Below are 115,343 nucleotides of genomic sequence, written 5' to 3'. Positions count from 1 at the left end.
CGCCATGTATAGATGGAACCCAATGCATAACCTTCTTGTACACGCTGCGAAGCATTCCCCGATTGTCCTCTACCTCCTAAGTAAGCGGTTTGTATCAGCGGCAATTCAAAATTATCATTGCTCAGTGATGTCATTTTATTGCGGTTATGCGCCAGGTTAATAGCTGTTGTCCAGCTAAAACCATTTCGGTTAACCGGAGTAGCCTGCAAAGCGAGCTCGATTCCTTTATTGGACATTTCACCGGCATTAGCTGTCAATTCAGGTACAAAATATTGCGTAGCTGATACGGGATAAGTCCATAGCAAATCGGAGGTACGCTTGTCATAAACATCCACCGAACCGGAAAGTTTATTGTTAAACAAACCAAAATCCAACCCGATATTAAGTGTAGCTGTTCGTTCCCACTTTAAATCGGGGTTTTCATTTTGGAAAGGTCCAATCGCATTAACGAAGCGACCGTTATAATAAAAACGCCCTGTACCTGCATAAAGGAATCTGGATGTAAACACGTTGAATCCTTGTGAATTGCCGGAAACGCCGTAACCGGCACGTAATTTCAGGCTACTGATAACCGGTAATGCTTGCATAAACGCCTCCTGATCAATTAACCACCCTAAGGATACCGCTGGGAACAAACCCCATTTATTGTTTTCGCCAAAGGCCGATGATCCATCTCTTCTTAAGCTGGCCTGTAATAGATACCGGCCTTTATATTGGTAGTTTGCCCTACCGTAAAAAGAAATGAGTCTTAATGTCTGAATTCGCTTGGTACCATAATCGACCGGTATTTCGTTTGAATCGCCCAAACCCGGGTTGTTATAAGACAAACCATCCGTCACAAATCCCTGGTTAGTAGTTTGAAAACCATCTCCTAAACGATCCTCTTGCCAAGAATAACCAGCTAACAGTTTTACGCCATGCTCACCGAAGCTACGATTGTAATTAAAGAACGACTCCAGGATTTTTTTTGTATTACTAACGGTATTTCGGATAACGCGTCCGTTTAGATTCTGCGCTAATCCTGAAAATCGGTTATAATAGACATTACTGTCAATCCGTTCATCTTGATAAGACACATTGGTGGTAAAATCGAATCCTTCGAGAATAGTTACTCTCGCACCACCGCTTGCCAAAAACACTTTTGTTTTTTGACGGATATCATTGTTATCAATAAGTGAAACAGGATTCAGATAGCCGCGAGTTACTGAAAAGTCTTCGGTATAAGAGCCATCCGGTTGTTTTACAGCAACTGTTGGCAAATAGGTCAGCATATTGCTGTATACCTCATTGGGCACCAACTTACTATCTGTGTTACTATTGGTAATATTTAAGTTGAGCTTTAAGCGATCGTTAAAAGCGTGTTGTTCCATATAACCTCGCACAATAAATCGTTCCATGGAAGTGCCTTTAATAACCCCTTGATTATTTAAGTAATTTACGCTGGCACCATAAGAAGAGTTTTGACCACTTCCACTAAACGACAGATTGTGATTATGGGAAATACCTGTGCGGCTTACCTCTTCTTGCCAATCCGTATTGCTCCCATCATCTTGGGCAGCCGTTTTACCATTTTCACCAAGGTAGGCACGCAAATCTTCACCACTTAACATGTCAATGGTGTTGGAAATCTGCTCGGCTGCCACATAGGTACTATAAGAAAGCCGGGTAGCACCCGCCTTAGCTTTCTTAGTGGTAACCATAATTACACCATTAGCTGCCCGAGAGCCGTAAATGGCTGTGGAAGCCGCATCCTTCAATACGTCAATGCTTTCGATATCATCCGGCGCTACCAAATCGATGGAAGCACCCGGCACCCCATCAATTACATAAAAAGGCTCTTGCGACCCTGCGCGCAAAGTAGTTGGGCCTCGAAGAATTACCGTGGGTTTTTCATTTGGATTACCGCTTCGGGTTATGTTTAAGCCCGCAACTTTACCTTGTAATAACTGCCCGGGCGTACTAAAAACCCCGGCGTTGAACTCTTCGCTACTTACCGAGGTAATTGACCCGGTAATTTCGCGCTTGCTACTTGTACCATACCCAACAATAACGACCTCACCTAAACCTGTTGCTTCTTCTTGCAGTTTAACACTTAATGTTACCTGTTTTCCTGCACTCAGCTGATAATTCCGCAGTGTGTCCGATTGATAGCCTATATAGCTAAAGACAAAGTCATAAGGACCTCCAAGCGGCATCTGCATGAATTGAAATAGTCCTTTCTCAGATGTGCTCGCTTGAAAACTCTTTCCACTACTTTGATTAATGGCCTTCACGCTTACCCCAATAAGCGGTTGGCCCAGCACGTCCTGCACGATACCTGATACCATGGGTTGCCCCTGCCGCGCATAAACATGCTGACAAAGCACACAGGTAATCAGCAAAATGCTTGTTTTTAGTTGCTTTAATACATTCATTTTGAAATTAATTTAATTAAGTGTTTGATATGGTTATGGTATTTGTGTTTTCCCTTTATGGATAGTAAATCTGTTGCCCTGATTTGGTTCTAGTGTTAGTCCGTTTAACAAACAAATATTTGCCAACACATTATCAATCGGTTCGAGCTGCATATTAATTTCGCCGGTATAGCTTATATGTTCAATTTTAAGCTTCGGCTCAAGTACGATCTCCACTTGATAATTTTCAGCCAACACTTGCAGCACTTCATTCAATTGCATCTTATTGAAATGGAGCGTAAAGCCGCTTTTCTCGAAAGAACGCATTTCATTGTCCTTATTCCGCTTAGAAACAAGCGTAACCGGAATTTCTCGTTGTCTTAGGCGGTTAAAGGTGAAATGTTGACCGGGTAATAAAATTTTCTTCCGAAAGTTTTTTGATAATTGCAAAGGCTCTATTTGAATTTTGCCCGTATGCAGTTTCACATAGGTGTTTTCTCCTTTGCCCAACGTGTTAATGGTAAATGAAGTACCCAGTACGGTTGTTTTCAATCCTCCTGCGTAAACACGGAAAGGTTTCTGTTCATCTTTCGCGACTTCAAAAAAGGCCTTACCACTTAGAAATAACGCTCTTTCTCCGTCATTAAATTTCTCTAAATGCTTTGCGGAACTATGTGCATATAATACCATCCATGAAGAATCCGGTAAGCGCACACGGACCGCCTTTTCTGTTGTGTTGTTATAAACTTTCCATTGCGGTACAGTGTTGAGCGATGCTACCTGCGGTTTCTGTTTTTTTTCGGTAGTCGACGATATATAGGATCGCCAAAGAACAATCACCGTTAGCAAAAGCAAGAAAGTAGCTGCGGCCGCATATATACCCGGCCAATACACCTGTAGGCGCTTATTGACACGAGACGAATCATGTTTTTGCAATCTGTTGGATATAGAAGCAAATAGCTGATCTGACTTCTCTTGTCCAAGTTCCTCCGGTGACCGGAAGGTCTCCCATTCTCGTTCGGTAAAGTATCTTTTTATCGAACGTGTTGGCCAACGCCATATAGATCGTCTGATATCTTGTTTTCCCTTCATATACAAACAATACGTTTGCCGGAAGGGAGTCCCTTGATACTTAACAATTATTTAACATTAGTATGAACAGCTATTTCAATTCAGGTAAATCAAAGGAACAGGGTATACATATATTGCTTTAACCGGTTCAATACTTTTGTAATATGTCCTTCTACGGTTTTCATAGAAATGCCCATCATTTCGGCGATTTCTTTATGACTCAACCCTTTCTCTCGGCTTAGGTTAAATATAAGTCGACGAATCTGTGGCATATCGGACAGCTGGTTATCAAAAAGCCGGATTAAATCTTTAGCTTCTATTGCTTGGACGAGGTTATCGGTAAAGGGTGTAGCGGCGCAAACTCCTTCGTGCTTAGTGCGCGTTGCTTCCTTGCGTAGCTCATCGATCATAACTTGACGGGCCATATGAAACAACTGCAACGAAAGATCTATATGACCATTAACAGCTGTACGGCATTGCCAGAGCTTAATAAAAGTAAGCTGCACGACTTCCTCCGCCAGAAAGTCCGAATTCGTCTTTTTTTTAATGAAGAAATAAAGCTGTTGATGGTATTGCTTATAAACAGCATTAAAGGCGGTCCAGTCGCCTTGCTTTAGCTCTTCCGTTAACTGCATGGCCTCAAAATTAAAATGCCACTTTTAGCTCAACCCTTATTATATGTTAAGCTTTCATTAAAGGCATCGTTCGGTTTATAATTGGTGGTGCTTCTTAAAAATTGTATATGATAAAAACGGCTTAGCGAGCTCTGTATATATTTACCAAAATCTAGCGTAAATGACGGATAGTAATAAAATAGTAGTAATACTTAAAATAATAGTAGACGGCTCCAGCTTAAACATCGCTTTGTCAAGAGAAAAGGCTTTTGGACTGATTTTCGGGCCGGCTAAACTTACACCTATCATGACAAGTACCGTCGTAAAGAAAGACCAACCTAAACATATAAAAAAGGGTATCTCATACACGCCTTCGGAGTTTTTAAAAGCTGAATATAACCATGTTTCAGGTCCTAGCAGGGGTACCGCCAATTGGTTAAAGAAAATAGAAGCAGCAAAGCCGGTTAATATACCGACTACAGCGGCCGCGCCACTGGTACGCTTCCAAAACATACCCAACAAAAAGGTGGCCAGCACACCGGGACTGATAAAGCTTGAATATTTTTGCACAAAAGTATAGCCACCCTCTCCACTTATACCTAACAGATCATTCCAAGTAAACGCAATACTTAAAAGCATCGCAACAACGACAGCAATACGACCCGTTCTCACCATACGCTCTTCGTCAGCACGTTTATTCAAATACTTCTTATATACGTCCATGGTAAATATGGTGGATATGCTATTAGCCTTTCCCGCCAATGAAGCTACAATAGCAGCGGTTAAGGCCGCCACCGCCAGCCCCTTTAGCCCGGCAGGCAGAAATGTCAATATAGACGCATAGGCAGCATCTTTATTCTGTCCTTCCATAGCAGGCAGCATGCCATTTTTGTATAATACATAAGCGATGATTCCAGGCAACATAACAATAACCGGCATTAAAATTTTAAGCAAACTGGCAAATAAGATCCCCGTTCGCGCGGTTTTTAGATCGGCCCCTAAGGCTCGTTGCGTAATATACTGATTGCAACCCCAATAGTTTAAGTTACTGATCCACTGACCCGCTGCATACATACCAAATGCCGGTAGGATTAAATATTTGTCAACATACTCCTGTGGGGCCCCGGCGGTAGGTTTTTTAAACATTAAATGGAAATGATCCGGAGCCTGCTGCAGCAAGACATTAAATCCAGCGAAGGCGTTTTTTCCCAATCCGAAATTCTGGCTTACAATGGTTAAAGCCATATAGGTGGTTGCTAAGCCTCCTATTATTAGCACGGCAACCTGTATCGCGTCGGTATAGCCGATCACCTTCATGCCCCCTAAGGTGATGAAAATGGCAAACAAAGCTAACACCATCATAATTTCGTGAAAATAAGCACCGCCTAACAGTCCATTGATCGCTAGCGCACCTAAGTACAGGATGGAAGTTAGATTAACAAACACATAAAGAAATAGCCAGAAAATCGACATAATAAGCGCTACTTGCTCATTGTAGCGCATCGTTAAAAACTGGGGCATGGTATAAATCCTGTTCTTGATATAAACAGGCATTAAAAAGATCGCTACCAATATTAATACGGCCGCCCCCAACCATTCATAGATAGCTACGGCAATACCGGCAAAGAAACCGTCACCACTCATTCCTATAAACTGTTCGGCTGAAATATTGGAAGCAATGATCGATGCGCCAATGGCCCACCATGTAAGTGATCCTTCTGCCAAAAAGAAATTTTTGGTACTATTTGCTTCGTTTTTCTTCTTTTTCTTATAAATCCAATATCCGTATGAAACAATTATTACCAAGTAGAAAGCAAATACGAGATAATCCCAAAAAATGAGTTGATTTGGCATGGATAGCGTTAAATAATTTGGATGAATAAGTTCTAAGAGGTTCAATTTCTTTCCCTCATCCTATCCAATGCCCGTTGTTTAGGAGGGCATTGGATAGGATGAGGGACGGTCATTTTTGTCTCTTCACTATTGTCAAAGACAAACATATAGAAATTGGATTGATATTACAATGATGGCGCTGCCATAATTATCGCACAACAGCTAATTTATAACTTCAGCTTTGGAGGCAAATACTTGGCTACCAGGTCTTCATAATAGGGTTTTAGTTCCTTCCAATTAGGGGGTACCGGACTTTTGGAATATAAATCGTACGGATTAAATAAGTTAACCCAATAGAACATCTCCTGATCATGTTTATTCAGCAAGTGATCATAGGCATGCTCTCGATGCTGTGCATAGAATGAATGATAACGTAACATGTACAAAGCGCTTTCGGGCAAATAGTCTTTCATCATCTGATAGATGTATTCGTCATGTCCCCAGGAGAGTTGCACCTGATCTAACCCACAATTGGGTTCGTAAATACCATATTTGGTATTAAACGTCTCGTTTTGAGAATCGGGGTTATATTTAAAAAACTCCGAATAGACAATTTTATCCGAAAAAGCGCAACCTACCGGAAATGTATCACCGACAACAGCCCATTGTGGCTCGCCGAATAGACAGAGTACTTTTCCCAAATCGTGAAAGAGCCCCGTTAGCACCATCCAATCGGGATGGCCATCTGCTCGAATCGCTTCCGAAGTCTGCAACAGATGTTGAAACTGATCCAAATCGGTATCGGGATCTGAATCGTCTACCAATTGATTTAAGAAATCAAAGGCTTCCCATATCGGCATCTCCTTTTTGTTGAATTGCAAGAATTCCTTCTTTTTGTTTTCAACAAACTCAAAAGTTTGATACGTATGATTTAACCGATAAAATTCTTTCACACTATCGCGAGCCGGTTCTTCGTAATTTCGATATTCCTCTTTTGTCTTTGCTGTAGCGATCGTGTCGGGATCGGGGTAACGACGCAGCAGATCATCCTCCCAATGTTCTAAATCTGTAAGTGGGTTATGATTAACCATTGAATTCGTTTGATTGTTCATAATATTAGTTGTTAGCTGTTTGTTATTGGTTACTCGTTATTAGTTGCTTGTTATTGGTTATTGGTTATTGGTTATTCGTTATTAGTTATTAGTTGTTCGTTAGTTGCTTGTTATTGGTTATTCGTTGTTGGTTATTGACTATTAGCCATTGTCGTTGATATTAAGCAAAGTCCTTACCAAAGAGCAACTTTATATCTCAACTATTTTGCTATTAAACTACTCAACGACGCATCGTTTACCCAAATTTGCAATATTTCCTTTAGGATAAATCGCTTTTGATTAGATATATTTACTTAATCGTTTACGTAAAACCAATTATATAAAGCATAGATATGGCAACCATCGGGATGAAGGAACTGGCAAGGGAACTGAAATTATCAACTGCAACGGTTTCTAAAGCACTTCGCGATAGCTATGACATCAGTGAGGAAACAAAACAACGGGTTTTAAAACTAGCTCGCGAGTGGAATTATATTCCGAATGCCCACGCCAGTAGCTTACGGGGCAAAAAAAGTAAAACTATTGCTGTTGTTATCCCCGAAGTGGCCGATAGTTATTTCGCACAAGCTATTAATGGTGTAGAGACAGTAGCCCAAAAGGAAGGCTTTCATGTACTGGTTTATTTAACCCACGAACAAGTTGAAAAAGAAAATCTCATTTTAAAAGAGCTTTTAAACGGGCGTGTCGATGGTATTCTTATTTCAGTAACGAGTCAAAGTCAGGATGTGACCGCTGTAAACAAACTCAAACAAGCGGGCATTCCCGTAGTATTTTTTGACCGTGTTTTAGAGGGCGTTGGTGATGGACAAATTATCACGAATGATTTTGAAGCAAGTTATAAATTAACAGCACATTTAATAGAACAGGATTGTAAAAACATCGCCTTTCTTCTTTTCTCTGAGTCACTGAATATTAGCACGCAACGCATGAATGGCTATAAAAGCGCGCTTCATCAATACGCCCTTAGTCTACAAGACAAAAATCTCTTAATATGTACAAATCAAGATGAGGAAAACCGAAAAGCCATCCATCAACTGCTACAGGCAGAGAGTCGTCCTGACGCTATTATTGCCTCTGTTGAAAAACTCATTCTCCCTACTTATTTGGCCTGCGCTGAACGCAACCTAGTTATTCCCAACGATATAAAAGTAGCCGCCTTTTCTAATTTGATGCATGCAAGCATCCTTAATCCGGCCATCACGACCATTACTCAACCCGCTTTTGAAATGGGAAAAGTAGCTGCGGAATTGCTATTGAAGGCATTAAAAGGAAAGCCTATCGATCAGGACGAGTCCAAAATAGTGCTACCTTCTATCTTGGAAATCCGAACTTCTTCCAAGTTGTTTTTGTAGCTGGAATTCAGCATTCACAGGAGGGATAATTTTTTTTAAAAAAAAGTATACTATTTTAGTAGACTTTTTATATATTTGTTCCGTATTCAATTTGTCTTCTCTTCTCATATATATTAGGTTTTATAATTGGTTAGCTCAGCGTATCTGCCCATCGGATGCGCTGATTTTTTAAAACCGTAACGAACCACTTAGGCGTAATCTAAAGTTATTTGATCTTTCTTGTAACGGTTAATAGAGCAGTGATAGCTACGTCATCCCAAAGCAATAAACAAAGAAATCACTTTGTTTATTGCTTTGAGAACTTAACTTTGCGGTAAATACCCTTATTAAAGAGGGTGTTCTCAAATAAACTGGTACGCCATGAAGACGATAGAAAATAATGCTTTTTACTTTTATTGGGTTACGTTGCAAATCATGTATGCCAATATGAAATAATTGTAAGATTTATGAACAGCATAGAGAATGTAGCCAATAAAATACAAACATTGGATATTAAATCAATGAATTTAATGGACTATAAACCGACCGTCAAATTCAAAGATTTTGATCTAGCTCCTTACCTTTATAAAGGCTTAATTCTTAAAGAAAAAGAGTTTAAGGAAAACATGGAACGTGTTGACTGGTCGGTTTATAAGGGTACAGCGGTATCTCTGTTCTGTGCTATTGACGCAATTATCCCACAATGGGTTTACATGTATATAGCCGCTAAGCTGAGCAGTTTCACCGATCTCATTTCCTGCAAACATCAACGTGAGTACCTGATGGATTTATGGATAGAAGAAATAAAGAAGAATGATTTTGAATATCTCAGGGGTCAAAAAGTAGTTTTAAAAGCCAATCCCCAAATTCCGGAAGCTATTTATATTGGTGCCACCAACATTTTGCTTACTTACCGTGTTAAAGCTTTAATGTATGGTGAAATCGGCATGCCCAAAGTTGTATTCAAACAAATTGATTAAACATGAATGTGTTAATATTTAACGGAGCCCTGGAAAAACGGAACACGGGTACTTCCAAAACCATCAGTAATTACTTTCACAACCGGCTAACGGATGCAGGAGCTGTGGTCACGGAATTTAATCTTGCTGATGCCGGCATTCCTTTTTTTGATCTCAGTCTTGTCAACATACCACAATCGGTGAAAATCATGACAGGTATTTTCACGGAGGCCGATGCCCATATCTGGCTGACTCCTTTATATCATGGCGGTATGACCGGTATTATGAAAAATTGCTTGGATTGGCTGGAAATAAGCAGTAAAGCAAATCCACCATATCTCACCAACAAAACAGTCGGACTGGTATGCTGGGCTAGCGGTGGCCACGCCATGCAGGGTATTAATGCGATGGATGCAGTTGCCAAGTCGCTTCGCGCTTGGACACTGCCCTATACGATCCCCGTTGTACGAAACGATCTTTTCCATACTGATGGAAACTTACACCCGCTATATAAAGAAAAATTTAATCTGATGAGCCGCTTATTATTGGAATCGTCACATAGTATTTCTGCCCGCCCGTAAGTGGCGGGAGATCACGACATGCAAATACGTTAGTGGATCTCGCATAAACTCGTTAAAATACTATTTCATAGTAGCCAATTTTTCCAACAGTAAGTAACGATCTCGGTGTTTTTCTTTTATCGCTTCGGAAAACGTATCGACGTGCATAATGGTTGCAGCGTTGCCCTGCTGGATAGCCGGCCAGGCAGGCACCCCTAAACCATTTGGATCGCCGGATTTAATAAAATTAGCAAAATAAGCCTGCAATACCGCTGATACTTTATAATCGTCGGCTTGCCAGTCGTAAACCCTATTGGTTGGCAAATTGCCTAGTGCGTATTCTATTTCAGCAGAATGCACCGCTCCTTTTGACAGTGGTATCCGCTGTTTTTTTGCCTCTCCCCCTTTTATCACCCCGCCGGCCAAACCAGCTACCGCGTCGCCCATTTCCGCGCGCATTGCCGGCCTGGGTCTTGCATAAAGATAGCGATATACCGGGTTTTCTCCTGTTTGGCTGTGTAAATCTGACCAACGCCAAGTGCCGTAGGCAATAAATTGATCGCCCGCAAAATCAGTTGCTACCCGCTCTACATCCTCATCCGTATCTATCTTATAAACAGCAAGCAAGGCTTCGGCATCTTCTCCGAATCGCTCTCTAACAACTTTTGTGAAGTTCTCCCTAGTTGGCTGCAAACTCCCTAGCAAGGCCCGATAGTTCATTTCTTCCGAATTCCATCCCACTAATAGAGGCACCTTAGCCTGTTCTCCGTCCTTGAAAACATCCGCCGGATTTTTTTGGAATAAATAACCATCGATGTTCACACCAAAATTTGCATCCGGACGAGCAGTCGCTTCTAATAGCTTATCCACCGAAAGTGCTCGTAAAGCCTCTAATGACGGAGCGCCTATTGCTGATGCAAAGGCTATACCTTTCTTTTCAGATTCAGCTAGAGTAGGTAAAGGTCGGTTGCCAAGCAGCGAACCGCTTTCACCGATTGCTGCTCGAAAGAGCCCTTTTGATAAAGGTGAAGCCATTTGAGCACTGACTGAAAAAGACCCTGCGGACTCACCCGCGATCGTTACCTTATTCGGATCGCCGCCAAAAGCAGCTATATTCGCTTGTACCCATTTTAAGGCCGCATATTGGTCCAGTAAACCGTAATTTCCTGAAGCCTTAAAAGGAGACTCTTTACTTAGCTCAGGATGGGAAAAGAACCCGAATATATTTAAACGATAATTAACAGTGACTGCCACAATACCTTGCCGAGCCATGCTTTCCCCGTCATACCGCGGTTCTGAACCATCGCCTGCCATCAATCCGCCGCCATAGAAATATACCAATACCGGCAGTTTCTCCTGAAAAGTTTTCGTAGGCGTCCATACATTTAAGTAAAGACAGTCCTCACTCATGCCATTTGATCGGAAATTCATGTCACCGAATATTGGGCGTTGCATGGCACGTGGGCCGAATTTATCGGCTTTCCTTACACCTTGCCATTTTTTCACGGGCTGTGGTTCACGCCAACGTAAAGGACCTATGGGAGGGGCTGCAAAAGGAATCCCTTTGAAAACATAAACTCCCGACTCATTAACGCCTTCCAACACACCGTCTCTAGTGCTGACTTGCAACTCTTGTGCATTCAATCTATCTTCGACAAGCACACCGGCGATACTGAAAATTAACATAAAAGTAAATGCTAAAAGCTTCATGGCAATATTGATCAGTTTGTAGGAGTGCAATTTAGTTAATATATGCTAAAGCTCAAACGAAAAATCGCAGCTACCAGCCCTTCAAGCTTAATGTACCTAACAGCTAACCCCTAATCGTCCATACTCCTAGTCTAAGCTTTGCTCGAAACCATAAATAAAAGTTCTTATAAAAGGTAGCTCAATACATAGTGAATTTCTTGCTTTAGCTTGTTAATCATTGTTTGAATTTGCTGCAATGTTAAGTCGCCCGTTTCTATTTCATACGCAATTTTATGCATTGCGGAAAAGCCCAACATAAGTGCTGTAGCTCGAATTTTATGCGCAGTATGCTTTATTGCATTAATATCGGCCTGATTATAAAAGGAGTCTACCTCCACTATAGATTCTCGAAGCGCCTGTTTCGCGACTTCGATGATTTCAACAGCGTCTTCTATTTTTACATTTAATACTTTCGACAAACGCTCGCCAAGATTCGCCAGGTTTTCCGGCTTCTGCTCAACACACGTTATCAGTTGTTTTTGTTCCTCTGTCAGCCACCTTTCTACAATGCTTCGGAGGGTATCTTGTAAAACAGGTTTACTTAAATAGTCATTCATTCCGATAGCTAAACATTTTTCCTTTTCGCCGTTTAAAATACCGGCAGTTAAGGCAATAATGGGCACCTCCCTTCCATCATTTAATGATCGTATGCCCGTGGTCAGATCAAAACCATTCATCTTAGGCATTTGCAAATCGGTGATGACAAGATGCGGTTTAAACTTTTTAAACAACTCCAAAGCTTTCTGCCCATCACCGGCCTCTAAAAGTTTTGCGTGCGGAATAATATTATTAAAATAAGACTTTAGCAAAAGCATGTTAGTTGAATTGTCTTCAACCAATAAAATGGTAACATCGCATAACAACTGGCTGTCCGACGCGGTAAAAGAAGACCTTTCAGCTTCCGAAGGCTGGTCAGTGTCTACCAAGGTCAACAACAAATCGAAATAGAAAGTACTACCGGTTCCGGTTTCACTTCTCAATTTCAGTTGGCTTCCCATTAAGGAAAGTATCCTGTTGGAGATGGTTAATCCTAGGCCAGTTCCACCAAATCGTTTAATAATGGATGAATTTTCCTGCACAAAGGCTTCAAATATTTTCTCACGGTTCTCTTCCGCTATTCCTATTCCCGTATCGGTAACGGAAAAACGGATAATCACTTCTTTCGCTGAAAGATGTTGTTCTACTTGAATATCCAAGTCAACACTTCCTCTTTCCGTAAATTTCAGTGCATTGCTCAATAGATTAAAGAGCACTTGACGCAACCGTTGACCATCGGACAAAACCAACGGGGGTAGCTCGGGAGATAATATCAGATTAAAGTCGAGTCCCTTTTTATTTGCTTGATATTTTAATATTTCAACAACCTGCTTTGCCAGCTTAATGAGATCGACCGATTCGAGCACTAAATCAAGCTTTCCCGACTCAATTTTAGAAAGGTCCAGGAGATCATTTATCAAATCGAGCAAAGATTGTCCGGACTGAAACACCGCTCGCATATATTCTTTTTGTGCTTCACCCAAAGGACTCTTTAATAACAAGTCGGTAAAGCCAATAATTGCATTCAATGGTGTTCGCATCTCATGGCTCATGTTAGCCAAAAATTCAGACTTAGCATTGTTTGCGATCTCCGCCTGCTCTTTGGCCGCCTTCAATGCCCTTTGCTGCTCTTTTTGTTGAGAAATATCCTGAACGATCGTAAGGATTTTCTTTTCTCCGTTTACGTCTGTAAATGCGACACCGGTAACAGAAACCCAAACCCGCTTTCCATCCTTTCGAAGATACTCCTTTTCATAGTTATCAAAGCGTCCGTTCTTGTGGAGTTGCTTAAGTTGTAGCTTATCTGCTTCGTGATAGGCTCTAGGTGTGATATCCGAAAAAGATAACCGAAGTAACTCGTCTCTCGTATATCCGGTAAACATCGGAATTGCCGGATTCACTTCCTGAAAAATACCAGTCTGATATTCAACAAGCGCAATTCCAATAGGACTATTATCGACAATGCTCTTAAATTTTGCATTTAACGCCCGCAGTTCCCTTTCTGCAATGAAATTTACCGTATCATCTCTACATAAAACGATGATCTTATCTCCTTCGAAGGGGACCACGCGTGCACGATAATACTTTTCCTGCTCATGCAAGATTAAGCTATAAGTAAATTCGACCAATGAATCAGTACGAATAGACTGTTCAATCTTTTCTTCGATTAATAGCCCCAGTTTTGCAGGAAAAATATCTTTAAAGTTTTTACCGAGAAACAGATTTGGTTTGGTATATAAATCCTTTTCATGCGATTTATAATCCAAAAATTCACCATCCCTACTTAAGACAAACAATAAATCCGGAATGCTGGTTATCAGTGAATGCGCATAACTTTCGCTCCGTCGCAAATTTTCTTGTAATTGCTTTTCTTTGGTGTTTTCCAAATGCGTACCATACATCCATAACGGAGCGCCCTTATCATCCCACGACAAGATCTTTCCCTGCACGAGCATCCAAACCGTATGTCCCGCTTTATGTATCATACGCATTTCGCACTGATAGATGTCCGTTTCTCCCGAAAAATACGACTCCATAGCATTCTTCGCCTTATCAAAATCCTCGGGATAAATAAAACGCTGAAAGGCACTCCCTGTTATTGGCTGCACCTCCATCAGCTCATACCCTAAAAACGCCGCCCATTGCTCATTAAATAAAATCTCGTCTGTCTGAACATTCCACTCCCAAGTACCTAGGTTAGCACCCTGCAAGACGTACTTCAAGCGTTGCCGCTCTTTTATCAGATTGTATTCTGTATTTTTTTGCTCATGAATATCTTGTATTAATCCATAGGCACCAATACATTGCCCTCCCTTGTACAGCGGAATTCCAATGAAGCGGATCCATCCTTCCAATCGACGGGATGAAAGAATGGAGAATACCTCATCCATACGTCCCTCTTGATCGCGATTTGATTGTTTGAGCTTCTCAAGAAGATATTGAAAACGTTCCTTCTCCTTTATTAGGCCACAAAACGCATTGACAGACAGTTCATTCTCTTTTAAACCAAAAATTTCTCCTGCAAATTTGCTCAAGTGAATACTATTTTCTCCGAAGTTGATGTCCCATTGACCAATCCGAGCGGCTTCATTTGATTTTTCCAGCATTCTCTTTGTACGATCAAGTGAGCTCAATAAATTTCTTTTCCAATGCTCGGCAATGACAGCAATAAAGAAAATACAGATGATCACTCCGACAGTAGATACAAATAAATGTATATCGCGCAAATGCGGTGCAATAAGATTTGGAAAAACATACTCACTTTGAGAAAGAAGCGTAAAAATAGTTAGAATGAAAAGGATTACACCGAACCACCAACGTGTATTTTTCCTATTTCCGAATAATAGTACAAATATCAAGGGAGGTAGGGCAAGCCAAGACGTGATTGGGGAGTTTAATCCGCCGGTAAAATACATTAACGGAACAAGCAGACAAAAAGTAATAATAAAAATCAAAAAATGAATTGCATACTGTATCCGAATCTTTCGTTTCCGTATTAACCATCTAAAGCAAGTGATAAACACTAAGAATACAGCCAAAAAACTGACCAGCAGCACGCTCCTCAATAAACTGAATATAACAAAGTAGGTCGTTGTCAGCAACATGCACAGATCCACCAAACCTGTCAGCATTTGCTCCTTGGAAAGAAAGATTTCCCGCAAACCTAAATTAGTTTTCAACTGCTCAAAAAAACCTTTCATAAATTGGCGCTGCAAATAATCCGTATGTTTTTCTATTAAAGATAATACAATTCATCACATTTTCATCGTGTCAAATTTATTTGATACTTTTTTGATTTCTGTTGTTTCTCTAGCTAGTACTTCCCTAGAGAAAAAGAATGGTTTACACCTGTTTTTAGTTCGATGTTTAAAACTATCCAAAGACTAAGCCGATTGACTGTTATAAATTTGAGCTATACAACTGATGAATCATTTTATTTCTTGAGATAAAGCACGGCTATTCTGATTTTTTTTTTAAACAAACGACATTTTAGAGAGAAAGATTACTAATTGTATCATTTTTTTTCTATCATTACAGCTTTCACAGAATTACTTAACCTTTACGCATAATAAAATGGAGGAAATTGCCAATTACATCAATAATATCATCTGGAGTGACGCTCTAATTGTACTGTGCTTGGGAGCTGGAATTTACTTTTCTTTCAGCACGCGGTTAGTCCAACTAAGATCGATCAAAGAAATGTTACGTTTACTATTTGGCAGTAAATCTTCCGATCAAGGAGTTAGTTCATTTCAAGCTTTTGCCATTGCACTATCGGGGAGGGTTGGTACAGGTAATATTGCAGGTGTAGCTACAGCTATTGCCATGGGTGGTCCGGGAGCTATTTTTTGGATGTGGGCTATCGCTTTTTTAGGCTCTGCTTCTGCCTATATAGAAGCTACCCTCGGTCAACTTTACAAACGTGAAATCGATGGGCAATATCGCGGTGGCCCGGCCTACTATATTGAAAAGGGTTTGGGCATAAAATGGTATGCCGTACTCTTCGCTATTGCTACCATTTTCAGCACAGCGCTTTTTCTTCCCGGTGTACAGAGCAACAGTATCGTCGTGAGTGCGTTCCACGCTTTTGAAATACCTCAATACCTTACCGGATTGATTGTTGTATCGTTATTAGCACTCATTATATTCGGCGGCGTTAAACGCATTGGAAAAGTAGCTGAGTTCGTAGTACCTTTTATGGCAGGCGCATACATTTTAATGGCCGTAATTATTATAGCATTACATATCAAGCAGGTACCGGATATGTTTATGCTTATCATCCGTTCTGCATTCGGGACAGAGCAAGCTTTCAGCGGCATATTTGGCATGGCGGTTGCCTGGGGTGTAAAGCGAGGGATTTATTCCAACGAAGCTGGCCAAGGCACGGCTCCTCATGCTGCAGCAGCTGCTGAAACGAAGCACCCCGCTACACAAGGTTTGGTGCAAGCTTTTTCTGTGTATGTTGATACTTTGTTCGTTTGCACAGCTACAGCATTCATGATTCTCTTCACAGGAAAATACAATGTAAAGAGTCCGTCGGGAGGCTTCCTAGTCGAAAATCTACCAGGCGTTGAAGAAGGTCCTGCCTTTACACAACAGGCGATTAATGCCCACTTCCCGTCTATGGGTTCAGGATTTGTCGCTGTCTCTCTTTTGTTTTTTGCCTTCACAACGATCATGGCTTATTATTATATCGCTGAAACAAACCTCAGTTACCTGCTTAAAAGAACTGAAAAAAAATGGATGCTTATGCTATTGCGGGTCCTATTTTTAGCAGCAACCTACTACGGATCGATAAAAACTGCTAAATTGGCCTGGACTTTAGGCGATATCGGCGTAGGACTGATGGCTTGGTTAAATATTATAGCGATCCTTTTATTACGCAAACCTGCACTCAAATTGTTGAAAGATTACGAGGAGCAGCGGAAGAGAACGAAGGAACCCATATTTGACCCGGAGAAGCTGGGAATTGATCGTGTTGATTTTTGGATGTCGAGGAATCAGGGACATGAATCCAAATAGCAATTGTTACGAATAGCACTTGTTTTGTTCCTTAAGCGCTAGGATATGTATCTTTGCAACCTTCACTTATCGAACACAAACGGTATATCAATTAATGGAGCAAAAGCTATACACGCTAAATTTCTGGTTGCTTTGTTCAAGCTCACTTTTGTTTTCGGCGAGTTTCAACATGCTGATACCCGAACTACCATCGTACTTAAGCAGTATAGGAGGAGCAGAATATAAAGGATTAATTATAGCATTATTTACGTTAACGGCAGGGATTTCAAGACCCTTTAGTGGTAAACTCACTGATACAATAGGACGCGTGCCCGTTATGGCGGTAGGCTCAAGCGTTTGCTTTATATGTGGATTTCTTTACCCTATCTTGAGCAGTGTTTCCGGTTTTTTATTCCTACGCTTATTGCATGGCTTTTCCACGGGCTTTAAGCCAACCGCTACAGCAGCCTATGTAGCCGACATCGCTCCTTCTTCGCGATGGGGAGAGGCTCTTGGTATTCACGGGTTATTTTTTAGTACGGGTATGGCCATTGGTCCTGCTATCGGCAGCGCCATTACAGCGAGTTATTCAATAGACACGCTTTTTTACTGCTCCTCTCTCCTGGCCTTTCTTTCCATTGGCATCTTACTTAATTTGAAAGAGACATTAGCAAAAAAACAACGCTTCTCCTCGCAATCAATTAAGATCACAAAAAACGACATCATCGATTTACGTGTGTTTCCAGCAGCTTTTGTGACCTTGCTATCCTATTTTGCTTATGGCACTATACTTACGTTGATTCCGGACTGGAGCGAGTATATCGGCTTAAAAAATAAGGGGTTGTTCTTTATGGTCTTTACCGTTTCTTCTTTACTGATTCGCTTCGTAGCGGGAAAAACATCTGACAGATATGGCAGAACAACGATTATTACGATTGGCCTTATCGTTCTTATTATTTCCTTATCCATCATAGGTTCATTTCAATCGGTACCGGGCTTATTGATCGGTTCGTTTATCTACGGTATTGCAACCGGTTTGTTATCACCGGCAACCAATGCATGGACAGTGGATTTAAGCAACCCGGCTCATCGAGGAAAAGCCATGGCAACCATGTATATAGCGCTCGAAGTAGGGATTGGCATCGGAGCTCTCTGCTCCGGTTGGTTTTATCAAGATCGATTAACGATGATCCCTCGCTTAATCTTCTTAGCAGCGGGAATAGCCGGCCTTGCCTTGCTGTATCTAGTTAAACGGCGTTATAATCAAAGACAAGAGGCTCATTGATGGCCGGTCTTCAACCGAGCGTATGGTAAGCAAAAGATAATGTCATTGTACAATTCAATTTCGTAAATAGCACGCATTTTACCTAAGTTTGTTAAACAACAGCAGAAAAAATGGAGGATCAATTAAAATTTCCCGTCGGCACTTTTCAAAGGCCTGAAATCATTAGTAAAGAACAGATAGCTGATTATATAGACATCATTGAAACTTTTCCGGAACGGCTTGCCGCAGAAGTAATGCAATTGAGTAATGAGCAATTAGACACCCCTTATCGACCAGGGGGATGGACCATAAGACAAGTGGTCCATCATTGCGCTGATAGCCATGTAAACAGCTTCGTGCGCTTTAAACTAAGCCTAACGGAGGATACGCCTGTCATCAAGCCTTATTATGAAGACCGTTGGGCCGAATTAGCGGACGCAAAAAGTCTGGCAATCGAACCTTCTCTGCTTTTATTAAAAGGATTACATAAGCGATGGGTGGTATTATTAAAATCGTTAAAGGCAGACGATCTGAAGCGAACTTTTATCCATCCCCAAAGTGGCAGAACATATGCCTTAGACGAAAACATCGGACTTTATGCATGGCATTGCAACCATCATTTAGCGCATATAACAACCCTTAAGAGCAGAAGAGGCTGGTAGCGTTCACACCGTAGCCAAGAGACGCTCATGGATTAAAAGAAAAATTGTTTCAACATGAAAATATTCCAACAAGAAATACAGATTCCTCGTAAAAGGCGTGGTTTTCATCTTATTACGCCATCGATTATAGAGGCAGTTCCAGGCATTCGGGAATTTCGATCAGGAATGTGCCAGGTATTTATACAGCACACGTCGGCCTCGCTAACTATCAATGAAAATGCTGACCCAACGGTTAGAGGTGATTTTGAAACTTTTTTCAATAAAACCGTACCGGAAAATGATCCGGATTATATGCACGATTATGAAGGCCCGGACGACATGCCGGCGCACTTAAAGGCCTCTATATTGGGCAGTTCAATTTTAATACCAATTCGTCAGGGCGAGTTGGCCCTAGGGACCTGGCAAGGGATTTATTTATGCGAACATCGTGACCACGCAACACCGAGAAACTTAATTATTACCGTCTGGGGTGAATAATTTATGCGTCTCTCCGTCTATAAAAACGGTTCCTTCTCCCTCAAATTCCACGGCCCGCTCTGCCTCTTTCTCACCCAAGTAATAGGTATTGTTACTCAGGGTTAAATCTTTCGGATTGGTCGATATCAAGGTCGATGTCGAACGATTGGAAGTATCAGAAGCAAGAGTATTTTTGATAATTTTCAACTGCTGGGAACCAGCGTCTTTGATGCACACGGTTGAAGAACGTATTTTATTCGCTTCAATAACAACATTCATGGCCTCATTATGCACATACAAAGCGTCACTTTTATTGGCAGATATTTCATTGCCGGATAAAACGGCTCCATTAACTTTCCATAAAGAAATACCTCCTCTAGGAGAACTACTTGATAAAACATTATCTTTAAATATGAGTTGACCACTCATATTTACATTGATATTACCTTTTAGATCGTTCGCTAAAAACACTAAACTATCAACCATAATTCCGTTTGGTATTGCTAAATATCGAATATTATTGGAATCAAGCATCAATTTTTTAGCCTTCAAATCAGACAATAACCGTAAGCCGGCAAAGGTATTTTTATATAAATGGATTTGCCCTTGGCTTCCTACGATTTCAGCAAAATTATCGGCATTGTTGTTAATCACCTGAACTGCATCACAGTCCCGAAGATAAACAGCTGGCCGATTACTCCGATTCGATTTATTATTTCGGACCATGATATTTTTGAGCCCCACCAATGTAGCGATACCAGAACCGTCCCGTGTCTTTTCACCTTTTACCCATCCATTATCATAACTCGTGTTGCCTTCTATAAGGGCCGCTAAATTTATTTGCCTCGATATATCCGGATTATTAATATCGATTGCATCAGCTGCATTAGCAAAAATCAAATTATTTGTAATTTGATACGTATTTTCAAGTCCAACGCTTCCAAAGGCTACCTGAATACCACTCATTCCGTTATGGCTGATCTTATTCCGATTAAGGGTAATGTTCGCACAGCTGTGCAGAAAGACACCGTTCTCGCCATTGTGATGAATACGATTTTCATTGATGGTTACATCGCTACACGTTTGAAGGCGAATGCCGGTACCCCGTTGGTAATAATTGGGACTTTTTCTCGGCATTCCATAATAAGCCAATTCGGCATTTTCTATATTGATATTTTTACTGCGAAACAAATAAATACCGGAAAAAGAATAAAGTTTTGTGGAATCGCCAAAAGCGACCACGTCTTGAATCGTTATGTTCTCAGCATTATCCAAACGAACGGCCTCTCCATAAGTAAATGCGTTGAAGCGAAGGGACAAGCCTTTTACCTTATTACCGTAAAAGAGCGGATGCTCCGAATACTGTTTCCCCATGGTAAAGTTTTCTGCGCTATCTGGCTTGATCTGTTTCAAAGTGCCCAGGGTATGGACACTAACACCACTTTTCAGCTGCAAAGAACGTACATGGTAAATTCGCTTCGCCAACTTTATGGTATCTCCAGGTTTCGCTTTATCTATTAACGATTGTATAAATCTTGTATCATCATCTTCTATTTTTGTTCTTTTTGTCTGTACACTTTTCGTTTTTTTCTTTTCTTGACCTAAACCCGTATGAAAGTTTAACACCATTGATAAAAAAAACAGCGTTACGGCTAATAATCTATTCATGAATTCGCTTTTTATGTAAGTATCTTATCGTGAACGCAATATACTATTATTTTCTATAACTGAGTAATGTAATTATTATTTTAATTTCATACGAAAAAGATTAAACAATGACATTAGCACTACATTTCTAATGGTTTTTTAATACATGCTATCCTTATGCCTAAGCACAGAGGCTACTTCGTTACACGGTTTTGGATTCACAAGCCCGAACGGCTCTAAAAACCTCATTGTCTAAGGCAGGCAGATAAAAAAATGGATTCTGGTCAACAAGTGAGTAAAATATTGACCAAAACATCAATATACCGCAATCCGATGCGTTCGTTGTTTATATGGAATCTTTTCCTTGCTCGCACTTCTTTGAAAACCAATACTTTTTGAGACTTTGACGGGCATGTGGCAATCAATACAGTTATCTTTGGCAAGATGTAACGCCTTTTCATCCAATGACGGATGCTTTATCTTTTGATGGCATTGCAAGCAAGTCTGCGAATAGACAGCCAGGTCAGGGCTTAGGTTAGTGTGTGTCTGATGGCAACTACCACAATCCATATTGCTAAGTTTATAACATTTGCTGGCCATTAACAATTGCTTTTGTTTACCATGAACATCTGGATCTTCGCCGGTATAACTCGTATACTCCGGTAAATTGTTAATCGTATCTCCGGGCTTAAAGAAAAAGGTCGAGTTCAACATTTTCAAATTAGTACCCGAATGGCAAACACCACACATATCGACTTTTTGTGAACGGGATAATTCTTGATATTTGACCATATATTTAGCTTCCTTCTCGTTGGGATGTTCTTGGTGGAATTGCACATGTTCTGCGGCCGGCCCATGGCAACGTTGACAATCGATCCCCGCAATCAATGAATTTTTAAGAAACTCTTCTTCCTGTTGAAAGTTCGCAGAAGCGATAATTTTAGACTGCACAAAGGAGCTATGACACTCCAAGCATCGCGTAATAATAGCCCTACCAAAATATATCTGCTCGGTGGGAAATCCCGGGCTGTTAACCCATTCATGTTCGGGAACGAGGTAATTCAAGGGCATTTGCATCAACTTATTCCCGTACCAAAATGCGAACGTATAGGCGCTTTTGCCCGCACCAAAGACCATGGCTGTTCGCTCTTCTTTCACGTTTTCTCCATTTACGTAAGCTACTTGATATAAACCGTCTGCTCGCTTCTCAACACCTACCTTGGTCTTCTCGTTAAACACGTATACGTTCTCCTCTAGTCCCATGCTATCTGTAGCAGAGGGCGTGTGTAATTCTTTACTGGTATTGAAATGTGCATTATGAAGATAGTTTTGAGCGATATCATTATGACATTGCACACAGCTCGTACGATTGGCATATTTTTTACCACGTACATCACCCGATTCCTGCTCTGTACATTGCACTATGGCAATTAATAGAGACACGCCCAAAAAGAGAATGGCAATAAGCTGTTTGCGGTTCAATTGGCCTGTTAGCATGTTGTTTAGTCTTTATTCCGATGGATTCATCGCTTTGCATTTGCTCGAAACGCTTGGGAAGATACGGATTTCATGGCATATACTGCAAGTCCGGTTTTTGTGATAGCAAGGAAAAACAGAAGCAAGCTGTCAAATAGTCCGATAGTTAGTTCCTAATAACCAATGGAAAACGTATTTTTGCAATCAACAGTAAAGGTTTAATTTTGACATTTTGTATTCTAAAGAAGAAGCCTCTAAATTAAAACAGTCTTTTTGGACCACCTTTGGGCAATACATGGCTTCCGTACCCTCGTCGGAAGGAATGAAGATAAATTGGATCAACTACAAAACGGGTTTTAAGCATCTATATTTTAAAATGGATGCTGGCAAAAAAGAAGCCTATATCGCTATTGAAATCAACCATCCGGATATAGGAATACAGGAACTGTTCTTTGAGCAGTTTAAGGAATTCAAAAAGATACTGGAAGGATACTTGAATGAAACTTGGTCCTGGAAATTGCATACGGAAGACGAGCACGGAAAAATCATAAGCAGAATATACTGCCAAATTGATCCTGTGAGCGTATTTAACCAAGCAGATTGGCCAACCTTGATTTCATTTTTTAAACCGAGAATCATCGCGCTGGACGAGTTTTGGAATATGGTTAAGGATAGTTTTGAGGCACTGAAATAAAATCCCTCGCATGTCTCCTTTAAGCCGTATGTCTACGAAATTCACATAACATAAAGGTTACATTTTAGCTTTTCACATTTGTCTCACAAAAGCTTATCTTTCGAATCGAATTCGCATTGATACCTGGTTGACACTAAATGGTATCAGCTTACTGATAAACTAATACAATAAAAATAGAGTACAGAACCTTTTATGTGTATTTGTTATTAAACGCACAGGAAGGTCTAACCGATTAAAAAACATGAATTCAAAAGACGTTTCAAGAAGGTTATTTCTCAGGAAGGCAATGATGTTATCTGCCGCCGCTGCCGTTGCGCCTACTATCTTACACGCCAATTCTTTCGCCCCAATAAAACGCGCCAAGGCGAGCGAAAGGGTAAATCTAGCCTGTTGCGGCATAGGCAATCGGGGTGGCGAGATCATTCAAGCACTTTATAGCACCGGTTTAGCAAACATGGTTGCACTATGCGACGTTGATATGGGCGCTCCCCATACGCTAAAAACCTTACAACAATTTCCGGACGTGCCGCGCTTTAAGGACTTCCGTGAAATGTTCGATAAAATGGGAGGCCAAATTGAAGCGGTTTCCGTGGGCGTACCCGATTTTTCGCATTTCCCAATATGCATGGAGGCGATGGCTCGCGGTATTCATGTATACGTAGAAAAGCCAATGGCAAGAACATTCAATGAATGCGAGTTACTGATGAAAGCTGCGGATAAATACCCTAAAGTAGTAACACAAATGGGCAACCAAGGCCATTCTGAAGCAAACTATTTCCAGTTTAAGGCTTGGGTTGAAGCCGGTATTATAAAAGATGTAACGGCAATCACAGCGCATATGAATTCTCCGCGCCGTTGGCATGGCTGGGACACGAATATCAGTGCACTGCCGTCTGCCGAACCTATTCCGGAAACGCTAGACTGGGATAAATGGCTTACCACTAGACCTTTTCACAACTACAATCATGATTATGTAAATGGACAGTGGCGTTGCTGGTATGATTTTGGCCTTGGAGCGCTGGGGGACTGGGGGGCACACATTCTGGATACAGCGCACCAGTTTCTAAACCTAGGGCTACCTGAAGAAGTAAACGCCATTAAACTCGAAGGCCATAATGATTTCTTTTTTCCGCAAGCATCAACACTATCTTTCAAATTTCCGAAGCGGAAGAAAATGCCTGCGCTAGAGATTACTTGGTACGATGGTGTAAACAATTTACCTCCCATTCCGGAGGGATACGGTGTTTCGGGATTGGATCCGAATATCCCACCGCCAAGTACAGGAAAAATCGAACCCGCCAAGCTTAATCCCGGTAAAATTATCTATAGTAAGGAACTGACCTTTAAGGGAGGTTCGCACGGGAGCACCTTATCCATTATTCCGGAAGAAAAAGCGAAAGAAATGGCGTCAAAATTACCGGAAGTCCCCATCAGCCCGTCAAACCATTTCAAGAACTTTTTACTGGCCTGTAAAGGGGAAGAACAAACTCGTTCGCCATTCCATATTGCGGGCCCACTAAGTCAAGTACTTTGTTTAGGTGTATTAGCACAACAGCTAAACACGAAATTATTGTTTGATCGTGACAAAAAGGTGATAACCAATAACAAAACCGCGAACGAGCTACTTGTAGGGCCGCCGCCAAGAAAAGGCTGGGAGGATTATTACAAAGTGTAAATTTATGTAGAGGGTGTCTGAGAATTGTTACATATACGAACATAGAAGACACCCTCCCTTCATATATTACTTTTTTGGAAAGGTGCTTGCGCCCTTCACTTCTTCTATCTGTTCAGTGTGTCTTAAACTATGCCCCGCTATATACAAAAGCATCCGGTATGCATCGGCGTATTCTTTGGCGGGTGTAATGGTTAGGTGATTTCGTAAGTCGTCAAGTGGCGTATTCTTAATAAAGTCTAATGTAATTGCACGTTGTTTCTTGAAATCGTCCAACACTTTGGTCAATTGATAGGATTGTTTGTCGGGCTGTAAAGGTTCAGGTGCTTTAAATTTCTGCGTTCTATTCTGCATCATACCAATCACATCACTATCCGTGCCCTTTAATGCTGTACGTTTTTCAGGATTGGCCGGCTGCTTCATCAAATCCTGCACCATACCTAAAAGCATATGTTCTGTTTTGGTAATGTGTTCAAGGCATTGCCCTATAGACCAGCTAGCGGTATCTGCTTTGAAGTTTACTTGTTGTTCGCTTAACCCGGCGACGTCATTAAACAAGCGAGTTTCCGACTGTTTAAAAACAGTCAGCAACGAATCTTTCGCGTTATCCGTTGCTTTTGCCGCCTCTAAGACAAACAGTAAAAAGGCGATCAAAATAATTGATTTTTTCATTGGAGTAATTTGTTTTATGTGTTTAAACTTCCCTACCTACTATCGGTAAATAGGTGCTATCTATTCTTCTCCGCTGAGCGTTGACTCAGATTTATAAGTATATTGTATGGTTTTTAATTTGGCATCTGAGCGTTACTTCAGATCAAAACAGAATAAATAATTTCCACCTCGCGTTTGACCGCCGAAATAACACTTTAATAAGTCAAAGTTATGCAGAATTCATTAAATAACGGAGGTGAAAAACGACAAAATCAGGGTGTGGAATAGACGAATAAGCATATTGCACAAAATAACACAAAGTGGTTGATTGCGACAATATTACCGTTTATATTTGCGTTATTAAGCAAAAACCAATTAGAAAACAAACAATCTTAGGTCATGAAACACATATCGATCCTGATTCCCGAAGGACACACCAGTATCACTAACATTGAAGGCACGCACCAGATTTTCTCAGAAGTAAACGAATGCTTTGTTCGAGTTGGTAGACCCCCTCTTTTCGACATTAAACTGGTTGGGATTAACCCGAATGCCAGCCAACGAAACGGTGTGTATACGATTAAACCGGATCATCTTATAGGAGAGGTAAGCAAAACAGACCTGATCATTATTCCCGCTATGCTGGGTGATCTGGAAAATGCGCTCAAGCTTAATGCGGCCTTTATTCCCTGGGTTGTCAAACAGTACATGCAAGGTGCCGAATTAGCTAGTTTTTGCGTCGGCGCTTTCTTTTTGGCCGCAACGGGTCTATTAGACGGCAAACAATGCGCAACACATTGGCGATTTGCCAACCAGTTTAGACAGCAATATCCGAACGCAAGGCTCGTTGACGATAAAATTATGACCGAAGATCGTGGAATCTATACAAGCGGTGGCGCTTATTCTTATACTAACCTACTCTTATATTTAGTAGAGAAACATGCTGGAAGAGAAATTGCTGTACTGATTGCCAAAACGTTTATGATCGACATTGATCGATATAGTCAATCACCTTTCATTATGTTTAAAGGGCAGAAGGAACATGAAGACGATCTGATTATTAAAGCCCAGGAGTTTATTGAAAAAAATTTCCAGGAAAAAATAACTGTTGATCAACTGGCAGACATGCTTGCTCTCGGACGTAGAAGCTTGGAAAGACGGTTTAAGAAAGCAACCAGCAATACAGTAACAGAATATATACAGCGGGTAAAAATGGAAGCTGCAAAAAAAGAATTGGAAACAAGTAGAAAAACGGTAAGTGAGTTGATGTACGAAATTGGTTATTCCGACACAAAAGCTTTCCGTTCGACCTTTAAAAAAATCACCGGTTTGTCTCCGATTGAATACCGTAATAAATATAACAAGGAATCTATTGTTCTTTCTTAACGAACCAACGTTCGCTAGAAGCAATAGCGTCACCAGCGATTAAGTAGAATGGAGAAGAAATATAAAACGCTGAAACCCTATAAAACACCCTACTCAAACCCGATTACACTGGTAAAAGGAGAAATCGTACGACTAGGAAAAGAGGAAACTGAAGAAAAATCCTCCTCGTTACGCCATATCTTCTTCGAAAAAATAAACCACCAGCATAACCGCCTTATAAGATCCGATGTTTTTGGGGGTATGAGGAATCCTACCGTCGAATAATAGCGAATCTCCTGCACTCAAAAGGACACTTTCCTGTTCGAATTTATATTCGATTTCGCCGGATAAGATATACTTATATTCAAAAGCCAGTGTTTCTACCATTGGTCTTGAAGCATTGGGCTCTAGTTCCAGTAAAACAATATCAACCGTTGAGTTTTTAATATTTCTGGTGAAAATTCGGTGATAGTGAAACCCGATCGCTTCCTCTTTTTCAAAATGGCTATACTCGTCCTTTTTCTTTATCAGAATTGTCTTATTGTTTTTGTTGACACCGATATCCTTAAAAAAAATGTTCAAATCAACATCCAAAGATTTGATGATTTCAATCAACACCATCAAGGAAGGGATGACGCGGTTATTTTCTATTTGCGATATCAGTCCTTTACTTACCGAAGCTCTGTCAGCTAGTTCCTGAACGGTAATTCCTTTATTCTTACGTCGTTCTTTGATTTGATTGCCTATTTGTATTAAAATATCGTCCTTCATTTAGACAGCTTGTTATACTTGATGATGTAATGACTACAAATATATCAGAGCTTCCTGTCTATAACAAATGACAATAAACTATTTAGACTAAAATATTTTTAGCCGATCACCGATTATGTATAGCCGTATTGTGTTGCTTCCGAGCAATCCAAGCACCGGTACTCCAGAGAGGCCATATAATAAGCAGCGGATGTAGGCAAAGACGTAATAACCGTAAAAAATCACTGTTTAAACCAAAAGCGTCCGCATGGGTTAAATACTGCTGGAGGTTCCCCGGAAAAATTAGCAGGAAAAACAAAGCGGTTAACCATCCTATCGGCACTTGTTTTGACACCCAAAACAGCAATGCAATACCAAGCAAAATCTCCACTGCGCCCGATAAATTGACGACTAAATCGGGATCTAATGGTAGCCAGGAAGGTACTTGTGCACGGAATGGGATATGTAACCAAGTGAGGTGTCCGGTACCTGTAAATAACAAAAGCAATCCTAATAACACCCTGAAAAGACGCTGTGTTTTAGTTGTTGAGATCATAATTTAAGAAGGTAAAGGTGAAAAAACAGGTGCATAACTGTTACGCAACCTCAAGACAAATATAAATATTTAGTTGATTATCAACAAGAAATGCCATATAATTCAAAAAAACATGCTATGCAACGAATCCACTTCAATCCAATTGGCTTTATGTATAGGATCAGTGATTGGTGGCTGTTCCGGAAGAAAACATCCTTTTAGCGACCGTAAAAATTCCCACTGCGATTAAGCCTACTGCTAACCCAATTACAAATTCTTTGAGAATGGATGGTATGTTCGGCAAAATATGGTGCAAATATTCAATATTGTGAACAAAGATACCACCTGAAACCAATATAAGGGCGATTGTACCAATCACACTCAAGAACTTGATAACCAAGGGGAGCGACTTAACCAATAAGTGCCCAAGCGTCGACCATAATCCCTTATCATTGGAATACTTGATTAACCTGTACCCCGTGTCATCCATCCTAACAATGAGCGCAACGATGCCATAAACTCCTATGGTTGCCAAAAGAGCTACAACCGAAACGGTTAAAATTTGGATGGTTAGACTTCTATCTAAAACAGCACCTAATGCTATAATTACAATCTCTATTGAAAGAATGAAATCGGTAGTGATGGCGGATTTAATTTTTGCTTTTTCAACATCTCCATTTTTTTCTTCACGTTCCTCAATTACCTCATGTCCCGGCTTCTTTCGATGAAAAAAGTACTCAACTATTTTTTCAGCACCTTCAAATGCTAAATAAATGCCGCCCAACACCAGGAATACTTTTATCGCAATGGGAAAAAACACATTTAAGGTCAATGCAATTGGAACAATAATGAGCTTGTTGATCAAAGAACCTTTCGTAATAGCCCACAGCACCGGTAATTCACGTGTTGAAAGAAAGCCCGTCGCTTTTTCGGCATTGACTGCTAAATCGTCGCCCAATATACCGGCTGTTTTACGCGTTGCTATTTTACTGGTTACCGCAACATCGTCCATCAATGAAGCTATATCATCTAAAATCGCAAAAAAACCTGATGCCATATGTGTTTGTCTATAAAGCTATAAAAATATAAATTAAATTCAATTCTTGGTTAACCAATATTAGGCGCGAGCTACAACTTGCCTCATCTCGCCCATACGCCGAGGATCTTTTCGGACAACCATTCATCATAATGAAAATATGGCGTTCTATTACCTTTAAAAACAAACACCTTTTAATTCTTTCAATTAGAAGAAACAACAAAAAAGGGAAAGATTCGTTTTGAATCTTTCCCTTGTAGCCCGTAGGGGAATCGAACCTACTTACTATTAATCTATTTATCAGAATTTACAAACTTCCTTTTTCCTAATTCACCGAATCACTCACTGGTTTGAGATACGTTTTAGCTGCAATTGCTATTGTGGCAAGACGTCAAACTCCGCGCAGAATGAAATATTAACGGTCAAATATACAAGCAGTAGAAAGAAAAATAATCTTTTCATTTTAAAACGCGTTTAATTTAATCCATTCATGAAGTGTCGTAAACGGCTCCGTTGAAATTTCTTTAGCCATTTGAATTGAGGCGTCCGTATCTGGCCCCATATAGGTGTAAGACTCAAAATAGGCTAACAGCTGCGCCACTCCTTCTGCTCCCTCAAAGAAGCTGGAAAACACCTGAGCAGGAACTTGATTGAAGGTGTATTCTTTTCCATTAGCTTTAAAAGCTTCCAAAACATCATTGAAGCTATTTAATTCGGCCGCTAATGGCAAATAACTGCCATTCCCTACTTTTTTGGGATTTAAAAACGCTCCTGCAACTACTTTTCCCAAGTCGCTAATATCTGCCATGTGAATTACTTTCTTAGTTGGGTCGATGGGTAAGGTCCACCCAATAGAGCCGTCTTGTTGCCGCTGTGGTGCTGTGTGACCTTTGAAGTTTTGAAAGTAAAAGGGTGGCTGAACGAATGTATAATTTGCAAATCCTGCATTTTTTACTAATTCATCAACTTTTGCTTTTCCTGTAAATTGAGGAACATAAAACTGACCGTTACTGATTTTTTCAACGTTTGGTAACGTTGACCAAACGAAGTGATTCACATTAGCATTTTTTGCAGCCTCAATAGCCGTGTTTCCTTGTGCCAATTCATCGGCTCCTTCCCAAAAGTTAGTAACCACAAATACCCCGTGAGTATTTTGGAAGGCATGAGTTAATGATTCACGGTCCATTAAATCACCTTGTACCACGTCATCAGCCTTACCTTGATATTTATCCGGGTTTCGGGTAATTGCTCTAACTTTGAAAGAACCCTCCTTAATTAATGCATTTACGACTCCTTTTCCTTGTAGACCAGTCGCACCAACGACGGCAATTATTTTCTTTTCCATCTTGAATGTTTTTAAAGATTAACTATGCTACAAAGATGAGGGAGATGAACTGCATTCACCTATAAGGTAGTTTAAGAAAGAGCCTTAAGGTAGATTAAGATTTGACAATCTTATTTCGGATGGTACTAAGGAACTCCGGCGTTACACCTAGATAGGAGGCAATTTGAACGTTAGAGATACGATTAAAAAAATGGGGAGACATTTTTAAAAAGTCGAGGTAACGCTCCTCCGCGGTGGAACTAATATTTTGTAGGATTCTCCGATGAGCACTTATCAGCGCATTTTCTGTCAGGACTCTGAAAATTCGGTTAAATTTTATATTATCATCAAAGAGTTTGATCTGGTCCTCCTTTCCTAATTGAAGGACGGTCGAATTCTCCAAGGCTTCTATGTATAGTTTACTTGGCTCTTCCGAATAGAAGCTGCCAATATCCGTAATCCACCAATTCTCAATAGCAAATTGCAAATTGTATTCCTTCCCTTTTTCGTCAACCATGTACATTCTGAAACAGCCCTCAACTACGAACGTATGATGCTTACATATATCGCCTTTTTGAAGGATAAAATGCCTTCGTTTAACGCTTCGCTCCTTAAAAGCTTCTTCCACGATAGACTTCTCTTCTTCATTTAAAGGAAGGAGATTTTCGAAATAGTCTATTAATGGTTTTGTCCTCATTTTCGAATTCCTTACAACTCTCAAATATACGCGATAATCTTCTGTATGCAAGGATGTCAAGCATCTTTCCATCAACTCCTATAAATAGTGTTTTTAAGCATTTTATGCTGGAATTGTCATAATTCGTCCATATGGCTTTGTATAACTTTTTTATATTTCGTACACATATCTATTACACTCATTACCTTCATGATTTTTTATTAACCAAATAAAGTGCACATTGTATAAAAGCAGATTATAGCGAGGCATAGTCGACAGGGATGGCGTTGCCCCGCATGGAGAAGAGGCCCAAAACATCGGTTTGATGTACCTTGAAAAGGTGCCTTTTAATGGAGCGGGATATCGAACCGCCCAACTCAATAAAGCATTAAATTTTATTTTGATAAACAAGAGGGAAACAACAAAAAAGGGAAAGATTCGTTTTGAATCTTTCCCTTGTAGACCCTAGGGGAAGGATATCGAACCTCTTTTTAGAAGATTTGAAGAGAATTGCTGGTTAAAGCAAATTCCTCGAATCGTTAAGGGATTATTATTTAGAATATTATTTGTTATCTATGACAAGGGGTCTGTAAAATGAATTGCACCACATCTTAATTCGCCGTCCCATATGTCAACATCAATATAAATTACGCTCTTTATTTTAAAAATTGAAAACGAGACTTAAAGTAAATCGCTCAATTTTTGGGGTTCGTTTTTTTTCGGCAGTGTACCTTTTTCAACCAGTTGGGTAACGACTTCATCAAGAAGCCGCATTTCCAAGCCGCGCTTTTTAGCGAGTTTAATATCTTTTTTGAACTTTCCTGTTTGTTCAAGCCGATACATTACGAATAAAGTTCTTTCCTGAAATCCTGAAGTGTGGTCTTGGTTGTCTTGCCCGATTTAGCCTCTTTTATCGCTTTTTTAGTATCTTTATTGTAACGGGGTTCTTCAAGCTCTACAAAAGGAAGTGTTTTAAAGTATTCATAGAATACTTTTGCCTGTTTGCTTCGCTTATCTAGTTTTATCGTGATTTCCATTATCCTCACATTTAATGATACTAGTTCAAAGTTACAAAAATAAATAGTGATTATACCCAAAGCGGATTTTCAGTATTTTATATAACACGTATTATACACTAGTCTTTTACCGGATCCCTTATATAGAAATGAAAATTTAGGCCACAGATTTTTATTCGCATAAAAAAGGAGATATCCATGTTAGTCTATCCTGTAACCTCTCTGTTTTGCTTTGATATGAGCGAAAAGGATTGTCGAAACTTTTGCTAAATACCTTTAATTGACATTCATTGGTGAAGCAATAAAACTAACGGGCTGTAAGAAATATTTTCGAGGATTTTCCAAACGAGAGAAGATCATTAAACTTTCTGGTGTAATAGCTCTGTATCCTGGAAGATACCAGACAACAATTTGGACAAGCACTCCCTTTTTGTGTGCTTTGCACGTTATTATTAAGCCTATTGATCTGGTTATCTACAGAAATGACCCAGAACCTGTTGTCACGGGAATTGAAGATTATTTTGGTGGCATTCATTAATATTAAAACGAATCCAGATGCTTGATCTCATAGCTTTTCCATCAAAGGTGGGGAAGAACCGACACTCTCTCCATCGCTAATCACCCGGTCGGCGAGAGCCGCCATTTGTTTCGCGCCCTCTTAGTTCAGGGTAACGACCGCAATGATCGTTGGGTTTATTTCTTTAATACGGTCGATTTGATCCTGAACAACATCTACTGTGATGATTTCATGCTTCTTTATTATTTCGGCCAATAAGCCGGACTGAAGGTAATATAGTGGTTTTTTCAGTTTCTGTTTTCATGCTCTTAATTTTTATTACGTTTCATAGCTGAGGTCTTTAGTCCCGCACACGGCTTCCAGGGATACGAATGCCCCTGAAAGTGTTTAAAGGGCAGGCTGTGGTTCGAGGTATTTCCTTATCTTTGGTCTCTATGTTTGAAATTTTCGAAAAATATCTTCGCGAGTCTGCTGACATTTCTGAACAGGATATGGCTATTATATGCTCATCCTGTACCATCAAAAATATCCGTAAATGGCAGCCCATCCACAATGAGGGCGAAGTTTGGAAGAGCATGTGCTTTATCGCCAGCGGGTGTTTCAGGCTGTATCGCTATGATAAAAACGGGACCGATCACACCGTGCGGTTTGGTATTGAGAACTGGTGGATGACCGATCCAGAGAGCTATAATTATGAACGCCCTTCCGGATACAACATTGAGGCACTCTCTGCCAGTACTATTATCCTTTGGGATAAGGCACAGTGGGATGAATTATTGCAGGCCATCCCGGCTTTAAAGCTATTTTATGAACGGCTTATCATGAAAGCTTTTGAGACCAGCCAACAACGTATCTATTGGCTCATCAGCGGATCAGCGGAGGAAAGGTATTTAGAGTTCCAGAAAACCTATCCAACCGTTTTCAATAAAGTACCTTTACATATGGTGGCGTCCTATCTTGGGATTTCCAGGGAAACATTAAGCCGTGTCAGGAAAGAGCTTACCAAGCCTACTAAAGGAAATTAACTGTGCGTTTTAACTTAGTGATGCACTACGGGTCATCCTGGAGCATTTCTTATCCCTCCCGGCTATAGCAGGGGATGTAAATTGCGGACAGGGCTGACTTTTTCCAATTGTGAGGCAATATACAAAATAGTTGATTCGGCTGACCAGCTGCCAACAATCTGCACATTGATTGGCATGCCCCCGCTACTTGTCCCAAATCGCATAACGATACCCGGCAGGCCCGTTATGTTTAAAGGAACAGTTGCACCCTGTAGATAGGTAGCATCAACTTTTTGCCCTTCAATAATAAATTCTTCCAGCCCGTGTTTGTAAGCGGGTATGGGTAAAACCTGTGTAATCAACGCATCGTAACTCTGAAAGTAGCCGGCAAAGCCATCCCTTATATTTTCTGCTGCCTGTTCTGCCTGTATATATTCTTCAACAGAAACATCGGGCAGGGCCAACATTGTTTTCGCCATTTTATAGATTTCCTTATCGCTTCGCCCTGCGACTGCCTCCCTAAAGGCGGGTTTCATTTCCATAGTATGCAGGCGGTTAAAAACATCAAGTGCAAAGTCCTTTTCCAGTGCCGGTATCCCTACGTGCTCAATCAGAAATCCTAAATCTTTTAAAGCTTCTGCCGCTGCTTTTACAGTGGACGCAACTTCAGGGTCAACCGGCCCGAACCCCGGCCCGGTCATCCATCCGATGCGAAGTGGACGGTATGGGGAGTGGATGATGCCTGCATCGAATGGTATTGTACTGGACGAGAATGCGTCTTTTCCGTCAGGCCCGTAAAGCTGGGCAAAAGACAGAGCAAGGTCCCGGATGCTGCGCGCCATCGGGCCCACATCCCAAAAACGGCGTGGTGCCCTTGGCCAAATGCCTGTCATCGGAATCCGCCCATGTGTTGCCTTAAGCGACACAATACCCGTCTGGGCAGCAGGCCCCCTTACCGATATGGCCAGGTCGGTACCAAGCCCGAGTGGTGACATTCCGGCTGCAATCGCTGCTGATTCCCCACCGCTGGATCCTCCGGGGGTACGGCTAAGGTCCCATGGGTTATTAGACCTGCCACTAAGTAAATTATCGCTCTCAATCCAGTATGAAAATTCTGGCAGGTTTGTCTTGGCAATTAAAATCCCTCCGGCGTTCCTCATCCTTGCCACGGTGGTCGCGTCAGTGGCAGGCTGGCGCCCTTTAAATATTGGCGAACCACGCTGGGTCAGTATGTCCGCAGTATCGATAGAATCTTTGGCCGTAAAAGGAACCCCGTGTAACGGCCCCAGTGTGTCTCCCCTCATTACAGCTTCTTCAGCTTTTTTTGCCGCTTCGATTGCGCCGCCAGATACAGTAACCACCGCATTTACTACGGGATTAAGCTGCTCTATACGGTCAAGATGTGCCTGTATAACCGCTACGGGAGATATTTCCTTATTGCGTATCATTTCCGCAAGTGTGGTTGCATCCTGATAAAAAATCGGGTTAGTGTTTACATTATGTGATTCCATATAAAATTTGATTTAAGTTAAAAATAACGGGTTGTTGTTTCAATTAACTATTACAAAGTTCAGTAATCCAGTAGCTTATAAACGAAGTCAGATGACACAATTGCAAATTGACATTTGTCACAACTTTTGCATCACGGAGGGATGGCCCTTATTGCCCAAATACCTTTTTTAATTGGCTGGCAGCATAATCTTCGGCATCCTGCGCTTCCAGAATAATAGCGCCAAAACCGAAAAACTGGTGGGTAACCCCCTCATAATGGCTGCTGTATGTTGTGACCCCCGCTTCATTTAATTTTTCAATCAGCAATAGATCCTCACTCAGCAGCGGGTCTATTTCTGCTGTAATTACGGTAGTTGGCGGCAGGCCCCTTAAATCGGCTGCAATAAGATTTAGCCGGGTTATCTTTGGCATCAGCTTTTTTTTGATATACTTTTCATTAAGCCATTCCATCAGTGGCTTGCTCAGCGGCTTCACATTTGCATTTTTAAGATAGGATGGTGTTTGAGTATCTGTACCAGAGATGGGGTATATGGAAATAACCCCTTTTGGTAGCATTATTCCGTTACCCCGCGCCTTGACAGCCGTTGCAATGGCAAGGTTGCCTCCGGCACTTTCGCCTACAAGGGCTATATCGTTTGGATTACCGTTTATGGATGCACCATTTTCTATAGCCCAGAGATAGGCTGCATATGCGTCTTCATGGACTGTAGGGAAAGTATGTTCCGGGGCTAGCCTATAGCCTACTGAAATAACGATAGCACCTACTTTCTCAGCGAGAATATTTGCAGATGCGGCATAGGCTTCAATACTTGCAAGTACGAAACCGCCCGCGTGGAAGTAAACGATAATAGGCATGGCCGCCTTCTTGTTTTTCGGCGTATATATCGTAATTGGCACCGTACCTCCGTCAACCTTGATGGTTTTCTTTTCAGTAGTGATATTATATACCGGCTGCGGCATATGGTATTCGTGGAGAAGGTCCCGCACAGCATCACTCATGGTATGATTTTTTCTTGCCTCGGCCGGGCTTAGCGAAAGTATTGGCCTGTCGCCATAACTCCCCAGTTTTTCAATAACGGCCTGCATCTGCGGCCTGATATTGGGAGCCCAGTCAGGCCTTGGCCCTTTTGGCCTGATATTGGCAACTGTATTGGCTGCGGGGCTAACGGGTGTCGCTGATATATCCTTTCCGCTGTCAGGGATATGCCCGGGTTTACAGGCATTTAAAAGTAGTAAAGGTGCGGCTACAGCCATTACAATCATTTTATTCATACGGTCTAAATTTAGAGTTGTTGAAGTATTTGTACAGATACGCCATCCGTATGAGAGATCCCGTACGGATGGCGTTACCCAGGATGGAGCGCTTACGTGCACCCCATCAGAAAATTTGCTTAAAGGACTAGACCCAAGGCTCACCATTACCAAATGACCAGTCTGATCGATCCACATATACCATGTTGATCATAATGTCATCAGGGCGGACAGAAAGCTTACTTGTAAGCTCATCGGCCAAAAACCTGAAAAAGGCCAGTTTCGATTCGATGTTGTTTCCGACTGTACTGGTTACCTGGATCAGTAAAAATTCGGGTGACCTGTCAAAACCAAGAAAATGCTGATCATAAATCAGGTTTTCGGCGGGGTGCTCATTGATAACGATAAAACGGTCACCCTCAGGTGCTTTTAATACGTCAACGATTCCTTTGTAAACGATATCGGCCAATCCGGCGCGAAATTCTGCGGTCCTACCTTTAAGTAGGTCAATGCGTGCAAATGGCATAATGTTCTTTTTTTTAATTAGTACTATTTGTATTTAATTATAAATCTTTTTGAGTGATTTACTGAGACAAAATTAGGTGCATGCGGAGGGTATAAACGAAGTCAAATGGCACAATTTGAAATTGACATTTATCACTACTTTTTAAAAATTCCGCAATAGGAATCGCGCCGCACTTTTTTTAAACCGCAGCAGAATCAAGCAGCCAGGAGGCCAAATTTTTTTGGGGGACGGGGATGGGGCTTCGGATGTGGCCTGATCCAAATCCGTTATATTTTTACCACAATTTTTCCAACGTGCGAATTGGACTCCATGAAACGTGTCGCTGCAACAATTTCATCTAATCCCAACGTTCTTGATATGACAATATCAGGCTTGCCGCTTTCAATTCCATCGCTTATAAATGCAACAGCGGATTGCAAAACTTCAGGGTTGGCGAGCACATCGGTCGCCGAATAGCCCTGAATAACAGGGCGCCCGAACAGGACGTCTAATAATGGGAATAGTGTGGGTTCCTAGCTGAGCGCACCATAAACAAATACCTGCCCGAATTCTGCCACTGCTGAAACCAAACTGGCAAATGCAGGCCCTCCCACAGGGTCAATAATTATATCGGCTCCCTTTTCACCGGTTATACTGCGGATCTCCGCGGCTATATCCTGTGTTGAACTTACGATTACATGTGCTGCACCAACTTTTAAAAGAGCTGCCTTTTTTGCCTCGTTACTGGTAATAGCGATGGATACCCCACCCCTCAAATTAGTTAATTGGATAGCGGCAAGGCCGGCGCCGCTGGATGCTGCATTGATTACGACAAATTGGTTTTCATGGACTTTAGCCAAGTTGATGAGCAGGCCATACATTGACAAATAGCTTGTCCACACGGACGCGGCTTCTTCAAATGATAATCGTGCGGAGAACTTATGCAGGGTGTGAGCGGGCAAATTAACCATCTACCCATACGTTCTGTAATCACTTAGCGAAAAGATTTGAAGTATATTTACGTTATCGCCAAGCTCAAATCCTATCACTCCAGGCCCTATGGCATCAACGATGCCGGCAGCGTCATAACCCAGTGTTGAAGGAAATACAGGTGTTTCAATGTAATATCCCTGCCTTTACATTGTGTCTGCGCGGTTCAGGCTAAATGCTTTCACACTGACCCTGACCTCATTTGGGCATGGCATAGTAATTTCAACATTTTCGATCTTTAATACTTCAGGCCCGCCAGTCTGGCTGAAACTGACAATACGTGTTGTTTTTAAATTGCTATTCATTTTATATTGTATAAATTATGGTGCAATTTTACTTTTTATTTATCTATTTTTGTACGTACATACCCATGTACCATACAATGGGTATGTACGTTATGACAAAAATTAAAGAAAACTCGACCAATAGCATAAACCGCAGGATGCTTATGGAATGCAATCTGAAGTATGCCCTTGACATCATGGGCGGCAGGTGGAAGCTGCTGATATTGATGCAGCTGGACAATGGTAAGCTTAGGTACAGTGAAATCAAACACAAAGTCACCAATATAACCGAACGCATGCTTACCCTACAGTTGCGTGAGATGTAAAGTGATGGATTGATTATACGGATGGTATATCCCGAGATTCCACCAAGGGTTGAATATGAATCCACAGAAATTGGAAAGGACTTGATGTGTATTTGTACAGAACTAGATGCTTGGGGTACAAAACATAAGCTGACAAACGTTGCTGAAAGTAAGATTCAATTAAGCATGTGAATCGAGAAATTTATTGCATGTTTCAAATGAGATGGTCACGATTTAATCTTACAGTTACGATTATTTAAAAGACGTAACAGAGATTAGACTCCTGACAATGTAAACAAAGATCATCAAAAACAAGATGGGCATATTGGAACTTGCCCAGCATTTAGGAACCGTATCACAGGCCTGTAAAGTGATGGGCTATTCGCGTGATAGCTTTTAGAGATTCTAGGAACTTTATAACCAGGCGGCGAATTTGCACTTCAGGAAATCAGCAGACGCACGCCTATTGTAAAGAACCAAGTGAAAGAGCATGTAGAAAAAGTCGTTGTTGCAATGGCAATAGATCTTCGATGGTACGGCTCCAACTTTTCGTTGTATCATAAACATAATCCTTTACCTGTTGCAGATTAGAATCTCTAAAAAAAGAAGATCAAGTTTGGCAAGGTCAATGAGTTCCACCTCAAACTTTCCAAATTGACTTGCCTGTCTCTCTATCCATTCTGCCATATCAGAACCTTTCCGATTATCCCGAACGGTTGAAGAGATTATTTTTAGCTTTTACATGTCTATTAGTTTTTATTAAAAAGGTCGGTTCATAACCAGATTATAAGAACTGTTTCATCGTGGTTTCAAACGTTCTTTTTGCCATTTTTTCTAACGGCCATTTTCTAACCACTTCCGACAAAATCTCTACCCCAAAATGTCCTTTATAACCTGTTTTTTGAATGGCTTTGATAAATCCTTTCACATCCCATATGCCTTCTCCGCAAAGTCGGCGACGGTGCAAGGTGTCTTGCCACAATGGTGAAATAGGATAGCGGTCAGCGTCGTTTAATTCTACGGATTTGATGTATTGAACAGGGGTCTGTGCAATTTCATCATATGAAACGCCACCTCTGGTCATGTGCCAGACGTCAATGATGAAACCACCATTTTTGTGATTGGCACCTTTAGCGATGGCAATTCCGGTCTTCAATGTCCTGATGTTGGTAAATGGCATCATTTCCAGAGCGATATTTGTGCCAACACGTCCTGCCTGTTCCGACAATTTTCCAAAAGCGTCGATCAGTTGCGGCAGTTCCTTTTCATCTTCGTCGTTTCCGTTAGTGCCGTTGATTTTAATGCTGACAGCATTCAACTCCTCGGCGATTTCCAGCATACTTTTGAATTTCACATCGGACAGTTTCTTAGTTTCGTTAGAAGCATCCCAGCCCGTTAATTGTTCAATCTCCACTTTATGAATGCCGTTCGAAGACAGGATATTCTTCATCTCCTTCAATCCCAGTTTTTCAATATTTGCCAAAAGGTCAGCGTGAACAAGCCCCATTCCTTTATAACCCGCTTTTGCAGCGGCCTCTACCCGGTATTTAAAGTCAAACGGACTGACTTCTGTGGGACCAAATGGATACACATCGCCACTCAAGGTAAAATAGGCGGCCAACAATTCTATTTTATTTTCCATATCTTTTTTATTTTGACTTTCTCTTTCTTTCTGATCTTTATCGATTCTTTCTGAAATCGTGGCGCGTGAAAGCAGCGGTGTTCCCAATGCCAACCCCAGAGTAGTAAGACCGGAAGCTTTTAAAAAATCTTTTCTTTTCATTATGATTGATAAATTATACTACAAAATTAGTCTGCATAATCAATAAAATATTGTAATTTTGTTTCATTTATAGGTATAAATATTTTAAAAATGAAAATTTTAAACCAGTTTGATCCCTTAGTGATTGAAGATGCAAAGGAGGCAAACTTTACCTGCGCGCACCATTCTCATACTTATTATGAATTAGTGTACATCCATTCGGGTAACGGCATCCATCATTTGAACGAAGATAAAATTAGCTATGAGTCCGGGGATCTGTTTTTGATTTCTCCCGGTGAACACCATTCCTTTGTGATAGCGGAAGAAACACACTTTACCTACATCAAATTCACGGAAAGTTATTTTGAAAGTAAGAAGCATCTTGCCCCCGATGAATTTAAGATTGGATCACCGGAATTCCTGATGGAGATGAAATGGCTGAAGGAAGTAAAGATTGTGATCAGTTATCCTTGTAATGAAATCCTGAAATCCACGGTAAATAATTTAATAGCTTATAGCAAGCACCGTTCAATCAGCAGTTCTCCAATCGCATATTATCAGTTGCTAAGTATTTTTGGGATGATCAAAGAAATCCTGAAGGAGAGGAAAGTGTCCTTACATAAAGAAGAATTTAACTTCGAAAAGCTTATCTCTTTTATCCACGAAAATATTTACGACAGGGAAAGAATTGCTGTAAGGGTGATTTCAAACTTTTTCAATATTTCTCCAACTTACTTCAGCAACTATTTTAAGCGACATTTCGGTATTCCCTATCAGGAATATCTGAATCGTTACCGCGTTTCACTGATAGAGAAAAGACTGGGCATTGGCGGCCTAAAGCTGAAACAGATTGCCGATGAGTTTGGTTTTACTGATGTCAGCCACCTTTCAAAAACTTTTAAAAAAATAAAGGGTTATTCTCCCAAAAGGTATAATATTAACCTAAGCCATCCTCGATAATTCAACGAATGTGAAATAGCTAAAACGAGGCTAATCAATTGCAAATAGATATTATATCATTAGTGTTCAATTCTCTTGCTGAACAGTACCTGTTCTACAAATAACACAAGTATATACCCATTAAAATTCTATACGTCACCGCTCCGATATTTTGGCCTTACCTTATACGGATGACAGTTCGGCAGCCATAAGAGAGAAAAGTTGAGGAATTACCGAGGTAGTGCCAATGAACAATGCGAGTAAGGGTTGGTTGTAATAGTTGTTGGCAACTACAGCACCGTAAATAATCGACATCAACCAAACTAACCGACGATAAATCTCAGTCTTGGGAGATTTATTATTTCGATCTTTTGTTTTAATTATCCTACTTTAATACTGATTTTCACCTCGCTTTCTTGAGGATTTTTATCTGATCTTGTAATTAAAAACATCAAAGAACGACCTGTAAAGACCGTTAATTCTTTCCAGAGAGCTGTTGTTTTTCTTCTTCGCTTAGCTCCTCATATCTTGGATAATCCACGTAACCTTCTATGCTATAACCATAGTACGTTTCACGGTTTCCCGGATGTAACGGATAATCATGTTTAAGACGCTCCACCAGATCAGGATTTGAAATCAAAGGCCTACCGAAAGCGGCCAGATCAATCAAACCTTTTGTGAATAATCCCTCTGCTTTTTCTTTAGTAAGAAAACCCGCAAAAATAATATTCCCCGAATACCATTTCCTGAATTTCTCTATAAAGTCAAAATGGTCGTTGTATAACAGCCCTTGATCGTGCAGATGCACATACGCCATATCTCGTTTCGAAAATTCATGGGCAAGATATTCATACGTTTGTTCAATCTCGGAAAATAGCGACATATCGTGTTGTGTGCCGTAAGGCGATACGCGAATTCCTACTTTATCTGCTCCAATTTCCGCAGAGATGGCACCAATCACCTCCAACATAATACGTGTACGGTTTTCTATAGAACCTCCATACTCGTCATTGCGTATATTCGTGTCTGGATTTAGGAATTGATCGATAAGGTAGCCATTGGCACCGTGTATCTCTATTCCATCAAATCCTGCCAGCATCGCATTTTTTGCCGCCTTTACATAATCTTGTATGATTTCCGGGATCTCTGCTTTTACCAAAGCTCTCGGCATTGATACCTGCACGCGGCCTTCCACGCCATCTTCAATGCCCCACGCTGTACTGTCTTTAGCCAAAATTGCAGATGGTGCCAGTGGTTGAAAATGGTTGGGCTGATTAGATATATGAGAAACCCTGCCGACATGCCATAATTGAGTAAATATTTTTCCTCCTTTAAGATGCACCGCATCGGTAACCAACTTCCAACTTTCAGTTTGTGCAGCGTTGTAAATTCCCGGAACGTATAGATAACCCATTGAATTGTCTGAAATAGAAGTTCCTTCTGTAATAATCAATCCTACAGACGCTCTTTGCTGATAATATTGAGCGTTCATTTCTGTCATTATTCCATTTTTTGAACGCGTACGTGTCATTGGAGCCATCACCATTCTATTGGAAAGCTCAATATTTTTTATTTTAAATGTTTCGAATAGCATATAAATTCTGTTTTTTTATACAAAAGTAAGTCAATTAACCCTATTTTAAATGTATTATCATTTCATTTATTGGTAATATTACTTCACCACATTATTCCTTTTTACAGTGAACTGTTTCAATGATCATATGGATATAAAGGTGTTGCTTTGATCCTATCTTTGGATTTTTACGCAAAATAATTCCAAACTATTGTTTCGTATAGCTTCCAATTATTATTTTTCAGCTACTTCAGCAGGCTTCTTATTGTGAAAATATTTTCCACTTACCTTATTTACATCAGGTGTAGACTTTATTACTTCAATAAAACCTCTGCGCTCATTTCACCAAAATTATTGGTAGCAAGCGGGCTGTCTCCTGTTACGAGTTTTCTGTGCGTGTGACAGGCTCCGGAGATGTCTATGTTTAAAATCTCAATACCCAAAGCCTCTAATTTTTCACCATAAAACCAAGGCATCTCTCCAGGAACATACCCAATAACAGGTATCTGGGTATCAATGACATCAGGAAATGATATGATCTGATAGTCTTTGTACGGAAAGTTTTCAGGAGCTTCGTTATATGCCGCCGCTAATAGAGCTGCCTTTCCGTGGCAAATCGCCAAAATATATTTGTCCTGTTCTATAGACCAATGGGTGACTTTTTTCAGATCATCGCTTTCTGGCAAGCCCAACATTGCGCCGTGACCGCCCTGTAAAAATATAGCAACGTATTCTACATCAGATTGCATAGCACCGGTAACAAAATCTTTTAAACTTTTCGGGTTTTCAAACTGCGATTAATATTTTTCAAATATTACTTTCACAGCCTCGTCTTCAGAAGGCATTGCCCACATCTCTATGGCTACGGGAGCTCCTGTCGGGGTGAAAATATCGGCATCAAATCCGGCTGTTGCAAGATGCAGCATCGGCACCAAGGTCTCTACAGGATGATTTCCGGCAGAAAACTTCTTCCCGTTTTGCATCGTCATATAACGTTCTTCGGTGCAGACTACCAGTATTTTCTTGTTCTTATCCTGATATAAGACAGATTGAGCAAGGGGCTTCTGAACAACAAACCGAATTTAATGATTACAGGGATAATTTAGACAAGTAAACCAGATTTAATTCTTCCACATAATAAGATTTCCAAGTGGCACACCTGCTTTCAGGAACATTTTAGCAAATGTGTGACGTGCAATATGAAAAGTTACTTTCTATTATGTAATATTTTCCTCTTCTTCTATTAGTTTCTTTACGTGCCTTTTGTAAATAGCATTGTAAGGAACGAGAAAAACATACTACTTTCGTTTAACACCCCTTTATTTCTCAATAATACGTTTCGGAATTTCCAATTATCGGAAGTTTGAGGCAACGGTTGATTTTTTCCTTCTGCATATGATCCATCGGTAGCTACCAATGAAATGCCGTATGTTGCTCCATTTCAACTATTGAATATCAATATAAGAAAGCCTGTAAAGCAACTCAAAATAAAGAGTTCCTTTACAGGTTCGTATTTTGAACCGGGACGACTTTAGAAACATTAACTTTTCTACATCCTCTTTTAAAAGATATCTATTGTCATCAGTTTCTTCCATGCTGATTTCATAATCCTCAAAAGGTGTTTGTCGAATCAAGCCTTTCTTAATCGCCAATTCCGCCAAATCAATAACCGGAATCGTATAAATCCAAATCGTGTTATGTTTACATTCCTTATCTATGCGTAGAAAGAAGTCGAAGTCCCTGGCAAAGTCTGAGGTAAGTTCCCGAAACGCCATATCCTCCCAGTGTAAATAAAAACTAAACAAAGTCGTTTTGTCACTCCAAATTTGACCTTTAATCAAATACACATTGCGATTAAAAAAGTAACGGTTAGAATATCGCTAATTCAGATATACAATAATTTTTCTGGAATTAAAGTAACAAGATGATATTTTAAAGATCACTTTCTTGAAGGCACTATTGCTATCCCGATATTAATAAATGAACTTCTTTCAGAATCATATTTAGATTCATTTCCCTGATGATCTTCAAATCGGTACTTGCGCATCGCACTCAGACCCCCAAAAGCTTCTAACTGAATCACATTGGTGATTTTATAGTTGACAACAGGGCCAACATTTGCTCGGAAATACTTCAATCGATCTGGTTCCGATCCTATGTAGTTATCACTGGTTGACACATTAAAATTGGCTCCATTTAAACCCGTTCTCAAACCTATCTTCCATTTATTTGCGGCGTCCAACTGATAGCCATAATCAATAACCGCAGGTAAAAAGATGAGTAGATGCTGCCGGCCCTTTTCATAGCGCATCTGAAAGCCGGGTAAAGGTAAAGGTGTCCCCAAATTGGTTGTATACACGAATCCACCACCAATACTAGTGTAGGGATTAAGGCGCTTAACCGCCATAAGGGACCCCTGCATGATATAATCGTCCCAACTTAAGCTTTCTTTAAAATCACTTGCTAATGTTGGAGATAATCTTGCTGTCAGCGTCCAATTATTCTGTAGTTGGTGTATTGCTATAAAGTTGTAACTGATCCGATGAAAGTCACGCTCAAAATCATTTCCCGAATCAGCGTCGAACAGATTAGCCTCGACAAAACCATAGCTTAACCCGTTTACGATAATTGTTTTATTATTTTTTAATACCTTAGGAAAATTGACATAAGCGCCAAATTCCCTAAAACCTATTTTCGTATTTCCGTCAGCGTCTTTAATTCCCGCTTTAGGGTAGCTAAAATATTCCACACCTGCCAATTTGAGGTCTTGTGCCATTAGATCTGAACTTGTTATCAAGATCATAAAAAAAATAATATACTTCATATAATTTGAAATGTGAACAGTTATTAAAGTGATTAAGCAGTGGCAGTTTTCTGTTTTTCGCCCTTGGAGAACTTCTCTTTGAGCTTTTCGACCACCATATACACAGCAGGAACAATAAAAAGGGTCAATAAAAAGGAACTAGTCAACCCCCCTATGAGCACCCAAGCCATACCATTTTTAAACTCAGACCCCGAACTTTGAGATAGGGCAAGCGGGAGCATTCCCAGAATCATCGCGAAGGTGGTCATAATAATAGGTCTTAAGCGTTCCTTACCAGCCTCAACCAGGGCCTCGGTAATAGTAATTCCCTGTTCTTTAAGATGATTAGCAAAATCGACAATCAGAATACCGTTCTTAGTTACCAATCCCAACAACATAATCATACCTATAATGGTAAAAATAGTCAGCTGATTCATGGTCAGTGCTATAGCCAGTAAAGCGCCTATTAAGGCTACCGGTACCGAGAATATCACTACAAAAGGATAAATCAGGCTTTCATACAAACTAACCATAACCATATATACCAACACAATCGCTATTATTAGAGCAAAGGCTAAACTGGTAAATGCTTCGGATTGGTTTTTGGCATCTCCTAGAAACTCTACTTCAATTCCTGAAGGCAACCTGATGAGGCCTAATTTCTCTTTTATCTCTTTCACAATATCTCCAGTAGGTCTTCCAACTGCCGAAGAGCTAACAGTAATTGAGTTTTGCCTATCAGTACGTTCCAATATTTCCGGTTCACTTACTTCCTCAACATCGGCTACCTGCCAGAGCTTTATGAATTGTCCATTTTTGTTGGTTAAGGACAAATTACCAACCGCATCAATGTTTTGTTTACTAATTTGATCAAGCTCAACTTTAAGCTGATAGTTTTCATCTTTTTCCAAATAATCGATCTTGTCATTTCCATTAAAAGCAAGCTGAATGCTCTGCGTTACGTCCGGTAAGGTAAGACCTAAATAAGATATTTTTTCCCTGTTAGGGGTAATGCTAATTTGCTTTACCAAACCTTTCGTACTGAAACGGACATAATCAGAACCAGCAGTCCGCGACACAAGATCTTTCAATATAGATGCAGCTTTGTAAACACTGTCTGTCTGTGTCCCCTTAGCAACTACTTGAATAGGGGCTCGTACCCCTCCTGTAATACCCGTAGGAATAATGGTTACCTGCAAACCAGGAATTTTTTCAATGGCTTCTCTGGCCATCGTACCAAATTCATCGGTGTTGAAATCCCTTTCTGTTTTATCAACTAGTGTTACCGAAAGCTCGCCCACATTTTCGGCATTTCCCTTGGCACCGGTTTGGGTACCTACAACAGTATATACGGTCTTTACTTCAGGGTATTGGAGCACTATTCGTTCTGCTTCCTTGACTAGTAAATTTGTTTGTTTAATTGGCATATCCGCAGCCGTTTCCAATTGAATAGCCAACTCCCCCCTATCACTGCTTCCAGTGAAAGATGCACCAATAAATCCGGTAGGAACAAGCGCGATACTTCCGATCATCAAAAGGAAAATGACGCCAAAAAGGTACCGTTTATGCGATAAAACCCAGTGTAACAATGCACCATACCTTTCTTTCAAGCGATTCAAAAATGCTTCAAAACCCGTTATAATACGTCCCCATAAGTTTTCCTTGTTAACATGTTCAAGTCGGGCAAATCGAGATGCGAGCATGGGTGTAACCGTAAAGGCAACCAGTAAGCTCATTAAAGTCGACACGACAACCACAACAGAAAACTCCCTTAATATATTGCCAATTAGACCCCCAGCAAAAGCCATCGGCAAAAACACCACTACGTCTACCAGCGTAATGGCGACAGCTGTAAAGCCAATTTCGTTACGCCCCTCCAAAGTTGCTGTTCGCTTGTCTTTTCCCATTTCCAAATGGCGGAAAATATTTTCAAGCACCACGATACTGTCGTCTACCAGAATACCTACTACCAAAGACAATGCAAGTAATGTCATCAGGTTAAGAGAGAACCCCATAGCGTACATAACGATAAACGTAGGAATCATGGCAGAAGGAATAGCAACCAAAACAAAGAAGGAGCTGCGTAAGCTATGCAGGAACAATAACATGACAAAGCCGACAATCAGTATTGCCAAAAAAAGATCATGCATTACAGCATCTGCCGATTCCAACGTATATACAGACTGGTCTGATGCAATTTGGTAATCAAAGCCCTGATTAGCATATATCGTCTTCAATCCATACAATACCTCTTTAATCTCTTCACTCACCTGCACAGCATTTGCATCGTTAGTTTTAAAAATCTGAATTCCAATACCAGGATGTCCGTTGATCCGATTGAGTGTTTCCACCTGCTCCTGCCCATCGATAATTTCCGCCACATCTGAAAGCAAGATACGGCTACCTGATCCGCTGTCTCTGATAACCAATTCATTCAGTGTTTTTAAATCTTCAAAATCAGCATGAATAGAAATTGAAAGATTCTGCTTATCGCTACTAATATTTCCTCCAGGAACGGAAGAGGTATTGGCTGAAATAAGCTGATAAACCTGTTTAGCAGAGAGCTGGTATAATTGAAGTTTCTCATTACTTAACAAAATTTTTATCTCTTTGCTCTGACCGCCGGTAATGATAATGTCTCCAACACCCTTGACATTGCTAAGTTTAGGTTTTATATCCTTATCTATCAATTCATATAAATCTTTGTCATCCAGATTTGCCTTAGCAGATAGATTTAATATAGCAAAATTATCTGTACTAATCCGGTTCACTACCGGGTCTTCAATGTTGTCAGGCAATGTAGATTTGATTTGATTGATTTTTCGCTCAATATCCTGTTGGGCTAAAATATCATCCACATCAGCCTTTAAAGTGACAGCAATTGACGAAACGTTTTGAAGAGAGCTGGATGTAACAATGTCAATACCCTCCACTGTACTAATAGCTTCTTCTATCGGTTTGGTGATCTTTTGCTCAATTTCGGACGGTGAGGCCCCTGGCAATATCGTCTTAACAACAATATTGCCGGTAGAGAAACTTGGCAAAAGGTTATAGTTTAAACTTGTATAGCCAATTATTCCGAAAAGGATCAAAGCAACAAATACTGTTGAAATGAGCAAAGGTCGTTTAATTGATATTTCTGTTAAAGACATGGTTGTTATTTATTAATGATGTTAACGATATTGCCTTCCTTTAAATTAATTTGGCCGGCTGTAACAACCTGCTCTCCTTTAATCAATCCTGAAAGTACTTCCACACGGTCTTCCATCGAAACTCCGACTTTAACTTGCTTTGTCATGGCCCTTCCGTTCTCGACGACATAAACGTAAGGTTCAGAAGCGTCTGTCATCAAAGAAGATTTAGGTATTTGAAGTACTTTTTTTCTGGCAATAGTCTGAAAAGCTACATGGACATCGGTGCCACCTTTTAGCTCAATCCCTCCTTTATCCGTTATCATCAAATCGATCTGGTAATTATGATTAATATCGGCTACAGGACTGATATAAATCACCTTTCCCTGAAACTTACGCTCTTTAAAAAGAGTAGAACTGATCTGTGCTAGCTGACCAAGGCTTAACTGATACGCTGTATTTTGATCAACAAACACTGTTGCTTTTAAGGTGTTGATGTTCGTTATCGTTGCAAGAGGGGTGCCCGGATTGATAAACTCACCTTGTTTCACATTATGAGCAGAAACAATCCCGCTCACTGGTGCTACAATGTTTGAGTTGGCAATTTGTTGTTGGATTAGCGCAATGTTTTGTTGAGCATTTTCTTGAGAACTCAGCGCGTTTTCATAACTGTTTTTTGCAGCCAGCATGTTTACCTCCAAACCAGCTTTATGCTCATATAAATCCCTAGCCCTTGTATAATCATCGAGTAACTTCGCTGCATTCAAAGAAGCCGCTTTAAAGCTCGTCGATGCTTCTTGCAAATTAATTTCCAGTATCCTGGTATCCAGCTTACCTAGCACTTGGCCTTTACCAACTTTTTGGCCTAATCCAAGATTTAAGGAAGAGATTATTCCACTGGCCTGAGCATATAATTTTACTTCATCGGACGGCTGAAGGGTCGCAGGATAATTGACGTTTATTTCCAAAGGTTGAATTTCTACGTTGCTTACTTTTACGGCAACTGGCACGTTAGATCTATCTACAGGTGTATTGGCCTTATTAAGCGCTTCTTTGTTGTTAGCAAGTACTAAAATAATAAGCAAAACAATGCCTGATACAATACCCAGGGGTATAATGATGTTTTTCATTTTAAAACTATATGATTAATTTAATGTTTATAGACTAATTGATTTGACTGATAAATTCTGGCAATTTTCCTATGGACCGCTGATAATCGAGCTTTGTAATCATCAATTGATAGAGGCTACTTACATAATTGCTCTGGGCATTCTTGTAGGCCGAGTCATCGTTCAGGTAATCGGTTAAGCTAACTACACCATGCTGATACTGATAGTCGGTCACATCTAACAGTTTTTGCGCTAACACCATATTGTCATAATTACTTCTATAACTTGTGTAAGCAGTTCCTACCGATGTTTTGGCATTTTCAAAAGCCAATTGTAAATTTTGTGTATTGAAATCGAAATTGGCTAGCTCGTTGTTAAGTTTAAACTTTTCTTCTTTCACTTTGCTTCTTCTTTTCAAGCCAGTAAAGACAGGCACCTTTAACGAAAGGCCTACGTAAGAAAAACTATTCCAGTGATCAAAAGCCTGCGAGAAATCATTGTTCAACGACTGAGTACCGAACCTGCTTACTGCACTTAAAGTAGGGAGGTATGCCGCTTTGCTTGCCTGCAGGTTAATTCGCTGAAGATCTATAGATTTTTCATTTAACTGATATTCGGTAAGTAAGGATAGATCTAAAACATCTTGCATACTATTACTTACAAGCAGTTCATAATCCATATCTGCTTGCAAGGTTATATCATTGTTCATATCCATCCCCATTGAGTTTTTAAGTGCATTCATGGCAAGCTGTTGTTTAGTAATTGCGTCTTCAATCTGGTACAAAGTGGTATTCAAATTAACCTTTACCCTATCCACATCTTTTTCGAGCACTGTTCCATTTTTATATTGGTGATGCAATACATCCACCATTTTCTCATATTTATTTTTGTTCTCAAGTAACACTTGAAGTTGTTCCTTAAAAATCATTACCTGGAAATAAGCCTTAGCCGTATTGTACATCAACAGCTCTTCATTTTGATGTTTTTGTAAGTCAGTCATTTCCACGTATGGTTTATTAGCTTTGATGCCGGCAATTTTTGATGCATCGAAAAGCGTCTGACTGATATCAATTGAAGCATTGGTATTGTATTTTGTCCCGAACTGTGCTTCCGTAGGATCTGGACCAAATATTCCTGCTGGCAATACAGTCGTTTGTAAGCGCATATTGTCCATAGTCGTAAATGAACCCGAAATTTGCGGCAGATAGTCTGCTATAGCCTGTTTTGATTTTTCCCTTGCAATAGCGACATTGGTTGCGTTTATCTGTACAGAAGGATGATTGGTAAGCGCAAACTCCACGCACTGGGTTAAAGTCATCTTTGTCTGGGCCTTTCCACTGAGCACGATAACCAATAAAAACATAGAAATAAAATACTTCATTGTATTGTATCATATAAATTATTGGTGCAAATGACGTAAAGCTTCTCCTTGTTTAAAAGCATTTATTTTTAGAGACGGGCAAAATGGTTCGTGAAACAGGCAAGTAATAAGATTAACTGTCTGTCCGCTTCACATTCATTTATGCCCGTTTAAGCGAAAATTGAATTAAATACCTTTCTAAAATGCGTAGATTTACACTATGAAGAAACAGAATTGGGCCTTCGGTATTGTCATTTGCCTGGGCTTATCATTATTAGGGCAGTCATTTAGAATGTTGCGAAATGAAGAACTGGCCTTTAGTTTTGTCATACAAAACTTGTTATATAATTTTTCTTTTGGCTTAGGCTGTTGGTATCTCCATCAGACTTTATTGCGTCAACAACAAAAAATCCGATCGCAGTATTTGTCCTATCTTTTTTCAACGATCAGTATAATCGGGATAGGAGCCACCGTTTTTCTTTACGATTATCTTTTTATTGTTTTTTTTGGCGAAGGAATGAAACTTCCTGAAATTTTTGGGGATAATAAAACGATTAATCTTTTCGTCAGGGGTGTTTTGGTAAGTGGTTTCACATTTTTTATACTTTACTACCTATTATTACTATATGAAAAACAGCAACACAGCCTAGAGATTGAAAAGTTAAAACAGATACAATTAGTGGCCGACATCTCTTCATTAAAGGAGCAGTTAAGTCCGCACTTTCTATTTAACACATTAAACACCCTTAGTTCCCTTACTCAGGAAAAAAGTGTAAAGGATTTTGTCTCTGAACTTGCGAATGTATACCGATATATGTTAGCCTACAATAAACAGAATAAGGCAACTTTAGAACAGGAGCTATCCTTTATGGAATCTTATCTATATATCCTGAAGACACGCTTGGGCGATGCTATAAATATCGAAGTAAAGGTTGATTCCGATCTGATAAAACATCGAATTCCACCAATGACTTTACAACTGCTTATTGAAAATGCCGTTAAGCACAACATTGCTTCCCTTAATAGTCCCTTACAGATCAAAGTATGGACAAAAAGTCCTGATCAACTTATCGTAAGCAATAATTTCAGACCCAGGAATTCGACACAATATTCAAGTGGAATAGGGTTGAGTAATCTAATGCAACGTTACCAATTACTGTTTGGAAAAGATATTCTTATCGAAAAAACATCGGAAATATTTATTGTAAAATTACCCTTATGCAACATATAAAAGTTTTAATAATAGAAGATGAAATCCATGCCTCCAAAGAATTGCAACGAATCCTTCTTAAAATTGATCAGGAGATTTTCGTTCAAGCTATTATTGATAATATAGAAGATGGTGTAGCCTTTTTATCCTCGGAAGACCAACCGGATCTGATATTTTCTGACATACAGCTGGCAGATGGTACATGTTTTGATATTTATGAACGGGTGGAGGTAAAAAGCCCTATCATATTCTGCACAGCCTATGATCAATACTTATTGGAAGCATTTGATACCAATGCAGTTAGCTACTTATTGAAACCTATAACCGAGGAAAAAGTCGCCAACGCACTACAAAAATTTGAGAAGTTAAAACAGGTCTTTGAACCTCAAAAAACGAAAGCCGCTATTGGTGAGTTATCGCAGCAGTTAAGGGTTCCTTATAAAACAGCCCTACTGGTAGAGCAGCGTGGAAAGATCATCCCATTGCAGGTTAAAGACATAGCTTTTCTCTATCTGGATAAGACAGTTACAAATATTTACACCTTAAATCAGCAGCATTTTTATATCTCCAGCAGTTTAGACGAATTGGAACGCACATTGGATCCCCAAATATTTTACAGGGCGAACAGACAGTTTATTGTCAATAGAAACGCTATTGTTGATGTGGAACGTTTTTTTTCGAGAAAGTTGATCGTTCATCTGTGTTATAAGGGACCTGAAAATGTTTTGATCAGCAAAGCAAAAGCTTCAGGTTTTTTACGTTGGTTGGAAGGAAATTAAATAAGGGAGGTATTGACACCTCCCTTATTTAAATGATTATTCTATTAAAAATTTATCTGACTATTATTTATCTGACTATTACTGTTGTAGAACACCTTATCCCAGGCGAAGCAACAACCACAGGAGCTGGATGGGTTGCCGCTACCACAGCTCCAATAGCAACTGCTGCGATTGCTACCGGAGCAGGCGCAACCACTACCGGAGCAGGTGCAACCACTACTGGCCGTGGAGCAACCACAACTGGCCTTGGTTTGACGACCACTGCAGAGGATCGATGCACTGTTGTTGTTCGGCTAGTACGGTGAACAACGGTTGTCTGAGCTTTTAATTTGTTAGAACCCAAGACCACCAGACCTAATGCTATAAAAACGAATTTTTTCATGATTTTACTGGATTAAATTTCAGTTATTATTCTTCTCTTAAAAGAAATCTTCTATACGTTTAATGAAGTTCCTTAAAATGTTCCTTCATCATCTCCTTATTTTCCTTTTGGTGAGCAAGGTATTTTTGATATTGCTCGTCTGTCAACAGCATCTTTAAAGACTTGTTCCGCTCTTCACCTACCGTTTTCATTTTTTTTAACTGCGAAAGCTTATTGCCGCCCTCACGTTTAATCTGTTGGCTTTTAGATATAAAGCTTTCATTAACCGATAATACTTTCGGATATTGATCGGCCGTTAGTTTTAACTGACTGTTCAAGGTGTCAGTCAAAGTTTTGGCAATAGCTGTTTTTTCTTGCTGCGCTTGGGAATGATTGGCAAACGCTAGTAGCGAAGCCAAAGATAATGAGAAAAGGAAGGCTTTTAATTTTCTTTTCATGATGTTTAAATTTTAAGATTACTGAATTGTTTATTTATTATTAAGACTTGTGAAATATTTCAAATTCTTGTTTCTAGCCATTAAACGGACAAATAAGCGACTAAAACGTCCATAATTCAACTTCAAACCATAAATCATTCATTGTAACTTGCACTACTTCTTATACCCAAAGTGATTGGATCTTTTTCTTTCTCCAAAGATAAATTGGAGTTTACCATCTGTTTTAGAAAATATGCATGAAGCGGGCAAATTTGGATCTCAACAGTCCATTTCAATTACATGAACTATTAGCTATTTATTTGCTCCTATTACATAACCAATGGACGCAATGGCATTAAGCCCACGAACGGATGTAATATTTCCAACCGATTCAAAGTTAGTAGAATGAAAATAAGCAAGCTGTGTTCCAAAAAGTAAACGTTTGCTAGGCCTTATATTGAATCCTACTCCTGACTGTAACAATGGAGCTGTCCTACCTTTTGTGTTAAGATTAATGTTACTTGGATCTTTGATTCTCCCCCATTTCGCAGAAATATAAACCGCCCCCACTCCCAGCAATGCATACGTTGTAATTTTGTTTTTTTTAAGAAAATTATATTTCACACCTAAGGTGGCCGGAACAATGCCCCCGCCCTCAACCCTTAAAGATTCCCCCGCAAGATCAATTTTTTGAGGACCTTTCAGGAAAGAGAGGTCAATAAAACAACCGACTTTATCGCTCACCCAGGAAGTAACATTAATACCTAAATAACTATTTGTCCCGCTCATATCCATATAACTCTTATCTTCACTACCAGATTTTGCAGACCCAAACATAAAAAATAGCCCTGGTTGAAAACTGATCACTAATCTTTTTTTCAATAGGATGTTATTTGCTGAATCTGCCAGCCTTTCCATTTCCGGATCACGTGCAATGGTAAAAACCGAAGAAGTAGTTATGTAGTTGTTTGCCAGCCCCTTCAAATCCTTGATCAGCAATAATGTATCGCTCAGCGAGGAATTCCGTACACTGGCAATTTGTGTATTTAAAGCTGTTTTTATCCTGTCGCCTGTATGTTTATCCTCTGTACTGGTTAGAAGGTATACTTTGTTACGGTTTATTCTAAAATTAAGGTACATATCATTAATAATTGCATGGATAAAGTCTTGGTCATTCTTTAATGAAGCCGAATCCGAACCCCAATTTTTTTTAAACGCCTGAGGGAATACAATTGCGGCATTGATATCACTTAGATGTGTTTTAATTGACCTGTAAATGATTTCCGTACTTGACCCATTTTCATGCAAAACAATGATTAATGGTAAATTAACTGGGAATTCTGTTGTACGACTCGCATTAAGCAGGTAATTTCTGCTGTGCCCATTTATGTTTCTGATAAACTCGCGTTGGGCATAACATGGAAGGGTAAATAAGGCAAATAATAAAACATGAAGGATCGTTTTTATTGAAAAGTTCTGCATAATCTTTTTGTTATCAACTATACCGTTATATGAAGATGGCAAAAGCAGCACATGAGAAGTTGAAAATTTGCTAAAGCCTGCCCTATAAGCAGGCATTTAGCCGCATTTAAAGGTTATTCTCATGAACGCTTGTACTTCGTTGAGAATGGACCCCGATGGAAATTATCTTAAATAATAGGTAAGGGACAGTGCTATAGCCTGGTTGCGTGCACCATTTAGATAACTATAATAGCCTGCATTATCTATCACTTTCCCAAATCCGTGCGAGTAGTTAATGGATAATTTACTAAACGGAAGGTTGAAAGCTATCCCTCCTGTCAATCCCAAGTCCATTTTGTTGAATTTATCGTAATCCAGCTCTCCTACACCGTAATAATAATTCGTCCCCACATTATAATTTGCATCCATCAGAAAACTAAAATATCCCCCAGCCACAAAATCAACAATACTTTTAGTGTGAATGTTCAACTTCAATGGCAATTCTAGATAATGCAGTTTGTAGTTGACAGACCTATAGGTATAGCGGTCAATAAGCTCATCTATCTCAGCACCCTTTTTTGAATACAGCAATTGAGGTTCGAACGAGACCTTTTTGCTAAGCGGAAGGCTGTAACTGATCCCTAAATGGTACCCAAGCCGGAAATCAGCATCTACCGATTGAGTATTATATAAACTTGTCCCTTGTATACCAAAAGTAAAACCAAGATGAGGTTCGTGTATACTATAAACCGGGATTGAATAGCCGTTTTTTTCTCTTACTTGGCACTTCACTGCAACAGAAGCGACCATCAAAAGGATGAGCAATGTTATTTTTTTCATGGTGATTATAGTTTATTATTCATTAATGGATAAATTGTTGAGGTTTATGGTAAAAATGCCTCCGTCGTCAAAGATCACTTTTGCCTCTTGTTCATTCATAAATTCTACCTTACCATGGTAGGTATACATCAACTTTGAACCCTCGTAATTTTTCGTTAAAGTAAAATCCGTGGTCCCTTTATAAATCTTGTCCGTATCCTTTGAAAGATGTACGTCATGAAGGTCACATTCAAAAGTAAAATGGTAACTTTTGTAGCTATTTACAGCATAGAGAGATCCGCTCCTCCTATAATCACCGTTGTATACCTGGTCATCAGCCTCACTATTTGTTCCAGATATACTGAATTTTAGCGCAATATCGTGCTCATATAGTCTTTGACCCGCAAATTCCTCATTAGCTTCCAAAAAGTATTCAACCAGCCCAGTATTGCTACAAGGCACCTGATACTTTTCAGAATAATAATAGGTGTAATCTCCGTAGTGAAAACGACTATCTCCTTGAACGGTGTCCGAATGGCTATATATTTTATCACATGTTAAACGATCGACCATTAAATTACCGGCTAAAGTCATGTTTGCCACCATCCCATAGGTATGATACGCCAGTGAAACTGCAATGGCGTTCTGTGCATCTAAGTAGGCGTCATCTGGGTCTATGACAACCGTGTTGACTTCATCATCGCAAGCATTTAACATCAAAGATGACATAAACAACGACCCAATAAGCAAAATTTTAATCTTCATATATTGTTGAATTTTGATTATAATCTAAATAGGTTTATTGTGGTGTTGCAACTTCTTTTCCCACTAATTTGAAGACCATCTTATTATCGACATAATCTTCTTTATACCATAAGTCATTACTTCGATAATAGACTTTACCCTCTATTTCGACGCGGACAGCTTCTGAAGGAAGCTCCGTAACGAATGTCTCTGCATTCACATCATGGTTATTTGTTCGGGAACAGGCAGTATCCGCCTTCACTTTATCGTCTTTGTAATAGACGCCATCTTTGTAAGTGTAATGTGGGGACTCCTGATAAAAACTGGATGTATAAACTACAGTTGGTCTATTAAGTCCGTAGTAGTAAGGCCCATAATACCAATATGGGCGCGGGGCATAAACTATCGGCCTAGGAACGATAACTGAATGACTATGCCTGACCAGAACCTGACCTTGCATATTCTTAAATGATCCTAAGAGGAGTATAGATCCAAGAAGAAATTTCCCGATAAACCTAAATTTATTATTTTTCATAATACTGATTATTTGTTCATTGCTCAAATATCTCCCGGATAAAACGAATGTCATACAAATTTTCACACGAAACGGGCAAAATTTAAGTTGAAGCAGCCCTTCCAAATATTGGATACTTTTAACTCTATTTGAAACCGGAATATTTCATAATGGGAATCCAAATCCTGCATTTATAAGAACTAGTGGTAAAAATTTAAGAATATAATTCTGCTGTATGCAGCTATTCATAATGACTATTATTCGCCGATACGAATATTAATAGGTTATTCATTTTCTTACGTGAATTTTGGCATCATCAGTTCAGCGCAAGTATTTCCGTTCCTTATGTTTAAGGGAAATCTTATTTTTTGGGGAAATTAAAAATGGGCAATCGCATTAAAAAAACCTTTGGGCCTTCTAGGTCCTTTCATCTTGTGCTGTATTGGTTAAAAACGATTTCACCATTGGTTTCGACATGATCAGTATAAGAAATTCTTAACCGGCATTATCTTGTATGCATGGTCAAAGTTCAATTAAACTACAAAATCTACACTTGGTTTCGGTATCTTGTTAGAGGGTGATATAATACATGACGAAAATCATGAATCTCGTTGACGCAGATCATCGTACCTCTCCGGATCAAGCCTTATCTTTGTGAAATAGGCAGTGAGCGATACCAATCATGATGAGTAAAGTAAGAGAAAAGCTTTGGAAATTATTGTTTGATTGAAAAGTTTTATCAATCATCATATAAGTTTAATCTAGCTCTCTTCATTTGCTCTCGGGATAATGAGAGCCAACATTAATTGTACATTGTTATTGGTTCACCTATAAAAAAGAGCAAAAAAAATTACCGCACAATATATTGAATATATATAGAATCTTAGCTTAAACCATGACGCATAAAGTTATTTCGATTGTACTTGGCGGTGGCCGTGGAAAAAGGCTATATCCTTTAACCGAAAAACGATCCAAGCCCGCTGTTCCCATTGGAGGTAAATACCGTTTGGTAGATATCGCGATATCCAATTGTTTGAATTCTGGATATAACAGGATATTTGTCTTAACACAATTCAACTCTGCGTCGCTTAATCAGCATATAAAAAACACATATAACTTTAGCTTTTTCAGTAACGGCTTCGTTGATATTTTAGCTGCCGAACAGACTTTAGAAGGTGACCGATGGTTTGAAGGGACAGCAGATGCTGTCCGACGGATAGATAAATATTTACAGGGAATTGACTATGACTATGTACTTATTCTGTCCGGCGATCAATTGTACCAAATGGATTATACTCCGTTGATAGATTTTCATATTAACAAAAGGGCAGACATAACAATTGCCACAATTCCTGTTACCGGAAGGGAAGCCTCAGGCTTTGGAATATTGAAGACTAACGAGAACCATCGAATAACCTCTTTCATCGAAAAACCTCAAAAGGAAGATTTGGGTAGTTGGGTTTCAGAGGTTTCCCGGGAAATGCACCAGCAAGGGAGAACATTTTTAGCTTCGATGGGGATATATGTATTTTCGAAAAGCTCATTGATATCCCTATTGAAAGAAAACCAAGGTATGGATTTTGGTCAAGAAATCATTCCTTATGCAATCAATAAACTAAGGGTATTGAGCTTCGAATGCACTGGTTATTGGACAGATATTGGGACTATCCGCTCTTTTTTTGAAGCCAACATCGGTCTGACCGATGACGTTCCAAGCTTTGATCTTTCAAAGGAAAAAATATTCACCCGTGCTCATTTATTTCCACCAAGTAAAATATCAGGAACCATATTGAGCAATATCATTTTGGCTGAAGGATGCATCATCAATGCTGAGAAGATGGAACGCTCAATAATAGGTTTAAGATCAAAAATAGGTAAGGGAACTGTTATTAAACGTGCCTATTTAATGGGCATAGATAGTTATGAGAGACAGAAAGATGTTACTAAAATAACGGATACACAACAACCGCCACCGTTGGGCGTAGGAGAGCGATGTTACATAGAAAATGCTATCCTAGATAAAAATTGCCGTATAGGTAACGATGTGTTTATTCAAGGCGGAAATCATCTATCCGATGCAGATTTTGAATCTTATAGCATTCGAGATGGAATCGTGATTGTGAAAAGAGACGGTATAATAAAAAATGGCGTTAAGATAGGCTTGCATAGTCAACCAATGGAAATGTAGAAGCCACTGAATATTTTATATAGAACAATATACAGGTATTGCAATGATTAATATTTAAAATAAAAACACCTTAAAGTAAATGAAAAGATTAGAAAAAAAAATTGCTTTGATCACAGGCGGTGCCCGTGGTATGGGCTCCCAACATGTAAGACGTTTCGTCGAAGAAGGATGTAAAGTATATTTTACAGACGTCCTTTCAGAGGACGGTGAAGAATTAGCTGCGGAAATAGGCGTTAATGCAATTTTCATTTCACAAGATGTATCGAAAGAAACAGAATGGACAAAAGTTATAAACATCATTGAGAAAAACGAAGAAAAATTGGATATCCTAATCAACAATGCTGGAATTGCCATAGCTAATACGATCGAAAAAACATCTCTGGACGAATACATGAAAATTGTTAATATAAATCAGACTTCTGTATTCTTAGGTATGAAACATAGCTTAATGCTTTTGAAAAAGTCGGCTAACGCTTCCATAGTAAATATTTCATCTATTGCAGGTATGGCCGGATCAACAGGTAACGCGGCTTACAGTAGCAGTAAATATGGCATTCGAGGACTTACACAATGTGCAGCCATAGAATTTGCGCCATTTGGTATACGTGTCAATTCAGTTCATCCTGGTGTTGTGTCTACCCCTATGATCGCACAGGATGATAACAAAGAAATTGTCGACCGATTGGCAAAAACAATTCCTTTAGGAAAAATTGGTCAACCTAATGACTTAACGAATGTGGTTCTTTTACTTGCATCTGACGAGGGAGCTTTCTGTACTGCCAGCGAATTCGTTGTTGACGGTGGAAGTCTTGCAGGATTCTAATTTATCTAACATGCGAATACTAACTTTGATATCATTACATAGTGCATACTACATGCTTCATCAAACGACCAAATTCGGAGCCATTTTAATACTATCTTTTCGTTCCAGTAGGCAGACTCTAGTATGCTAGATATCGAAAATACCACTAATGAAATGCTCGCGGACAATAAACTGATAATTTATCAATTACTGGTACGCTTGTTTGGAAATAAAATAGAGAATTGTCTGTATAATGGCTCATTACTCGAAAATGGGTGCGGCAAATTTGCTGATATCACGGAGTTAGCATTAATAAAAATAAAAGAACTTGGCATCTCACATGTATGGTACACAGGCGTTTTGGACCATGCCACATCGTCGGATTATAGCTCTTTTGATTTATCATCAGATGATCAAAGTAACGTCAAAGGGCGGGCCGGATCACCATATGCGATCAGGGATTATTATAATGTATCACCCGACCTAGCTACGGATGTTACAAATAGGATGGTCGAATTTGAAGAGTTAATTAAAAGAACCCATAATCAGGGATTAAATGTTATAATAGACTTTGTGCCCAATCACGTTGCAAGAAATTATTCTTCAAAATCTAAACCGGCCCAGTGTTCAGATCTTGGCGAACAGGATGATAAATCAAAATCCTTTAGCCCAGAGAATGATTTTTACTATATTTTGGATACAGTATATCGTTCACCTATTTCATCTTGCTATAAATCTGCTTATGCGGGGGAATCGCCTGCCAAAGCATCTGGCAATGACGTTTTTTCCGCTACTCCGGGGCTTAATGACTGGTATGACACTGTCAAACTTAACTATGGCGTAGACTATCTTAATAATAAAACACCATACTTTGACCCGATCCCGCCATTATGGAAAAAAATGATTAATATATTGGTCTATTGGGCAAAGAAGGGTGTAGACGGATTCCGTTGTGATATGGTTGAGATGGTACCATTAGCCTTTTGGTCATGGTCTATACGTCAACTGAAATATCAATTTCCAAATTTAATTTTTATTGGAGAGATTTACAATCCAGCGTTGTATAGTGATTACATTAAAGTAGGAGGTTTTAACTTCTTATATGACAAGGTCGGACTGTATAATGAACTAAGAAATCTAATTGAGTCACCAGATATGGGAGATGTGAGGAAGATCACGTCAATATGGAAATACCATACACCAGGCATATCGAATCACATGTTACGTTTCTTGGAGAATCATGATGAACAACGAATTGCTTCTACTTTTTTTGCGGGTAACCCTTGGTTTGCTAAGGCGGCAATGGTGTTATTATCAACACTCTCATCAGGACCAATCATGATGTATTTCGGACAAGAAGTAGGAGAAACGGCAATTGGAGCAGTAGGATTCAGTGGAGATGACGGTCGTACAAGTATTTACGATTACACCAATGTGCCGCATCATCAACGTTGGATGAATTATGGAAAATTTGACGGGGGACGGCTTTCAAACAGTGAAAAATCATTAAGATTATTCTATAAAAATTTATTCGTAAAAGCTTGCCAAAATCCTGCAGTTAAGGAAGGACAATTTTTCGAACTTTTAAATGGTAATAGCTGGTCTGAAGGCTTTAATGGAAAGACGTATGCTTTTTTGAGATACACGGCAGAAGAACGAGTACTTATTATAGCCAACTTTGAGCATGGAGAAAAAAACGTACGTGTTTTTTTCCCAGATGAGATCTTAGAACTTTTTGGTCTCAGAAAAGAAAATGAACTATTACTTAAGGATTTACTTTCAGACAAGCTTATATATACATCAAAAATGGGTGATGGAATATATTTAAACTTTGTTTCGACAGATGCACTTATTTTAAAATTCTAAAATAAAAATATCATGACTAAAATCAAGTTACCTCCAATTGATGTTCCATTGGCTTTGTCAGCGTCTCGAAGGCCTGCAATAAAACAGCTCGCAAAATTGGCACTAGATCTTAAATGGTCTTGGAATCATCATGCAGACGAAATTTGGCAAAGTTTGAATCACGAACTCTGGAATAAGACCCATAATCCATGGTTGATGTTACAATCATTTTCAATCGATCCGTTAAAAGCAAAAATAAAAGATCGCGAATTTCTAGGACATGTTCAAAAGGTCGCAGATGAAGCTATTAACAAAAGCCTTTCCACGTCTTGGTTTGATACCGTCTACAAAAAGTCTTCTTTAGATTGCGTTGCCTATTTCAGTATGGAATACATGCTCACAGAATCACTTCCGATTTATGTTGGTGGACTCGGGAACGTAGCGGGAGATCAATTGAAAGCAGCAAATGATTTAGGGGTACCGGTAGTAGCAGTTGGATTGCTCTATCAACAAGGATATTTCCGTCAAGAATTAGGAGTTGATGGCCGCCAATTAGTCTTCAAACCCTCCAATGATTCCAGTCAATTACCTATAGTCCCGGTTCGAAAAAAGAACGGAGAATGGTTAAGAATTAAATTGAATTTTTCAAAAGATGAACTTTGGATAAAAGTTTGGCAAGTTCAGATTGGAGATCTTAGGTTATTTTTACTAGACACTAACGATGCGGCAAACCCTCCTGTTCTCCGAGGCATTACGAGTGAAATATACGGCGGCGGCATGGAGTTGCGCATACAACAAGAAATTGTGTTAGGAATAGGGGGCTATAAAGTATTGAGAGAACTTGACATTTATCCGCAGGTCTGTCATTTGAATGAAGGACACGCGGCATTTTTGATTTTGGAAAGGGCTCGTGTATTTATGAGCGAAAAAGGTTGTTCCTTTGAAGAAGCTCTTTATTCAACCCGGGTTGGCAATTTATTTACAACACATACAGCGATAGCAGCAGGGTTTGACTACTACACTACGGATTTACTGAATTTATACCTAGGCAGTTACATAACTGATGAATTATGTACAGACGTTCAGACCATCGAAAATTTAGGAAAAGTTCATCCAAACGATCCAAATGAAAACTTCGGAATGGCCTATTTAGCAATCCGGGGCTGTGGCGCTATTAATGGGGTGAGCCAACTACATATGCAAGTTAGTAAACACCTTTTTTCTCCTTTATTTAATAGGCTGCCGTTAGATGAAGTTCCCATTGGTTTTGTCACAAATGGCATACATGTTCCAACATGGGCATCAAGGGCAGCAGATGACTTTTGGAAAAAAAACACCTCAAATTCAAACCATTGGCATAGTTCAGAGGAAGATATCTCAAAAATATCAAATGTTTCAGACACAACTTTTTGGGAATTTAGAAATTTACAGCGTGCTGATTTAGTGAAATATATAAGAGAAAATGCAGCTAAGGAAATGTACTTGAAAGATACATTCACCCAGCGAAGCACACTAGGGGAATCTTTTTTTGATCCAGATGTCTTTACAATCGGATTTGCTAGACGATTTGTTCCTTACAAACGCAATAGCCTACTATTATATGATGAACAGCGATTACTAAATATTATAAGAAATCATAAAGCACCTGTTCAAATCGTATTGGCGGGCAAGGCCCCACCGTTTGATGGGGGTGGCAACGATATGATAAGACACTGGGTTGAATTTATTAGGCTAAATAAATTGGAGACAAAGGTTATATTCTTGAGCGATTATGACATTGCATTAGCGCAGCAAATGATCAAAGGTGTTGATGTTTGGTTGAATACGCCACGTCGGCCCTGGGAGGCATGTGGAACTAGTGGAATGAAAATTTTGGCTAACGGCGGGCTAAATATTTCGGTCTTAGATGGTTGGTGGGCTGAAGCTTTCGATCCCGCTTATGGATGGTCAATAGGCGATGGCAAGGAATATTATGATAATGGCCAATCCGACTATTTGGAAGCAAATCAACTCTATGACCTTTTGGAAAAAGAAATATTACCTATGTTCTACGTAAGGGACGAAAACGGTATACCTACAGAATGGATAAAAAAAATCAGAAGAAGCATGAGTGATCTTACTTTGCAGTTCTCCGCCACCCGTACGGTAAAAGAATATACGGAAAAATATTATGTGCCCCTTTCACAACGGTATCTTTCTAGAACGTCCAAAAATAAAGAGGATATACAAGTAGATATTTTACAAAAAAAGAGCTTAATGGAAGAATGGAATGAGATTGCTTTTGATGGCGTGACAATAGAATCGAGTGGAGAACGTCACACATTTCGTGCATCCGTCCGATTAGGCGAAATTGATCCGTGTTTGATCTCTGTTGAACTATATGCTGACCAGAAGGGTAATTTACACTCGGAAAAGTTACCGATGGGGTTAGAAGATATTGATAACGAATCTAAATATGCCATTTTTTATATAGAGGTTAATAATAACCGGCCTACTACGGATTACACGGCAAGAATTATCCCTAATTTTGAGCAACTAGATACTAATATCCTTGAAACACATTTTATCAAATGGAGCAATTAGGAATAAGCAATTGAACTAGCCATTAATTGATTTGCAAATATTAGACTTCAATAGTTATAGGAATTCAATCCGTAATTGTAAATACTACGATTAGAATAACCTTTGATGCCAAAAAAATTCTCTATACATAAGTGACACCTGTTTATAAAATTAAGGGTTAATAAATGCATAAGAAATGACTAACCTAAAAGAAGTAAGACATCGAATTCAATCAGTCAGCTCCATAAAGCAAATTACTACCGCTATGAAAATGGTATCCACCTCCAAATTGTTGAAGGCGAATAGTAGTATAGTGCGATTACGTCCGTATGCTGATAAATTTAAAGAAATTATGTCTAGAGTTGCAACCTCTCTTCATGACAACTCATCCACTTTCTCAGCGGAACGAATTCCTACAAAGGTATTAGTGGTAACCGTGACTACTACCAAAGGTCTTGTTGGAGGTTTCAATTCTGCTATTATAAAGGCAACTAATAACCTAATCCGGAACAAGTATGCAGAGCAATTTGAAAATGGTGAGGTAAGGGTTTTAACTATCGGCAGGAAGGGGTACAATTACTACAATACGAACCATTACCGTATTATTGATAACTATGTCAATTTATTTGATGACTTGTGTTATGATAAGGTATTAGACATGACCAACAATATACTTACTGAATATAAAATCGGTAATTTTAATCGAGTAGATATGGTGTATAACCAATTTCTGAATCCATCTGTACAAATCTTGACTGTGGAGCGGCTTTTACCTTTTTTGTATTTGCCAGAAATTGAAAAAGATATAAAACCCAATGATTCAGAATACATTATCGAACCATCCGAAACAGAAATAGTAGAAAATTTAATCCCAAAAGCTATTACCCTTCAGATTTATAAGGCATTTCTGGAGTCAAATGCTTCCGAACACGGGGCGCGTATGACAGCTATGGATAATGCAAGTGAAAATGCAGACGTATTGATTAAGGAGCTTCGAATTAAATATAATCAGGCGCGTCAGAATTCTATCACTAATGAAATTCTGGAAATTGTTTCTGGAGCCGAAGCACTGACAAGACGTTAGATTCGGTTTGTTTGAATTTTTTATCAATAATAAATTAAGACCACAAAATAGTGTGTCATTGTTTGCTCGTTAATTGATAAAAAGTTCAAAAATTTCTCTTTCCACAAAAAAAGAGGCGTTTCTATTTTCTAAATTAAAGTATAAAAACACCAATACTATTTTGTGGATAACTATCTTCGAAATTCTTGTGGAGATCCCACAAACAAGAAAAACTTTGATGCAACAAATAAATTTGGATCTAGTCTGCTGTAGACCTGGCTCTTTTCTTGAAGCTGGGCCAGGAAAATAAATCATTACGATGATTTAACCATAAATAAATAAGTTACAAAGTAAGTAGTTGTGGAAGTATAAAGGCAAAAATGTCCGCTCCAGTATAGAATTTGCCCGCATCGCAAACTTATTGCATCAAGATCAAGCAAACATTTCATAAATTTCTTTAACGAAAGTTTATATGCACACCGGGACCTTGAGCGTGGTTCTCCCGCCAAAATCATTAAAATGCATAGAATGACAGCAATTGTTATATGGTATTTAATCGTTATGAATGAAAAAAATATTGGTTATCGGAGATAATAAATCGAAAAATTTGAGAAACATAATTAAAGCACAAAATTTATCGGAATCTGGCGTGTATTATACCGAAAGTGTAAAAGATGGTGTTGATTTAGCCTTACAAGATCCGCCAGATATAATCGTATTTAACAGTGTGATAACTAGGTTAGATGGTAAAGATCCTTTACATATACTGCAAGAAGATGAGCGGTTGAAAAATGTCCAATTGTTTTTTTTAAAAAGTTATATTGAGTGGTATGACATCCAGAAAGACATGTTTCCAGGAACAAATGATTGTTTATCGAAATCCATTGAACCGGTTGAACGTCTAAATTTTATAGAAACTAAAATCGGAGAGAATGATATTAGGCAAAGATATGATCAGTTTCTTAACGGAGATCCACCCATTACTAACGATTTAACTGACAAAGATTGTATCATCAACCTAATAAAGTATAGTAACACTAATAAGTATACTAAAGGAGAGTCTATTTACTCTGAAGGAAATCGGCCTATATATGTTTTTTTTATTATAAAGGGGAAGGTTAAAACCTTTAAACGAAATGGGGATGGTAAAGAACTCATTTTAGGAATATTCGGAAATGGAGATTTTCTAGGTCATGGAGCTATGATCCAAGACAATGCTTATAATGAATCTGCTGAAGCGCTTGAGGACACAATGATTGCTATTATAGCAAAAAGTGAATTTGAAAAATTGGTCTGCAATAATTTACCTGTAATGAAAATGTTCATTCGAATTTTAGCTAAAGAAGCAGATCTTCAGAAACAACAGTTAGTGGCTATTGCCTATAATTCACTACGAAAGAAAGTTGCAGAAGCTTTATTAAATCTAAAACACGAATATCACAACACGGAAAAAACTCCTTACGTAGAGATTTCAAGAGCAAACTTGGCGTGTATTATCGGAATAGCGAAAGAGTCATTGATACGTACCCTAAGTGATTTTAAACATGAAAAACTGATCACTATTCAGGACAAAAAAATTCTGATTTCAGATATCCGCAGATTGGAGTGTATGCGTAACTAGCGCCATCTCCAGACCTTTAGCAAAAATTGATATCACTACCCTTTACGTTATTTTTTTCATTATTCTTAATTGTCGCTCTTAATAAGAAAAAGCATTATTGAAATCTTCACTACATGTCCATTTACTCGATATCAAATAATACGTTTGAAATTATGATAGTTTTTAGATTTCGGAGAAGTTGACCACGCGATTGCGTGGCAAACTGACCACCTAATTTGGTGGCGAAGCTAGCTGGGAGCTGTAGCAGTTTTGTAATCAAAAGTACTAATTAAAAAGTATCGATTCTGTTTTTATTTTCGGTTATTATGGCACGCTTCTTTCTCATGGATTCCCCGTTTAGTTCTATCCGGTGGGCATCGTGTACGATACTGTCCCATGATAGTGTCTGCAATGGTTTTGTCCCCGATCAATTCACACCATGCACTGACTGGCAGCTGGTATGTTATTGTTAATGATAAAGCAACTCTACCGCCTTTTTAAATTTCTCGTTCGTAGACTTATTTTGAGCATGTTTAACAATACGGTCATTTAGGAATAGCGCAGTAGGGGTATAGCACAACTGACTTGAAAAAACAATGCGGCTTCTGATCATATCGATATGGTATTCTTTTATTAGCGTTGCTGTTTGTTCCAAAAGGCTAAACCAATAATCAAACGGAAAAAAACTATTTGTAGCCCAATCTTTAGCATATTCTTCTTTATGCCGTTTAAAATCCTCACAAAAAGCCAATATTTCATCCAGTGAAAGCGGTATTTCTTCGGGGAAAAGTGCATGTAGCATTTTTGCTTTGTCCTCGTTCGTAAATTCAACTAATGGTTTCATAATCTAAAGCAAATTAAGGCATACAGCTTGAAAGCTGTATGCCGACTTAAAAATCAATTATCTAAATCCTTAGCGAATGTTTTTGCAAAATAAATAGCGCTTGCGCTTATATATCTTTGCCAAGCTCCTTCACTGGACGACCAACGGAAACCGCATTTTTTAAGTTTCTTGCGAACTTCAAAACTTGGCGTAGTTTCAAAAAACAGTTGCAAGCGATTAGCTTCCCTGTTTTCAAAAATGCGAACGCCGTTAATAACTTCATTAAAAGGCTTCCCTTCCCGTTGCTTTTGCAATTGACGTATGCGGTCTTTTATCCGCTTTATATTTGCATTGTTATTACGGAGTGAATAAGAAGCAAAGCCGATTTTCCCCATCACATCAGGCGTGTTTATCTTTTGCCAAATCTCTTCCGTTGCATGGGGCAAGGCCAAGAAACCTTCTTTGCTCTTCTGTTTAATAAACTTATTGGCAGCTTTCATAAAAGCCTGGCTATGTTCCAAGCTTTTTAATTTCTCTTGAAGTTTGTTTATTGCTTCGGGGTCATCGGAATAAATAGCGGTGTTGTTTTCGATAATCTGCGCCTTTTCTTCATAATATCTGGCCTTATCCATTTTTTCAAAGGATTTACCAAATTTATTGTGGATTTTTTGACGGTAATTCCGATCACTCTTTTCACTGTGATGACCGATTAAAATAGGTTGTCCGAACGGTATTGCTTTGGATATTTCCGAAGCCTGATTATATAAACTTTCGGCTTCCTTTTCGTTTTTTATCGCCTGTTTTTGGGCATTTTCTATGCGCCTTTGTCTGCGCTGTTCAAAATCATGTTTCATAACCTGATTGCAAATAATTTTTTATCATTCCTGTTATCCTTATCCCTGTTGACAGTTTCACTCCCGTATTTTGCACGTATTTCGTCCAATGACTTCTTTCCACCTTTGGAAACTTTATACTCTTCCGTTCTGAAATACCAAGCCTGTTTTTTCGGTGCGAAAAAGTAACCCGCTTCTTTCAGCGTTTTCCTTACGGGATAGGTTATCCCTGTTACCCAAATCCAATACCCAACCAGTTCGATAATGATTCCGTCCAAATAGATGATCTTTTCAATGGCCTGTCTGTATTCCTTGGAAACCTGCATTTCATTCTCTGTTTCTTCATCGGAAAGATCAGCCCCTTTAATGGTTTTGGCAGATGCAAAAGCATATTCTTTGTTGATCTCCTGCATGGTCACTGTATCTCCCCCTAAATCGGGATGGAATTGTTTAGCAAGCTTCTTGTACAGGGCTTTTATTTCCTCTAAAGTTTGGCAGTGGTTAAACCATTTCATAACGTGTATTTTAGTGGATAAATAAGCGTCCCCGCAATAACAGGGACGCAAAACGGAGATTAAGCAGGAATAAGATTAATAATGTCCAAATCCACATCCCTAAGCTTATCAGTGCAAAAGGTTTTAACGTCCTCAGCTACCTCTTTGATTAATGTAGGGTTCTTGGTGGTAAAGGTTTTGCCTTTATCATCCTGAATGGTCAGCAAACAACCTTGAAAATGATTATTTTCTGTTTCTTCCTCGTTGTCCTTTAGCGACACCTCAAATTCTTTAAGGGTGGTAATAATGGCAGTCAGGTTATCCCTGTGCCTGATTTTGCGGTTCAGCTTATCGCCCAATTCAATATGACGTTCTAAAATTGCCTTTTGCTCCGCAATCTTTGCAGCAATGGAAGCTTTTAACTCCTTCTTGGTCGGTTCGGACGTAATGGTTTCTGTTTTTGGTGCTACTTCCTCTTTCGGTTGTTCAGCCTGTGCAGGTACAGTGCTTACCGATTCCTTTGTTGCTTCGCCTTTAGGTTTGTCGTCAAATCCCTTGCTTAATGGCAGTCCATTTGCTTTAGGCTGTTCGCTCTTGTTTTCTTTAGTTACTGCTGTAGTGCTTACTTTTCCGTTTTCTTTATTGTTTCCGATTACTGTAGTTTTCATGATTTCTGTTTTTTATGATTTCAATAATTTCGTTTGTGTAATTTCCTTTTGGGGCAGGGCGAAGGCAAAACTGCTCCGGTTTGCTGCTAGCTCAATGGGGGGGCTTCTTCCTTTAATTTTCATACTACCTAACATTTTAAGTCCATCGGGCGCAGGGGCCCTCCGGCAATTGTTAAGCAGCCGCACCTTAATAGAATCCCCATCCGTGCAAGGCTTTGCCGAAAAAAATACTCTTTTCCTACGTGGGCTGCGAGGTGGGGAAAAGGAAGATTTTTTTCGAGCAAACCCGAAGGGTATGCCTTGCTCGGTTGGGGATTGTTTAATTTATTTGCTAACGAATCGACGGGGGGTACGCAAAACTCCAAGCGTTGAAGGGACTAAAAGGAAATAAAGGGAGATAACACATATCGGACAGGCAACCGAATGGTGAGGAACAGGGCCGCCTGTTGTAAAAAAGGGTAGCAGTTCTTTAGTTCCAAAGAGCTGCTACCCGTCCAAAAAGATTTTATATAAAAAAGGAGTAAGCGTAGGATTATTCGCTTATTTTAGTGTAGGTAACTGTTTCACCGTCATCAGAAGGCCATTGCATAACTCCTTTATCGACATCAAAAGAAAGAATATTCACACCGCCCCTTAACTGGCCGACAATGCGTAGTGTGGTATCGCTGGCCTGAAAATCAGCAACTAAAACAGAGCCTGTTTTTCCCTTGTTCCAAACCCCTGCAACCTTATTGGCAGGACGGTTCGGGTCGTCTTTCTTCGCGTTGCTCCAATGGGCTATGGTCTGCACGTCGAATTTTCCGTCGTCCGTTGGCTTGATTTCTACCGTATCCCTGTAGTAATCAAAGGTGGATTCGCTTTCAGAAGCGTATTTTCCGGCAATGCGGTCTTTAACTTCTGATCCCCTACCGGAAGATGAACACGAAAAGGTAATCGAAGTAATGACCAATAAGGAAATGAATTGGAAGTTCTTTGGTGCTTTCATATCTGATTTTATTGGTAAGACACTCAAATATAAGCATCTATAAAAAACAGATCAACGGTTTCTTAAAAAAACAAAACTTTCCGCAACAAAAAAGTCCGGCATTTATGTGCCGGACTTTAATAACAACTGAAGGAAGCTTATTTACCGTTTTTGATGGTGGTAACTTCATTTCGGATTTCCTGTGCAAGACTTTTAAGTTCCTGCAAAGCTTTGCGTAAGCGTGTTCCGGCAGCGCCGTTGCTTTTGTTATAAAACTTGTCGGCATCTGCTTCTGCCGAAGCAATGATGTTCTTTAATTCTGTGAATTTTTCCATAGTTATTTATTTTATTTGAACAATAAGTGATATTCCGTTTATTATAACAGAGTCAAAGTAAACGAATTAGCCCCTATCTGCCAAGAGCTACGCCTTCATTCTGGTTATTTTCCACGGTTTGCCGAACCGTTTGACCGGATTGACTGACATTTTTTTGGATTTCTGGTTTCAGAAATTCTTCCCGTTTTTCCGGCTTTCCGTTTTCCAATGTGAAATTAATTTTCCCCCACCTTACAGCAGCTTCTACAAAAACAGAAAGTGTTTCACCGTCTTTTCTCTCGGCAGTGACCAATACACGGTTTCCGTTTTTTATGCTGGCATAGACTTTTTCAGCTTTTTCCGGATCTTCAAGTCCTTTGATGTTATATTTATCCAAAGATTCTTTAAGATCAAATCCATAATTGGGAACATGGTATGTTTTAAGTTCATAATTCCCGTTCCTATCTCTTGGTTTATCGGTATTTAGCATAAGCCATGCCTGGTAGATAATTCCATTGGAGTTTAACAGGTCGTCACGAAAAACCGCCCGTTTCTGCACCATATTTCCGGCCTGTTCTTTGTTAAAACCCCTGCCTTCTTCAATGTAAAACGTTTGGGGGGTCGGGTTTGCGTAATAGGCGGCCTGAAAAGTTTTGGCAACGAAATTTACTTTTCCGTTCTCCATATTGGCAACCATATTTTTATGGGCAGGATCTTTTCCAATGGAAAGTTCAGCGTTCCCATTCTGTTTTTTGAACAGATCAATAGCTTCATTCACATTGTCCAGTTTTTTGACCATATTTTTGCCATCTTCTCCTTTGGTAATGACCATATACTTTTGTCCCGGTTCCAATGGGTCAACTTTGTTATGGACTGCCTGAAAACTGTTCCAATAATAATAATCCGATTGGGCAGACTTTTTGAAATTAAGGGTATAATCAATCTGTCCTTTTCCTGTAGCGGGCATGCTATCATACGCTTTAAACTGTGGTACGCCAAGACGCATGTTTTCTTCTATCTGTGCGATGGTCTTTTCACTAAAGCCAAGGCTTTTTGCATCTTCTTTTCTATCTTCTAAATTGTTCAGATTCATAATTTTTAAGTTTTAATGTTAACGATTGGGTTAAATGTGCATTGATTGTTTCCTGTACTGTTCGGTCTGCGGAAAGTGGATCACGTACTGACGCTCGTTCACGTATTCGTTTTGGGCCTTATTGTTCTCCAAGAAGTTTTCTATACTGTATGGAACATTTTTGCTGTCCCTTAGCAGAAATGAGCCTTCCCTCGGATCAGCCTGCATCTGGTAATCCTGTCCATCTTTGGCGGTAAACTTTACCGTACCGCCTTTTTCGAGTTCATTGATTACCATATCCCTCGATAAACCTTCGATCCCTGATTTTCTTGAGAAGTCGGTCAATATTGCTTTTAAATCGTATGCGAAAGCAGGATCGAATACCATGATTTTTATGTCCTGATTTTCAGTTTTACCATTAAGATCAGCCTGCAACCACCTTTGGACATATTGGCCGTCTTCATTTTCAAATGTTTTTTTTATGGCCTGCCCGTGTAAAAGCTTTACTGCATCATGTAGGGATATCTTACTTTCATTGTCGATGGTGTATTTCAAGCGTCCCTGAGCATGTTCATCAATAAGAGAGATTTCCAAATGGGAAATTGCTATCTTTCCCGGCTTTTCGGCAATAAGGGCCACGTTCAGATCTATCCTTTCTTTTCCGTTCAATTGGGCCGTGAGCGGTAATGTGAACTTTTCTTCTTCCGTGTCCAAGAGATGACCAAGTTTGCCCGATAAAGCGGATAATCCTTTTTCCCTAAACTGCCATTTCAAATATTCCAGGCTTTTTTCTTTCTCTCTCTGAAAATCCCTGATATGTTTCGGTTTGTCATACAGACGCTCTGTCAACGAGATCAATAACCGTATGAACCTGTCCGGATACAGTTGCCTGCGCATGCGCCTTGTTATGGAATTTCCAATACCAATAAACGCCCTTTCTTCTGGGCTTGGGTTTAACGAAAGTCTGTATAACCCATATCTTAAATGATCGTACTTACTCTTTAACACGGCACGGGCAGCGCCATCACCCAAACCGCTAAAGTTCAGACGAGTCTGCTTTTCCTCCCAATTGCGCCATATCTGTTCTGCCCTGTTCATAGTACTTTCCGTTAGCGGCTTTTTAGATCATTGTTTTTTAACAATACCGGTTCACCGGCTTTTAGCTTAACCTTGATTTTCCGGACTTTTTTACTGATCACATTCCGTGCAGCTTCCATTCCGGCACCTGCTACCTGTGAAGCTATGGATTGATCAAGGCCATACATACCGATTCCCGAAACGAAGTTGCCCGTACCAAGATTGGCCGCTTCTGTGAGAACGGCCTGTGGAGCGTCGATCCCTTCCATCCCGTCAAGGCCATAAACACTAAGATTAACTGGCACAATGGATGTCCCAAAACGGATGTTGCGGATGTTCAGCAATACACGCTGATTAGCAATCCGGCAGGTGGCATACAGGTAGAACCCTTTCGGCAGGTGTTGGCCATTGATCACGGTGCTGTCCTGTAACTGAAGCCTGACCGTTGCCCCCTGTGATACTTTCTGTTTGTCGGTAATGATGGCAGGTACAGCCTTAAAAGTACTGTCTGGTTCACTGTTTCCTTCTCTTTCACTCTCCGGAAGCCTATCTTTTATCCGTTGGGGGTGCTGAATGTCTATGATGGTCTGCAAAAGGGTGTTCAGTTCTTTCATTTCCTCATCGTCCGTACTGTCTTTTTTCATCGTTTCCATCAACGCTTCCAAACGGTCTATGTCCCTGCCCATATCCTCATGTTGCGGCTCTACTGGGTTTGGTCTGGTGGCTGTTGTACCGGTTTCTTTTTCCGGTACCTTTTCGGGCCTGTTTATTTCTTCTTGGATAGCTTTTAATTTCTGATCAATTTCGGCAGCTTTGGGATCTTCCTGAACGGAAAAGCCCATCTTGGCAACCATATCGGCCATACTGTTTTTTTGGTTTCCCGTATCCGGAGCGGCCTGATAAAATCCCATTTTATCCTTTGGCTCTTTCTTTTTCTGAAAAGAGGCATTGGGCAACTCCATGTTTATACCCTTCACTTTGGGTTCGTCTTCGGCCTTAACGCCTCTCCCGCCACCCATTGCGTAAAAAGCAAACGTCAAAAAGGGCAGCACTAAAAGTGGCATAACAAGGAAAACTTTTCTCGTGTCTTTCAATTTTTCCATAGTGATAATTTATTTGGTTTCACAAATCATTTAAGCCCCCGCAAAAGCAGGGATATGCAGTAAGTAGCGATCAGCACGCAGAACAGGGCGAGGCCCAGCATCAAAACCCACTTGGGCAACCGATTCACCCTGTTTTCAAGAAATGAGGCAAGACGTTTCTGTCCGTTAACGATCTTTGATGCGATCCGGGATGCCTGTTCATCGTTTAAATCGGATAACCTGTCCTGCCTGTGTTTTCTGAAAAGCTTCATTGCACAAGATTTTGGTTCTCGATTATTTCCCAGTTCTGTATTAAAAATCCATGCGGATTGTCATCTGTCTGCTTTTTTAAGTCTCTTATCTGACCTTTGGTAACAAGCCGTTTTGTTGCCGTACTGGTTGAACGAGTGAGTTTTTGGCTTGCGTAGCAGACAAATGAAAAAGGATAACTGTCGATATCAAGGACCGTACTGTCAATTTCTATTTCCTCCGATATGTTAGCGCTGATTAGGTTATTGTAATACCCCGATTCTTTCAGGTTGTCATACTGTCTTTTGGCGGACTGATCGGCCAGATAGAGGGCCTTGGAAATACTGGCCTGAATAGCCTTATCATCCGGTATCAGGTTAAAGAAGTATTGGTGGAAAGTACTGATATGATCCCGAAGTTCTACAGGCAAATTGCTTTTCCTGTCTGTTGCCATAGCCTGTAGAACCTTCCCATTGTAGAGTACATATATGCGCCCCTGTGCCGCATTTACGAACTGATAACTTTTGTAAACGTAATAATAACCTATCAGCACGTTGGCTATGATCAGCATGATACTGAACAGACGTATGTGCCTGAACGCTGTGTCGATATTTTTGAACTGTGTGAACATAATTTAAAGTTTTATCTGAATTAGTTGCCCGAAAGCCTGTCATGAAGATAGCCGCCCGCATGTCCCATAGCCCTGCCCACGGCACCATGTCCGCCTGCACCTTCCTTTTCTCCCGAATAACCTTCGTTGAAATGTTTTCCCGCCTGTAGAATGTTGGAAGCTCCCTGAGCGGCTCTTCCGGCACCGGCACTCATTACGCCTCCGGCTGCCATAGTCGAAGTAGATACGATACTTGTTACCTTTTGCAACAGGGCATTGGCCCCACCTGCCTGTACAATATAATTCGCTACATTCGGGACGGTAAAATAGCCGCAAATCCCAATTAGCATAAAGATGAGATAAGCGGTATCATAGGTACTGAAAAATGTATCACCGGACTGCCCGATCTGACTGATGTCTATCTTGAGCATGTTCTCCTGTATCTTGCCCAAGATACTCCCGAAGATATTTGAAACGGGCAGCCAAAGGAAGACATTGATATACCTTGCCATCCATTGGATAAGGGATTGCTGGAAACCGTCAATGACCGAAAGGCCAAGCACGATCGGGCCGATTATGGACAGTACGATCAGGTAGAATGTACGGATAGTATTGATGCAGAGCGAAGCAGCGGCAAAAATGACCTGTAGCACTTCGCTCATCCATTGTTTGATGGAATTGCGGAAATTGTAACTCTGCTTGTCCATCCAGAACCTGATATCATTGCCGATACCTTCCCATAAGCCACCTTCACTACTTTTGCCGGATTCTTCGGGATGTGTATACTTATACCATTCGGAACGATTTCCATTTCCATCTTCTCCAACGTAGATGTTGTAGAGGTCTGAATTCTTTACGGCTTCTTCTTTCTGCTTGAGAAGTGCTTCAATGGCATTGTTACTTCCCTCAACCATTCCAGCCGTGGCAGAGACGGTCGGCTGCAAAACCCCGTTCATCAGATCGATCACGGCAGGGAAGAACATAATGGCTAGGCCAAGACCGAAAGGCCGGAGCAACGGATAAAAATCTATAGGCTCGGCGGCGGCAAGTTGGCGCCAAACACGGCTGGCTATATAGATGAGGGCGCCAAAGCCCGCTATGGCACGGCCAACGTCGATGAGTTTTCCGCTTAGCGGCTGCATCTCGTTGCGCACGCTGTCCAGTACAGGCTGCATACCGCCTAGGGTCTGGGTAATGTCCGCATGGCTGGCCTGTGGCACCAGCATGGCGAAAACGGACAACAGGCAGGCAGCGATTATAGTTTTCATAAGTCATTCCCTTTCTTAAAAAATTGTCCGACACCTATTATATCCTTTAATTCCCTGTTCCGCTGCGCTGCAAGAACACTTCCCGATTCATTGAATTTCCTTAGAAAAACAATTTTGTCCTGCATATCGGCATATATACGATCGATCTGGGCAAGGCGTTCTTCATCACTCATCCTTAACTGGGCATCGGTTATGACCATAAGCAGGTCGTCCAGATTATCTTTCGCCTGATCCAGCAATTTTCCATACACCCTGCCCATATATTTTAGCTCACCGGGATTGAATATCCCCGAACTTTGGAAGCGGGACAGTGCCGAACGGTATTCAGCATTGATCTTGACCTGTGCTGAAACGATATCGGCAATACGGCCATATTTCTTTACTTCGGGACTGACGATCATCAGCCCGCCAATGAAGACGGAATGAAGCGAGAAGTTTCCTTCGGAAATGTCCTTTATCGCATTATAGCCGTAACTGATAATGTCATAACCGGCCTTCATCTGATTGAGGATACTTTTGAACTGGCTAAGTTTTTCAGCGTTCAGGATCAGTTGCTGGATTTCCGTGGATTGGGCCGCACCACGAAAGGGCGATATCAGCAACGGGATGCAGGCCATCAGTAGGATGAGCTTTTTAATGATCTGTTTCATAAATATTCCTGATTTGGTTAGTGGATTTTAGTTCAGCATTTTTCTGATCCCGCAAAGCGGACACCTCGCCCGTAAAATATTTGACAAAGGCAGACCTGTCACGCATAGAATCATATACCCTGTTCAGTCGGTTGAGCCTTTCGTCTTCTGTCATTTCGACTTTTCCCGATGTGATTACAAGCAGCAACTCTTCCAGATCCCTGTTACAGCCATCAAGAACATTATCCCTTACTTTGCCGATATAGCTCTGCTGATCGGATGAAAGAATACCGTTTCCGTTGATCCCGTTGAGCATTTTATGGATCAAGAGTTGCATGGCAATGGTTTCCGCTACTTTAGCATTGTTCCGGATAAACGGGCTGGCTATCTTGAGGGAGCCGATAAAAGCACTGTGCAGGTTAAATTCACCTTTTGTAAATCCCTTAATGGTTTCAAGGCCGGCGCTTGCTATGTTAATACCGCTTTTGACGTAACCAAGATATACCTGTAGCGCTGCGATCTGATTGAGCAGGTATTTTTTCTGCGTTTTTTTCTGGCTAAAGAACTCCCCGAAGGTCTGCGCATGGGTTTGTGTAACGGTAGCCGAAGCAACTGCCGTTAATACAGCAAAGCCAAGAAGACGTCCCGCCCGCCTCCTGATCCTGTCTGCCTTGCGGTTTACGTTATTCATCAATTCCATAAATTTCTTTGAGGGAAACTGTTTCGTCCAATGAGGTTGCCCGTTGGACACTTAGTTTGATATTTTCACTGTTGAACTTTTTCAGGTCTGCAAGGTTCTGGTCGATCTTGTCTGCCGTAGTTGCAATAATCTCCAACCGCGCGGCATCTGACATCTGTGTCTTAAAACTGTTTACGACCAGAAGCAGTTCATCCGTATTCTTGACACTTGCGTCCAAGATCCCCGCATAAACTTTCTGCATGGTGTCGAGTTCTTCGGGAGTGAAATGTTTGTCCCGACCGAAAAGGTTCCACGCCCATTTATATTCGGTTATCAGTTCCACCTGTTTTGCAGTAAGGTCTTTAAGGCGTTTATAGTAGGTAATGGCAGATTTGATCTCCCAAAGCTCCTGATAATATTTGCTGTAAAGTTCCTTTTGCTTTTCCGTCCAGCCTGCTATTTCAGCAAGTTTCAGTTTCGAAAGCTGGTTTTCGATGGTCTTTTGGGCATTCTGTAACCAGATCGTCTCGTTCTGCAAACGCTGTATCTTGAGGTCTACTGCCTTGATTACCCTTTTGACACCCGTGCGGATCACTTCCGCAATGGCGATCTGTGCGCTGGCTCCCTTTGGCACCCCAACAAAGAGGGTAGCCGCACTGATGGGCAGCATGATCATGTACTTTTTCATAAGACTTTTAATTTTGTTTATCATGTCACTGTGTTTTAAGGTTTGTGCCGGATTATCCTGTGCCTTCCATTTCCTTTGCAAGCATGTCAATTCCTTTCTGCATGCTGCCGTAGCGCATGGCGTATTCCTGGACTTTGGCTTTTTCACTGGCTTCCGTAGTGTAGGTTAGGTATTCCCTAAGTGACACTTCTGTACGGTAAACCTTGCTGTGCCCTCCCAGACTGATAAAGACTTCCTTGTATTTCCTTTTTGGATCATTGGCCCTGTTCAGGCTTAGAACCAAAGCCTTTTCTTTGTCGTTGAGGCCAAGCAGGTCCTGTATGTCGTCAAATCTGTTCTGGTATTTGGATTGGTCAAGCAGGATCTTGGTATCACTATTGTTGATAATCGCGTTCTTGACAATCGGTGAAGAAATCACATCCTCGACTTCCTGTGTAACCACAATTGGCTCGCCATAGAACTTTCGCATGGTCTTCCAGAGATACCGGATATGCTCGGCCATGTTTTCCTTAGCGATCGCTTTCCATGCTTCCTCCACCAGTACCACTTTACGGATATGCGGGATCTTCCGCATTTTGGAAACGATCATTTCCATAATCGTAAGCGTGACCACACCAAAGAGGACGGGATGCTCCTTCAAATTGTCCAGTTCTAGCACTATGAACCGTTGGTTTAATATATCGAGGTTCTCATGCGCGTTCAGGAGATAGTCAAATTCACCCCCTTTATAGTAAGGATTCAGTACATAAAGGAAACTTCCCAGATCAAAATCTTTCTCCTTTACCTGCGTCTGTTTCAGTACCTCTGTATATTCGGAAAGCAGAAACTCATAAAAAGAGTCGAAACAGGGAAAGATGTCGGTATTATTGGCCAGATAATCGTAATACAGTGTCAATGCATTGGATATGGCAACATACTCTGAACGCCTGTAAGGTTCACTTTCCTTTTTCCATAAAGTAAGGAGCAGGGTTTTAATGCTCTCCTTCTTTTCGGTATCCGGACGGCCACCTTCAGGGAGATAGAAAGGATTGAACCGGATCGGATCTTCTTCTTTATAGGTAAAATAATAGCCACCGACCAGATCACATAATCCTTTATAACTGTGGCCGATATCTACGATCATGATGTGGGCGCCCTGTTCGTAGTAGCTCCTTACCAGATGGTTGGTGAAAAAAGATTTTCCGCTGCCACTGGGCCCGCAGATGAATTTCGAGCGGTTGGCAATCCATCCCCTGCGTTGTGGCTCATCACTTATGTCCGAAAATACGGGACGGCCTGTAAGGCGGTCACCTAGCCGGATGCCGAATGGGCTAATGCTGTCGCGGTAGTTTGTTTCCAGATTGAAAAAACATACAGCCTGCTCGCAGAACGTATCAAAGGTATCATTAACGGGAAAATCCGCACCCGCACCGGGCATTCCGGCGTACCATATCTGCGCCATTCCATCCGTTTCCTGCTTGGCCGTGCAGTCCATCTGGGCAAAGGAAGAAATAACCTTGTTTTTCAGTTCACGGTCTTCTTTCCTGTCCGACCATGCAAGGACATTGAAATGCGCTTTTAGCGGAAGCCGCTGCTCGGAAACAGCTTCGTTAAGAAAATCATTTACCGCACCCATCGCTACAGCGTTTTCCCGGCTGTAATTGGAAAGGGACTGCAACCGGAGTTTTTTTGCCTCCAGTTCTTTAATGGTCTGTTGGGCATCACCAATCAGGATGTATTGGTTATAGATATGGTCACAGTCGAGAAGCTGGCCCAACGGACTTGCAAAACCTATACTGAACTTGGTTCGGTCTGTTGAATATTTATCATAATTTATACGGCTACCGCATAAAGCTGGAAGGTTTTCAGTATCACTAAGCGTGTAAAGACTTGCGTATTTACCGCCAATCTCCAGTCCGTTTTCAAGATTGATGTCCCTGATAAGCGGGGCTTCATTTCCGGATAGCAGAAAACAGTAACGTTCAATGATCCCTGCCTTTGTAGCAGTCCCTGCCAGTTCCTCCGTACCAAGTCTTTTAATACTTATAAAGCCACTGTCTTGCAGGATCCGTTCAAACTGTCCGGCACTGTCCATAAAATTCTTAAAAATGGTTTCATTTATGGTCTGTATTGGTACAATGGTACTGCGAAGCAGGTTTGTATAGGCAGATGTTGCCGGTCTGCGGCCATCTGGTTTTTTGGTGAGGAAGAGATAACAGGAGTGGGACATAAAGGGCCGTTCGTTGAAGAAATGTTCACTGGAACGTGCAAGAAAGCCTTCTTTTCCTTCGTAATCCGCCTTATAACTGTCCTGTAAAAACCAATCTTGCTTATGCAGAACAGTGTGGTTCTGCAAGACCCTGACCGCTTTCACAAAAGTCTGGTGATAGGCGGTGTAGTCTCTGTCCGAAAGTGTAAATATTTCGGGAAGTACAAGTTCATAGGCCACTGTGATATCTCCCTGTTTACTTAGGATACAGTCACGCTCCACCTTATAAATGGGAAATATATTGGTCGCTTCGGCTATCATATTTTTGTTTTTTAAGGTTAATGTCCGGGATATTTAAGGGAAGTGAACATCCTGCGTGACCGGAAGCGGATAGAACGGGGAAGCCTTCTTTTTGCCATGTACTTCATCAGCCCGTGCGTTCCGAAACGGTGGCTCAAATAAGAGATAAGGGAAAAATGTGCCCCAACGAGCAGGATGATCAACGGGAGAATGATTATTAAACTGATGCCGAGGACATACAGTATGGCAAATAATATCAAGAGGGCAACCAGACCAATGGCGAGGTAAATAATATATTGCGCCCTTAGTCCTTTGAATACAATAGGTTGGGAAACCCCTTTATTGATAGGATATACACTGCCCATAACCACCTCCATTCAGACACCAAAAAATGATTTCAGTACCGTTGCCACCACAACCAGAAAAACACAGCTTCCAAACCAGCTTGCAGCAACTTTTCCGGTATCGGGTTCCCCATTGTTCCATTTATTAAAAACTTTGATCGCCCCGACCACCCCCATGATGGCCCCAATAGCATACATCAGATCGGTGCCGGAATCAAAATAGCCTTTTACTTTATCTGTAGCCGACTGTATGCCTGCTTCTCCGTCCTGTGCGAAAAGGGATAAGGTGGTAAGAAACTGATAGGTAAAGAAGGTGTATAATGCCAAGAACAATTTGGCCAATGCGTGTTTTTTTCTGTTGATGTTCATAACAAAAGATTTTAGATGGTGCAAAACGGTTAAACCCAAAGACTGTCCAGTTCTTTTTTTGAAAGTTCAAAAGGGATATGTTCCAAGAGAAATTCACGGATCGCCTGCTCATTTCCCTCTGTACGGATCTCTGATAGCCGGGGCTTAAATCCATCGAGCAGGACAAGGAAATCCGCTTTAGTCCCTTCTTCGTCCTTTACGATCTGGAAAAGCTGTTTCATCTCTTCCAGCAGATCGGGAAGCGCGCCAAGCATTTTCTCTTTTTGCTGGGCTTTCTTTGGGGCAAAGGAGAGTTTGTCCATTTCCATCAGGTTTAATCCCTCCGGTAAACGGGGGGTTCCCATCAGCGTGTCTTCTTCGCTTTGGACAGGTAAACTTTCGGTTTCTTTTCTGCTCTCTTCCGGTTTTCGTTCTTCGGTCTTTGATTTTTTTCCGGTTAGGAAGTTTTTAAGCTCTTTCCTGTAGAGGAGCAGGATCACACCAATATACCATAAAAAGGTGAGCAATGTGGCAGCAAGAAGGAATTGTTGCCATGAGATGTGCTGTAACATAAAACTTTGCTTTAGGGCCGCACCCCATTGTACGGCCTTTATGGAAGCAAAGTTTCAAAGACTTAAGGCGGATGTTTGACAACCTATTGGGGAGTACCCAAAAATAAGTACCAATAAGTCAACGGTGTCGATCAATCTTATTGTTATTTGTTATTGAAAATCTTAATAATTAACCTCACATCGGCCTTTACTCAACATCCGGTATTGGATGTAGCAATTTTAAGAGCCGTTACATAATCTGGGTACTGATGTTGATGTCAACTCCGATTAACGGCTGCTGTTTTGGTTGTCATTTTAATCTGTGTCGGTGTCATTCCATATCTCACTTTGAAAGCGTTGGTAAAATGTGATAAACTTTCAAAGCCCAATTCCAGATAAATATCAGATGGTTTTTTGTGATGGCTTTCCAACAGATAATGCGCTTCGGATAAACGTTTGTGTTGTAGCCATTTTCGTGGCGGTATCCCGAACGTTGTTTGAAAATCCCGTTTGAATCCGGCAAGACTTCTGCCGGTTAGCTGCGCAAATCTCTCAACCGGAACATTGAACCGGTAGTTCAGCAACATAAATTTTTCCAAATCCATCTTATACGGTTCGGAAAAATCGAAAAGGATATATTCAAGTCCTGGCATTGCCTGCAACAATAATTCAATTGCTTCTTCTACTTTTAATTGCGCCAGAGTTATGGTAATAAGTGTTTGTGGCTTATCGCCATAAGGTAAAATAGATGTAAGAAAGCCTTTTAATAAATCGTTTTGCGGAATAAACACATTGAGTTTCCCTCGGTATTTCTGATTGATTTCGATGGAATGTTTTAAGGCAAAATTTCTTAGCACTTCTTCCTTGAAAACGATGGTGACGGTTTTATAGTTATCGCCTTCGAACGGGGATTTTACAACCTTTACCATTTGATTTTTTCTTATCAATACTATGTCGTCAGCACAGGTGACAATTTTTTCGGAAGCGGTTTCCAAAAACAACTGTCCCGATAATTGAAATGTCAGAATGGTATCAGCAAGGAAGCCGTCCTTCTCCCGCTTTTTTTCTGTATGTACAGAGAATACCAGATTTCCCGTTTCGATATATTCCACAGTTTTCATTCTTTAAAAATACTCATTATATGTCAACCGGCAATCCCACCATTCCGGCGCTTTCATTCCAAAGTGTTTCTTTTGCGTCTGTTGTTTGTGCTAATTTGGACGGATTAGGAAACATAATTTTCCCTTTGACAAGCGAAGCATAAAATTTTCCCTTCGGAACCACTACTTTACCTAAAGCCAATTCCGCAAGTGCTTCGCCTGCCCGTTTCACACTGCCCACATAAAATTGTGATTTAAATAGGCCGATAAAACGCATGATGGGCGGAAAAACAACCTTCATCATAAACTTTGCAACCGCAGGCTGATTCCCCCCCAATGCAGTTCCAGAAGTCGCACCCGGGTTATAGGCAATTGTCCGGATGCCTTTTTTTGCAATTAAATCAGATTCTGCAAAATATTTTGCCGTCAATAAATTACAAAGTTTGGAAGCTGCATACGCCTTCATTCCCTTGGAGTCTTTCGGGTTTTTAGGATAAGCAAGGGCATTCACGTCAAGGGTTTTCGGTCCGAATGGAAACAGTGCCGGGTCGTGTGTATCACTCGTTGTAAAAATCAGTTCACTATGTTTAGACATGTTTTCCCACAGCAACCTTGCCAACAAATAATGTGAAAGATGGTTAGTGCCAAATGTAGGTTCGAAGCCGTCAATGTTCGGCGTTGTGTTGTTGCCAAAATTGGCACCTGCATTCAGGATTAAAACATCAATCGGTATAACACCAATTCTTTTTTTTACGTCGTCTGCAAACTGGCGGACGCTCTTTAAAGAAGCTAGGTCAAGCGGCAATATTTCGGTTCCTTTAGGCAGCGTGCGATTTTTAACACGCACTCCGATAAGGATTAATGTGTCCGCCTGGTCTACTAGATGCTTCAATGCTTCAGCTCCAATACCGGAAGTGGCCCCTGTCATTACGATTACTTTCATATTTTATTGTTGTTTAACTATGAAAGCAAATTTATCTCATATACATGGTATTTATTTGCTTGTAAAGCTCAAATTATTTATGTGTATAGCTCAAGATCACTAAGTTATGTAAGAAAATTCATGATTTCGCCTTTAACGGCTCAATAAATAATTACATCTACCCATAAATTGATCGCACATTTTGGTCACGAATAAGCTCGAAATTTGTAGAGGCAGCGCGACTAATTTTATTACCAACATCACAGAATCCGGTACGCCAACTTCAGGCTCCATAAAGGTGAGGGCAAGAAATTCCTTTGGATTGGGAGAGCGATTAATCTTAGGGGTATCTACCTTAAATACTACGGATTAAAAATCTGTTTTGGGTTTTAAACAAGTCCGTGAGGATCATTGACGGACTTGTTATATAATACGAGAACGATGTTTTACCTCCATGTTTATCGCCGTTCAGGTCTGTAGGCGTCCTCATCATCCAATTTTTGGACGATGGCTTTTCCCATATCATCTATAAACTTAGTTCGGCTTAAGCGTTTGCGCTGTTTGATCTCGGCGAACCTTCTGTAAGGGCGCCCGATCTTCACATTGAATACGGTTTCCAGCTTGCGGACAATTTCGCCTATTCCGGCCTGACCATTGTTTATCTGGCCTGTACAGTACCATCCATAAGCTGTTTCAAGCAGGTTGATGCTTTCTCCTGTCCATGTCATTTCAGGGGAAGCAGATACGCCTACCTCTTCCGTTTTTCCTTCCAAAAGCTGGCCGAGATATCTAACCAGATATTCATTGCAGATGATTTTTCCAATCAGGTTATCGGCAGGTACGGAAAAACGTTCGTCATAATCCGCCCTGTCAACCGCACAGAGCCATGAAGGTGGTTCTGGAACAGAACGCAGGAACAACAGATGGTCAAGATGGCCGTAACCGGATCGGTAATAACTGTAAAGTTCACGGTTGTCTGTGTAAAATTTTTCAATCCCTTCGAGCAGATAACGGTAATACCTGTTAAGCTGTTCGGCAGTCCCTTCCGGCCTGATAAGGTTTATTCTTTGCCTTTCGGCAAAGTAAAGTACCTGACTGACAAAGAGTGGCTTTTTGTACTTAAAAAAGGTGATTTCCTCCTGCTGGTTTTCAAATGCATTCCCTACTATATGCTCCTTTAATTTTTGGAGATAAGAACGGGCAATCAGCAATTTCTTTGCGGTTTCCTGCCTTGCAGTCAATTCTTCCTGTTCGGTGATTGCCATTTCATCCGAAAGTTCCCGAAAAAGCATGTCGGAATAATCTAGTATCGTTTTCATACGCAAAACTTTTGGTTCTTCACAAAGACCTTAAAATTTTCGGATGAAATAAAGTGGCAAAGGTGGCAAATTGGGATTTAGTAGGTTAATCCAGGGATTTTATTGCTTTAAAAGCAATCAGATATGCAAAAAATTAATAAACGGGTGTTAAATGTCGATATCGGCAAAAAAGTCCCTAGGCTGTACTTTTAGGGCGCGTAGAATCTTTACAAAGGTCTTCATATTAAAGTTTTCTCCTTTTTCGTAACGCAAGTACTGGGAACGGGCTATATCATGTTCGATTGCAAATTTTTCATAATTGGAATATCCTGCCTTTATCCTGAGTGCTTTTAGGCGTTCTCCCACCTCCTTAAAAAACGGATCATTAACAGGTTCTGTTTCTTGTTTTTTTTGCGACATGCAACAAAATAAAACATAAATTGAGAACGATATTACCTCTAAAAAGATACCACTTATTTAATACATCTAAAAGGATACCACTAATAAGTGACAATTTATTCTTTAATTTTGTGGTTATGGATAAAATGTTTCAGGTTGAAATATCCGAAAAGCTGGAATGGGAACAGATGCCGCTTAAATCGCTGCCGTTAAGTAAGGGATTTATACAGGTATGTGGCAAAGCCGGATGGCATACTATGGCCGATTTATTCAATGCCGGATCGGAAATAATTGCCGCCCATCCTAAAATAACAGACCTGTGGTTTGAGGAGTTGCTCTGTTGCTTAAAAAAAGAGGGGCTGTTGTACCGGCTTAAACCGTGATTATTGGTATTTGGAATTAATATAGTCTATTATTTCCAAGAGGCATTCCCTTACCTTATTGATGGTTTTTTGGGAAGGAAGGGTGTTTTTGCTGTGCAGGCTCCGGAGCGAGATAATACCCGCTTTATCCGTTCCGATAAAATCATTGATAAAGTGGAAAAGTTTTTTCTTTGTCTGCACAAAAAGCATTTCTGTTTCCATCAGGACACGGAAAAAGAAAAGGAGCTGAGGGACAGTAAAGGCAACTTTGAAATGATACCGTCCCGTTTTCGGATCAATTACCCCCAAAGGAAACCTGAACCATAATTTGCGTATTTTGGAATATTCTCTTTTTTTTATTTTGATGTATTTTATGATTTCATGTTTGATGGATGGTATGTCGCTGTCCGCTGCAAGTTTCCTCATCATAGGGATGGCGCTGAACATATTAAGATAACTGATCCACTGGTCCTCTTTTCCTGCATCTTCTTCAAGGCCATCGATAGATTTTTGCATTTTGCCCGTAAGGAAATGATAGAAAGGACTGAAATTGAAATTATGGGTAACAAGCTGTTCAATCAATTCCTGTTCGTAACGTTGTGAATGCTTTAGATGGATGAGCCGTGCCGGAAGCTCACTTACCAGACGGAAAGCATAGAACCAATGCTGCCATTTGAAATAGCTTATGACCGTACTGTCCAGAAAGCCTAAGAAATAATTTTCCAAAGTAATGATCAGGAGCCTGTCAACACGGTTTTCCTTTAAGGTTTCCATCAACAGGAAAAACCGGTTTAAGTAAGTCTTCTGCCTAAGGAAAGGGATGAAGGAGCAAAGAGGCCGTGCATCCTGAAATTGATCGGGATAAAATTGGTACAGCCTTTCCAAAAAGATGATGCCCCTGTTGAGTGTATAGTAATAAACTGCTACCCTGTAATTGCCCGTATCTTTCAGATCCCTTGACTTTTTTTCTTTTTGAAGACCCGACCATACTGTCTCTAACAGTTCGGTAACATTGACCTGGTATTTACTTACCAGCGTGCATTTGCTCAAAGGATCCCGGAGCGCCATTTCATAAATAACGTCTTCCAGATCCAAAAAATTCCTTTTAACCTTTTGTTTCAGCGAGACGAAATCTTCTCTCCCTAAAGACAAAAAGGAGTCAATCAGGCCCAATAGATCGTCGGGCCAAACAATTTCGTTTGATCTGGCATACATTTCAGGCAGGGATTTAATTTAACGTGGGTCTAAAATATTCAGGACATACTCTTTATATTTTCCACCTAAAGGAAGTTCTTTTTTGCTTTTAAGTTTGACCATACCTTCGCTTATCATGTCGATCATTTTTACGGAAACGATATAGGAACGGTTGATCCGGAGAAAACCATCTGATGGCCTAAGTTTCGATTCCACTTCGTTCATGCCCATGTAGGCAATCACAAATTCATTGTGCTTGTGAAAGACCACATCGTGGTCCCTTGCCTCCACATAGATGATGTCGGAGAAATCGATTTTCTTCAGGCTTCCCCTCTGCATAAACTTGACGAAGATGTAATCATTTTTAACGACCGGAAGTGCTAAAGTTTTCTTTAAGATCCGCTCTTTTAAGCGTTCCACCGCCTTTGCAAAACGGTCAAATTCTACAGGCTTCAGCAGATAATCCACTGCGTCCAGTTCGAAGCTCTGGATGGAATATTCTGAATAAGCGGTACACACCACTACCTTTATCGTAGGGTCAAGCCTGCGCATCACCTCGGTGCCGGTCATTTCGTCCATTTCCATATCAAGAAAAAGGGCATCGACCGACATTTCCTGCGCCATCTTCAGTCCATCTTTTGGTCTGGTAGTCGATCCTATCAACCGTACATCCGGTATTTTTTGAAGGTAACGGGCTATCTGTCCCAAAGCGGCAGGTTCATCATCTATGGCGATGCAGTTGATCATATTGTCTCTGAATATTTCGAGCTAAGAAAGATCGACCAATAGCTCTACGGTGTAAAATTCATCCTTTATGGTATGTGTAAGCTTGACCTTTTCCTCTCCGAAGGCTCCTATGAGCCTTCTTTTCAGGTTCTTTAAACCTATCTGGCTGCCGGAACTGTTCACTGCCGCTTCAGTCCTTCTTTTGTTTGAACTGTAGAAATAGATTTTATCACGGTCTGACACGATCCTGATCTGCATGGGCCTAGTGGGATCGGAAAGATCCCCGTGTTTATAACCGTTCTCGACCAGTGTGATAAATAAAAGGGGCGGGATGTGGTGCAGGTAAGGATCTCCTTCGAACTTATAACTTATATGTTTTCCCTTTCCAAAACGGGCATTATTGATTTTCAGGTATATCTCCAAGTATTCCAGTTCCTTATGCAGTGGCACCAATTGGCTGCCCTCCGAAGCGCTGTCTACTGAATAACGCATCATCAGCGAGAGCTGGTAGATAATTTTGGCAAGAGATTCAGAAAAGCTAAGCGCCTGTGTATAGATAAAATTCAGTGTATTATGCAAAAAATGGGGATTTATCTGGGCCCTTAAAAAAGCCTGTTCATACAGGAATTTTTCTCTTTCTGTCTCAAAGTGCGTAAGTTCCATTCTCCTCCTGAACTGCACTTCCTGAAACACCCTCATGACAAAATAGTAAACCAGTGCATAGCTGGTATATTTGATATACATGGATGAGACATTACGCAGATACAGCCAGATATTAAAAGGTACACCTTCATAATACAGTTTGATACCAAAGAATGGAAAAACAAAATATACAATATAATAAACCGTATAGGCAACCAGCATGAACAACAGGATCACTGAGCCTATGGTCTGCCACCAGTTACACTTTTTTTCTCTCAGAAACCGGAAGAGAAAGAAATTTGAGTAAAACGTACCTGCATAAAGTACGCAAAGCCCGATAATATGGATATACACAACATTTGATATCTTGGGGCCGTTATACACGTAGGTGATATGGATATATACTACCCATATTAACAGATGAAGAATAGCTGGATGTTTTCGCAAAAAAGTGACCATACACCGGGGACTTGATGGTTCTTCCTCTATTATTAACGAGCTAAGCCATTTCTCACAACGAAAAAGACTTTTTTCACACAAATATACTAAACTTCCCATAGTATTACCTTTATTTCTCAATTAAAACACCGTTATCCAGAAGATCTTCCATATTGTTGCGCCGGGCCATCGGAACTGTTAAGCGTGAATTTCCCATATACACGTTATAAATATGATGGTATCTCCAATTTTTTATTTCAAAACAGGCATAATCCTTTTTACGGAGCAGAAAATAAAGGTCATCTGTACTAAAAATGGCATAATCCCTTTCATTGAACATAACATATCTTCCCTTTGTCCCTTTGGGCATGGATTTTATTCTTATCTGTTCCGGTACCGGATTGATTATTTCGGCATGTCTGTGCAAATGCAGCCATCCGTTCCATTGCCACGGTTTTTCTTTTACGGTATCTTCAAGATATCCGTACAGCCGTTTCAGTGCCATCTCTACGAAAGTTGCCCGATCGGTTGATCTATCGGGTATGACAGGTGGAAAAAAATCAAGGCGGGGCCGGTATTTCCAGCGTCTTGTTGAAATTACCGGATAGATCGGGGCTTCAGTTAAATAAGCTGCATAGGCGGCACCTGCCCGTACCCTGATCCGTTGATAGAGGAACCTTAAAAGGATCAGGTTCCGGTTTTCGGAATGTCCATTTGCGCCTGTATTTCCGTCAAGGTAAACCAGTATGTTTTTTCCGGCCCTTAGTTCACGGCACATTTTCAGCAGCGCATTCTCCCTATTTGCATTGATCAGGTCGAAGCCGAAGCTTTTAAGATTCTCCTTTCCGTATTGCTCACTGACCATTTGATCTTCCTTCTCAAGCCCGTCGCCCGCGACCAACAGGGAAAATGGGACTTTCTCTTTCACAAACAAATGGCCTATCAGGCGGAAAGAGCCGCTATGGAACGTGGCTATTATTCCTGGTCGTTCCCTTAGATCTTCCAGTGTATATTTTCCGGAAAAGTTTAACATTACCTCACCTTTTAGGGCGCTTGGCTTCTGTTCCTGGTGGGCAAGCTGCTGGTTCCGCATTAAAAGATCAAACAGGCGGCGATGCTGCCTATAATCCAGTTCAGGCAAAAAGTTCCTGAAACTTGCGCTTACCATCTGGTACTTGAACCATAACGGGGTGTTCAGAAAGAAAAACCCTTTCTCCAGACCTTCTGTAAGATCAGCTGTGTTCATATATTTTGGAATTAGGCCCGGTAGCTCACTACCGGGCAGATAAAAGAAATCGGAATTTTCTCCTTTGCTAAAATCCTTCGTAAGGTATACACTTGTCATCCATTGTGGCAGCCAATAAAAGTGCTTCCATTGCCATCAGGCCAATAGGCTTACCCAGTATCTTGCGTATTCTTGATTTCGCTTTAAAAATCGGTTTCATGATCTTTATTGTTAAAATGAACGATAACCTACTCTGATCAGGGTTTTCGGTTTCCCCCTACCTGTGGCCACTAGGATTTTAAACGTTGTTTCCAATTTCGGTGGATACCTGCCTAAAAAAAACTAAACTGACTTGAAAGGCGGTTTTCGCCACGTGAAAGTAGCGTTTGGAAACGTGAATGTTTTTTAGGGCTTAGCAGTGCTTTTAAAAGGGATTTTGTTAAATATTTTAGTAATTTCTTGTTTTTACTAAAATTCTTAGCTTAAATTTGTATTCTAATCTAATGTGTTTAAGGTATGGTAGAAGGAGAGCGCAGCATCATCCACATGGATCAGGATGCTTTCTTTGTGGCCGTTGAAGTAAGGAAAAACCCCAAATTAAAGGGCCTTCCTGTCATCATCGGGGGTACGTCCGACCGTGGTGTGGTTTCGAGTTGCAGTTATGAGGCAAGGAAGTTCGGGGTGCATTCGGCCATGCCCTCCCGCATGGCCAGACAGCTTTGTCCCCATGACGTATTCATTAGGGGAAGTATGGATGAATATAGCAAGGCAAGCCATGAAATCACTGACATCCTCATAGAAAGGGTACCGTTGCTTGAAAAGGCAAGCATTGACGAGCACTACATCGACATGAGCGGGATGGAACGTTTTTTTGGCTGCATGAAGTTTGCCCATGAGTTAAGGGAAAGGATCATAAGGGAAACGCACCTGCCGATTTCTTTTGGTCTTTCCGTTAATAAGACAGTAAGTAAAATGGCTACCAATGAATGTAAGCCCAACGGTGAAAAACAGGTAGGAAAAAAGGTTGTACGGCCTTTTTTAAATCCATTGTCCATCAAAAAGATTCCCGGACTTGGCGAATCCACTTTCGTCAAACTTTCGGAAATGGGCATCCGGCAGATCGGAAAATTAACAGAAGTGCCACAGGAAAGGATGGTGAAGATTTTAGGTAAAAACGGTATCTCCCTTTGGCAAAAGGCGCACGGAATTGACAATACTCCTATAGTCCCCTATAGGGAACAGAAATCCATTGGCACACAATCTACCTTTGATGCCGACACAATGGATGTCCCTTCCATTAAAAACCTGCTGCTGGCAATGGTCAATCATCTTGCCTTTGAACTCCGGCAGAAGAAAAAGTTAACGGCCTGTATAACCGTAACCGTTCGTTATACCGATTTTCAGACGGTAAGCAAACAGGCAAGAATCCCTTATACCTCTTTGGACAGTGTGCTGATCCAAAAAGCAAGGGAACTGTTCGATGCACTGTACGATCGCCGGATGCTCCTGCGCCTGGTGGGCGTAAAATTATCCCATCTTGTCGGTGGTTTTGAGCAGATCGAACTTTACAGCAACAGGGAAAAGCTTTATAACCTTTACCAGCAGATGGACAAGATACGCAACCGTTATGGCGTGGATGCCATTAAGGTTGCCCAGATCCTGGATACAGATTACTAAGGTTATGTTTCTCAATGTCCATTCATATTACAGCCTGCGTTATGGCACGATGTCATTGGAAGACATCGTGGAAACATCCGTTAAACTGGGCATTACAGAAATGGTGCTGACCGATATTAATAATTCATCGGGCTGCATGGCTTTTATCAGGCTCTGTAGAAAGAGCGGGATACGTCCCATCATCGGCATGGAATACCGAAAGGACAATAGGTTATTGTACATCGGCATTGCAAAAAACAAAGAGGGCATGCGGGAACTGAACGAGTTTCTTACCGAACATAACCTGAACGGAACCGCATTACCGGAAAGAGCGCCTGTATTTAAGAATGTTTATATTGTATATACCTTTTCCAACGCGCCAAAGCAGCTTGCCGACTATGAACGGATAGGCATCCGTCATTCGGAACTGCAAAAACTTGTACGGAAAGACCTGTCAGGCATCAAAGAAAGTCTGGTGATCCTGCATCCTGCGACCGTAGCGGACAAGGTACAGTACCGCCTGCACGAATATCTAAGGGCCATTGACCTGAACACCTTACTGAGCAAGGTAGAAAACAGTGACAAATGCCTGCCTGATGAACATTTTGTATCTCCGTCGGCCATCGGGAAAATGTTCCATCACCACCCGTATATCATTGCCAATACCAAAGCCTTGCTGTCGGATTGCAGTACCGATGGTTATGTGTTCGGAAAACTGAACAAAAAAACCTTTACGGGAAGCAAACATGACGATATGGCCCTGCTTCATAAACTGACATGGAACGGTATGGCGCATCGCTACAGGGCCAGTGATAAGAAGGTGATAAAAAAGATTATGGATGAACTCAAGGTCATCGATGATCTGGATTTCGCCGCTACGTTCCTGATCGTCTACGATATGATCCGTTATTCCACCAGCAGGGGCTATTACCATGTTGGCCGTGGCAGTGGGGCAAACAGTACTGTGGCCTATTGCCTCCGTATTACAGACGTTGATCCCATCCGGCTCGACCTGTACTTTGAGCGTTTTCTCAATCCCAAAAGAAGCAGCCCTCCGGATTTTGACATCGATTATTCATGGGACGAACGGGAAGACGTACAGGATTATATTTTTAAGCGTTACGGAAAGAACCATACGGCACTTCTCGGAACCATGAGTACTTTCGGGGACCGTTCCATCATCCGTGAAATAGGAAAAGTGCTTGGACTTGCCAAGTCGGAGATAGACAGCTTTACCGACAACACGCAGGATACGCAGAACAGGGATAATGCTGTTTTTAATAAGCTTATGGCAATCTATACGTATATGAAGGATATGCCTAACCAGCGGAGTATCCATGCAGGGGGCGTACTCATATCGGAAGAACCCATAACCTATTACACCGCATTGGATCTTCCGCCCAAAGGTATGCCGACCGTACAATGGGATATGTACGAGGCCGAAGCCATCGGACTGGACAAACTGGACATCCTTTCCCAACGGGGGATCGGCCATATCAAAGAAGCGGTAAACCTGATCCTGCAAAACAAAAAGGAAAAGGTGGACATCCATGATGTGCGTTCATTCCTGGTCAACGGAAAGGTGAACCAACAGTTAAAATCGGGGGATACCATCGGCTGTTTTTATATCGAAAGCCCTGCCATGCGGCAACTGCTCAAAAAACTCTGCTGTTCCGATTACCTGACTTTGGTGGCAGCAAGTTCCATTATCCGTCCGGGGGTCGCCTCTTCGGGCATGATGAAAAACTACATCTATTATTTCCATCATCCGGAGAAAGTGGAATACCTGCATCCGGTCATGCAGGAGCAGTTAAGGGAAACTTATGGTGTAATGGTCTATCAGGAAGACGTGATCAAGGTCTGCCATCATTATGCGGGGCTGGACATGGCCGATGCGGATGTGTTAAGGCGTGCCATGAGCGGTAAATACCGCTCGAAAGTAGAGTTTGACAAGTTGGTGGAAAAATTCTTTCTTGAAGCAGGGAAAATAGGAAGGGATGAAGATATTACCAAAGAGGTTTGGCGGCAGGTGAGCAGTTTTGCGGGTTACAGCTTTAGTAAGGCGCATTCTGCGAGTTATGCAGTGGAAAGCTACCAGAGCCTTTTCCTGAAATCTTTTTATCCAATGGAGTTCATGGTTGCCGTGCTGAACAATTACGGTGGGTTCTACCAGAGGTGGCTATATGTACATGAACTGAAAAAGACAGAGGCAATAGTCCATCTTCCCTGCGTAAACCACAGTGAAGAAAAAGTCGGCATCAAAGGCAGGGATGTTTATCTTGGCCTGATCGGTGTTCAGGGGTTGCAGGACATCTATATCCAGCTTATTCCCAACGAACGGAAACAGAACGGCCCGTATAGGAGTCTGGAAGATTTTATCCGCAGAACCGGCATCACTTTGGAACAGTGTATTCTGCTGATCCGCTTGGGGGCCCTACGTTTTACGGGAAAAACAAAAAAGGCATTGTTATGGGACGTACACGATTATCTTGGACATTCGACAAAACCATGCAATGGTTCGGAACTCTTTTCCTTGCCTGTTAAAACTTATCAGATGCCCGAACTCGCAGATGATCCGTTGGAAAACGCTTATCAGGAACTGGAACTTTTAGGATACCCTTTAAGCCTTTCCATGTTCGACCTGCTAAAAACAACATACAGGGGCGACATTATGGCCGCTGACCTGGGCAGGCATGAAGGCAGGATCGTTAAAATGGTAGGGAATTATGTATGCGAGAAAACGGTGCATACCAAAAACAACAAAAAGATGTGGTTCGGCACGTTTCTGGACGAGGAAGGCAATTTTTTTGACACCACCCATTTTCCCAACAATACGCCTGTATATCCATTCCGGGGGAAAGGCTGCTATCTGATCGAGGGAAAGATAGTGGCTGATTTCGGATTTCCGAGCGTCGAGGTGACAAGGTTTGCCAAGCTGCCTATAAGGGATAATCCCGTGACGGCATAAAACATCAAAAGGCGAAATGCTCGAGGGCTTTTAATTCAGGATCAACAAAAACATAAAACATAAGGAGATGAACTCCGAAACTATAAGCCTGCAAAAAAAAGATGCGTGAAAGACGTTTACGATCTTCTGGTTCCAGTTTCTTTTCAAATGCTCCATCGGTAATGTTGGCCCCAAAGAAAATTGTAAACAGAAAAATTGGTACAAATAAAATCTCGATCAATAGCTCTGTAGTTGCATGGGAGATTTCCAGTACCTTAAAAATGGAAAGGTCGGTTATCAGAAAAATAAAAGGAAGTGCGGCAATAACCGAACAGAAGAATTTTTCCCAAGAATTTTTCCCATTCCTTCCACGGAGCAATTCTTCTCCAAAAATTGTCTCCAATCCTTTTGTGCCTCCACGATACCAGTGTATTCCAAACCATGATACAAGGACACCAAAAACCATACAGGGCAAAAAAAAGAGAAAAACAATTATACTTTCAGGCATTATCTCAGATTTAGGATTTAATTCATCAGATTTTCGGTTACAACAATACAAAAAATCCGAATTTTATCAAAACAGGTTCCAACTGGTCTTAAAAATATGCTCACCTACACATAAAATATGATATTTAGAAATCATTTTATTGACTTACTCATCCTATAGTATAAGAGTTGTATTTCGTTTATGTTGGCGATTTGTTTCTTTATCAATCTGAAACCATTTCTTTCAAAAAAGCACCTAGCTGTTAAACTAACGTTAGATATCAATTCTGTGTGCCCCTTAGATATTGCCTCTTTTTCGATTTCTATATAAAGTTTAGAAGCAACGCCTATGCGCTGAAAATCCTTTTGAACATAAAGAAGATCAATATAACCCGTTTTATCAAGTGTACAAAAACCTATAATCTGCCCGTAATAGTCGGCGACTAAAACCACTTGATCTTCGAGTATTTTTTGCCAGCGTAGTCTGTTTTCTATACCGGAAACCCAAGCATTAATCTGTTCTTCATTATAATCTGTTCTGCAAGTTCGTTTTATTGTATCTACAAACAGCCGTTGCATTTCAGTCGTTTCACTAACGCACCCTTTCCTGATCATTATTCCTTCCAAAGATGCCATTGTTACTATAAGTTAGATATAAAAGGATGCCCCAACAACACTTGGGAAGCGTTATCAGGGCGATCAACCTAAACCTAGCACAAAGGTAGGTTATTTTTATTATAGATACTATCTTTGTGGTATGTCCGAAAAAAGCCTTGGGCATTTAATATTACCTGAGAAATAAAAAATAATAAGATAGCTGTAGATCAGACAGCTAATTGCCCTATCTTTCTATTGAAATGTATAGCTATTCATAACGTAATTTGATTTTTTGTCCTAATTCAACAAATAAAACATGGAATAGAAACCTGAACCAATACGATATCGTTTGACCAAAATCTGTTATTTGAAAAAAATTAAGTTTAGGAAACAAAGAATCTTTATTGCTCCTAAATTTGACTTTGAATACATATACCTAAATTCGAACAATTAACTTTGTCGACTTAATACTAATGAGAACTGCTATAGTAAACGGAACCTAAAGCCTGCCAAGCCCCGGCGAGATCGGATATTGTATTTGCTGCGGAAGCCAGATGCAAGCTAAATGTGGAGAAATAAATACCTGGCATTGGGCGCATATTAGTTTAAAAAATTGTGATAGCTGGTGGGAACCCGAAACCGAATGGCATTATGAATGGAAGAACCATTTTCCACTAGTGAACCAAGAGGTCATTCATGTAGATGATGTAACAGGAGAGAAACATATAGCAGATGTCAAGACAAAAAATGGAATCGTCTTGGAATTCCAGAATTCACCTATTACTCCTATTGAGATAAGAAATAGAGAAAAATTTTATAAAAACATGCTATGGGTTATCAATGGGGCAGAATTTAAACATCATTTCGATTTGATCGCAAAGTTACCAAGTCCAAAATCCCAAAAAGTTAAAAATTGCAGAAAGGAATATGGAAACTATGGGCAATTTGTTGTGTGTGATGTACTCATAAACGGCAGATATAAAAAACATCTCATTCACGCTGTAGAAAAATATTTGAATGGCGACAACTCGAATTTGTTTCTGTTTCATTGGAATCACGAAAGAAAACACTGGAAGGTTGCTAACAAAAGAAAATTCATTGATTTTGGCGGAGAATACCTCTATGAGCTAAAAAAATATAATGATGAGCTAGAATGTGTAAAATTGTGGGAGAAATATGAATTCATAGACCGAGCTCTAAATCCCAACTAAATTCATGCTCGAATCAATTCTTATCCAATAAAAGCATTTTTTTGCTTTTCCTTGTATATTGACAATATCCTATACCACTTTCTTCTGCTAATATTAAATCATTAAATTTGTAATATGAAGAAAAAATTACCTGACAGCCTTTCAGAAGCAAAAAAAAAGGAGATTGATCAAATAGTTGAGGTGATTAAAGAATTTGCCAATCCCGATAAGATTATCCTATATGGTAGCTATGCAAAAGGAAAATATGTCGAGCAAGTATATGTAAAGAAAGGAATCAGGTACTTTTATATCAGTGATTATGATTTGGTAGTTATAACAGATAATACAAATATAAAGGAATATGAATTGGCTAACGAATTAGAAAAACGCCTGAAGGCCAGACCAGACATCAATTTCTTCATGTATGACATTAACCATTTTAATAATGGACTGCAAACTGGAAACTATTTCTTCGTTCCTGTTTATGAATATGGTATTTTGCTTTATGATGCAGGGAAAACTGAACTTGTTAAACCCGGGTCACTTTCGAAACAGCAGATTTACCAAAATGCTAAGACAAATTACGATTTTTGGATAAACAACAGCGTTGAATTTTATGATTCGGCTCAACATAAATTAAAAGGTGGTACTAGACCTAGTTTGGTTGCTTGGTTTCTTTTTCAGGCGATAGAGTCGCTATATAGTGCTCTGTTATTGGTGTTTATGGGAGACAAGCCAAAACTACATAATCTGAATAAATATAGGCGTTCGGTTTCAGGAATTTCTGAAGTATTGGATAACATTTTCCCTGAGGTCAAAGATAGCTATGAAAGGAAACTATTTGATTTGCTTAATAGAGCTTATATTGGTGGTAAATATAAAATGGATTTTGACATTGCTTTGGAAGATCTTCAGGAACTAAATAGTAGAATCGATAAGATGATTAAAATTACAAAAGAGATATGTCTCAAACGTATTGAGGATCTAAAGTAAAACCTTACTCTTCAAAGGTAACGAGTTCAGACAACGATATTCCCAACGCATCTGCCAAGGCTTTTAAAGTAAGTAATGAAGGTGCTGTTTGACCTTTTTCGATGCGATGGATTTGGCTATAATCTACATCGGACAATTGTTCCAATATTCGCAAACTAATCCGTTCTCCTTTTCTTATCTTTTTTCCTTCACGTATCGCTTGCAAGTGTTTTCCAAATGCCTTCAAGAATTTTTCCTCTTCTTTCGTCATACACAAAAAGAGGATTTACCTAAAAATTATTTGTAGGACTATTTGCATACAATTATTTTATTACTAACTTTACATCAAAAAGTGACATATTCTCATTTTCTGAAGCATTAAGGGACGATTGAATCAGATAAAAAGGAATATGTTATACAAAAATCTTATACGAACCAGATTAGGCGCGGGTTTTAATTCCTTTGCACGGGTCGGTCCTTTAGTGCTCAGCAATGAGAGAAATAAGCCTGCGCCTTTTTTTGGTTCTTTCCGATCAACCATCTTAATTCCACTTTTTAAAAGCAATTTTTTCAATTTAACCTCTCTCGTAATTTCTGCCCCTGAATAATTTTTTCTTGGAAGTTTATACCAATTTATAACATTTAACATTCCAATCAACTATAACTGTATAGGAAAAAATGAACTTAACCTTCATAATGGCATTGCTATGCCCATATCATAAAAATATCCATCAACTTAACGATTTGTTTCATGTTACCGCCAAGGCAAAGCAGGCTCAATTGCGACATAAAAACGAGCCTGCCGCCAACGCGGTATTTATCATTTATCGCAACAACTTACATGCAAAAGGGAAAGGAGATCGTAAACCATGAGATCTTTCCTTACCCTCATATTAACTTTGACTGTTTTTAGTGCCTTCGCACAACAATACACGTTAAAAGGTAAAGTACAGTCTGCTTCGGACGATGCACCATTAAGTGGAGCAACTGTAAAGATTAAAGGTTCGGCTCTCTCCACACAAACGGATAACGTAGGTAATTTTTCTATCCTCACCAACCAAATATCGGGAATATTAACGGTGTCGTACATAGGTTTTGACCATAAGGAAGTCCCCTACGATCATGCAAAGGAAGATACTTATGTTATCACCTTAGAACCGGAACAAAGTTCGCTCGATGAAGTACAGGTCATTGGATATGGTTCCGTCTCAAAAAGGTTCAATACGGGAAGTGTTGTTTCGGTATCTGCACAAGAAATTGAACGGCAGCCGATCAGTAATCCTTTAGCCGCTCTGGCAGGTCGTGTACCGGGCATGACCGTAGTTCAGGAAAACGGTAATCCGGGTTCCAAATTCAACATACAGATCAGAGGACAGAACAGTATCAGTCAAGGAAGTGAGCCTTTATTCATTATAGACGGAGTACCGTTTCCAAATAATTCAATCGGGCCTATTGGAAGTTTAGCTAATTCGGGACAAAGCCCTTTCGCCAACATCAACCCACAGGACATTGAAAGTATTGATGTGTTAAAAGATGCCGATGCTACAGCGATCTACGGTAGCCGTGGTGCAAATGGCGTCGTTCTGATTACCACAAAAAAGGGAAAGACCGGAACAACAAAAGTAGATGCGTTATTTAATCAATCCATCGCTAAGGTTCCAAAGAAGCTAGATTTACTGAATACACAACAATATCTAGCGATGAGAAGGGAAGCGTTTGCCAATGACGGCATTGAGCCAACGGCTACTAATGCGCCTGATCTAGTGTTGTGGGACACAACAAGGTATATCGATTGGCAAGATTACCTTATTGGTGGAACAGCACATAATACGAATGCTAATCTTTCCTTATCAGGTGGGAATGAAGGCACACAGTTTATTGCAAATGCTAATTACAATCGCCAAGGGTCGGTCTTTCCCGGCAGTTATTCAGAAAATCGTGGAAGTGCCCGTTTCAATATAAGTCATACATCTTTAAATAAACGGTTTAAAGCATCAATAACGAGTAGTTATAGTACCGATAAAAATGAGCTACCAGTAAATGATCTTACCTTGAGTATATTGTTACCGCCCAATAATCCTTCTTTATTTGATAGTGAAGGCAACCTCAATTGGAGCGAAAATGGTGGAACCTTTAGTAATCCTGTTACATACCTTAAACGCAAAAATGTAGCTGTCACTGATAATTTTCTGGGCAACCTTAATATTCAATACGAATTAAGCAGAGGGCTAAACATTAGATTATCTGGCGGTTATAACCAGATCCAGTTAAACAGGACTACAACAAACCCTGTTTCTTCACAAGATCCAAATAGATCTAGTTTGGTTCCAACGGCAACGTTCTCCAATACTGTATTTAAAAGCTTTATCCTAGAACCACAAATAGAATACTTTAGAGATTTGGGCAAAGGAAAATTAGATATTTTACTAGGTACTACCTTACAGCATGATAACAAGAACCTAAGTTCCATTGACGCTGAGGGATTTCCAAGTGATGCTTTAATCGAAGCAACAGCATTTGCTACAAATGTCACTGCACAAACCTCTAAAGTTGAATACCGATATCAAGCTCTTTTCGGTAGGATAAATTATAACTACAATGGACGATATCTAATAAATATAACAGGCAGACGTGATGGAAGCAGCAGATTTGGGCCTGATAAACGAATCTCAAATTTTTCAGCAATTGGAGCAGCATGGATATTTAGTGAAGAATTGAAATCAAATATCAAATTTGACTGGTTAAGTTTCGGAAAGATAAGAGGTAGTTATGGAATAACAGGAAATGATCAGATCGGAGATTATCAGTACCTTGATGATTATAGTGCTGTAAGATATCCCTATCAAGGAGCAATTGGATATATCCCATCACGGTTATACAACCCTGACTATACTTGGGAGAGAAACAGAAAACTAGAAGCTGCCCTTGAGCTTGGCTTTTTGGACAACAGAATACAGATTACAACGAATTGGTTTCGCAATAGAAGCAATAACCAATTAATTGATTATAGCCTTCCAGCCCAAACTGGTTTCTCTTCAATACTAAGGAACTTTAATGCACTGGTACAGAACATTGGTTGGGAGTGGATGATTTCTGCCAATCCTATAAGAAAAACGAATTTTAATTGGACTATTTCTGCAAACTTAACAGTATCACGAAATAAGTTACTGGAATTCCCGGAACTGGAATCTTCTAGCTATGCCAATACTCTTGATATAGGTAAACCTTTAAATATTGTTAAGTTACTACACTGGACGGGCGTTGATCCAGAGACGGGTAATTACACATTTGATGGTACATCAAGACCTGTTGATCAGACTATAATTGCGGATTTCACACCCAAATATTTTGGGGGTGTTAGCAATAACGTCACTTATAAAAACTGGGACTTTAATTTCCTTATTCAATTCACAAAGCAGAACGGGGTTAATTATCTGACCAACTTTATTAACAACACCCCCGGACTTTCATACAATCAGCCGATCGAGGTATTGGAAAGATGGCGCAATATTGGAGATGACGCTACCATTCAGAAATTTACGACAACTGGCTCAGGTATTATCTCCTTTAACAACTATGCAGGGTATTCTGATGCACGAATCAGCGATGCATCTTTCTTACGGCTAAAAACCTTGAATATTTCATACAGCCTACCCAATTATATAGCTTCAAAATTGAAATTATATGGCCTGAAATTTTTCTACCAAGGACAAAATCTTTGGACAATTACCGGATATAAGGGACTTGACCCAGAAACCAGTACTTATCCGTTCCAGTTACCTCCATTATCTACATCTTCATTTGGCATCCAGTTTTCAATATAAAATAAAATGAAAAAGATATCAGCCCATATTATTCTGCCTTTCTTGTTGTTACCAATGTTATTATCGTGTGAAAGGTTCCTAGAAGTTGATCCTCCTAATGACAGGTTAGAAACATCTACAGTTTTTTCAGATAGCACCTCTGTTGCACTGGCAATAAGCGGTACATATAGTGACCTAATGGGAACTAACACCGGATTCCTTGCCTCCATGATTCAATTCACTTTCCTTTCATCGGACGAGCTAACGGCGAACAATTCAAGTGCCTATGCCCTGTCCTTTCTTACAAATAATCTCCTTCCCGATGACAGAACTATCAATCGGATATGGATGGATTTATATAGAAAAATTTATCAGTTGAATCAAATGATTGAAGGAATCGAAAATTCCTCGTCTATAAATGATTCCGCAAAACATAGATTTATAGGCGAAGCAAAGTTTTTAAGGGCATTTTTCTTTTTTTACACAGTCAACTACTGGGGGGATGTACCCTTGACCCTAACAACAGATTACAGAGTAAATGAGATAATGCCCCGCATACCTTCGGAAGAAATCTATGGCCAGATTATCAGAGATCTTAGTGATGCCATAGATACACTTCCGGACTCTTATCCTAGCACTGAAAAGGTTCGTCCTAACAAATTAGCTGCTGCCGCTTTATTGTCAAGAGTGCAGTTATATCTTGAAAACTGGCAGGAAGCCGAGAGTCTTTCGGATCGACTTATTTCATCTGAATTATACTTACCCTTACCTACTTTGGCAGGTACATTTAAAAAAGAAAGCAGGGAAACCATCTGGCAATTATATCCGGCAAATTCAGCAAGCCAGGAAACTTATGAAGGTCTCTATTTCATCCCAACATCGTTAACAGACAATGTTATTCCGTTTTATCTGATTCCCGATGAATTATATGAATCTTTTGAAAACGAAGATGAGCGGAAAGTTCAATGGATCGGGTCAAAACCTTCTGCTGGTAGTTACCATTTTCCATATAAATATAAAGCAAGAACGAAAATTGCAACACAAGAAGTTTCAGAATATACAATCGTATTGCGCCTGTCCGAACAATATTTAATTCGGGCCGAATCTAGAACACATCTTGGAGACTATCAAGGAGCAGTTCAAGATTTAAATGTCATCCGGACTAGAGCTGGTCTTAACGAACTGCCTGTTACGCTGTCTGAATCTGAGATCTTCGAAGCTATCGAGAAAGAGCGACGTCACGAGTTATTCTGCGAATGGGGCCATAGATGGTTTGATCTAAAACGAACAGGCAAATCTGAAGCAGTCCTTAAACCGGTTAAAGGTGACAATTGGCAAACCGGAGATATGTTATGGCCGATCCCTCTTAGTCAACTTTTAGCAAATCCTAATTTAATTCAGAATGAAGGTTATTAAACAGAATACCGTGAAACGAATATGTTTTTTGGTGATTTTGATATGCTCTCTTACTTTAGCTGTCAATGCACAGGAAGCATCGGGGATAAAACCCTTAAAGGTAGGCGACTCAGTTCCAGAAATCATATTTAACAAGATGATAAATTATGAAACGGAAACCGCTAAACTATCCGATTTTAGAGGAAAGGCAATAATATTGGACTTCTGGGCAATCTGGTGTGTTCCATGTATTACGTCATTTCCCAAACTTCAGAAATTTCAGGAAAAGTATAATCGTGAACTTAGGATACTATTGCTCTCCCGTCATGATGAGAAAGGAACAATAGATTTTTATCAGAACCGCCGTCTTACTTTACCAACAGCTTTTTATGACCGACAAAAGGATACAGTTATTGAACAGCTTTTTCCTCATTATGAAATCCCTCATTACATCTGGATAAACAAAGCCAATAAAATATATGCTATTACAGATGGTTCTGAGCTAACGGAAAGCAACGTAACTCGGTTTTTAACTGACCAGTCCTCGACACTGACTCTTAAAAATGATTCGGTTAAGTACGCGGATTATACAGGTGCGCCTTTAGATTCAATTGTGCGAGACAAGTACGGAATCAACAAAATCAGTATCAATAAAGGGATTATCTTTCAGTCAATGATTTTAAAATATGATAAAAGATTAAGCTTTGTTGAGCTAAATGGATCTGGAGAAGATGAGCATAAGTACTTGTCTTTACAGAACCTTCCTCCTTCGATCATGATGCAATATGCACTGGGATACAGGGGTTCAAAACAGAATTGGCGTTTTTATCTAGATTTTAAAGACACGTCGCTATATATACCACAAAATAATATTTCCTCACGAGAAAGAGAAAAGTGGAATGAAGAACACTGTTTCACCTATAGGATCATTACTAATAAGAGAGACAGTTCATCCATTAGAAACATTATGCGCAGGGATCTTGAATATACTTTCGGGTTACACACTTACAAAAAGAAGATCAAAGTGCCATATCTGGTATTACAAACTGTTGGAGACACTGCCCGTCTTTCCCCTAGATCATCAGACAGCAGCAGTTATATTTATACGATATACAATATTACATTAAAAAATAGGCCTATTGAAGATCTCATAACGGGTGTTCGAAGATACCATGTGGGGGACGAATTCAAACTGAGGCAGCAACGGACACTTCTTATTAAAAATCGCACAAATATTAAGGGTAACATTGATCTCGATATCGGCAACATTAATATAACAGATTTTGAAAAACTAAATCAGGAGCTGAGAAAAAACGGCCTAGAATTAAAAAAGAAAGTCGGTAAAGTCTCGATGATTGTAATTACCGATAAATAACAGGTGTTATTCACGACAAATAAGTTATTGTCCATAAAGGTATGGACAATAACTTATTAAATGGAAGAAAATTCAGCTAAAGGCGGAATTTTGCTTCGGTAGGATTCTCAGAGTTGCCTACATAGGCACAAGTATCCTGTAAGGACCCGGGACATGCAGCAGATGCGCTTGCCGTAGAATGAAGACCTGATTGACCAACAATTGTCCGCCGATCATCTTGCAATAAATTTTTTGCGTTTGAGGAACCTACAAACGCTCCGCCCACAGCCACTATGGCTGCTGCGACGGTAAAGAATTTTCTGAGCATGGCTCTAAATTTTAGTTTAATAATTCCGTTCTTTTCAATTTTCCGAATAGCCGAACGGCTTTAGCTGTTTGGAAATTATTTTGACTACTATATTACTACTAGTATACTTTCATATAGAACAGAGTTTTTGAGCATCCATCACTACTCAATAAACATTTTCTCTGTTGGATTTTCACGGCCGCCTACATAAGCACAAGTTATATCACCATAATCACAAGGAATTTCGGCGCTATCGGTTGAGTGCAGACCTTCCTAACCAATAAATATCCAGCGATTTTCCTGCAATAAATTCCTGGCATTTGACGACCTTAGAAATGCTCCGCTAATAGCCACTATAGCTGAAGTAACGACAAAGATTTTTTTTAGCATGGCACTAAATTTTGATTCGAAATCTGTTCTATATATTTTACCAAATAATTAAATGTCTCTAGCTACGTGGTTATTATTTCACTCATATCCTTCTAATATCTTTATCCTATTCATGTAGCTGCCTTCCAAAAAAATAGATGCTATTACAAGTAAAGTGAGGAATATATTCACGTATAAATGTTGTTTCCAATTTAAAAGGTTCTCAAAAAGTCCCATACATGCACACGGAAGATAATAGGCTTCTCTTTCCATTAAAAAGACATAAAACGTAAAACTAGCCATGATATACAAATAGGTATATAGGGCAAATCGTCTGGTTTTCTTTATGAGGAGCAAAAACCCAACTGCGGCTTCTACAATCGGAACGATCCATGCCAATATCCTAGCAAAATGGTATAAAAATGGGCTTTTGGATATTTCATTTGAAAAATCCGAAAAATCAGCGGCTTTTGCCATTGAGGAATACAAAAAGAAACTCATCAGCAAAATCAGAATTAGCCATTGAATAGCGTTCTTTTTCATAGACTTGCAGATTTTAAACCTTTATTCATTCCGTTAAGGCTATATATTTTTAGCTTTTGGGGAAAGAACATATAAAATTTTCCGTCTCTAACTTTGAAACTCCATATTCGTTCTTTATCCTCGGTAGAGAATGCATAGCTCCCGATGTATTCAAGTTCAGGTAGCGCATAGACATCTATCACGTTTGTTGCTGCAAATTCACGCATTGTTTCATTATCTGCCCTGACATCAGAATAGATATATATTTTGCCTTCTGAAACGGCGATTCCTTTATTTACATACCTAAGTGGGCTACCATTAGTAACCACACCACTATTTCCATTTTTTTGTATGTTGGTTTTAATAGTATAGTGGCTGAAAGTATCAACGGTATGCCCCCTCTTCACTACATTCAACAGAGTATCTAATAGATAGATGTGGTTGGCATAACGTGTGACGTATAAACATCCGTTCTTCCCGTCACAGTCAAAATAACCACCTGTTATCAAACCTGCGTCTCCGTTAATTTCCGTAACCTCATTTTCGTTAAGAGCAGTATCATGAGTTAGATTGTATCTGTACATGAGCTGATCTCCCAACCCCGGTTTAAATTTCCGCATAGCAATGGAAGTTGATGAATACCTTACGGCCCTTGTAAAAGGTTCGTTTGTCTTATGGGAAGAAACCGGAACTCCACGCTTTGAAAAAAGCGTTATTTTCTTTCCAAATCCATCAAAAAGGGCAAAACCGAGTGAGTCCGCCTGAATAGACCAACCATTTTTTAGTTTGCCTATTATCTGAATATCCAATACCAATTCTTTGGTCTTTCCAGGCCCATTGGAGATATACAATTGTGTGATTTTTTTGGGGTCTGAAGTAAAGAAATAAGCGGTATCTCTATCCAAACCAGCGAAACCTGTAACGTACTTTGGAAGAGAGTGTTCGTAAACAGGAGCTGATATTCTACCCAAAAAAGTCCTCTTGAAACCATTGTTGTCTTTGTTTGGTTCGTTACTGAATTTCCAAAGTCCAAATACAGTTAAAAAGGCTAAAACAATCAATGTAACTGAAATAGCTATCCTGGTCTTTATGACGCGATACTTTATCGCTTTTTCATTTTGTGTATATGTATTAACAAGATTATTAAGATGGGTTATGAGCCGATTAATGTCCCATCTTTCTTGTGGATCGGGAAAAGTACACCCTCTAATAATTTCCTTTACTTCAGTTGTGATCTCCAATGAATCTACATTTGAAATTTTGGCTTCTTCGTTAAGAGAGAACGTTTTATTAGGATGTTCTCTACTGGCTAAATAATAAAGCAATCCTCCTAAGGAAAAAACATCATCAGATTCTTTTGGAATATGGTTATTAGTTTGTTGTGGCGACATATAACCGTATGTTCCGCTACCAAAAGGTTTTGTTCCTGCCTCTGCCTGAGGGTATGAAAGTTCAAAATCTGTTAAAAAGACACTATGGTCGCCTTCCCTTATAAAAATATTTTTAGATGTTATGTCCCTGTGAAGATAACCAGCTTGGTGTACTTTCTTTACTTCCATGACAGCCTTTATGTAATAAGGAAGAAGTTTTTCAAAACTGTTGGATTTGTCTTTTAAAAGGGCATCAAGCGACACCCCTTCAATGTATTGGCTTATAAGGTAACAGTAACCGTCCTGCTCTACATAATCTAAAATGTTTGGCAAATTCAGCCTCCCTTCCAGATATTCTGAAACCTTCTGTTGCCACAAGAGCCGATCTCTCATTTGCCTGCCATGCAAGTCTTCCGTAGCCCAAGGTCTGGCCTGTTTGATAAAGACCCATTTCATTTTAAACAAATCCAGACCTTTTAATATATTCCCCTTATAACTACTAGCTATTAACGATATAGGTAGATATCGTTTTTTGATAAACCTAGATATTTTCTTTTCTTTCCAGTATAAGCTATTGGGAAATAGCTGATAAGCATTTTCTACAGACTCATATATAAATGGAAGTAAATGTTCTTCGCCATTGTATTCGGTATTAAGTTTACTAAAGGCAACGTACACAATGCTACCCATACGGATACATCCCGGAATAAATAACCCGTCATATTTTTCGCTTATTTTGGCAAGATCTCCTGCCACGGTATTACACAATTCAGGGTTTAGTATAAAAATCATCAAAGCTTTTCCAAACAATGTTAGCGGAAAAGCATTATTGTTGATCCGGTTATGCTGAAGCTGGTCTTTTATCAGAACAAAGGCATAGTCATTTTTGGCAAGGTAGGCTAATACTTCATCCAATATCTGTTCAGCGTTCTTTAAAGGAATAGAGAGAAATATCATCCACTTATTATCATGATCCGGTTTCCCGTGAACAAACCAAACACCATCTTCACGATAAGGGATTCCCCATTTATCCAAAAGGAAACCGTAAGACTTAAATTTCGTTTCTACTTTTGATATGAATTGGGTTGCTTCCATCTTCATGATTTTGTACAGTAAAGTTCGGGAAGTGGACAACTTTTTTAGCTATCCATTTCGGAAGTATCTCTTCCCTAAACCGGACAAATTCTATGTCTGAAAACATACAGGAACTATGTCTGATTTCAGACAAAATCATGCATAGCAACCAAGAGAAGGCAATGTATTAGGCTCTAGCAATTGAGATTAGAATAGGATCTATTTTTTGATGTTATAGAAATATTTTCGACCGATATGGAGATATTCGGCCTGCTGTTCTAGCGTGAGCCTCCTCCATAAACTGGGGAAATTTTTTACAAAATAACTGTACCGATCGGAAGCTGTTTGTTTTCGCAACATGATCTCTCTTTTCCTACCTTCCAACCATGATTCTTCATAAATTTCCAAAAGCATACGGTACATCTGTGGGTTGTTCCGTGCAACAGTATCTGCCCGCACAAGATTTAAGGAATATCCAGTTGTATTGGCAAGTACTTCTATACTTTCTACGGTTTTAGTTCCGGTTAGGAAACCATTTCCGGGAATAATGAAACCGCAATCAATGAACCAAAGGCAATGTTCCTCTTCATCATCGCTGACCACACCCTTTAACAGACCTCTGGATATATAATAGAGCATTGAAGCGGAATAACCGGAAGTATATATTATACCGTTTCGTTTAAAGTGAACACGATTAAAAAAAAACTCCAATTGATTGATCGTTTTTTCATCTGCTGACTTTAAGGTCAATAGTTTTTTTCTTAGTTCTTCCATCATTGATAAAATTTCCATAAAGAAAAAATTATTTATTGATAAAAGTGGGTGGCACATTTTTCATGTTTGCCACCCAAAAAAATCACGGCAATAAATCTATAGGGACATAGGCATGCCTGAACTGCTTTCTTCGCCTCCTTTTTCTTTGTTTTCAGTTTTTGAGCTTTCGGATTCTGCATTGAGTTTTTGCAGTTCAGTATTCATCAGATTTAAGACATCCTCTTTAATCCTTATATAGTTTTCCTGAATATCCTTTAGACTGACCTGCTCTACCCGTGGTATAGGTTTGTAGCTCATTTCTTCATTTTTGATCGCTTCATGGTCATTCTGGATTTCAACGTGAAAAATTTTCTGTGGAATCTTACAATCAGGAGTATCAGAGACTACGCCAACAAATTCACCGGAAGACAAAGTTGCTATTTTACTGGCGGGAATGGCAAAGTCCAATTGAGTAGATTTGGATATCGAGGTATCACTACTGTTTATGCTAAGGCTTTGTCTATCCTGTACTATCTTCCCAAAAATTTCGGACAACTTCTTTGCCGTATTTCCTGTAACCTGACCGCTTATAATATTCCCAACAATGCTTGTAATCACATCAGCCTGTTCCGCTCCATAATCCTTCTTTAACTGCTCGTAATTTTGCACTGCTAGGGTGGTGGACACTAAATTGGATCTGGCTGTGGCCAAAAGTTGGGGCATGCCTGCTGAACCGCCAACATAAATCGTGGGAAATTCATCGAAAATCAGGGAACATTTCAACTGTTTCTTTCTGTTAACAAGCTTTATCATTCTGTTAACGTAAAGGGAAAGAACCGCCCCGTAGGTCTGTACCTTTTGGGGATTGTTGCCCATTGCTACAATTTTGGGTTCATTGGGGTTGTTAACATCCAAGGTGAAATCGTTGCCGCTTAAAACATAGTACAATTGTGGTGAAGACAGCCTTGCCAGTCCTATTTTAGCACTTGCGATCTGTCCTTCAAGTTGCTCTCGTGCTTTCATTTGAAGCGCAGATATGAAAGGATTGATCAACACTTTTATTTCTTCTTCCGTTTGCAGGACTGCAAACAACGGATCATAATCCTGCTGCATTAATTCTATGGCATGCGGCAGTGTACAATATTTGCCATCTTCATATTTCCTTAAAAACCAGATAATGGCTGTTAAGAAGTTGATTGGACTTTCTACGAAAAAATCACCCTCTTTCCAGTCCCTGTTCAGCCCAAGCATAATGGTACGGCTTGCCTCTGTAGCATCCGTTACATCTTCCATGCTCTGGGGATCTAAGGGGTTACATCTATGGTAAATGGTATCGAAGTCAATAATCCAAAATGTGGGTTTTACAGTATAATTATTTCTGTACTGTAGAAGCTTATTATAGGCTATTTTCGTAAGATCATCGAACTTAAAATCGTAAAGAAACATACTGAATCCTTTACGGATATGCTGATCGATAACATGCCTGATAACGAAATAGCTTTTACCTGCTCCCGGAGTACCTGCCACCAACAGGCCACGAAAAGGATTGATAAAATTGATCCAACTGTCCTTTATCTTATCTTTAAGATGGTATTTAGCAGGAAGGTTTATGGAATACTCGTTCTCTAACAATCGCTCTTCCTGTGGGAAGGTTTCGTTGTCTGTATTGAACACATCGTTGTTAAGCTTTTCCTTTATAATCCTTGAAAGATAGGTTCCACCTGTAAGGATAAGAAGGTATCCGATTGAAGTCACGAGTATATAAAGTATGGCTATTATTTCGATCCTGGTCGGGATAAAAAAACATAGAATACTGACGAAATAAAGAATCAGTCCTGTGATCAAATATGCTACAATGGTTCTAACCTCCATCTTTTCATCTTTCTTCCCTTTTGCTCCCAATAGGAATATAAAAAGCAGTGCTAAAGCCGCTAATTTTGGGAGCAGGATACCGGAAAACAGTCCTGTTCTTGAGACAACAGCAATGATCCGGTCACTGATCTCTGTTGTCCATCCCCAATGCCCGAATGCCTTATAACAGCTTAGGTAGAAATGTATCGCTAGAATAAAAATGCTGATGAGACGTGTAAAATCGAGGGTCTTACGCAGCCCTTGTATGTCTTCTCCTGTGTTCATAATTGCCTTGGTTTTGGTTTCCGTTTTCTTTTCTTCTGCTTTAGGTAGGGATTAAAATGAGGATGTTCGGGGTTCAGCAGTTCCAAGAGCACCTCTTTTGAGGTAGATATTAGCGGATGTACTGATAATGTATTTTTTGCCCTTGACATTAATTTTAACTTTTGTTTAGGCTTCAGGTAATTGGTCAATGTAGCCGGAGCTTTTAGATAGGTTCTTATTCTATCCGTATCGCTCAATAGCTCTTTGAGCCTTTTGGCACTGTAATCTTTTCCAAGGCTACCTTTTCCAAGGCTACTGCCATTAAAAACGCATTTATGGCGGTGATCCACGAAAGTTGCACCGTATATAAATCCTTCTGTATTCTGGCGGAAGATCAAGGCTATTCCATTCTTTTTCAGTTCCGAAAGTAGGGTTGTCTTAGTCAACCGCTCGTATCTGTTTAGTACCTGATCTATCCGTTTTTTGAGGTCATTTCGATATGGCTTCCTTTTTTCAGCATTTTCCTCAAACTTTTTTTCCAGTTTGTTCAGGATTGGTTTATTGTAAAAACTACTCGCCTTGATCGGGACGCCGATTTTGTTACCCTGCGAATCCAAAATCGAATAGAGGAGCCCTTTCTTTTTGAACATTTCGCTATCCTCATGTCCTCTGTCCGCTGTCACATTAAATTGACCTAAGACTGCATTATATTCTGCCAAAGAAGTAAACCTGTAACTGTTCATCACGGCAGTGACCACATTACCTATCGCCCGTTTGGTAGGCAGTTCACCGTATTTTGCTTTATTTGTATCGAGAGGCTTTATGGACTGATCTACTCTATATTTTTTACTTTCGGCAGGCATTAACCCAAACTCTTCTTCGATGGATTTTCTTGCCTTTTCGGATTCCATTTTTCCTATGTTATTCAGATTGATCGGTGTGCCGTCCCGTTTGATGCTGACAGTTGCGATATGGAAATGATGGTGCGCTGCATCGCTGTGTCTGTACACCAAAAAGGGCTGCTCTCCAAAACCGATCCGTTCCATATAGGCAGTGGCAATCCGTTGCATTTTGGCATCGTCCATTTTCTCACTGGAATGGAAGTTCAGCGAAATATGTAAGGCATTCTTTTTTACGCTAGGTCTTAGGCGGTTTAGGTGCTCAAACCGTTCAGCTTTGTTTTGAAAATTGAGTTCTTCGATCTCTGTGGCGAAACCGTTTGCCAAAATGAGCCTCGCACTGCCTTCTGTAACCTTTTGCTCGTTATAATGCAGTATTCCCTTGATACTTTCGCCGATTATGATCTTTGCAACCATTTCTTAGCTAGTTTTGAAACGATATCTAACAGTTCATCTATCTTGGGTTCCAGTTGCTTATATATGCTTGCTGTTTTCAGGGCATGGAAGGCCCGTTCTCCATTGCTTTGACTTGTGTGAAAGCGATGTGTCTGTTGGTTAATATTGATTCCGATTGCCTTAATTTCCTTGCGGATTAGGGCAAGTTCCTCCATTGGGCCATTCATGGAAATGTCTCTGTGCAGGTAAGTAATCTTGCGTTTGGCAAGGATTTTTCTCACCACTTCCCCTATGCTTTTGCAATCACTTTCTTGCCGGATCTTCTCTAGCTTATTGAATTCACTCTCTGTGATCCTTAGAATAATTGGATGGCTTAAAACCTGCTCTTGATCTTTGACTTTCTTCCTGGGCATATCATACACCTATCAGAAGTTCAGACTTTACGAGTTCCGAGTAAAGTCCCCGGCCTTAAGGACGGCAAAGAGGTTTTCGTATACGAAAATACATCTTTGCTGCCCACCCTCGTGGGCCATAATTGACCTGCCCAAACGTAGTCTAAACTTTGGTTATTGAATTGTTTTTGATCCTGATTTACCTTGAGCTAATTGGGGAATTGCCTATAATTTTCGCTGGTATCTTCGGGTGAATGGAGTGGGATAAAAGACCGGAGCAGTTGCCTGATCTTAGTACGGGTATTTCTTACGGGCTTGATAATAGGCTTTAGGTCTTTGGGTAGATCTGCGCTCCTAATGTTTTCTTTATATGTGTTCCTTTTCATAACTTTGACTTTAATTCAGTCAAAGTTGGGGTGAACGTTTTGGGTTATTTGACAACCAGTTGGGTAGTGGTTAGAGATTTTTGAGTGGGTTGAGTGCAATTAGATTTAGGTTATATCTTGAAAGTGGTGCGTGAGATATAGCAGTGGAAAGCCCACAGCGAAGCGAGGACTTAGAAGGAATAGCCAAGACTGCCGACAAGTAGGACACGCTCCAAGTTATCAGCAGCCTAAAAAAAATATACATTCTTAAAGAAAACAGTATTTAGGAATATATATTATAGGTATGGCTCTTTTGGCGTTACATAAATGTTTTCGGGCCACAATACCATTACACTTTCTGTTTTATGTGCTTCGCCATAGCTGAATAAAAAATATTTCTACGGTTTCTGATTTGTTTATGAATTTCAGGCTGTTGCATTATTCTACTCGCCCTTCTGGTGTATGAAAGATAGTTACTCCCGGCTTTTAAAGGCAAGGGTTTGAAATTAAAATGGTAAAACCCTTGTGCATTCTTAACCAAAATCTTTTTTTTCTTAGGAACTTTCTCCTTGTTAAGGTTAATATTATTATAAATTCTTTTTAGTTGCCGGGGAAATAAAATTAGATCTCCGTCATGGCTATAACGCCTTTTGTCAGCTCTATTCACTTTGCGCTTTAGCGAGGTAATCATCCTTCTGTAATACTTTGCTAAATTGGCGGACTTTATTAACGTACGATAGCCGTAAAATTCGAATCCCAAGTATGTTAATGGTTTGCCTGGATGCTTACCATCGTCGCCTATGAGTGTAGATGTTATTCTGTTAATTCGGGGACTAATCTGCTTTATGCTGAATAAAAACTTCTCTGTTTTATCCGTGCTGATTTCGACATCGCTTTTTTGAATTTCTTCGAGAACAAATTTTTCAATCTCTGTTGCTTCTTCGGGTTTACAAATAATCATTATATCGTCTGAATACCTCCTGTAAAATCCACCCGCTTTATTGACAATATTTTCCAATATTACTTTATCAAACTCCAACAAATATAGGTTAGCCAAGACAGCACTAATGGGCAATCCTT

At 40.1% G+C, this 115,343-nt stretch carries 106 protein-coding genes and 2 pseudogenes (2 of these 108 cut by a window edge); 31 read left to right on the top strand and 77 right to left on the bottom strand.

Annotated elements, in window-relative coordinates:
* The 5 genes from E0E36_RS23545 to E0E36_RS23525 all read right to left on the bottom strand — a co-directional run.
* A protein-coding gene (locus E0E36_RS23545; RefSeq protein WP_130857995.1) for a SusC/RagA family TonB-linked outer membrane protein crosses the window boundary here: on the bottom strand, positions 1 to 2,414 show its 5' portion. Its footprint begins 553 nt before the window's first position; the window shows 2,414 of its 2,967 coding nt (coding positions 1–2,414); the start codon lies at positions 2,412 to 2,414; its stop codon lies beyond the left edge, outside the window.
* A gap of 33 nt (positions 2,415 to 2,447) precedes the next feature.
* The gene (locus E0E36_RS23540; protein ID WP_130857994.1) at positions 2,448 to 3,485 is read right to left on the bottom strand and encodes a FecR family protein; all 1,038 of its coding nucleotides are present in this window, start codon (positions 3,483 to 3,485) and stop codon (positions 2,448 to 2,450) included.
* An 89-nt stretch (positions 3,486 to 3,574) separates the two neighbouring features.
* Positions 3,575 to 4,099, bottom strand: a complete 525-nt coding sequence (locus E0E36_RS23535) for an RNA polymerase sigma factor (protein ID WP_013663512.1) — start codon at positions 4,097 to 4,099, stop codon at positions 3,575 to 3,577.
* A gap of 141 nt (positions 4,100 to 4,240) precedes the next feature.
* Positions 4,241 to 5,932 (bottom strand): sodium:solute symporter family transporter, encoded by a 1,692-nt coding sequence (locus tag E0E36_RS23530; RefSeq protein WP_013663513.1) that lies wholly within the window; start codon positions 5,930 to 5,932, stop codon positions 4,241 to 4,243.
* 206 nt (positions 5,933 to 6,138) lie between these two features.
* Entirely contained in the window at positions 6,139 to 7,023 is an 885-nt protein-coding gene (locus E0E36_RS23525; RefSeq protein WP_130857993.1) for an inositol oxygenase family protein, read from the bottom strand.
* Positions 7,024 to 7,355: 332 nt separating this feature from the next.
* On the opposite strand from E0E36_RS23525, the gene E0E36_RS23520 reads away from it, so the two are divergent.
* The 3 genes from E0E36_RS23520 (at position 7,356) to E0E36_RS23510 (ending at position 9,894) form a co-directional block, all read left to right on the top strand.
* Positions 7,356 to 8,375: a LacI family DNA-binding transcriptional regulator gene (locus E0E36_RS23520; RefSeq protein WP_130857992.1), complete on the top strand. Its 1,020-nt coding sequence runs from the start codon at positions 7,356 to 7,358 to the stop codon at positions 8,373 to 8,375.
* 446 nt (positions 8,376 to 8,821) lie between these two features.
* A complete protein-coding gene (locus E0E36_RS23515; protein ID WP_013663516.1) occupies positions 8,822 to 9,334 on the top strand; it encodes a DUF2480 family protein in 513 nt (170 codons plus the stop codon).
* 2 nt (positions 9,335 to 9,336) lie between these two features.
* Positions 9,337 to 9,894, top strand: coding sequence for an NADPH-dependent FMN reductase (locus E0E36_RS23510; protein WP_130857991.1), 558 nt, complete (start codon positions 9,337 to 9,339; stop codon positions 9,892 to 9,894).
* Positions 9,895 to 9,954: 60 nt separating this feature from the next.
* Here E0E36_RS23510 and E0E36_RS23505 read toward each other — a convergent pair whose 3' ends face one another.
* Both E0E36_RS23505 and E0E36_RS23500 read right to left on the bottom strand, forming a co-directional pair.
* On the bottom strand, positions 9,955 to 11,583 hold the full coding sequence (locus E0E36_RS23505; RefSeq protein ID WP_130857990.1) for a carboxylesterase/lipase family protein: 1,629 nt from the start codon (positions 11,581 to 11,583) through the stop codon (positions 9,955 to 9,957).
* 164 nt (positions 11,584 to 11,747) lie between these two features.
* Complete coding sequence (locus E0E36_RS23500) at positions 11,748 to 15,359, bottom strand: PAS domain-containing hybrid sensor histidine kinase/response regulator (protein WP_130857989.1); 3,612 nt, start codon at positions 15,357 to 15,359, stop codon at positions 11,748 to 11,750.
* Between the two features lie 373 nt (positions 15,360 to 15,732).
* On the opposite strand from E0E36_RS23500, the gene E0E36_RS23495 reads away from it, so the two are divergent.
* The 4 genes from E0E36_RS23495 to E0E36_RS23480 all read left to right on the top strand — a co-directional run bounded on the left by E0E36_RS23495 (position 15,733) and on the right by E0E36_RS23480 (position 19,563).
* Complete coding sequence (locus E0E36_RS23495) at positions 15,733 to 17,181, top strand: alanine/glycine:cation symporter family protein (protein WP_130857988.1); 1,449 nt, start codon at positions 15,733 to 15,735, stop codon at positions 17,179 to 17,181.
* Positions 17,182 to 17,275: 94 nt separating this feature from the next.
* Complete coding sequence (locus E0E36_RS23490) at positions 17,276 to 18,445, top strand: MFS transporter (RefSeq protein ID WP_130857987.1); 1,170 nt, start codon at positions 17,276 to 17,278, stop codon at positions 18,443 to 18,445.
* A gap of 110 nt (positions 18,446 to 18,555) precedes the next feature.
* Positions 18,556 to 19,086 (top strand): YfiT family bacillithiol transferase, encoded by a 531-nt coding sequence (locus E0E36_RS23485; protein ID WP_130857986.1) that lies wholly within the window; start codon positions 18,556 to 18,558, stop codon positions 19,084 to 19,086.
* A gap of 54 nt (positions 19,087 to 19,140) precedes the next feature.
* Positions 19,141 to 19,563 (top strand): secondary thiamine-phosphate synthase enzyme YjbQ, encoded by a 423-nt coding sequence (locus E0E36_RS23480; protein ID WP_130857985.1) that lies wholly within the window; start codon positions 19,141 to 19,143, stop codon positions 19,561 to 19,563.
* Here E0E36_RS23480 and E0E36_RS23475 read toward each other — a convergent pair.
* Positions 19,537 to 21,210 (bottom strand): right-handed parallel beta-helix repeat-containing protein, encoded by a 1,674-nt coding sequence (locus E0E36_RS23475; RefSeq protein WP_013663524.1) that lies wholly within the window; start codon positions 21,208 to 21,210, stop codon positions 19,537 to 19,539. The two genes, E0E36_RS23480 and E0E36_RS23475, sit on opposite strands and share 27 nt — an antisense overlap.
* Before the next feature lie 294 nt (positions 21,211 to 21,504).
* On the bottom strand, positions 21,505 to 22,686 hold the full coding sequence (locus tag E0E36_RS23470) for a cytochrome c3 family protein (RefSeq protein ID WP_130857984.1): 1,182 nt from the start codon (positions 22,684 to 22,686) through the stop codon (positions 21,505 to 21,507).
* A 211-nt stretch (positions 22,687 to 22,897) separates the two neighbouring features.
* Between E0E36_RS23470 and E0E36_RS23465 the strand changes: the two genes are divergently transcribed.
* Together E0E36_RS23465 and E0E36_RS23460 are read left to right on the top strand one after the other, a co-directional pair.
* Positions 22,898 to 23,359 (top strand): DUF4268 domain-containing protein, encoded by a 462-nt coding sequence (locus tag E0E36_RS23465; RefSeq protein WP_130857983.1) that lies wholly within the window; start codon positions 22,898 to 22,900, stop codon positions 23,357 to 23,359.
* Between the two features lie 241 nt (positions 23,360 to 23,600).
* Entirely contained in the window at positions 23,601 to 25,034 is a 1,434-nt protein-coding gene (locus E0E36_RS23460; RefSeq protein WP_130857982.1) for a Gfo/Idh/MocA family oxidoreductase, read from the top strand.
* Positions 25,035 to 25,100: 66 nt separating this feature from the next.
* Here the strand turns inward: E0E36_RS23460 and E0E36_RS23455 are convergent, their stop codons facing one another.
* Positions 25,101 to 25,703 carry a DinB family protein gene (locus tag E0E36_RS23455; protein ID WP_130857981.1) on the bottom strand — a complete coding sequence of 201 codons (603 nt, stop codon included), beginning with the start codon at positions 25,701 to 25,703 and terminating at the stop codon, positions 25,101 to 25,103.
* 378 nt (positions 25,704 to 26,081) lie between these two features.
* Between E0E36_RS23455 and E0E36_RS23450 the strand changes: the two genes are divergently transcribed.
* Positions 26,082 to 27,068 (top strand): GlxA family transcriptional regulator, encoded by a 987-nt coding sequence (locus tag E0E36_RS23450; protein WP_130857980.1) that lies wholly within the window; start codon positions 26,082 to 26,084, stop codon positions 27,066 to 27,068.
* A 168-nt stretch (positions 27,069 to 27,236) separates the two neighbouring features.
* On the opposite strand, the gene E0E36_RS23440 is transcribed toward E0E36_RS23450, so the two are convergent.
* From E0E36_RS23440 to E0E36_RS23410, 7 genes are all read right to left on the bottom strand, one after another.
* A complete protein-coding gene (locus E0E36_RS23440) occupies positions 27,237 to 27,818 on the bottom strand; it encodes a helix-turn-helix domain-containing protein (RefSeq protein ID WP_013663531.1) in 582 nt (193 codons plus the stop codon).
* Positions 27,819 to 27,924: 106 nt separating this feature from the next.
* On the bottom strand, positions 27,925 to 28,353 hold the full coding sequence (locus tag E0E36_RS23435; RefSeq protein WP_130857978.1) for a DoxX family protein: 429 nt from the start codon (positions 28,351 to 28,353) through the stop codon (positions 27,925 to 27,927).
* 160 nt (positions 28,354 to 28,513) lie between these two features.
* Complete coding sequence (locus tag E0E36_RS23430; RefSeq protein WP_130857977.1) at positions 28,514 to 29,389, bottom strand: DUF808 domain-containing protein; 876 nt, start codon at positions 29,387 to 29,389, stop codon at positions 28,514 to 28,516.
* 442 nt (positions 29,390 to 29,831) lie between these two features.
* Positions 29,832 to 30,713: an NmrA/HSCARG family protein gene (locus E0E36_RS23425; RefSeq protein WP_130857976.1), complete on the bottom strand. Its 882-nt coding sequence runs from the start codon at positions 30,711 to 30,713 to the stop codon at positions 29,832 to 29,834.
* 94 nt (positions 30,714 to 30,807) lie between these two features.
* Positions 30,808 to 31,389 carry a Crp/Fnr family transcriptional regulator gene (locus E0E36_RS23420; protein WP_130857975.1) on the bottom strand — a complete coding sequence of 194 codons (582 nt, stop codon included), beginning with the start codon at positions 31,387 to 31,389 and terminating at the stop codon, positions 30,808 to 30,810.
* 660 nt (positions 31,390 to 32,049) lie between these two features.
* Entirely contained in the window at positions 32,050 to 32,211 is a 162-nt protein-coding gene (locus E0E36_RS28435) for a type II toxin-antitoxin system YafQ family toxin (protein WP_130857974.1), read from the bottom strand.
* Positions 32,211 to 32,405, bottom strand: coding sequence for a hypothetical protein (locus E0E36_RS23410; protein ID WP_130857973.1), 195 nt, complete (start codon positions 32,403 to 32,405; stop codon positions 32,211 to 32,213). Before E0E36_RS23410 ends, E0E36_RS28435 begins: the two co-directional genes overlap by 1 nt.
* A gap of 930 nt (positions 32,406 to 33,335) precedes the next feature.
* Between E0E36_RS23410 and E0E36_RS23405 the strand changes: the two genes are divergently transcribed.
* Complete coding sequence (locus tag E0E36_RS23405; protein WP_130857972.1) at positions 33,336 to 33,926, top strand: Crp/Fnr family transcriptional regulator; 591 nt, start codon at positions 33,336 to 33,338, stop codon at positions 33,924 to 33,926.
* A 62-nt stretch (positions 33,927 to 33,988) separates the two neighbouring features.
* Here E0E36_RS23405 and E0E36_RS23400 read toward each other — a convergent pair whose 3' ends face one another.
* From E0E36_RS23400 to E0E36_RS28425, 6 genes are all read right to left on the bottom strand, one after another.
* Complete coding sequence (locus tag E0E36_RS23400; protein WP_130857971.1) at positions 33,989 to 35,416, bottom strand: amidase; 1,428 nt, start codon at positions 35,414 to 35,416, stop codon at positions 33,989 to 33,991.
* 148 nt (positions 35,417 to 35,564) lie between these two features.
* Positions 35,565 to 36,689, bottom strand: a complete 1,125-nt coding sequence (locus E0E36_RS23395) for an alpha/beta hydrolase (protein ID WP_165447061.1) — start codon at positions 36,687 to 36,689, stop codon at positions 35,565 to 35,567.
* Positions 36,690 to 36,816: 127 nt separating this feature from the next.
* Positions 36,817 to 37,194, bottom strand: coding sequence for a tautomerase family protein (locus E0E36_RS23390; protein WP_130857969.1), 378 nt, complete (start codon positions 37,192 to 37,194; stop codon positions 36,817 to 36,819).
* Positions 37,195 to 37,460: 266 nt separating this feature from the next.
* On the bottom strand, positions 37,461 to 37,634 hold the full coding sequence (locus E0E36_RS28430) for a zinc-binding dehydrogenase (RefSeq protein WP_423213036.1): 174 nt from the start codon (positions 37,632 to 37,634) through the stop codon (positions 37,461 to 37,463).
* Positions 37,635 to 37,706: 72 nt separating this feature from the next.
* Positions 37,707 to 38,144 carry a zinc-binding dehydrogenase gene (locus E0E36_RS23380; protein ID WP_130857968.1) on the bottom strand — a complete coding sequence of 146 codons (438 nt, stop codon included), beginning with the start codon at positions 38,142 to 38,144 and terminating at the stop codon, positions 37,707 to 37,709.
* Positions 38,145 to 38,294, bottom strand: coding sequence for an alcohol dehydrogenase catalytic domain-containing protein (locus E0E36_RS28425; RefSeq protein WP_130858046.1), 150 nt, complete (start codon positions 38,292 to 38,294; stop codon positions 38,145 to 38,147).
* Between the two features lie 191 nt (positions 38,295 to 38,485).
* Here E0E36_RS28425 and E0E36_RS23370 point away from each other — a divergent pair.
* Positions 38,486 to 38,944, top strand: a pseudogene (locus E0E36_RS23370) (winged helix-turn-helix transcriptional regulator).
* Between the two features lie 124 nt (positions 38,945 to 39,068).
* Positions 39,069 to 39,292, top strand: a pseudogene (locus E0E36_RS28105) (helix-turn-helix domain-containing protein); the annotation flags it as partial.
* Between the two features lie 244 nt (positions 39,293 to 39,536).
* Here E0E36_RS28105 and E0E36_RS23365 read toward each other — a convergent pair.
* Entirely contained in the window at positions 39,537 to 40,535 is a 999-nt protein-coding gene (locus E0E36_RS23365; RefSeq protein ID WP_207303800.1) for a sugar phosphate isomerase/epimerase family protein, read from the bottom strand.
* Positions 40,536 to 40,625: 90 nt separating this feature from the next.
* On the opposite strand from E0E36_RS23365, the gene E0E36_RS23360 reads away from it, so the two are divergent.
* Complete coding sequence (locus E0E36_RS23360; protein ID WP_130857967.1) at positions 40,626 to 41,474, top strand: helix-turn-helix domain-containing protein; 849 nt, start codon at positions 40,626 to 40,628, stop codon at positions 41,472 to 41,474.
* A gap of 454 nt (positions 41,475 to 41,928) precedes the next feature.
* Here E0E36_RS23360 and E0E36_RS23355 read toward each other — a convergent pair whose 3' ends face one another.
* From E0E36_RS23355 to E0E36_RS23325, 8 genes are all read right to left on the bottom strand, one after another.
* A complete protein-coding gene (locus E0E36_RS23355; protein WP_130857966.1) occupies positions 41,929 to 43,047 on the bottom strand; it encodes an alkene reductase in 1,119 nt (372 codons plus the stop codon).
* A gap of 293 nt (positions 43,048 to 43,340) precedes the next feature.
* Positions 43,341 to 43,775, bottom strand: a complete 435-nt coding sequence (locus tag E0E36_RS28100) for a type 1 glutamine amidotransferase family protein (RefSeq protein WP_242627380.1) — start codon at positions 43,773 to 43,775, stop codon at positions 43,341 to 43,343.
* A gap of 48 nt (positions 43,776 to 43,823) precedes the next feature.
* Positions 43,824 to 44,015: a type 1 glutamine amidotransferase family protein gene (locus tag E0E36_RS28095; protein WP_242627379.1), complete on the bottom strand. Its 192-nt coding sequence runs from the start codon at positions 44,013 to 44,015 to the stop codon at positions 43,824 to 43,826.
* A gap of 456 nt (positions 44,016 to 44,471) precedes the next feature.
* Positions 44,472 to 44,873, bottom strand: coding sequence for a phage integrase SAM-like domain-containing protein (locus E0E36_RS28090; protein ID WP_278045576.1), 402 nt, complete (start codon positions 44,871 to 44,873; stop codon positions 44,472 to 44,474).
* A 92-nt stretch (positions 44,874 to 44,965) separates the two neighbouring features.
* Positions 44,966 to 45,829 (bottom strand): DUF6268 family outer membrane beta-barrel protein, encoded by an 864-nt coding sequence (locus E0E36_RS23340; RefSeq protein ID WP_130857965.1) that lies wholly within the window; start codon positions 45,827 to 45,829, stop codon positions 44,966 to 44,968.
* A 53-nt stretch (positions 45,830 to 45,882) separates the two neighbouring features.
* A complete protein-coding gene (locus E0E36_RS23335; RefSeq protein WP_130857964.1) occupies positions 45,883 to 48,981 on the bottom strand; it encodes an efflux RND transporter permease subunit in 3,099 nt (1,032 codons plus the stop codon).
* Positions 48,982 to 48,986: 5 nt separating this feature from the next.
* Complete coding sequence (locus E0E36_RS23330) at positions 48,987 to 50,090, bottom strand: efflux RND transporter periplasmic adaptor subunit (RefSeq protein WP_130857963.1); 1,104 nt, start codon at positions 50,088 to 50,090, stop codon at positions 48,987 to 48,989.
* Between the two features lie 34 nt (positions 50,091 to 50,124).
* The gene (locus tag E0E36_RS23325; RefSeq protein ID WP_130857962.1) at positions 50,125 to 51,450 is read right to left on the bottom strand and encodes a TolC family protein; all 1,326 of its coding nucleotides are present in this window, start codon (positions 51,448 to 51,450) and stop codon (positions 50,125 to 50,127) included.
* Positions 51,451 to 51,649: 199 nt separating this feature from the next.
* Here E0E36_RS23325 and E0E36_RS23320 point away from each other — a divergent pair, with 199 nt between their 5' ends.
* Together E0E36_RS23320 and E0E36_RS23315 are read left to right on the top strand one after the other, a co-directional pair.
* On the top strand, positions 51,650 to 52,660 hold the full coding sequence (locus tag E0E36_RS23320) for a sensor histidine kinase (RefSeq protein WP_130857961.1): 1,011 nt from the start codon (positions 51,650 to 51,652) through the stop codon (positions 52,658 to 52,660).
* The gene (locus tag E0E36_RS23315) at positions 52,648 to 53,418 is read left to right on the top strand and encodes a LytR/AlgR family response regulator transcription factor (protein ID WP_242627377.1); all 771 of its coding nucleotides are present in this window, start codon (positions 52,648 to 52,650) and stop codon (positions 53,416 to 53,418) included. The genes E0E36_RS23320 and E0E36_RS23315 overlap by 13 nt, the downstream gene beginning before the upstream one ends.
* 67 nt (positions 53,419 to 53,485) lie before the next feature.
* Here E0E36_RS23315 and E0E36_RS28420 read toward each other — a convergent pair whose 3' ends face one another.
* The 6 genes from E0E36_RS28420 to E0E36_RS23285 all read right to left on the bottom strand — a co-directional run bounded on the left by E0E36_RS28420 (position 53,486) and on the right by E0E36_RS23285 (position 57,700).
* Positions 53,486 to 53,800, bottom strand: coding sequence for a hypothetical protein (locus E0E36_RS28420; protein ID WP_423213035.1), 315 nt, complete (start codon positions 53,798 to 53,800; stop codon positions 53,486 to 53,488).
* Positions 53,801 to 53,859: 59 nt separating this feature from the next.
* On the bottom strand, positions 53,860 to 54,237 hold the full coding sequence (locus E0E36_RS23305; protein ID WP_130857959.1) for a hypothetical protein: 378 nt from the start codon (positions 54,235 to 54,237) through the stop codon (positions 53,860 to 53,862).
* A gap of 291 nt (positions 54,238 to 54,528) precedes the next feature.
* Positions 54,529 to 55,698, bottom strand: coding sequence for an alpha/beta hydrolase family protein (locus E0E36_RS23300; RefSeq protein ID WP_130857958.1), 1,170 nt, complete (start codon positions 55,696 to 55,698; stop codon positions 54,529 to 54,531).
* Between the two features lie 162 nt (positions 55,699 to 55,860).
* Complete coding sequence (locus E0E36_RS23295) at positions 55,861 to 56,517, bottom strand: porin family protein (protein WP_130857957.1); 657 nt, start codon at positions 56,515 to 56,517, stop codon at positions 55,861 to 55,863.
* A gap of 15 nt (positions 56,518 to 56,532) precedes the next feature.
* The gene (locus tag E0E36_RS23290) at positions 56,533 to 57,261 is read right to left on the bottom strand and encodes a hypothetical protein (protein ID WP_130857956.1); all 729 of its coding nucleotides are present in this window, start codon (positions 57,259 to 57,261) and stop codon (positions 56,533 to 56,535) included.
* A 34-nt stretch (positions 57,262 to 57,295) separates the two neighbouring features.
* The gene (locus E0E36_RS23285; RefSeq protein ID WP_165447057.1) at positions 57,296 to 57,700 is read right to left on the bottom strand and encodes a hypothetical protein; all 405 of its coding nucleotides are present in this window, start codon (positions 57,698 to 57,700) and stop codon (positions 57,296 to 57,298) included.
* A 949-nt stretch (positions 57,701 to 58,649) separates the two neighbouring features.
* On the opposite strand from E0E36_RS23285, the gene E0E36_RS23280 reads away from it, so the two are divergent.
* The 6 genes from E0E36_RS23280 (at position 58,650) to E0E36_RS23255 (ending at position 67,835) form a co-directional block, all read left to right on the top strand.
* Positions 58,650 to 59,942: a glucose-1-phosphate adenylyltransferase gene (locus E0E36_RS23280; protein WP_130857954.1), complete on the top strand. Its 1,293-nt coding sequence runs from the start codon at positions 58,650 to 58,652 to the stop codon at positions 59,940 to 59,942.
* 79 nt (positions 59,943 to 60,021) lie between these two features.
* On the top strand, positions 60,022 to 60,765 hold the full coding sequence (locus E0E36_RS23275) for an SDR family oxidoreductase (RefSeq protein WP_130857953.1): 744 nt from the start codon (positions 60,022 to 60,024) through the stop codon (positions 60,763 to 60,765).
* A gap of 123 nt (positions 60,766 to 60,888) precedes the next feature.
* Positions 60,889 to 62,610: an alpha-amylase family protein gene (locus E0E36_RS23270; protein ID WP_242627376.1), complete on the top strand. Its 1,722-nt coding sequence runs from the start codon at positions 60,889 to 60,891 to the stop codon at positions 62,608 to 62,610.
* 12 nt (positions 62,611 to 62,622) lie between these two features.
* Positions 62,623 to 65,172, top strand: coding sequence for an alpha-glucan family phosphorylase (gene glgP, locus E0E36_RS23265; RefSeq protein WP_130857952.1), 2,550 nt, complete (start codon positions 62,623 to 62,625; stop codon positions 65,170 to 65,172).
* A gap of 175 nt (positions 65,173 to 65,347) precedes the next feature.
* Positions 65,348 to 66,235: an ATP synthase F1 subunit gamma gene (gene atpG, locus E0E36_RS23260; protein ID WP_130857951.1), complete on the top strand. Its 888-nt coding sequence runs from the start codon at positions 65,348 to 65,350 to the stop codon at positions 66,233 to 66,235.
* Between the two features lie 544 nt (positions 66,236 to 66,779).
* Positions 66,780 to 67,835, top strand: coding sequence for a cyclic nucleotide-binding domain-containing protein (locus E0E36_RS23255; RefSeq protein WP_130857950.1), 1,056 nt, complete (start codon positions 66,780 to 66,782; stop codon positions 67,833 to 67,835).
* Between the two features lie 448 nt (positions 67,836 to 68,283).
* On the opposite strand, the gene E0E36_RS23245 is transcribed toward E0E36_RS23255, so the two are convergent.
* From E0E36_RS23245 to E0E36_RS23140, 22 genes are all read right to left on the bottom strand, one after another.
* Complete coding sequence (locus tag E0E36_RS23245) at positions 68,284 to 68,658, bottom strand: hypothetical protein (RefSeq protein WP_130857949.1); 375 nt, start codon at positions 68,656 to 68,658, stop codon at positions 68,284 to 68,286.
* 53 nt (positions 68,659 to 68,711) lie between these two features.
* Positions 68,712 to 69,491, bottom strand: coding sequence for a DUF3560 domain-containing protein (locus E0E36_RS23240; protein ID WP_130857948.1), 780 nt, complete (start codon positions 69,489 to 69,491; stop codon positions 68,712 to 68,714).
* On the bottom strand, positions 69,488 to 69,985 hold the full coding sequence (locus tag E0E36_RS23235; RefSeq protein ID WP_130857947.1) for a J domain-containing protein: 498 nt from the start codon (positions 69,983 to 69,985) through the stop codon (positions 69,488 to 69,490). Before E0E36_RS23235 ends, E0E36_RS23240 begins: the two co-directional genes overlap by 4 nt.
* A 59-nt stretch (positions 69,986 to 70,044) precedes the next feature.
* Positions 70,045 to 70,632, bottom strand: a complete 588-nt coding sequence (locus E0E36_RS23230) for a hypothetical protein (protein ID WP_130857946.1) — start codon at positions 70,630 to 70,632, stop codon at positions 70,045 to 70,047.
* Between the two features lie 532 nt (positions 70,633 to 71,164).
* The gene (locus E0E36_RS23225; protein ID WP_130857945.1) at positions 71,165 to 71,617 is read right to left on the bottom strand and encodes a hypothetical protein; all 453 of its coding nucleotides are present in this window, start codon (positions 71,615 to 71,617) and stop codon (positions 71,165 to 71,167) included.
* Between the two features lie 137 nt (positions 71,618 to 71,754).
* The gene (locus tag E0E36_RS23220; protein WP_130857944.1) at positions 71,755 to 71,931 is read right to left on the bottom strand and encodes a histone H1; all 177 of its coding nucleotides are present in this window, start codon (positions 71,929 to 71,931) and stop codon (positions 71,755 to 71,757) included.
* A 73-nt stretch (positions 71,932 to 72,004) separates the two neighbouring features.
* Complete coding sequence (locus E0E36_RS23215; RefSeq protein WP_130857943.1) at positions 72,005 to 73,003, bottom strand: hypothetical protein; 999 nt, start codon at positions 73,001 to 73,003, stop codon at positions 72,005 to 72,007.
* 30 nt (positions 73,004 to 73,033) lie between these two features.
* Positions 73,034 to 74,080 carry a hypothetical protein gene (locus E0E36_RS23210; protein ID WP_130857942.1) on the bottom strand — a complete coding sequence of 349 codons (1,047 nt, stop codon included), beginning with the start codon at positions 74,078 to 74,080 and terminating at the stop codon, positions 73,034 to 73,036.
* 11 nt (positions 74,081 to 74,091) lie between these two features.
* Positions 74,092 to 75,162, bottom strand: coding sequence for a conjugative transposon protein TraM (traM, locus tag E0E36_RS23205; RefSeq protein WP_130857941.1), 1,071 nt, complete (start codon positions 75,160 to 75,162; stop codon positions 74,092 to 74,094).
* Positions 75,163 to 75,409: 247 nt separating this feature from the next.
* Positions 75,410 to 76,021 (bottom strand): conjugative transposon protein TraK, encoded by a 612-nt coding sequence (gene traK / locus E0E36_RS23200; protein WP_130857940.1) that lies wholly within the window; start codon positions 76,019 to 76,021, stop codon positions 75,410 to 75,412.
* A 20-nt stretch (positions 76,022 to 76,041) separates the two neighbouring features.
* Entirely contained in the window at positions 76,042 to 77,268 is a 1,227-nt protein-coding gene (traJ, locus tag E0E36_RS23195; RefSeq protein WP_130857939.1) for a conjugative transposon protein TraJ, read from the bottom strand.
* The gene (locus tag E0E36_RS23190) at positions 77,265 to 77,918 is read right to left on the bottom strand and encodes a TerB family tellurite resistance protein (RefSeq protein WP_130857938.1); all 654 of its coding nucleotides are present in this window, start codon (positions 77,916 to 77,918) and stop codon (positions 77,265 to 77,267) included. The genes traJ and E0E36_RS23190 overlap by 4 nt, the downstream gene beginning before the upstream one ends.
* Positions 77,902 to 78,588 carry a hypothetical protein gene (locus E0E36_RS23185; RefSeq protein ID WP_130857937.1) on the bottom strand — a complete coding sequence of 229 codons (687 nt, stop codon included), beginning with the start codon at positions 78,586 to 78,588 and terminating at the stop codon, positions 77,902 to 77,904. Before E0E36_RS23185 ends, E0E36_RS23190 begins: the two co-directional genes overlap by 17 nt.
* Positions 78,581 to 79,264: a conjugal transfer protein TraI gene (locus E0E36_RS23180; RefSeq protein WP_130857936.1), complete on the bottom strand. Its 684-nt coding sequence runs from the start codon at positions 79,262 to 79,264 to the stop codon at positions 78,581 to 78,583. The genes E0E36_RS23185 and E0E36_RS23180 overlap by 8 nt, the downstream gene beginning before the upstream one ends.
* Positions 79,265 to 79,316: 52 nt before the next feature.
* On the bottom strand, positions 79,317 to 81,773 hold the full coding sequence (locus E0E36_RS23175) for a TraG family conjugative transposon ATPase (RefSeq protein WP_130857935.1): 2,457 nt from the start codon (positions 81,771 to 81,773) through the stop codon (positions 79,317 to 79,319).
* 17 nt (positions 81,774 to 81,790) lie between these two features.
* The gene (locus E0E36_RS23170; protein WP_130857934.1) at positions 81,791 to 82,117 is read right to left on the bottom strand and encodes a DUF4133 domain-containing protein; all 327 of its coding nucleotides are present in this window, start codon (positions 82,115 to 82,117) and stop codon (positions 81,791 to 81,793) included.
* Between the two features lie 12 nt (positions 82,118 to 82,129).
* Positions 82,130 to 82,465: a DUF4134 domain-containing protein gene (locus E0E36_RS23165; protein ID WP_130857933.1), complete on the bottom strand. Its 336-nt coding sequence runs from the start codon at positions 82,463 to 82,465 to the stop codon at positions 82,130 to 82,132.
* A 29-nt stretch (positions 82,466 to 82,494) separates the two neighbouring features.
* Positions 82,495 to 83,016: a hypothetical protein gene (locus tag E0E36_RS23160; protein ID WP_130857932.1), complete on the bottom strand. Its 522-nt coding sequence runs from the start codon at positions 83,014 to 83,016 to the stop codon at positions 82,495 to 82,497.
* 257 nt (positions 83,017 to 83,273) lie between these two features.
* Positions 83,274 to 84,116, bottom strand: a complete 843-nt coding sequence (locus tag E0E36_RS23155; protein WP_130857931.1) for a helix-turn-helix domain-containing protein — start codon at positions 84,114 to 84,116, stop codon at positions 83,274 to 83,276.
* Between the two features lie 16 nt (positions 84,117 to 84,132).
* Positions 84,133 to 85,038, bottom strand: coding sequence for an SDR family NAD(P)-dependent oxidoreductase (locus tag E0E36_RS23150; protein WP_207303799.1), 906 nt, complete (start codon positions 85,036 to 85,038; stop codon positions 84,133 to 84,135).
* A gap of 437 nt (positions 85,039 to 85,475) precedes the next feature.
* On the bottom strand, positions 85,476 to 86,336 hold the full coding sequence (locus E0E36_RS23145) for an RteC domain-containing protein (RefSeq protein WP_130857930.1): 861 nt from the start codon (positions 86,334 to 86,336) through the stop codon (positions 85,476 to 85,478).
* Between the two features lie 147 nt (positions 86,337 to 86,483).
* Positions 86,484 to 86,735, bottom strand: a complete 252-nt coding sequence (locus E0E36_RS23140) for a helix-turn-helix domain-containing protein (protein WP_130857929.1) — start codon at positions 86,733 to 86,735, stop codon at positions 86,484 to 86,486.
* Between the two features lie 116 nt (positions 86,736 to 86,851).
* Here E0E36_RS23140 and E0E36_RS23135 point away from each other — a divergent pair, with 116 nt between their 5' ends.
* Complete coding sequence (locus E0E36_RS23135; protein ID WP_130857928.1) at positions 86,852 to 87,097, top strand: hypothetical protein; 246 nt, start codon at positions 86,852 to 86,854, stop codon at positions 87,095 to 87,097.
* Here E0E36_RS23135 and E0E36_RS23130 read toward each other — a convergent pair whose 3' ends face one another.
* The 5 genes from E0E36_RS23130 to E0E36_RS28235 form a co-directional block, all read right to left on the bottom strand.
* Entirely contained in the window at positions 87,098 to 88,291 is a 1,194-nt protein-coding gene (locus tag E0E36_RS23130; protein WP_130857927.1) for a hypothetical protein, read from the bottom strand.
* Between the two features lie 18 nt (positions 88,292 to 88,309).
* Entirely contained in the window at positions 88,310 to 89,017 is a 708-nt protein-coding gene (locus E0E36_RS23125; protein ID WP_130857926.1) for a LytR/AlgR family response regulator transcription factor, read from the bottom strand.
* A gap of 21 nt (positions 89,018 to 89,038) precedes the next feature.
* A complete protein-coding gene (locus E0E36_RS23120; RefSeq protein ID WP_130857925.1) occupies positions 89,039 to 90,196 on the bottom strand; it encodes a sensor histidine kinase in 1,158 nt (385 codons plus the stop codon).
* Positions 90,197 to 90,206: 10 nt separating this feature from the next.
* Positions 90,207 to 91,322, bottom strand: a complete 1,116-nt coding sequence (locus E0E36_RS23115; protein ID WP_165447055.1) for a lysophospholipid acyltransferase family protein — start codon at positions 91,320 to 91,322, stop codon at positions 90,207 to 90,209.
* Positions 91,323 to 91,389: 67 nt separating this feature from the next.
* Complete coding sequence (locus E0E36_RS28235) at positions 91,390 to 91,521, bottom strand: hypothetical protein (protein ID WP_278045575.1); 132 nt, start codon at positions 91,519 to 91,521, stop codon at positions 91,390 to 91,392.
* A gap of 296 nt (positions 91,522 to 91,817) precedes the next feature.
* On the opposite strand from E0E36_RS28235, the gene dinB reads away from it, so the two are divergent.
* Complete coding sequence (dinB, locus tag E0E36_RS23110; RefSeq protein WP_130857923.1) at positions 91,818 to 92,978, top strand: DNA polymerase IV; 1,161 nt, start codon at positions 91,818 to 91,820, stop codon at positions 92,976 to 92,978.
* 4 nt (positions 92,979 to 92,982) lie between these two features.
* Entirely contained in the window at positions 92,983 to 95,925 is a 2,943-nt protein-coding gene (locus E0E36_RS23105; RefSeq protein ID WP_130857922.1) for a DNA polymerase III subunit alpha, read from the top strand.
* A gap of 4 nt (positions 95,926 to 95,929) precedes the next feature.
* Here the strand turns inward: E0E36_RS23105 and E0E36_RS23100 are convergent, their stop codons facing one another.
* Complete coding sequence (locus E0E36_RS23100; protein ID WP_130857921.1) at positions 95,930 to 96,412, bottom strand: hypothetical protein; 483 nt, start codon at positions 96,410 to 96,412, stop codon at positions 95,930 to 95,932.
* A 131-nt stretch (positions 96,413 to 96,543) separates the two neighbouring features.
* Positions 96,544 to 97,026 carry a GNAT family N-acetyltransferase gene (locus E0E36_RS23095; protein ID WP_242627375.1) on the bottom strand — a complete coding sequence of 161 codons (483 nt, stop codon included), beginning with the start codon at positions 97,024 to 97,026 and terminating at the stop codon, positions 96,544 to 96,546.
* A 467-nt stretch (positions 97,027 to 97,493) separates the two neighbouring features.
* Here E0E36_RS23095 and E0E36_RS23090 point away from each other — a divergent pair, with 467 nt between their 5' ends.
* Both E0E36_RS23090 and E0E36_RS23085 read left to right on the top strand, forming a co-directional pair.
* Positions 97,494 to 98,198, top strand: a complete 705-nt coding sequence (locus E0E36_RS23090; RefSeq protein ID WP_341273595.1) for a competence protein CoiA — start codon at positions 97,494 to 97,496, stop codon at positions 98,196 to 98,198.
* A 114-nt stretch (positions 98,199 to 98,312) separates the two neighbouring features.
* Positions 98,313 to 99,170 (top strand): HEPN domain-containing protein, encoded by an 858-nt coding sequence (locus E0E36_RS23085; protein ID WP_130857919.1) that lies wholly within the window; start codon positions 98,313 to 98,315, stop codon positions 99,168 to 99,170.
* Positions 99,171 to 99,174: 4 nt separating this feature from the next.
* Here the strand turns inward: E0E36_RS23085 and E0E36_RS23080 are convergent, their stop codons facing one another.
* Positions 99,175 to 99,420, bottom strand: coding sequence for a helix-turn-helix domain-containing protein (locus tag E0E36_RS23080; RefSeq protein WP_130857918.1), 246 nt, complete (start codon positions 99,418 to 99,420; stop codon positions 99,175 to 99,177).
* A gap of 407 nt (positions 99,421 to 99,827) precedes the next feature.
* Between E0E36_RS23080 and E0E36_RS23075 the strand changes: the two genes are divergently transcribed.
* Genes E0E36_RS23075 through E0E36_RS23060 form a run of 4 tightly spaced genes read left to right on the top strand, consistent with a single transcriptional unit; the run spans position 99,828 to position 105,722 of the window.
* Positions 99,828 to 100,022, top strand: a complete 195-nt coding sequence (locus E0E36_RS23075; RefSeq protein WP_130857917.1) for a hypothetical protein — start codon at positions 99,828 to 99,830, stop codon at positions 100,020 to 100,022.
* On the top strand, positions 100,019 to 102,973 hold the full coding sequence (locus E0E36_RS23070; RefSeq protein WP_130857916.1) for a SusC/RagA family TonB-linked outer membrane protein: 2,955 nt from the start codon (positions 100,019 to 100,021) through the stop codon (positions 102,971 to 102,973). The genes E0E36_RS23075 and E0E36_RS23070 overlap by 4 nt, the downstream gene beginning before the upstream one ends.
* A gap of 6 nt (positions 102,974 to 102,979) precedes the next feature.
* Positions 102,980 to 104,368, top strand: coding sequence for a RagB/SusD family nutrient uptake outer membrane protein (locus E0E36_RS23065; protein ID WP_130857915.1), 1,389 nt, complete (start codon positions 102,980 to 102,982; stop codon positions 104,366 to 104,368).
* The gene (locus tag E0E36_RS23060; RefSeq protein WP_130857914.1) at positions 104,355 to 105,722 is read left to right on the top strand and encodes a TlpA family protein disulfide reductase; all 1,368 of its coding nucleotides are present in this window, start codon (positions 104,355 to 104,357) and stop codon (positions 105,720 to 105,722) included. The genes E0E36_RS23065 and E0E36_RS23060 overlap by 14 nt, the downstream gene beginning before the upstream one ends.
* Positions 105,723 to 105,798: 76 nt before the next feature.
* Here E0E36_RS23060 and E0E36_RS23055 read toward each other — a convergent pair whose 3' ends face one another.
* From E0E36_RS23055 to E0E36_RS23020, 9 genes are all read right to left on the bottom strand, one after another.
* Positions 105,799 to 106,029 (bottom strand): hypothetical protein, encoded by a 231-nt coding sequence (locus tag E0E36_RS23055; RefSeq protein ID WP_130857913.1) that lies wholly within the window; start codon positions 106,027 to 106,029, stop codon positions 105,799 to 105,801.
* A 447-nt stretch (positions 106,030 to 106,476) separates the two neighbouring features.
* A complete protein-coding gene (locus E0E36_RS28415; RefSeq protein WP_423213037.1) occupies positions 106,477 to 106,854 on the bottom strand; it encodes a MauE/DoxX family redox-associated membrane protein in 378 nt (125 codons plus the stop codon).
* Positions 106,855 to 106,916: 62 nt separating this feature from the next.
* On the bottom strand, positions 106,917 to 109,370 hold the full coding sequence (locus tag E0E36_RS23045) for a serine/threonine protein kinase (RefSeq protein WP_130857911.1): 2,454 nt from the start codon (positions 109,368 to 109,370) through the stop codon (positions 106,917 to 106,919).
* Between the two features lie 192 nt (positions 109,371 to 109,562).
* Positions 109,563 to 110,135, bottom strand: a complete 573-nt coding sequence (locus E0E36_RS23040; RefSeq protein ID WP_130857910.1) for a Crp/Fnr family transcriptional regulator — start codon at positions 110,133 to 110,135, stop codon at positions 109,563 to 109,565.
* 78 nt (positions 110,136 to 110,213) lie between these two features.
* Positions 110,214 to 112,232, bottom strand: a complete 2,019-nt coding sequence (gene mobC, locus E0E36_RS23035) for a conjugal transfer protein MobC (protein ID WP_130857909.1) — start codon at positions 112,230 to 112,232, stop codon at positions 110,214 to 110,216.
* Positions 112,229 to 113,527 (bottom strand): relaxase/mobilization nuclease domain-containing protein, encoded by a 1,299-nt coding sequence (locus E0E36_RS23030; protein WP_130857908.1) that lies wholly within the window; start codon positions 113,525 to 113,527, stop codon positions 112,229 to 112,231. Before E0E36_RS23030 ends, mobC begins: the two co-directional genes overlap by 4 nt.
* Entirely contained in the window at positions 113,509 to 113,919 is a 411-nt protein-coding gene (locus E0E36_RS23025; RefSeq protein ID WP_130857907.1) for a mobilization protein, read from the bottom strand. The genes E0E36_RS23030 and E0E36_RS23025 overlap by 19 nt, the downstream gene beginning before the upstream one ends.
* Positions 113,920 to 114,107: 188 nt before the next feature.
* Positions 114,108 to 114,284, bottom strand: a complete 177-nt coding sequence (locus E0E36_RS27835) for a hypothetical protein (RefSeq protein WP_165447054.1) — start codon at positions 114,282 to 114,284, stop codon at positions 114,108 to 114,110.
* Positions 114,285 to 114,612: 328 nt separating this feature from the next.
* A protein-coding gene (locus E0E36_RS23020) for a reverse transcriptase domain-containing protein (RefSeq protein ID WP_130857906.1) crosses the window boundary here: on the bottom strand, positions 114,613 to 115,343 show its final stretch. Its footprint extends 940 nt past the window's final position; 731 of the gene's 1,671 nt are visible here — the last part of the coding sequence; its start codon lies off the right edge, out of view; the stop codon is at positions 114,613 to 114,615.

The sequence above is a fragment of the Olivibacter jilunii genome, assembly GCF_900607235.1.
GTDB classification, from domain to species: Bacteria; Bacteroidota; Bacteroidia; order Sphingobacteriales; family Sphingobacteriaceae; genus Olivibacter; species Olivibacter oleidegradans.
This window is presented reverse-complemented; position numbering and strand designations above follow the sequence as displayed.

Excerpts from the sequence above, each read along its gene's own strand:
- E0E36_RS23540 (WP_130857994.1), bottom strand. The coding sequence starts at position 3,485 with ATGAAGGGAAAACAAGATATCAGACGATCTATATGGCGTTGGCCAACA.
- E0E36_RS23535 (WP_013663512.1), bottom strand. The coding sequence starts at position 4,099 with ATGCAGTTAACGGAAGAGCTAAAGCAAGGCGACTGGACCGCCTTTAAT.
- E0E36_RS23530 (WP_013663513.1), bottom strand. The coding sequence starts at position 5,932 with ATGCCAAATCAACTCATTTTTTGGGATTATCTCGTATTTGCTTTCTAC.
- E0E36_RS23525 (WP_130857993.1), bottom strand. The coding sequence starts at position 7,023 with ATGAACAATCAAACGAATTCAATGGTTAATCATAACCCACTTACAGAT.
- E0E36_RS23520 (WP_130857992.1), top strand. The coding sequence starts at position 7,356 with ATGGCAACCATCGGGATGAAGGAACTGGCAAGGGAACTGAAATTATCA.
- E0E36_RS23515 (WP_013663516.1), top strand. The coding sequence starts at position 8,822 with ATGAACAGCATAGAGAATGTAGCCAATAAAATACAAACATTGGATATT.
- E0E36_RS23510 (WP_130857991.1), top strand. The coding sequence starts at position 9,337 with ATGAATGTGTTAATATTTAACGGAGCCCTGGAAAAACGGAACACGGGT.
- E0E36_RS23505 (WP_130857990.1), bottom strand. The coding sequence starts at position 11,583 with ATGAAGCTTTTAGCATTTACTTTTATGTTAATTTTCAGTATCGCCGGT.
- E0E36_RS23500 (WP_130857989.1), bottom strand. The coding sequence starts at position 15,359 with ATGAAAGGTTTTTTTGAGCAGTTGAAAACTAATTTAGGTTTGCGGGAA.
- E0E36_RS23495 (WP_130857988.1), top strand. The coding sequence starts at position 15,733 with ATGGAGGAAATTGCCAATTACATCAATAATATCATCTGGAGTGACGCT.
- E0E36_RS23490 (WP_130857987.1), top strand. The coding sequence starts at position 17,276 with ATGGAGCAAAAGCTATACACGCTAAATTTCTGGTTGCTTTGTTCAAGC.
- E0E36_RS23485 (WP_130857986.1), top strand. The coding sequence starts at position 18,556 with ATGGAGGATCAATTAAAATTTCCCGTCGGCACTTTTCAAAGGCCTGAA.
- E0E36_RS23480 (WP_130857985.1), top strand. The coding sequence starts at position 19,141 with ATGAAAATATTCCAACAAGAAATACAGATTCCTCGTAAAAGGCGTGGT.
- E0E36_RS23475 (WP_013663524.1), bottom strand. The coding sequence starts at position 21,210 with ATGAATAGATTATTAGCCGTAACGCTGTTTTTTTTATCAATGGTGTTA.
- E0E36_RS23470 (WP_130857984.1), bottom strand. The coding sequence starts at position 22,686 with ATGCTAACAGGCCAATTGAACCGCAAACAGCTTATTGCCATTCTCTTT.
- E0E36_RS23460 (WP_130857982.1), top strand. The coding sequence starts at position 23,601 with ATGAATTCAAAAGACGTTTCAAGAAGGTTATTTCTCAGGAAGGCAATG.
- E0E36_RS23455 (WP_130857981.1), bottom strand. The coding sequence starts at position 25,703 with ATGAAAAAATCAATTATTTTGATCGCCTTTTTACTGTTTGTCTTAGAG.
- E0E36_RS23450 (WP_130857980.1), top strand. The coding sequence starts at position 26,082 with ATGAAACACATATCGATCCTGATTCCCGAAGGACACACCAGTATCACT.
- E0E36_RS23440 (WP_013663531.1), bottom strand. The coding sequence starts at position 27,818 with ATGAAGGACGATATTTTAATACAAATAGGCAATCAAATCAAAGAACGA.
- E0E36_RS23435 (WP_130857978.1), bottom strand. The coding sequence starts at position 28,353 with ATGATCTCAACAACTAAAACACAGCGTCTTTTCAGGGTGTTATTAGGA.
- E0E36_RS23430 (WP_130857977.1), bottom strand. The coding sequence starts at position 29,389 with ATGGCATCAGGTTTTTTTGCGATTTTAGATGATATAGCTTCATTGATG.
- E0E36_RS23425 (WP_130857976.1), bottom strand. The coding sequence starts at position 30,713 with ATGGAAAAGAAAATAATTGCCGTCGTTGGTGCGACTGGTCTACAAGGA.
- E0E36_RS23420 (WP_130857975.1), bottom strand. The coding sequence starts at position 31,389 with ATGAGGACAAAACCATTAATAGACTATTTCGAAAATCTCCTTCCTTTA.
- E0E36_RS28435 (WP_130857974.1), bottom strand. The coding sequence starts at position 32,211 with ATGTATCGGCTTGAACAAACAGGAAAGTTCAAAAAAGATATTAAACTC.
- E0E36_RS23410 (WP_130857973.1), bottom strand. The coding sequence starts at position 32,405 with ATGGAAATCACGATAAAACTAGATAAGCGAAGCAAACAGGCAAAAGTA.
- E0E36_RS23405 (WP_130857972.1), top strand. The coding sequence starts at position 33,336 with ATGTTTGAAATTTTCGAAAAATATCTTCGCGAGTCTGCTGACATTTCT.
- E0E36_RS23400 (WP_130857971.1), bottom strand. The coding sequence starts at position 35,416 with ATGGAATCACATAATGTAAACACTAACCCGATTTTTTATCAGGATGCA.
- E0E36_RS23395 (WP_165447061.1), bottom strand. The coding sequence starts at position 36,689 with ATGAATAAAATGATTGTAATGGCTGTAGCCGCACCTTTACTACTTTTA.
- E0E36_RS23390 (WP_130857969.1), bottom strand. The coding sequence starts at position 37,194 with ATGCCATTTGCACGCATTGACCTACTTAAAGGTAGGACCGCAGAATTT.
- E0E36_RS23380 (WP_130857968.1), bottom strand. The coding sequence starts at position 38,144 with ATGGTTAATTTGCCCGCTCACACCCTGCATAAGTTCTCCGCACGATTA.
- E0E36_RS23365 (WP_207303800.1), bottom strand. The coding sequence starts at position 40,535 with ATGAAAAGAAAAGATTTTTTAAAAGCTTCCGGTCTTACTACTCTGGGG.
- E0E36_RS23360 (WP_130857967.1), top strand. The coding sequence starts at position 40,626 with ATGAAAATTTTAAACCAGTTTGATCCCTTAGTGATTGAAGATGCAAAG.
- E0E36_RS23355 (WP_130857966.1), bottom strand. The coding sequence starts at position 43,047 with ATGCTATTCGAAACATTTAAAATAAAAAATATTGAGCTTTCCAATAGA.
- E0E36_RS28100 (WP_242627380.1), bottom strand. The coding sequence starts at position 43,775 with ATGCAATCTGATGTAGAATACGTTGCTATATTTTTACAGGGCGGTCAC.
- E0E36_RS28095 (WP_242627379.1), bottom strand. The coding sequence starts at position 44,015 with ATGACGATGCAAAACGGGAAGAAGTTTTCTGCCGGAAATCATCCTGTA.
- E0E36_RS23340 (WP_130857965.1), bottom strand. The coding sequence starts at position 45,829 with ATGATCTTGATAACAAGTTCAGATCTAATGGCACAAGACCTCAAATTG.
- E0E36_RS23335 (WP_130857964.1), bottom strand. The coding sequence starts at position 48,981 with ATGTCTTTAACAGAAATATCAATTAAACGACCTTTGCTCATTTCAACA.
- E0E36_RS23330 (WP_130857963.1), bottom strand. The coding sequence starts at position 50,090 with ATGAAAAACATCATTATACCCCTGGGTATTGTATCAGGCATTGTTTTG.
- E0E36_RS23325 (WP_130857962.1), bottom strand. The coding sequence starts at position 51,450 with ATGAAGTATTTTATTTCTATGTTTTTATTGGTTATCGTGCTCAGTGGA.
- E0E36_RS23320 (WP_130857961.1), top strand. The coding sequence starts at position 51,650 with ATGAAGAAACAGAATTGGGCCTTCGGTATTGTCATTTGCCTGGGCTTA.
- E0E36_RS23315 (WP_242627377.1), top strand. The coding sequence starts at position 52,648 with ATGCAACATATAAAAGTTTTAATAATAGAAGATGAAATCCATGCCTCC.
- E0E36_RS28420 (WP_423213035.1), bottom strand. The coding sequence starts at position 53,800 with ATGAAAAAATTCGTTTTTATAGCATTAGGTCTGGTGGTCTTGGGTTCT.
- E0E36_RS23305 (WP_130857959.1), bottom strand. The coding sequence starts at position 54,237 with ATGAAAAGAAAATTAAAAGCCTTCCTTTTCTCATTATCTTTGGCTTCG.
- E0E36_RS23300 (WP_130857958.1), bottom strand. The coding sequence starts at position 55,698 with ATGCAGAACTTTTCAATAAAAACGATCCTTCATGTTTTATTATTTGCC.
- E0E36_RS23295 (WP_130857957.1), bottom strand. The coding sequence starts at position 56,517 with ATGAAAAAAATAACATTGCTCATCCTTTTGATGGTCGCTTCTGTTGCA.
- E0E36_RS23290 (WP_130857956.1), bottom strand. The coding sequence starts at position 57,261 with ATGAAGATTAAAATTTTGCTTATTGGGTCGTTGTTTATGTCATCTTTG.
- E0E36_RS23285 (WP_165447057.1), bottom strand. The coding sequence starts at position 57,700 with ATGCAAGGTCAGGTTCTGGTCAGGCATAGTCATTCAGTTATCGTTCCT.
- E0E36_RS23280 (WP_130857954.1), top strand. The coding sequence starts at position 58,650 with ATGACGCATAAAGTTATTTCGATTGTACTTGGCGGTGGCCGTGGAAAA.
- E0E36_RS23275 (WP_130857953.1), top strand. The coding sequence starts at position 60,022 with ATGAAAAGATTAGAAAAAAAAATTGCTTTGATCACAGGCGGTGCCCGT.
- E0E36_RS23270 (WP_242627376.1), top strand. The coding sequence starts at position 60,889 with ATGCTAGATATCGAAAATACCACTAATGAAATGCTCGCGGACAATAAA.
- glgP (WP_130857952.1), top strand. The coding sequence starts at position 62,623 with ATGACTAAAATCAAGTTACCTCCAATTGATGTTCCATTGGCTTTGTCA.
- atpG (WP_130857951.1), top strand. The coding sequence starts at position 65,348 with ATGACTAACCTAAAAGAAGTAAGACATCGAATTCAATCAGTCAGCTCC.
- E0E36_RS23255 (WP_130857950.1), top strand. The coding sequence starts at position 66,780 with ATGAAAAAAATATTGGTTATCGGAGATAATAAATCGAAAAATTTGAGA.
- E0E36_RS23245 (WP_130857949.1), bottom strand. The coding sequence starts at position 68,658 with ATGAAACCATTAGTTGAATTTACGAACGAGGACAAAGCAAAAATGCTA.
- E0E36_RS23240 (WP_130857948.1), bottom strand. The coding sequence starts at position 69,491 with ATGAAACATGATTTTGAACAGCGCAGACAAAGGCGCATAGAAAATGCC.
- E0E36_RS23235 (WP_130857947.1), bottom strand. The coding sequence starts at position 69,985 with ATGAAATGGTTTAACCACTGCCAAACTTTAGAGGAAATAAAAGCCCTG.
- E0E36_RS23230 (WP_130857946.1), bottom strand. The coding sequence starts at position 70,632 with ATGAAAACTACAGTAATCGGAAACAATAAAGAAAACGGAAAAGTAAGC.
- E0E36_RS23225 (WP_130857945.1), bottom strand. The coding sequence starts at position 71,617 with ATGAAAGCACCAAAGAACTTCCAATTCATTTCCTTATTGGTCATTACT.
- E0E36_RS23220 (WP_130857944.1), bottom strand. The coding sequence starts at position 71,931 with ATGGAAAAATTCACAGAATTAAAGAACATCATTGCTTCGGCAGAAGCA.
- E0E36_RS23215 (WP_130857943.1), bottom strand. The coding sequence starts at position 73,003 with ATGAATCTGAACAATTTAGAAGATAGAAAAGAAGATGCAAAAAGCCTT.
- E0E36_RS23210 (WP_130857942.1), bottom strand. The coding sequence starts at position 74,080 with ATGAACAGGGCAGAACAGATATGGCGCAATTGGGAGGAAAAGCAGACT.
- traM (WP_130857941.1), bottom strand. The coding sequence starts at position 75,162 with ATGGAAAAATTGAAAGACACGAGAAAAGTTTTCCTTGTTATGCCACTT.
- traK (WP_130857940.1), bottom strand. The coding sequence starts at position 76,021 with ATGTTCACACAGTTCAAAAATATCGACACAGCGTTCAGGCACATACGT.
- traJ (WP_130857939.1), bottom strand. The coding sequence starts at position 77,268 with ATGAAAACTATAATCGCTGCCTGCCTGTTGTCCGTTTTCGCCATGCTG.
- E0E36_RS23190 (WP_130857938.1), bottom strand. The coding sequence starts at position 77,918 with ATGAAACAGATCATTAAAAAGCTCATCCTACTGATGGCCTGCATCCCG.
- E0E36_RS23185 (WP_130857937.1), bottom strand. The coding sequence starts at position 78,588 with ATGAATAACGTAAACCGCAAGGCAGACAGGATCAGGAGGCGGGCGGGA.
- E0E36_RS23180 (WP_130857936.1), bottom strand. The coding sequence starts at position 79,264 with ATGAAAAAGTACATGATCATGCTGCCCATCAGTGCGGCTACCCTCTTT.
- E0E36_RS23175 (WP_130857935.1), bottom strand. The coding sequence starts at position 81,773 with ATGATAGCCGAAGCGACCAATATATTTCCCATTTATAAGGTGGAGCGT.
- E0E36_RS23170 (WP_130857934.1), bottom strand. The coding sequence starts at position 82,117 with ATGGGCAGTGTATATCCTATCAATAAAGGGGTTTCCCAACCTATTGTA.
- E0E36_RS23165 (WP_130857933.1), bottom strand. The coding sequence starts at position 82,465 with ATGAACATCAACAGAAAAAAACACGCATTGGCCAAATTGTTCTTGGCA.
- E0E36_RS23160 (WP_130857932.1), bottom strand. The coding sequence starts at position 83,016 with ATGTTACAGCACATCTCATGGCAACAATTCCTTCTTGCTGCCACATTG.
- E0E36_RS23155 (WP_130857931.1), bottom strand. The coding sequence starts at position 84,116 with ATGAAAACTGTGGAATATATCGAAACGGGAAATCTGGTATTCTCTGTA.
- E0E36_RS23150 (WP_207303799.1), bottom strand. The coding sequence starts at position 85,038 with ATGAAAGTAATCGTAATGACAGGGGCCACTTCCGGTATTGGAGCTGAA.
- E0E36_RS23145 (WP_130857930.1), bottom strand. The coding sequence starts at position 86,336 with ATGAAAACGATACTAGATTATTCCGACATGCTTTTTCGGGAACTTTCG.
- E0E36_RS23140 (WP_130857929.1), bottom strand. The coding sequence starts at position 86,735 with ATGTCGCAAAAAAAACAAGAAACAGAACCTGTTAATGATCCGTTTTTT.
- E0E36_RS23135 (WP_130857928.1), top strand. The coding sequence starts at position 86,852 with ATGGATAAAATGTTTCAGGTTGAAATATCCGAAAAGCTGGAATGGGAA.
- E0E36_RS23130 (WP_130857927.1), bottom strand. The coding sequence starts at position 88,291 with ATGTATGCCAGATCAAACGAAATTGTTTGGCCCGACGATCTATTGGGC.
- E0E36_RS23125 (WP_130857926.1), bottom strand. The coding sequence starts at position 89,017 with ATGATCAACTGCATCGCCATAGATGATGAACCTGCCGCTTTGGGACAG.
- E0E36_RS23120 (WP_130857925.1), bottom strand. The coding sequence starts at position 90,196 with ATGGGAAGTTTAGTATATTTGTGTGAAAAAAGTCTTTTTCGTTGTGAG.
- E0E36_RS23115 (WP_165447055.1), bottom strand. The coding sequence starts at position 91,322 with ATGAACACAGCTGATCTTACAGAAGGTCTGGAGAAAGGGTTTTTCTTT.
- E0E36_RS28235 (WP_278045575.1), bottom strand. The coding sequence starts at position 91,521 with ATGAAACCGATTTTTAAAGCGAAATCAAGAATACGCAAGATACTGGGT.
- dinB (WP_130857923.1), top strand. The coding sequence starts at position 91,818 with ATGGTAGAAGGAGAGCGCAGCATCATCCACATGGATCAGGATGCTTTC.
- E0E36_RS23105 (WP_130857922.1), top strand. The coding sequence starts at position 92,983 with ATGTTTCTCAATGTCCATTCATATTACAGCCTGCGTTATGGCACGATG.
- E0E36_RS23100 (WP_130857921.1), bottom strand. The coding sequence starts at position 96,412 with ATGCCTGAAAGTATAATTGTTTTTCTCTTTTTTTTGCCCTGTATGGTT.
- E0E36_RS23095 (WP_242627375.1), bottom strand. The coding sequence starts at position 97,026 with ATGGCATCTTTGGAAGGAATAATGATCAGGAAAGGGTGCGTTAGTGAA.
- E0E36_RS23085 (WP_130857919.1), top strand. The coding sequence starts at position 98,313 with ATGAAGAAAAAATTACCTGACAGCCTTTCAGAAGCAAAAAAAAAGGAG.
- E0E36_RS23080 (WP_130857918.1), bottom strand. The coding sequence starts at position 99,420 with ATGACGAAAGAAGAGGAAAAATTCTTGAAGGCATTTGGAAAACACTTG.
- E0E36_RS23075 (WP_130857917.1), top strand. The coding sequence starts at position 99,828 with ATGAACTTAACCTTCATAATGGCATTGCTATGCCCATATCATAAAAAT.
- E0E36_RS23070 (WP_130857916.1), top strand. The coding sequence starts at position 100,019 with ATGAGATCTTTCCTTACCCTCATATTAACTTTGACTGTTTTTAGTGCC.
- E0E36_RS23065 (WP_130857915.1), top strand. The coding sequence starts at position 102,980 with ATGAAAAAGATATCAGCCCATATTATTCTGCCTTTCTTGTTGTTACCA.
- E0E36_RS23060 (WP_130857914.1), top strand. The coding sequence starts at position 104,355 with ATGAAGGTTATTAAACAGAATACCGTGAAACGAATATGTTTTTTGGTG.
- E0E36_RS23055 (WP_130857913.1), bottom strand. The coding sequence starts at position 106,029 with ATGCTCAGAAAATTCTTTACCGTCGCAGCAGCCATAGTGGCTGTGGGC.
- E0E36_RS28415 (WP_423213037.1), bottom strand. The coding sequence starts at position 106,854 with ATGGCAAAAGCCGCTGATTTTTCGGATTTTTCAAATGAAATATCCAAA.
- E0E36_RS23045 (WP_130857911.1), bottom strand. The coding sequence starts at position 109,370 with ATGAAGATGGAAGCAACCCAATTCATATCAAAAGTAGAAACGAAATTT.
- E0E36_RS23040 (WP_130857910.1), bottom strand. The coding sequence starts at position 110,135 with ATGGAAATTTTATCAATGATGGAAGAACTAAGAAAAAAACTATTGACC.
- mobC (WP_130857909.1), bottom strand. The coding sequence starts at position 112,232 with ATGAACACAGGAGAAGACATACAAGGGCTGCGTAAGACCCTCGATTTT.
- E0E36_RS23030 (WP_130857908.1), bottom strand. The coding sequence starts at position 113,527 with ATGGTTGCAAAGATCATAATCGGCGAAAGTATCAAGGGAATACTGCAT.
- E0E36_RS23025 (WP_130857907.1), bottom strand. The coding sequence starts at position 113,919 with ATGCCCAGGAAGAAAGTCAAAGATCAAGAGCAGGTTTTAAGCCATCCA.
- E0E36_RS27835 (WP_165447054.1), bottom strand. The coding sequence starts at position 114,284 with ATGAAAAGGAACACATATAAAGAAAACATTAGGAGCGCAGATCTACCC.